We start from the raw sequence: 113,200 nt of genomic DNA on the forward strand, positions 1-113,200 counted from the left end.
CGTGCGGAAGAAGCCGTGGACCGGCACCTCCAGCACGCCCGCCAGCTTGTCGCCGATGAAGGCGCCCGCCACGCCGACGAGAAGGTTCGTCAGCAGGCCGTGGTTGCTCGCCGTCACCCGCTCCGCCACCCAGCCGGCGATGATGCCGATGATGATGAGCGAGAAGAAGCCGACGCCCGGCTGGCTCAGGAATGCGTAGGTCTGCTGGTCCATGATGGTCCCCTCGCACGCGCCCGCAGAAGCGAGGGCGCGTCCGGATCATGCCGCCAACGGCTCCGCTTGGCGAGCGGTCCCGCTCCGGTTCCCCGGACCAGCGACGGCGCAGCCGGAGCGCCGAGCCGGGGGCCAGCGCAAGACTCCCGCCCAGCGGACACAAGCGTGGGCGGCAGGAAAGAGCCGCCTTCGGCTGAGTCCTTGCGCTGGATCCCGGCTCTCGCTCCTCGGCACTCACGTGCCGTTGCGCTCGGCCGGGATACGCTCCCTCACACGTGGATCGCGCGCCCGTAGGCCGCCATGACGCTCTCGTGCATCATCTCGGACAGGGTCGGGTGCGGGAACACGGCGTGGATGAGGTCTTCCTCGGTGGTCTCGAGGTTCATGGCGATGACGAAGCCCTGGATCAGCTCGGTCACTTCCGCACCCACCATGTGGGCGCCGAGCAGTTCGCCGGTCTTGGCATCGAAGATGGTCTTCACCAGGCCGTCCGGCTCGCCGAGCGCGATGGCCTTGCCGTTGCCGATGAAGGGGAAGCGGCCGACCTTGATCTCGCGTCCGGCCTCCTTGACCTTCTTCTCGGTGAGGCCCACGGAGGCGATCTGCGGCGTGCAATAGGTGCAGCCCGGGATCTTCAACTTGTCCATGGGGTGGGTGTGGAGGCCCTTGATGGTCTCCACGCAGATCACGCCCTCGTGCTCGGCCTTGTGCGCCAGCATGGGCGGGCCGGCGATGTCGCCGATGGCATAGACGCCGGGCACGCTGGTGCGGCCATAGCCGTCGGCAACGATGATGCCGCGCTCGATCTTCACGCCGATGGCCTCGAGCCCGAGGCCCTCCACATTGCCCACCACGCCCACGGCGGAGATCATCCGGTCCACGGTGATGTCGTGCTTGGCGCCCTTGGAATCTTCCACATGGGCGGTGATGCTGTCCGCGTGCTTGGTCACGCCCGTCACCTTGGCGCCGGACATGATCTTCATGCCCAGCTTCTCGAAGCGCTTGCGGGCGATGGCGGCGATTTCCTCGTCCTCCACGGGGAGGATCTGCGGCAGCACCTCCACCACGGTCACGTCCACGCCCATGGTGCGGTAGAAGGAGGCGAACTCGATGCCGATGGCGCCGGACCCCATGACCAGCAGGCTCTTGGGCATGGTCTCGGGCACCATGGCCTCGAAATAGGTCCAGATCAGCTTCTTGTCGGGCTCGAGGCCCGGCAGGGCGCGCGGGCGGGCGCCGGTGGCGACGATAATGTGCTTGGCGGTGTAGTCGCCGCCGCCCTTGGCGTTCTTGGGCGGGTTCGGGCTGGCCTCGACCTTGAGCTTGCCGGGGGCGGTGAAGGTGGCCTTGCCCCAGATCACGTCCACCTTGTTCTTGTTCAGCAGGAAGCCGACGCCGGTGGCGAGCTGGGAGGAGACGCCGCGCGAGCGCTTCACCACGGCCGCCGCATCGAAGCCGATCTTCTCGGCAGAGAGGCCGTAATCCTTGGCGTGCTCCATATAGTGGTAGATCTCGGCGGAGCGCAGCAGCGCCTTGGTGGGGATGCAGCCCCAGTTCAGGCAGATGCCGCCGAGGTGGCTCTTCTCCACCACCGCGGTCTTGAAACCGAGCTGCGCGGCGCGGATCGCGGCCACGTAGCCGCCCGGCCCGCCGCCGATGACGATGATGTCGTAAGTGTCAGCCATGGAAGGTCTCCTCGCCGCGCGCTGATGCGGCGGGCTCTGGTCGTGATGGGGATCGGGGCGTCCCGAGGCGGCCGCCGGCGTGGGCTTCGGCGAGGCGCAAAAGCGCCTCCTCGAACAGGGAAAGGTCGCGGAAGGGATCCTCGGCCGGGGCTTCGGCCTGGATCACCGGCAGGCAGGAGGCATGAAGCGCCTCGGCCAGCATGAGATTGTCGAAATGGCCGAAGTCCTCCACATGGAGGCCGTCGGCCATGAGGCTGTCCGGCCCCTCGGGCGCCAGGCCGATGGTGGCGCGGGCGCGGTGCTTCAACTCGCCGGGATGATTGGAATAGGCGGCAACCGGCTTGCCGAGAGCGAAGGCGAACCCGACCTCGAAGGCGGTGCCGGGATCGGCGCTGATGCCGCGGAAGGGCGTGAGGTTGGCGAGCACCGCGTCGGCGGTCCGCATCAGCCCGAGATTGGCGGCGAAGATCGCGGCGGCGGAAACCCCGCCGGCCGCATCGAGGGCGATCTCGCCATCGAGGGGGAACAGCCCGGTGAACCCGTGACGGGCGCACAGCTCCACCTTGCGCCGGCCGATCTCGCGCGCATCGTCGAGGAACACCTCCGGGCCGGCGAGATAGAGCTTCATCGGGTGGGCTTGTCCTTCCGTTCCCCGTTCGATCCCTCCCCCGCGCGCGGGAGAGGGGTCAGGCTGCACCGGGGCGGGAACCAGCCCCGTCAGCGCCTCACTTGGTGAGGATGGCGTAAAGCTCATCCTTCAGGCGCATGCGCTCGCGGCGCATGGCTTCGATCTCCTCGTCGCCGGTGGGCTCCACGTCGGTCTCGGCCCGGTGAACCTGCCGGTTCACCTCGTGATAAGCCTCGTGGAGCTTGGCGAAATGAGCGTCGGAGAGCTTCAGCGCCTGGATCTTCTCGGCATATTCCGGGAAGTCGGCGGCGAGCTCGTGGGGCGTGTGGCTCATTGTTGTTCCTTTCTCGGGTCGAACGGCGCGGGGCGCCGCTGTCCCGCAGCTACACTGCTCCGCTGCGGCAGGATTTGATCTGCCGCAGCCCTGTCAGGCCCGCCAGCGGAGGCGCAAGCCCCGCGCCGGCCTGAGCCGCTGGCGCTACGACCTCACACCAGCATCGCCATGGGCTTCTCGATGAAGCCCTTGAACGCGCTAAGCAGTTCGGCGCCGAGCGCGCCGTCCATCACCCGGTGGTCGCAGGTCATGGTGACGGTCATCTGGGTGACAACCTTCACCTCGCCGCCCTTCACCACGGCACGCTGCTCCGAAGCGCCCACCGCGAGGATGGAGGACTGGGGCGCGTTGATGATGGCGGTGAAGTTGCGCATCCCCATCATGCCGAGGTTCGACACGGAGGTGGAGCCGCCGGAATATTCCTCCGGCTTCAGCTTCTTGGTGCGCGCGCGGGCGGCAAGGTCGCGCATCTCGTTGGAGATGGTGGAGAGGGTCTTCTGCTCCGCCTTCTTCACGATGGGGGCATAGAGGCCGCCGTCGATGGCGACCGCCACGCCCACATCCGAATGCTTCATGCGCAGGATGCGGTCCTCGGCCCACACGGCATTGGCCGCCGGCACCTTCTGGAGCGCGAGCGCCAGCGCCTTGATGATGAAGTCGTTGACCGACACGCGGTAGGACGGCTTGCCGTCCTTGTCCTTCGACGCATTGGCATTGACCTGCTCGCGCAGGGCCATGAGGTCGTCGAGGTCGCAATCCACCGTCAGGTAGAAGTGCGGGGTGAGCTGCTCACTCTCCACCAGACGGCGCGCGATGGTCTTGCGCATGCCGTCGAGTTGCACTTCCTCGTAGGTGCCGGCCTCGAACATGGCCTTCACCTGATCCGCCGTTGGACCGGAGAGCGCCGCCGCAGCCTTGGGCGCGGGCGCCGCAGCGGCCGGAGCCGGAGCTGCCGCAGCCGCCGCGGCGGGCGCCGCCGCCGGCTTCGCGCCGGGCTGGGCGCCTTCGAGGTCGCGGGCGACGATGCGGCCGTGCGGGCCGGAGCCCGACAGGCTGCCGAGGTCAATGCCCTTGTCCTTGGCGATGCGGCGGGCGAGCGGCGAGGCGAACACACGCCCGCCCTGTCCGTTCGACGCCGGCGCAGCCGCCGCAGGAGCGGGAGCGGCTGAAGGAGCCGGGCTCGCAGCAGGAGCAGCAGCGGCAGGCGCGGGCGCGGCAGCAGGCGCAGCGGCTGGGGCGGCAGCGCCCTTGCCGGCAGCAGCGGCGGCCACGTCCTCACCCTCGCCAGCGAGGATGGCGATGAGCTGGTTCACCGGCACGTCCTGCGAGCCTTCCGGCACCAGGATCTTGGCGAGCACACCCTCGTCGATGGACTCGACTTCCATGGTGGCCTTGTCGGTCTCGATCTCGGCGAGCACGTCGCCGGACTTGACCTTGTCGCCTTCCTTCTTGAGCCACTTGGCGAGGTTGCCCTTCTCCATGGTGGGAGACAGGGCCGGCATCAGGATTTCGATGGGCATCTTCTTGGCCTTTCGAAAAAGCAAAAACCCTCAGCGACGCCGGACGAAGGCGAGCATCTGCTGCTGGCGGGGATGGGACCAGTCGCCGATGACCTTCATTTCCCAATTGGGATCGCCGGCCAGCGCCGTGGAAAGCTGCGCCTGGGTATAGTGGTATGGATCCTTGTCCGGGAACGTCACCACCCCACCCTTGCCTTGCTTGACCTCGCGCCCGAACTTGCCGTCGGGCACGAGGAAGCAGGTGACGAAAAAGATACCGCCGGGGACGAAATGGGGGGCGATCCGGGCGAGGCAATCGACCAGATACGGCATCGGCAGGTGACTGAAGACGGACTGCGCGATTCCCATATCGAACAGCACCCGGAACCCACCGATATCGAAGCTGTCAGACACACTCAGATGGTCGCGCGGCAGCTTGGCATCGAGCCCGGCCGGGACGATCTCCTCGGCGTAGCCGGCCTCGAGGAGATCGCCGCTGAGGTCGATCCCATAGTACCGGTCGGCATCGAGATAGGCGACGAACTTGACCCCGCCGCGCAGGCTGCCGCAGCCGATGTCCACCAGCCGGTGGTGCGGCTTAAGCCCCTGCTTCACAAGGAAATCCCGCTGCAGCCGGCCGACCTCTTCCCAGAGGCCGCCGATGACTTCGCGGTGCTGTCCCTGCTGCACGTGGCGCGCCACGTGATCGAGGTCGTAATAGGTGGTCGGCGCGGTGCCGGCCTTCTCGCCGGCGGTCATTTGTAGGTGACCGCCTTGACCGCCTCGATCACCTCCGCAACCGACGGCAGCGCCAGCTTTTCCAGGTTCGCGGCATACGGCATCGGCACGTCCTTGCCGGTGACGCGCAGGACCGGCGCGTCAAGGAAATCAAAGGCCTTGTCCATGAGCTGGGCGGCGATCTCGGCGCCGATGCCGGACTGCGGCCAGCCCTCTTCCACCGTGACGCAGCGGCCGGTCTTCTTCACCGATGCGACGATGGTGTCGACATCCATGGGGCGGATGGTGCGCAGGTCGATGACCTCGGCCTCGATGCCCTGCTTCGCAAGTTCCTCGGCCGCCTTGAGCGCGTAGGTCATGCCGATGGAGAAGGATACCAGCGTCACATCCTTGCCCGACCGTGCGATCCGCGCCTTGCCGATGGGCAGCACGTAATCGTCAAGCTTCGGCACCTCGAAGGAGTGGCCGTAAAGGATCTCGTTCTCGAGGAAGATGACGGGGTTGGGATCGCGGATGGCGGCCTTGAGCAGGCCCTTGGCGTCGGCGGCCGAATAGGGCGCGATGACCTTCAGGCCGGGGACGTTGGAATACCAGGCGGTATAATCCTGGCTGTGCTGGGCGGCGACACGCGCGGCGGCGCCGTTGGGGCCGCGGAAGACGATGGAGCAGTGGACCTGCCCGCCGGACATGTACAGCGTCTTGGCGGCGGAGTTGATGATGTGGTCGATCGCCTGCATGGCGAAGTTGAAGGTCATGAACTCCACGATGGGCTTCAGTCCCGCCATGGCCGCGCCGACGCCGACACCGGCAAAGCCGTGCTCGGTGATGGGCGTGTCGATCACGCGGCGGGCGCCGAATTCCTGGAGTAGACCCTGGGTGATCTTGTAGGCACCCTGATACTCGGCCACTTCCTCGCCCATGACGAAGACATCGCCATCGCGGCGCATCTCCTCGGCCATGGCGTCGCGCAGGGCCTCGCGGACCGTCTGGGTGACGAATTCAGTGCCGGGCGGCACTTCCGGATCGGGTTGGGCCGACACCTGCGGCGGGGACGCGACGGCGGAGGGAGCGGGGCTGACAGGCGCGACCGGCGCCGCGGCAGCGGCGGGAGACGGCGCGCTCTCGGCGGCCTTGGCGGCGGGGGCGGGAGCGGCGTTCGCATCCTCGCCGTCGGCCAGGATGGTGGCGATGGGCGTGTTCACCGCCACGTCCTGCGCGCCTTCCGGCACCAGGATCTTGCCGAGGATGCCCTCGTCGACGGCCTCCACTTCCATGGTGGCCTTGTCGGTCTCGATCTCGGCGAGCACGTCGCCGGACTTGACCGTGTCACCTTCCTTTTTCACCCACTTGGTGAGGTTGCCCTTCTCCATGGTGGGAGACAGGGCCGGCATGAGGACTTCGATGGCCATGGCTGTCAGCTCTTGCTCGGCGCGGTGGCGGGGACGGACGGCGTGGCGCCGGCCGGGGCCGCATGGTCGCGCTTGAAGGTGAGGTTGGTGTAGGCGGAGATGGCCGCGATCGCGACGGTCAGGGAAACGAAGAAGGCGACGGCCGCCTTGCCGGTACGCACCCGGTCGGCGTCCTCGGCGATGCCGGAGCGACCGACGGCGAAGGGCCAGAGCGCGAGCAGAAGGTAGCTGCCCGCGCCGACGGGCCGTCCAGCCGCCCGCTCGGCGGCGAGGGCGGAGCGGCCGCCGCGCACGGCGACGACCCAGGCGCCGATGGCGGCGATGAGCGCCGCCCCGGCGATCACATGGAAGAGTTCGGCCACGGGCCGGGCCTCAGCGCAGGATGTCCGTGTAGAGTTCGGCGACGTCAGGCTCCGGATCGCTGCTGGCGAAGTCCGCGGCAGCATTGACGATCTCGCGGACGTCGGCGTCGATCTTCTTGAGATCGTCCTCGCTGACCTTGTGGCCGTCGAGGAGGCGGGTGCGCACCTGCTCGATGGGATCGTGCTCGGTCCGCATCTTCTGCACCTCCTCCTTGGACCGGTATTTCGCCGGGTCCGACATGGAGTGGCCGCGATAGCGGTAGGTCTGCATCTCGAGGATGTAGGGGCCATTGCCTTCGCGGGCGAAGGCGAGCGCCCGTTCGCCGGCGGCCTTCACCGCCTGCACATCCATGCCATCCACCTGCTCGCCGGGGATGTTGAAGGACGTGCCGCGCTTGGAGAAGTCCTGCTGGGCCGAGGCGCGGGACACGGAGGTGCCCATGGCGTACTTGTTGTTCTCGATCACGTACACGACCGGAAGCTTCCACAGCTCGGCCATGTTGAAGCTCTCGTAGACCTGGCCCTGGTTGGCTGCGCCGTCGCCGAAATAGGTGACGGAGACGTTGCCGTTCTCGCGGTAGCGGTCGGCGAAGGCGAGGCCGGTGCCGAGCGACACCTGAGCACCGACGATGCCGTGGCCGCCGAAGAACTGCTTCTCGATGCTGAACATGTGCATCGAGCCGCCCTTGCCCTTCGACAGGCCGCCGCGGCGACCGGTCAACTCGGCCATGACGCCCTTGGCATCCATGCCGGTGGACAGCATGTGCCCATGATCGCGGTAGCCGGTGATGACCTGATCGCCCGGCTTCATCGCCAGCTGCATCCCGACCACGACGGCTTCCTGGCCGATGTAGAGGTGGCAGAAGCCGCCGATGAGGCCCATGCCGTACATCTGGCCGGCCTTTTCCTCGAAGCGGCGGATGAGCAGCATCTCGCGGTAGGCTTCGAGGTCCTGGTCCTTGGTGAAAGGTACCGGCCCGGACGGCGCGGTGGTCCGGGGGGAAGTCTTCTTGGCGGCCATCGACATCCTCAGGAAGCTCTGGAACTGCGCCTCTCTAACGCACCCCTGAGCGGCCTGAAAGCGGGAATTTTTCTTTGCTGCACCGCAACACGTTGCAAACACTTGCGCTGCAATGATTGAACCAAATAATGGTTCAATCGCCCCTTGAACTCATTTTCAGTTCATTTGCTGCGAAGCAGCACAAGATCCTTGGTGTTTATGAAGTTCAATTGCCGCCGCGCCTCCTCGTCCAGCATGTCCGGATCGAGCTGGCTGGGGGCCAGAAGGGAGACCTTGTTCTCCATCGCCTGCCGTTGCGCCTTGAGGGCGGCGAGATCGGATTCGAGGGCCTTCATCTCCTGCTCGTAGTTGCGTCGCGCAAGGAGGCCATGGTCACCAATGTAGGCGTGGTAGGCGAAGTAGCCGATGAGCGCCGCGGCCCCCACATGGAGGGCGAGCGTGGCAAGGATGGTCTGGAGGCGCGAGCGGCTTTGCATGAGCCTATCTTCGCGAGTTCTGGTTTCCGCCCTGTTAAGGCGCGCCAGATCCCCGCCCGGAGTTGCGCTCGGGGATGTCCGCGTTTCAACTGCGCGGCGTGAATCGCAGGCAGGAGCGCAAGGTCTGTGGAGTGGACGGACGACGGCATCGTGCTGGGGGTCAGGCGGCACGGCGAAGGCAATGCCATCGTCGAGTTGCTGACGCGCCGTCGCGGCCGTCATCTCGGCATGGTGCGCGGCGGGGCTTCCCGTCGCCTGGCGCCCGTTCTCCAGCCCGGCAACTCGGTGAGTGCGACATGGCGGGCCCGTCTCGACGAACATATGGGAAACTACGCGCTCGAAGCGTCTGTGGTCCGCGCCGGCCTGCTCATGGAGGCGCCCCACGCCGCCTTCGGGTTCACGCACATGGCGCAGCTGCTCCACTTGCTGCCCGAACGCGACCCCCATGAGGAGCTGTTCCTCACCCTCGGGGCGATTCTCGATGCCCTGGGGGAAGCAGAATCCGCCGGCATGCTGCTCGCCCGCTTCGAACTCGCCATGCTTTCAGAATTGGGGTTCGGGCTGGAGTTAGAGAGCTGCGCCGCGACCGGACAGCGCGACGATCTCGTCTATGTCTCCCCGAAAAGCGGGCGGGCGGTCTCCCGCGGGGCAGGGGCCCCCTATGCCGACCGGCTGCTTCCCTTGCCGCCGTTTCTCCTGTCCGGGGCACCACCTTCCGCCGAGGATGTGGAAGCTGCCTTGGCGATCACCGGCCACTTCCTGCTGCTGCGTGCGCTTGAGCCGCGCGGGCTCGGCTTTTCGGAATCCCGCGCGGCCTTCCTGGCGTCATGGCGGCGAAGCGCCGATCACCAGCGATAGGGACGGGGTCCGACCCAGACGTTGCGGCAGCGGGTCACCCAATGGGGACGTCCGTTCCACCAGCGGCGAACCTGCCAGCAGCGGCGCACCCAGCGAACATCCTCGACCTTCGCCTGTTCATGGGCGGCACCGGCGAAGCTTCCCGCGCTACCTGCAAGTGATCCGGCCGATGCCGAAGGCGCCGCACCAAGAAGCGCCAACGCAACCACTCCCCCCGCCGCAAGAGTTGCAACCTTCATTGGACCTTCTCCTCTTGACGTGAACGTAGCAAAGCGCTCGCAGATCAATGCTGAAACGTCGCAGGGGCGGCATTTTGTTCCGGGGATGACATCTTAAGCGCGTGCTTGGCCGCAGAATGTGGCCTTGTGCGGTACATTCCTGCTTTTTGCCGCTACGGCACGCCTCAGACTTGACGATCGGTTCAGTCTTGCGGCGAGATCGCGGCTGAAGGGGCTGCGGAAGGCAGGGGATCGCACCCGTCCGAGCTGGTGGCGCGGGCTTGTCGCACGCACGCGCGCGAGGTACTGCGAGGCATGGCCACCCGCACACTTCCGCCCGGCGACGGGAACATCGAGAAAGTCACGCTGAAGGAGGCGCTGGAAGAGCGCTACCTCGCGTATGCCCTCTCGACCATCATGCACCGCGCGCTGCCCGACGCGCGCGACGGTTTGAAGCCGGTGCACCGGCGCATCCTCCACGCCATGCGGCAGCTGCGGCTGGATCCCGGGCAGGGGTTCAAGAAGTCCGCCCGCGTGGTAGGCGATGTCATCGGCAAGTTCCACCCGCACGGCGACCAGTCCGTCTATGACGCGCTGGTGCGCCTCGCCCAGGACTTCGCCCAACGGTATCCTTTGGTCGATGGCCAGGGCAATTTCGGCAATGTGGACGGCGATAACGCCGCTGCCATGCGATACACCGAGGCCCGCCTCACCGAGACCGCCCGGCTGCTGCTGGACGGCATCGACGAGGACGCTGTGGACTTCCGCCCGACCTATGACGGATCGGAGGAAGAGCCGGCGGTTTTGCCGGCCGCCTTCCCGAACCTTCTCGCCAACGGCTCGCAGGGCATCGCCGTCGGCATGGCGACCTCCATCCCGCCCCACAATGCGGCGGAGTTGCTGGATGCCGCGCTACACCTCATCGACCATCCGGACGCGCTCGCGTTCGACCTGCTGAAGTTTGTGCCCGGCCCGGATTTCCCCACCGGCGGCGTGCTGGTGGAAGATCAGGTTGGCGTCGCCGAGGCCTATGCGACGGGGCGCGGCTCGTTCCGCGTCCGCGCCCGCTGGGAGAAGGAGGAGACCGGCCGCGGCAGCTATGTGGTGGTGGTGACGGAGATCCCTTACGGCGTCGCGAAATCCCGCCTCGTCGAGAAGATCGCCGAGCTGCTCACCGACAAGAAACTGCCGCTGCTCGCCGACGTCCGCGACGAGAGCGCCGAGGACATCCGCCTGGTGCTGGAGCCGCGCGCCCGCACCGTCGATGCGGAAGTCTTGATGGAGAGCCTGTTCAAGCTCACCGAGCTTGAGGCGCGCATCCCGCTCAACATGAACGTGCTGGTCAAGGGCCAGATTCCCAAGGTGCTGTCGCTGGCGGAGGCGCTGCGCGAGTGGCTGGACCACCGCCGCGACGTGTTGCTGCGCCGCTCCCGCTACCGGCTCGACCAGATCGCGCACCGGCTGGAGGTGCTGGGCGGTTACCTGATCGCTTACCTCAACCTCGACGAGGTGATCCGCATCATCCGCGAGGAGGACGAGCCGAAGGTCTCGCTGATGCAGACCTTCGAGCTGACCGACGTTCAGGCGGAAGCCATTCTCAACATGCGGCTGCGCTCCCTGCGTCGCCTGGAAGAGATGGAAATCCGCAAGGAGCACGATGCGCTCTCCAAGGAGCAGGACGGGCTCAACCGCCTCGTCGCCTCCGAGACGGCTCAGTGGAAGGCCATCTCCAAGGAAATCCGCGAGACCCGCAAGACCTACGGCCCCGAGACCGAGCTCGGCCGGCGCCGCACGACTTTCGCGGTGGCCCCGACGGTCCACGAGGACGCCTTCACCGAGGCGCTGGTGGAACGCGAGCCCATCACCGTCGTGGTCTCGGCGAAGGGCTGGATCCGCGCGCTGAAGGGCCATGTGGCGGACGTGTCGAACCTGCAGTTCAAGGGCGACGACAGCCATGGCCACGCCTTCTTCGCCGAGACCACTTCCAAGGTGATGGTGTTCGCCTCCAACGGTCGCTTCTACACGCTGGACGCCTCAAAGCTTCCCGGCGGGCGCGGCCATGGCGAACCGGTGCGGCTGATGATCGACCTGGAGCAGGAGGCGGAGATCGTTTCCGTCTTCGCCTATCAGGCCGGGCGCAAGCTTCTGGTGGCATCGAAGCAGGGCCGCGGGTTTGTGGTGCCGGAGGACGATTGCCTCGCCAATACCCGCAAGGGCAAGCAGGTGCTCGTCACCGATCCGCCGGACGCCGCGCTGGCGGTGCGCTTCGTCGATGGCGACTGGGTGGCGGTGATCGGCGAGAACCGCAAGATGCTGGTCTTCCCGCTCAATCAAGTGCCGGAGATGTCGCGTGGCCGCGGCGTGCGCCTGCAGCGCTACAAGGACGGCGGCCTCTCCGACCTCAAGGTGTTCCCCATGGCCACCGGCCTGACCTGGGAGGATACCTCCGGGCGGACCTGGACGGTCACCGATCTCATCGAGTGGCAGGGCGAACGCGCCTCGGCGGGCCGTCTGCCGCCCAAGGGGTTCCCCCGCACCAACACGTTCGGCTGAGGCATGGACGCGCCCTCCCCCGAGGCCGGGCGCGCACCGGCTCCCGCCGAGCGGGCGGCGCTCCGTCGTCTCATCGACAAGGCTCAATCGGCGGTCCGGGCGCGGGAAACCGCGCTCGTCCTCATCGCCGCCGTCATGGGTGTGCTGGCCGGCATTGCGGCCAGCGTCATGAGTGCCACCACCCAGTGGATGCACGAGGTGCTGTTCTGGCTCGCGCCGGGCGAGCGCCTGTCGTCGTCCCCTGCCCTCGCCTCGCCCTGGCTGATCCTCGTCCCCGCCGTCGGCGGCGCGGCGATGGGGCTGATCGCGGTTGCGCTGAAGCGCTGGCGCCGACACCCTTTCGTCGATCCCATCGAGGCGAACGCGCTGCATGGCGGGCGGATGTCGCTCACCGACAGCATCATCGTCGCCCTGCAGACCATGGTCTCCAACGGCTTTGGCGCGTCTCTGGGGCTTGAGGCCGGCTATTCGCAGATCGGCTCGGGCATCGCCTCCCGGCTGGGTCTGACCTTCAAGCTCCGACGCAACGACCTGCGCATCCTCGTCGGCGCCGGCGCCGCGGCAGGCATCGGCGCGGCCTTCGATGCCCCGCTGATGGGCGCCTTCTACGGTTTCGAGATCGTCATCGGCTCCTATTCCATTCCGGCGGCGGCGCCGGTGCTCGCCGGCACGGTGTCGGCAGTGATGACGGCGCGGCTGCTCGGCGCCCATGTGGAGCCGCTGCACATGCCGCTCGACCCGAACCTCGGGCCGGTGGACATCCTGCCCATCCTCTTCCTCGGCCTCGCGGCCGCGGCCGTCGCCATCGTCATCATGCGGCTCGTGACGACGGTCGAGACGCTGTTCGGCATGAGCCGCATTCCCGCGCCGCTGCGGCCGATGGTGGCCGGCATCGGCATCGGCGCGCTGGCGCTTTACAGCCCGCAGGTCCTCTCGGATGGGCACGGCGCGCTCCATGCGCAGGTGGGGAGCGCGGTGACGGCCTCCGTCGCCATCGTGTTCGGCCTGAAGATCCTCGCCTCCGCCCTCTCGATCGGATCGGGTTTCCGCGGCGGCCTGTTCTTCGCCTCGCTGTTCCTCGGCGCGCTGATGGGCAAGCTCTATGGCGGACTGCTGGCCGTCGCCTTCCCCGGCTTCCACCTCGATCCGTCCGTGGCGGCGGTGGTGGGCATGGGGGCCTTGGCGGTTGGCGTCATCGGCGGCCCGCTCACCATGAGCTTCCTCGTGCTGGAGATGACGCGGGACATTTCTCTCTCCGGCTTCGTCATGGCCGCGGCCGTCGTCACCTCCCTGACCGTGCGCGAAACGTTCGGCTACTCGTTCTCCACCTGGCGCCTGCACCTGCGCGGCGAGACCATCCGCGGCGCGCAGGATGTCGGGTGGATGCGAGATCTCACAGTCGCGAAGATGATGCGGACGGACTTTCCAACCTTCCCGCAAGACGGGACGCTGGATGCCCTGCGTGCCCGCTATGCCCTGGGCTCCACCCGCATGGTGGTGCTGGTGGACGCGGCAGGCGGCTATGGCGGGCTGCTGCGCCTGTCCGAGGCCTATGCATCCCTCGAACCCGGCGAGACGGAAGTTTCCGCGCTCGCCACCCATCGCGACCATGTGTTGCTGCCCGCTATGAACGTTAGGGAAGCTTCTCTGGCCTTCGATGCCGCGAAGGCGGAAGACCTCGCGGTGGTGGACGACCGCGACAACCGCCATCTGCTGGGTCTGTTGGGAGAATCCCACGTCCTCAAGCGCTATGCCGCCGAACTCGAGCGGGCGCGGCGGGGCCTGGGCGCGGAAGACTGACGCGCAGGTCCGGTCTCAGGCTGCGAACGTTTCGAGCCGCGCCACGCGGTTTCGCCCGGCCCGCTTCGCCGTATAAAGCGCCGTATCGCTCCGTGCGATCAACTCTCCCGGCCCATCATCCCCCCGCGCGGAGGCGATGCCCACGCTGACCGTGATTTCGATGGACATGCCGTGGGTGACGATCGGAAGCGCAGCGACATTCGCGCGAATGCGCTCGGCCACGAGGTCCGCTCCCGCCGACGGCGTCTCGGGAAGGACCACGACGAATTCCTCCCCGCCATACCGGCAGACAAAATCCCCCGGACGGCGTGCGCCACGCTCGACGCGGTGAGCGACCTCGGCGAGCACGGCGTCGCCCATTGCGTGCCCATAAGTGTCATTCACCCGCTTGAAGTGGTCGATATCGACCATGAGCACCGCGAGTTCGCGCTGCTCGCGGCGGGCGCGGTGCATTTCCGCCTCCAGCGTCAGGTCGAGCGCGCGGCGATTGGGTAGTCCGGTCAGAGAGTCTGTGATGGCCATGCGCTCAAGCTGGGCCTCCATCTCCCGGCTGCGGCGCAGCGACGTGGAGAGCGCCGAGACCGTAAGCGCCAGGAGAAGCGATATCGTGAGCGTGAGTGCAAGGGTGATGGCCGCCCGCACGTACCAACCGCCGAACTGCTGGCGCGCGGAGACGCCAACGGTAACAGAGAGCGGATACCCTTCGATGAGCGCCGTCCGCAGGAATCTGCGCTGCCCATCGAGCCGGGATGTTTCTACCCTCCAGTCCCCCGACGGTCCTGACGCCAGCCGCTGGAGCACGTCCGGCGTCACGCGATCCCCCACGTTCCCCCGGCCATCCGTGGATGGGTAGCGCAGGACGACGGTGCCATCCGTCCGGGTCAGCCGGATGATGCCCCCGGGCGGCAGCTTCACACGCTCGAAAAGCTGCCGGAAATAGACAAGGCGAATGGAGGCCACCACGACGCCCGCGAAAGACCCGTCCGGTCCATTCAGCCTTCGGCTGATACCGATGGCGAACTGAGACGCCGCAAGACGAGAAACGAATGGCCGGCTGACGTAGATGCCTGCGTTCGGGTTGTCCCTTTGCACGCGGAAGTAGTCCCGATCGGCGAAATTGATGGCGCTCAGATCTTCTTCGGAATCATCGAACAGAACATTGCCCTGAGGATCCAGCACGAGCATCACGCCAAAGTCCGTCGCATCGCCCGCGCGGCGAAACAGGACATGCTGGCGCAGTCCCAAGGGGAGCGCCATCAGGGTGGGCTCGCGCAACGCATCCGCCAGGCTGGACAGGCTCGCTTCAACCAGAAGGAAGTCGCGCTCGATCGCTCCCGCGAGCACAGAGATCGTGTTCGCGGTATATCGCTCGCCGTCGCGCCAAGTTTCCTGATAGGAGCGCCACAAGGCGAAGGACTGCATCCCCACAATGGCGAGGATGAGCGCACTCGTGACAAACCGGAGCAGACGGCCGGAGGAGAGGTGTTTGAGAACCTTATCCATCAGCCTTACCTCGGTAACATCTATACCATCCGGGTGGTGGCGTTGTTACCAAGGATCAAATCTGGAGGATTTTATTCTGCCGCCGGCCGATCGCTGCGGTGGACCTCCGCCTCCGCCACCCGGGCCGGCTCCGCCTCGAGCCAGTGCAGGATCAGCGTGTAGCCCAGCGCCAGCACAACTGGCCCCACGAACAGGCCGAGGACGCCCGAGGACAAGAGCCCGCCGATCGCGCCGATGAAGACGACCAGCATGGGCACGTCTACGCCGCGCCCGAGCATGATGGGGCGCAGAACGTGCTCGATGAGCGAGACGCCGGTGCACCACACGGCGAAGATCACCGCCGGCATCGGGTCGAGCAAAGTGAAGGCATAGATCGCCACCGGCACCAGAACGATGGCCAGCGGCAGCTGCACGATGGCGATGATGAGGCAGAGCAGGGCCAGCAGGCCCGCGGCTGGAATGTCCGCAGCGAGGAAGCCGAGCCCCGCGAGAAGCGCCTGGATCAGCGCAACGCCGATGATGCCCTTGCTGACGCTGCGGATGGTGCGCACGGCAAGGTCCGAATAACCGAGGCCGCCCGCGCCGGCGAGGCGGGTGACCACGTCGCCGGCGATCCGCTGACCGCTGGTTGCATTCGCCATTAGCACCGCCGCCACGAAGATGGCGACGACGAACTCCAGGATCCCGAGCAGCACGCCGGTCGCCGACCCGAGCATCCATTTCCCGGCCCAGGTGAGTTCGGAGGCGATGGAGCTGATGGCCTGGTCAAGATTGGTCGAGGCAAGCATCCAGAAGCTGTAGAGCGGTTCGCCGACGATGAACCAGCCGCGGACGGCCGCCGGCGGAGGCGGCAGGCGCAGCGTGCCATCGGCCATGTGGTGGGCGAGGAGCTTCAGGCTGTTGACCAGGGTATCGGCGAGCAGCAGCGCCGGCAGCACCAACAGTGTCAGCGCCAGCACGACGAAGAGTGTGGCCGCCGTCGCCGTCCTGCCGCTGAGCGCCGCGCACAGGCGGGTGAACAGGGGGTGCGAGGCGATGGCGATGATGAGCCCCCAGAGGATGGAGGTCAGGAACGGCTGGACGATGGTGAAGCACCACCCGAACAGCAGCGCCAGCGTGCCGAACCGCAGCGCCAGCTGGAGCACGGGGCCGAACGTCTCGCTGCCATCCCTGGCCGGGAGGCGGTCCTGACGCCGTTCGCGAGGCCTGTCCTGCGGTCGTTCCATGATCCTGTCCAGCTGGCCGCTCCAACCTTACCTGAGAGAACTCGTTATCCGCCCGCCTTGCAATGGCAGCCGGCCGGCGGACGATCTGTGCGCCGGGGTCGCCCTGCTCCCCTCACCGCGTGGCAGGCCTATTGCATTGTCTGCTGCGGGTCACGGCCTGCCCTGTTCCGGCCGGTCGACCCTGAAGCAACAAGGACAAGGCGAGGACACAGCATGTCCGACCACAAGGTCACGGTCGAGCAACTGCCGAGCGGCAAGTGGGCGTGTTTTCTTCACGTGGAAGGACACGACGAACCCATCAACCTCGGGCGGGAGTTCAAGAACGACGAACAGGCGGAGAACTGGCTCAACGTCTCGGAATCCGTCACCGCCATCGAGATGATGCTCCGGAAGGTCAAGAAGTAGGACCGGCCGAAGCCGACAGGACCTATATCCGCCTTGGCTCGAAGACGACAGGGCTGTCGTGGTTCACACAGCCGGTCTGGCGGGCGCCGGCACTCCGCCGGCTTCACTTGGTGCAGCCGGCGGACGCCGAGATATTTTCGGGCGTGCCCCAGTCATTCTGGGGCAGGTTCTCATAAGGCGGCCCGAATTCCTGCTTTATCATCGTAAAGGCCGACGGCAGCCCGGTCTGCTGGTCGAAATCGATGATCCAGAAATAATCGTAGGTATCGCCCGGCCAATCGTCGGGAACCTTGATGCCGGCGAGATCCATGAGGTCGAACAGCGTCGTGGCCTTGGTCGGCACGGGCATGCCGGGATGCTTTTTCTCCACGATCGCCCGCTGGGCCGGCGTCAGCTCGATATCGAGCCGGGGCCTGGCGATGTGGACGTGCTCCCAGTTCATGATGAGCGTTCCGCCGGCCCATTCCGGCTTGGTGAACACGTCATGCACCGCCTGCCGGTTGCGTTCCGCGAGCTTGTCCTGGCGGATGATGAGCTTGCCGTCCACCATCTCCGGCATCACCGAATAGAAGATGACCGGCTGCTCCCAGGAATCTGCGACGGGATAGATGGTTTCCAGCGTGTGCAGCGAGAGCCCCAGGATGGCCGTCGGCACCTCGCCCGGCCGCAGAAGCGATTTCTTGGCGTTCTTTCCGAGGTAATACTCCACCAGAGCCCGGGCGCGCTCCTGCCCGATGCTGCAGAGCTGGAGCGGCCCCCCCTTCTCGCCATGCCGCAGGAGAATGATGCGAGCCGGAACAGCAGCAGCTGGCAGCGCTGCGAGAAGGCTCACGGAAAACACCGCCGCGAGCGCGAGGCCGCCAGCCAGAACCCTCCGCCCGAGCGATTTGATTGTTTGCATCACCGTCACTCCTGATGGCGCGACGCTAGCCGAGTCCCCGAACGTTCGCCAATGGGACCCGCCGGAGGCACCCCACACGCCACGAGCCCATTCGGGCCCCTTCACAGGCCGCCACGAACATGCTTCAACGCGGCAGCCGGATGAATTTCAGGGACCGGCAGCATGCGGGGCGCTGCGATGGCAGAGATGAGCTTGGGGACGAATGGGCTGGCGGGCGGCGTTTTGCTCGCGCTCATCGCCATGGCGGGTGTCCAGGCGATCGCCCAGACCTCGCAGCAGCGTGTCGTGGTGACGCCGCGCGTGATCCAGCTGCCCGTCATCCCCCAGGGCAACTACCTCGATCCGGGCCCCGGCCCTGCCATTCGCCCGGACGTGAAGATCGGCGACGACCGCAACGAGGATTACGTGTTCCCGCCCGATCTCTCCGGCGGCTACGGCTCCGGCCCTCCCGGCGACCCGACCAACAATGGTCAGTGGAGCCCGCTGGACGGCGACACGCCGAGCTTCTGAGGCATAATGCAATCCTTCAGATCATGGCCGGGCTCAGACCCGGCCATTTTCGTTGGCGGCGCCGGAGGGCCGCGCCGCGAGCGGTTTGACGGTGGCGACCGGTGTCCCTAATTCAGAAGGCGGAAGGCTGCACTGCCAGCCCGCTGCGGCGGAACAAGCCGCAGCGATCGTGCCTCAGGGAGCCGCCCATGAAAGCCGCACCCAACTACATGATCTCGCGCCTCGACGAGATTCCCGCCGTGCCCTGCCCCTGCGGCTTCGCGCGCCGCGCGTTTGGAACGGATGACAACAAGCTCGCGACCGTTCACCTCACCGACATCACCGAGGATGCGCGGGTCCACTACCACAAGCACATGACCGAGATTTACGTGATCCTCGAAGGGGAAGGGGAGATGGAACTCGACGGCGAGCGCGTGCCCGTCTCTCCGCTCACATCCATCTTTATCAAGCCTGGATGCCGCCACCGCGCCATCGGCCGCATGCGCATCCTGAACATTCCCATCCCGGCCTTCGACCCCGAGGACGAATGGTTCGACTGAGCGCGGGAAAGCGACGCGCGCAAAAAGAAAGCGGCGGGGAAATCCCGCCGCTTCCAAAAACCTCGAACCGTGAGCCGAAGCGATCAGCGCTTCGAGAACTGGAACGATCGGCGAGCCTTGGCACGACCGTACTTCTTGCGCTCGACCACGCGGCTGTCGCGGGTCAGGAAGCCGCCCTTCTTGAGGGGGCTGCGCAGCTCGGGCTCGTAATAGGTGAGCGCCTTGGAGAGGCCGTGACGCAGCGCGCCGGCCTGGCCGGACAGACCGCCGCCGGAAACGGTGGCGACCACATCGTACTGGCCTTCGCGGGCCGCGACCTGGAACGGCTGGTTGATCATCAGACGCAGCACGGGACGGGCGAAATACACCTCGATATCCCGGTCATTGACGGTGATCTTGCCGGTGCCGGGGCGAACCCACACGCGGGCCACGGCGTCCTTGCGCTTGCCGGTGGCATAGGCGCGGCCGAACTTGTCCAGCTTCTGGACATGAACGGGGGCTTCGGGCTGGGCCGAGACGGTCGCTGCGCCGAGAGCGTCGAGGGACTGGAGAACCTCGGCCATGTCAGTTCCTCACGTTCTTGCGGTTGAGAGCCGCCACGTCGAGGGCGACCGGCTGCTGGGCCTCGTGCGGGTGGGCAGGGCCCTTGTAGACGCGCAGGTTGCCCATGATCTTGCGGCCGAGCGGGCCGCGGGCGAGCATGCGCTCCACCGCCTTCTCGATGACACGCTCCGGGAAGCGGCCTTCGAGAATGAACTTCGCGGTGCGTTCCTTGATGCCGCCCGCATAGCCGGTGTGATGGTAGTAGACCTTCTGGTCCTTCTTGCGACCCGTGAACACCGCCTTCTCGGCGTTGACCACGACGACATTGTCGCCGCAATCCACGTGGGGGGTGTAGATGGGCAGGTGCTTGCCCTTCAGGCGCATGGCGATGATGGTCGCGAGCCGGCCGACAACAAGGCCGCTGGCGTCAATCACCACCCACTTCTTCTCGATTTCGGCGGGCTTGGCCGAATACGTCTTCATGGGTTCGTTCCGAATGAGAAGTCGGACGGCCCGGCCCAAAAGGACCGTGCAGCGTCCGACGATGGGGTGCTTCTAGAGGAGCACGGTGCGCGCGTCAATGAATGAGGTGTGCGAAATCATGAGCAAAAACAGTATCTTATAAAAATGGTGCAATAGCACCACTAAAATTACCGCGTTTTCGCATTGCCTTGGCGGCAATCAGGCTTTCGGCCTGTCGGGAATGGAATAGGTGGAAACGCAGTGGGCCACCAGTTCGTCGTCCCCCGGCCCCCGGATTCCCACCTCGCCCACCGCGAGACGCTTGCCGAGCTTGATGATGCGGGCGTCACCGAAGAGCGGACCGGGCATCGGCTTGCGCAGGAAGTTGATGGAGAGATTCGTCGTCACCGCCAGCGCGACCGGCCCGATCTGCGCCAGGAGCGCCACATAGACCGCCACGTCCGCCAGCGCCATCATGGCTGGGCCTGAGATGGTGCCGCCCGGCCGCAGATGGCTCTCGTCGGCATCGAGCCGCACCGTTGCGGTCTTCAGGCCGACACGCTCCACATGATGCGCACGGCCCGGTCCGAAGGCTTGCGGGAATTCGGCCGCGAGGAAGGTCTCCAGTTCCTTCACCGTCATCACCACATCTCGTGCCGCAGTCATCCCGCCAATTCCCCTTGCCCGCCCCGGCTCGCGCCGGCCGACGCTTGTGAATAGGATAGCGGCCGGAACGTCAAATCCGGAACCGCCAAGGGAAATATCGTGCCCGCGACAGCCGCCGTGAACGCCGCCCTGCCCGCCCCAGTCTCCCGCTCCGACGACGCCGGGGTGGTGACGCTGACCCTGGCACGGCCGGCCCAGCGCAATTCCCTCTCCGAGGCGATGATGGCCGCGCTCACGGCCGCTTTGGGCGAGGTGGCGGCGGATTCGTCTGCGCGCGCCGTGGTGCTGGCGGCGGAAGGGCCGGTCTATTCTGCCGGGCACGACCTGAAGGAAATCCAGTCGCATCGCGCCGACCCGGATCGCGGGCGCGCTTATTTCGACGACGTGCTGAAGCGCTGCGCCACGCTGATGACGGCCATCGTCCGCCTGCCCCAGCCTGTGATCGCCGCCGTGGAGGGCATGGCGACCGCCGCTGGCTGCCAGCTCGTGGCGAGCTGCGATCTCGCGGTTGCGGGCGACAAGGCGCGCTTCTGCACGCCAGGCGTCAACATCGGCCTGTTCTGCCATACGCCCATGGTGGCGCTGTCGCGCAACCTCTCGCGCAAGCACGCCATGGAGATGTTGCTGCTCGGCGATTGGACCGAGGCGGACGACGCCCTGCGCATGGGCCTCATCAACCGGGTCGTGCCCGCGGGAGAAGCCCTGGCGGCCGCGCAGGGCCTTGCCCGCAAAATCGCGGACAAGTCCCAAGTGCCGGTGAAGCTCGGCAAGGCGGCCTTTTACGCCCAGATCGAGCTGGGGCTCGACGACGCCTATGCCTATGCCTCCCGCGTGATGGCGGAGAACATGCTCGCCCGCGATGCGGACGAAGGCATCTCGGCGGTACTCGCCAAACGTGCAGCCCTGTGGGAAGACAGGTAGACACCTGCTGCGGCTCCGCTTCGGCGACGCACTTTCCGAAGCGGAGGGACTGGATGCACGGGCAGAAGCAAGGCTTCTTTGAACAGCCACACGCCGCGACCTATCTGCTGATCGGCGTGAACGTCGCCGCCTTCGGAATGATGGCTCTGCGGACAGGAGCCGCTGCGCCCGTGGGTCGGGACCTGTGGCAGGCCGGCGCCCTCTACCCTCTGGTGCTCCCGCGCGGCGAATACTGGCGGCTCGCAGCGTATGGCTTTCTGCATGCGAACCCCTTGCATCTCTTCACGAACATGTTGTGCCTCGCGCTCTGGGGCGGTCATCTGGAGCGCAGGGTGGGCGCGACGTATTTCATCGTGATCTACGCTGTCGCGCTTCTCGCCGGCGGGCTTGTCAGCCTGGCGACGCACCACGGCCCCTTTTTATCGGTGGGTGCATCCGGAGCGGTGTCCGGGGTGCTCGGCGCGCTCTTCTGCCTCTGGATTCTCGGCAAGATCGAGCTTTCCGCCAGCTTCTTCATCATCAACATCGGCCTCAACATCACCTTGTCGTTGAGCACGAGGGGCATCGACTGGGGCGCGCATCTCGGCGGGTTCACCGCCGGCCTCGTGGCGTGCGCCGTGATTGATCTCATTGAACGGGGGAATGCGCGGTTCCTGGCGTGCAAATTCCCGGAAGGCCTGAAGCTCAACCTGTTGATCCTCGCCATTGCCGCGCCGGGCGCCGTCGCCCCGCTTGCGCCTCGGCTCCAGCCAACGCCGGGCGCCGTCGCGGGCGCCGCCGCCCTCCTCGTTCTGGCCTTCGTCGCCATAGCGAAGATGATCGATCTCATTCTGGCGCGCCGGCACGGTCTGGCGATCGCTTCGGTCGTCCTTGCCGTCTTGAACACTGCCGCCATGCTCCTGATCGGCGACCGGCTGGCGGGAGCGATCTGCGCGTGGCCAAGCAATCCGGGGGCGCTTGCGCCATTGTGCGAACCCGCAGCACTACTGCCGCTGCTTGCAGCCGCTCTCGCGCTCGCAGTGTCGTTGGGCTTTTCCGCCCGCAGCATAGCCAAGGGAGTTGCCGATCTGGGCTTCGTCTCCCCAGGCCTCCGGGGTGAACGGCGACGGCGCCTCGGCCTGTGAGCAGCCCGTTTACACTCCATAAACCATGATCTGGCTCTCTGGGTGAGACTGGCGCGTCGTGCGCCCGAGTCGCGGGAGGGCGGCGCATGTCTCACCTGGAGACGACGCACCTTGAGATGACAAAGGCCGCGGCGGCCGGACCAGATGCCGGTCTTAAGCCTGTGCGGCTGGCGTGGCGCCCGAGCATTTGGCAGGCCGCGTGGATCGTCTTCGCCCTCATCGCCCTCGCCAGCTTCCTGCCCCTGCGGTTTTCTGCCACCACAACCCTCGCCTTCGAGGTCGGCACCCAGCCGCCGGCTGGCTCCATGCGCGGCGTGGCGCAGATGCTGGGCTCGCGGGAGCTCGCCTACGACGCCGTGCGCCAATTGCCGGATGAGGATGTGCGCCGCATCGCTGCCGGAGGGCTGACGGGATGGCTGGGCATCACCCGCGCCGGAACAGAGGGGCGCTCCGAAAGCGTCGCGGCCGCGTGGCGCCTCATGGAAAATCTGGAAGTCGCGCCGGTCCAGGGCGGGCGGGCGCTGCGGCTCACCGTCTCGGCAGCAACGCCCGGCCTCGCCGTCCGGGTGGCCGACGCCTACGTCTCCGCCTTCCTCTCCCTCGACCGCTTGACGCGGGAGGCACAGGACGAGCCCTCGCTGCTGCCGGCGGCACGCCGGGGCGAAGCCGGACGGGCCTCATTCGTGCCCCAGCCGCCCGGCCCCCTCGCCCTCGGGTTGCTCGCGGCCGTTGCTGCCCTGCTCGTCATCGCACGGCGCACTGTGAACCGCCCCGCCGAAGCGGAAGGCTTGGTCGATGGCGCGGTCCTTCCCGTCGAGCTGAGCGACAGCCATCGGATCACCTGGATCGGTGGCCCCGAGGGCGCCGGCCTCGATGCCGATGCGGCAGTCGACCGCCTCGCCGCGCATCTCGCATCACCTGGTGGATCGGCGCGGCTGATTCTCCTGACTTCCGACGACCTGCCTGAGGCGTCTGCCACCTGCGCTGTCTCCCTCGCCCGTCGCCTGTCCGAGGATGCCGGGGTGGCGCTGGTGGCGCTGGATGGCAGCGCCGAGAGCCTCGCCGCCCTGGTCTCTGACCCGTGGGCACCGGGGATGAGCGAGCTTCTGTTCGGGGTCGCAGGCTTTGGTGAAACCATCCATCGCGACGCCCGCTCTCGGGCCCACGTGATCCCGCCCGGCCGGGACGTGCTGTCCGGCGCCGCCGTCGTGGGCGCCGAACGGCTCGCCTTGGTGCTGGAAGCGTTGAAGCGGACCTACGATTTCGTGGTGGTCGCCGCCCCCAGCCTGTCGGCGGCCCGTGGCGGTCGTCGTCTGGCTGGCCTTGATCCTCTCGTCGTCTGCCTCAATGCCGACGATGCGGCGCCGACGGCCGCCGTTGAGATATTCGACGCCCTCGCGGACAAGAAATTCGGCCGCGTGGTGATGCTCTGCCTCGCCTCAGGCCGGACCGAGGAGGAGGCGCCCAAGGATGAGGATCACCTCGCCACGCCATCCCTCGACGCCCGAGAGACCGTTCAGTCGGCCATGCTGGAACGCCTCGCCGGCGCAGCCTGATCCACTATTCCGTCGTCACCAGAAGGCCCGGCCCAGCCGGGCCTTTTTGCGTTTCGTCGCCGACTGCGCGCAAAGATAGCTCGCGTAAAAACTGAGGAAACCGCCACAAGATTATATTAAATCATACCTTTTTGTCCGGACGCTCCATCCAACGGATGATGAGCGCCGCCGGGAGCACCCAGAGGCTGCCGAGAAGCACGTAGCAGACCGTCTGCAGGGCCCAATGCAGTTCGGTCACCCGGCCCTGCGCCAGTGCCATGGCCATGAGCGCCCAGAACACGACCAGCACCAGCATCAAAACGGTACCGATAAGCTTGCGCAGGCGTTGGGGCATTCTCGCTCACTCCCTTGCCGCGAGGATGCCCACCGTGCCGAAGCGGCATGCGGCACCCGCTCCCTTGCGCGGCACACGGGCTCTCTATAACGGATCGATCCGGAGGGGCCACGCAGCAAGACCGCGCACGCGGAGTCGAGATCACATGTCGCACGCCGAAGCCGTTACCCTGATCGCCGACCGTCCCCGCCCCGGGATTAAGGCTGTCCGCCTCTGGCTCTATTTCGTCGCGGCGCTGATCGTGGCCATGGTGGTGGTGGGCGGCGCCACGCGCCTCACCGAATCCGGTCTCTCCATCACCGAATGGAAGCCCGTCACCGGTGCCCTGCCCCCCATGTCGCAGGCCGACTGGCAGGCGGAGTTCGACCGCTACAAGGCCATTCCCCAGTACGAAATCCTCAACAAGGGCATGGGGCTTGAGGCGTTCAAGCGCATCTATTGGTGGGAATGGGGCCACCGGCTGCTCGGCCGGGTCATCGGCTTCGCCTTCTTCCTGCCCTTCCTCTATTTTGCCTTCCGCGGCGTGCTGCGCGGATCCTTGCTGGCGAAGTGCCTCGGCCTGTTCGCTCTCGGCGGGCTGCAGGGCGCCGTCGGCTGGTGGATGGTGGCGTCGGGGCTCACGGAGCGGGTCTCCGTCAGCCAGTATCGCCTTGCGATCCACCTCACCCTCGCCTGCGTGATCCTCGCCGCCATCGTCGCCGTGGCGCGCTCGCTCACTGGCGAGGGGCGGCAGGCGGTGAATGGCCGCGTGCGGCTGACGGCGCGCGTCCTCATGGCCTTGGTGCTGGTGCAGATCTTCGCGGGCGGGCTGGTGGCCGGGCTCGACGCCGGCATGGCCTATAATACGTGGCCGCTCATGGATGGCCACTTCATCCCCTCCGCCGAACAGCTCGGCGCCATGTCGCCATTCTGGCGCAACCTGTTCGAGAATGCGCTGACGGTGCAGTTCGATCACCGTATGGTGGCCTATGCCCTCTGGGCGCTGGCGCTCGTCCACGCGCTCGATGCCACGCGCGACGGCGGGCGGGCAGCGAAGCGGGCGTGGATCCTGTTCGCCCTGGTGACGGCCCAGGCGTCGCTGGGCATCCTGACGCTGATCCATCAGGTGCCCATCGACATCGCGCTGGCGCATCAGTTCGGGGCGACCATCGTCCTGATCTTCGCCGTGGTGCATGTGAGCGGCCTCGGTGCTCCCGGGGCCGAGAAGGCCGTGACCGCGAGAGCCTAGACCAGAGCCGCAACCAGCGGTGCGATCATCACATTGAACAGGCCCGCCAGCACCATCACAAGACCGGCGATGGAGCCTTCCTCCCCGCCGATCTGGTGCGCACGGGCGACGCCGGCACCGTGGGCGCCCATGCCGAACAGGGCGCCGCGGGCCAGCGACGAGCGGAGCGGCATCACCTTCAGCACCACCTCGCCCAGCGCCGCACCGCAGATGCCGGTGAGGATGACGAAGACGGCCGTGAGGTCCGGCACCCCGCCGATGTCCCCCGACACCGCCATGGCAAAGGGGGTGGAGGTCGAGCGCGGCATCAGGCTGAGCCCGATCGTCTCGTTCAGGCCGAGCAGATGCGCCAGGGCAAGCGCTGTCACCATGGCGAGGGTGCTACCCACGGCCACTCCCACCAGCAGCACCGGCCAGTAGCGGCGGATGAGCGCGCGCTGCTCGTAGATGGGAATGGCGAAGGCCACCGTGGCCGGCCCCATCATCAGCAGCAGCCAGCGGGTGCCGGCGATATACTCGCCATATCCCACGTGCAGGCTGAGCGCGACGGCACCGACACCGATGGGTGTCAGCAGCAGGGGCGAGGTCCACCAGAAGCGCCAGCGCCGGCCAATGGCTCGCGCGGCGAGATAGGACCCGATGGTAACGGCCGACCAGAACAGCGTCGCGAAGAGGGGATCATGCGGCATGACGCGCCTCCCCAGACAGGCGCTGCGTCCAGCGCCAGCACAGATCGACGGCGAGGGCAGTGCCGCCCATGACTGTCACCGTGCCGAGCAGGATCACCGCGGCGATCTTCAGGCCATCGAGGCCGATGAGTTCCTTGTGGTCGAGCACGGCCATAACGGCGGGCACGAAGAACAGCAGCATTTCCGCCAGCAGCCAGGAGGCCCCGCGTCGCACGCTCGACGGACGCAGCCAGCCGCTGGCGAGCAGGGCCAGCACCACCGCCATGCCCACGATGCCGCCCGGAAGCGGAAGCTTCACAAGCCGCACCACGCCCTCTCCCGCCATCCAGAAACCGACCAGAACGGCAAGCTGGATCATCATGCTGCGATGCAGCGTGAAGCGGATGGAACGGAGCAACTGATTGAGGGCAGAGCGATTCTGGGACATGGCTGGCACCTCCAGTGCCGATGCCCGTAACATAGTATGCACTGCAGCATGATGAAAATGAATTGATTGAATAAAGATCATTCCATATAGGCATCATATATGGAACTTCGGACCCTCAGAGCCTTCGTCGAGGTGGTGCGGCAGGGCGGCTTCTCTCCGGCCGCCAAGGTGCTCAATGCCACCCAGCCCACGGTCTCCAAGGCCGTGAAGCAGCTGGAGGACGAGCTCGGCGTCCCGCTGCTCGACCGCATCGGTCATCGCAGCCAGCTCACTGCCGCAGGGGAAATCGTCTACCGCCGCGCGCTGACCTTGCTCGCCGAGCGCGAGGGCCTCGTCGCCGAACTGGAGGATCTGAGGGGCCTCAGGCGCGGCAGCCTGCGGCTCGGCCTGCCGCCGCTCGGCGCGAGCACGCTGTTTGCGCCATTGTTCGCGGTCTTCCGCTCGCGCTATCCGGGCATTGAGATTCGCCTCACCGAGCACGGCTCCAAGCGGCTGGAGGAAATGCTGCTGGAGGGCGAGGTGGAGTTGGCCGGCTCCCTCCTCCCCGCCAAGGAGGGGTTCGACGGACAGGGCGTGCGGCGCGAGCCGTTGATGGCGGTGTTGCCGGTGAGCCATCCCCTTGCGGGGCGGGAGCGGGTGACGATGGCTGATCTCGCGGCCTTCCCGTTCATCCTGTTCGAGGGCGGATTCGCGCTGAACCAGGTCCTAGAGGATGCCTGCGCCCGCAACGGATTTGCACCGCAGGTGGCGGCGCGCAGCGGGCAGATCGACTTCATCGTGGAGATCGCGGGCGCGGGCCTTGGCGTGGCATTTCTGCCCAAGACCATCGCCTACCAGCGGCGCACGCCAGCGGTGCGCCTGTCGGAGCTCGCCGAGCCCGGCACCGAATGGCACATGGCCATCGTCTGGCGCAAGGGCAGCTATCTCTCCCATGCCGCCCGCGCGTGGCTGGAGCTGACGCGGGAAGTCTATGGCGACGGAAACGGCCCGTCCGGATGACATTCATCGCCACTTGGAAACCGCGCGGGCTTGTGGGAGCCCGCGCGGCTGGAAAATCAGATCTTCGCCAGCGCCTGATCGAGGTCGCCGATGATGTCCGCCGCGTCCTCGATGCCGATGGAGAGGCGCACCACCTCCGGCCCTGCACCCGCCGCCGTCTTGCCGTCGTCAGTCAGTTGGCGATGGGTTGTGGAGGCGGGATGGATGATGAGCGAGCGCGTGTCGCCGATATTGGCGAGGTGCGAGAACAGCTCAACGTTCGACACCAGCTTCACGCCAGCCTCGTAGCCGCCCTTAAGGCCGAAGGTGAACACCGCTCCGGCGCCCTTGGGCAGATATTTCTGCGCCAGCGCATGGTACTTGTCGGTCGCAAGGCCAGGATAGCTCACCCACGACACCTTGGGGTGCGCGGCGAGCCACTGCGCCACCTTCAGCGCATTCTCGCTGTGCCGCTGGATGCGAAGCGCCAGCGTCTCGATGCCGGTGAGGATCAGGAAGGCATTGAACGGCGAGAGCGCCGGCCCGAGGTCGCGCAGCCCCAGCACGCGGGCGGCGATGGCGAAGGCGAAATTGCCGAACGTCTCATGCAGCACCATGCCGGAATATTCCGGCCGCGGCTCGGTCAGGAAGGGGTAGCGGCCCGACGCCGACCAGTCGAACGTGCCCGCATCCACGATCACGCCACCGATGGAATTGCCGTGGCCGCCCAGGAACTTGGTCGCCGAGTGCACGACGATGTCGGCACCGTCCTTGATGGGCTGCCAGAGGTAGGGCGTCGCCAGCGTGTTGTCGACGATGAGCGGCACGCCCGCCTTCTTGGCGATGGCGGAGATGGCCGCGACATCGGTCACCACGCCGCCCGGATTGGCGATGGATTCGATGAAGATTGCCTTGGTCTTCGGCGTCACCGCCCGCTCGAACGAAGACACATCGTCCGGATCCGCCCACACCACGTTCCAGCCGAAGCTCTTGAAGGCGTGGGAGAACTGGTTGATGGAGCCGCCATAGAGCTTCCGCGAGGCGATGAACTCGTCGCCGGGCGTCAGCAGCGTGTGGAACACGAGATGCTGGGCCGCATGGCCGGAGGCGACGGCCAGCGCGGCCGTGCCGCCCTCCAGCGCCGCAACACGCTCTTCCAGCACCGCATTGGTGGGGTTGGTGATGCGCGTATAGATGTTGCCGAACGCCTGCAGGCCGAACAGGGAGGCCGCGTGGTCCACGTCGTCGAAGACGAACGAGGTGGTCTGGTAGATCGGCGTCGCGCGCGCGCCCGTGGTGGGATCGGGCTGGGCGCCAGCGTGAATGGCGAGAGTGGAAAAGCCCGGTTCGTGATGGGCCGCAGGGGTCGTGTCGTCGGACATGGGCGCTTTCTCCGTCAGATGCCAACCTTCTATGCCGGCGGGGTTCGATAGATAATTCCGTACTTCTACCGATTAGCTTGATTTCGGTCCACGCGGTGCGATGGAAAGCCGCTGCACGCCGCTGCCCAGCCGCTGCGGGCGCCGAGCCGAGATGGTGCGGGAGTTGACGCCCGTCCAGCCGATCTCGCCGGACAGCCGGCCATATTCGATTTTCGGACAGCGGTTCATCACCACCTTCAGCCCCGCGGCCTCGGCCCGCACCGCGGCTTCGTCGTTGCGCACGCCGAGCTGGGTCCACAGCACCTTGGGCAGGGGATCAAGGGCAAGAACCTCATCCAGAACCGCGGGAACATGCTCGGGCGCGCGGAATACATCCACCATGTCGATGGGCTCCGGCACGTCCTTCAGTGTCGCGACGAAGGTGAGCCCCACCACGGTCTTGCCCGCCTGCCCCGGATTGACCGGATAGACGCGATAGCCGCGCTCGGAGAGATACTTCATCACGAAATAGGACGGTCGCGCCGCATTGGCGCTGGCGCCGACGATGGCGATCGTCTCCACCTCGGAGAGGAGGGAGCGGATATAGGCGTCGTCGTAGCGATCGTGGTTCACCACGTCTCCTCCCTCGTTCCAGCGCCGGGTGACTCAGCGCCGTGCCTTGGAAAACAAGGTGTAGAAATTCCGCGTGGTTGCGGCGGCGAATGTCTCGAAGGGCTCGCCCCGCGCCTCGGCCAGCACCTTCGCCGTCTCGCGCACGAAGGAGGGCTCGTTGCGCTTGCCGCGATGGGGCGTCGGCGCGAGGAAGGGAGAATCGGTCTCCACCAGGATGCGGTCGGCCGGCACGTCGCGGGCGATGGCGCGCAGATCTTCGCTCTTCTTGAAGGTCACGACGCCCGAGAAGGAGATATAGCCGCCCAGCGCCAGCGCGCGGCGGGCAAGGTCCGGTCCGGCGGTGAAGCAGTGGAGCAGGAAGGGAAAGGCCCCTTTGGCGGTCTCTTCCTCAAGGATCGCGGCAACGTCCTCGTCCGCCTCGCGGGCGTGGATCACCAGCGGCAGGCCGGTCTCGCGCGAAGCCGCGATATGGGTGCGGAAGCCGTGCTCCTGCGCGTCGCGCGGGCCGAGATCGTAATGATAGTCCAGCCCCACCTCGCCGATGGCGACCACCTTGGGATGGCGGGAGAGGTCCACCAGATCCTTCACGGTGACGTCGGTTTCCTCGCCCGCCTGGTGGGGATGGGTGCCGACCGAACAGCTCACGCTGTCGAACCGCTCGGCGATGGCGAGAATCTCGTTGAAGCGGCGGACCCGCGTGGAAATGGTCACGAGATGGGAGACGCCGGCCGCCTCGGCGCGGGCCACCACGTCCGGCAGCTCGGCGGCGAAATCAGGGAAGTCGAGGTGGCAATGGCTGTCGACGAGCATGATGATCCTACGGGCGGTCCGCGCTTCACATAAGCGCATCGGCCGCCCCCGTCGAGGCGGCGGCCATGCGTCCCACGCACGGCCGGGACTTGCCGCGCTCAACCGGCGAAGGTATCGCCGGGACCGACGCGGGCCCGGCCCGCCCGCCCGATCGTCAGGACCGCCATGCTCAAAACCCAACCTCCGTTCCGCCCCGCCCTCGCCCGCCTCGCGGATGCGTCAAACGTCTGGGCGATCGCGGGCCTCGTGGTGGGTGTGGCGCTTCTGGCCTGGAGCGCCCAGCTGTCCATTCCCATCCAGCCGGTGCCGATCACCCTGCAAAGCTATGTGCTGATTGCGCTGGCAGCGCTCATGGGCTGGCAATTCGGCGGACTCACCGTGGCGATCTATCTCCTCGCCGGACTGATGGGCCTGCCGGTGTTCTCGGGCGGGCGGAGCGGACTTGCCATGCTCACCGGCACCTCCGGCGGCTTCATCGTCGGTTTTCTGGTGACGACGCTGCTGGTGGGATGGCTTCAGGAGACCTGGGCGCGGCTGCGGCCGTTGCCGCTGTTCGGTGTCCTTGCTTTGGGCCATCTGGTGCTGATGGTAATGGGCGCTGGCTGGCTCGCCACCAAGGTTGGCCCCATGCTGGCGCTGGAGAAGGGCTTCGTGCCCTTCATCCCCGGCGCCGTGGTGAAGACGGTCGCCGCACTCGCCACTGTCATCCTGGTCGAACGACTGGCCGGAACCCAGCGCCAGCGCTGAAGAGCGCGGCTACTGGGCCGCGCTGATCTCTTCCTTGAGCGCATCCGCGTCGGAGGCGGGCATGGTGATGGGCTGCACGCGCTCGCCGGGGCGGCCCGGATTGGTGACGATGGAGGCTTCCAGCGACACCGTGACGTTGCCGCCCGAGGTGTTGAAGATGTAGTCGAGCCGGAAGGCGGCATCCTGGCTCTGTCCGTTGGTGCGCTTCATCGCCTCATCGGGCGGAAGACGTTTTTCGGCAATGAGTTGGGCCGGCTGGTCGACCGTGATGTTGTACTGGCGGGCGCGGCGCGACGTCGCGATGCGGGCGCGCACGAGGGTGGCGTCGGCACCGGCGAGTTTCACCTCGATGCGCGGAACGGCCGGGCCTTCGGGCGCCGGCGGGGGCATCTCGGTGGGCATGGCCGGGGGGATGGGATCATAATTGGGAGCCGGCGCCGGAGCGCGGTCGTAGCTGCTGGAGCAGCCGGCCAGTGCCAGCGCCACCGCGGCCGCCGAAACCCATCTCACGCCCGTCATTCCCACCGCTCCAGTTCCCCCAGCCCCGCGTGCTGTAAACTACAAAACCCTAGCAAGGTTAAGATATTTCCGGTCCGCGCACACCCGTCCCTCAGGTCGTGGCTTCCGGCTCCACATAGCGCGGGAACACGCCGGTGGGGGTCGGGAGGGTGCGGCCGGCGGGCAGGCGGAAGGCCGGATCGAGCCGGTCGAAACCCCGCTCGTCGGCCGGAATCGCCACCAGATCCAACAGCTTGGCCGCGCTCTCCGGCATCACCGGCTGGACCAGGATGCCGACCTGCCGGATCACCTCGGCAGTGACCCAGAGCACGGTCTCCATGCGGGCGGGATCGGTCTTGCGCAGGGCCCAGGGGGCCTGGGCGGCGAAATAGCGGTTGGCTTCCGCGACCACAGCCCAAACGGCGTTGAGATACAAATGGATAGCCTGCGCGTCCATGGCCTCGCGGCTCTTCGCCAGCATGCCGTCGGCGAGGGCGAGCATGGCCTCGTCCTCCGGCGAGAGGGGGCCGGGGGTGGGCACCAACCCATTGAGATTCTTCGAGATCATCGACAGGGACCGCTGGGCGAGGTTGCCCAGGTCGTTGGCGAGGTCGGCATTCATGCGGTTGACGATGGCCTCGTGGCTGTAGGAGCCATCCTGGCCGAACGCGACCTCCCGCAGGAAGAAATATCTAATGGCATCAACACCATAGGTCGCAGCAAGATCGAACGGGTCGATGACGTTGCCGACCGATTTCGACATCTTCTCCCCGCGATTGAAGAGAAAGCCGTGCCCGAACACGCGCTTCGGCGCCGCAAGCCCCGCCGACCAGAGAAATGCCGGCCAGTACACAGCATGGAAGCGGATGATATCCTTGCCGATGACATGAAGGTCCGCCGGCCAGTACTTGGCGAAATCGCCATCCACGTCCGGATACCCGAGCGCGGTGATATAATTGGTCAGCGCATCCACCCACACATACATGATGTGCTTGGGGTCACCCGGAACGGGGATGCCCCAGTCAAAGGTGGTGCGGGAGATGGAGAGATCCTGAAGGCCACCCGACACGAAGCTGACAACCTCGTTTCGGCGGGTGTCAGGCGCTATAAACCCCGGGTTTTCGGCATAGTAAGTGAGCAGTCGGTCCTGATAGGCCGAGAGCCGGAAGAAATAGCTTTCCTCCTCCACCCATTCCACAGGCGTACCCTGTGGGCCGAGCCGCACACCGGCATCGTTCAGTGTTGTCTCGTCTTCCGCGTAATAGGCTTCATCACGGATCGAATACCAACCGGCATAGGTGGATTTATAGATATCACCATTCGCCGCCATCTTTTCCCAGATCGCCTGCGTGGAAATCCGGTGGCGCTCCTCGGTGGTGCGGATGAAGTCGTCGTTGGAGAGGTTGAACGTCTCCACCATCGCCTGGAAGCGGGGGACATTGCGCTCGAGCAGTTCGCGGGTGGTCAGGCCCGCGCGCTGGGCGGTCTGCAGCATCTTGATGCCGTGCTCGTCCGTGCCGGTGAGGAAGCGCACGTCATAGCCGTCGAGCCGCTTGAAGCGCGCCACGCAGTCGGTCGCGATCGCCTCATAGGCATGGCCCATGTGGGGCACGCCATTGGGGTAGGAGATGGCGGTGGTGATGTAGAACGGCGGCTTGACGGACATCGGAAGGCTCGGACGATTTCCCCGACCCCCGGGACTGCGGCTTCAGCTTGCGGCAGCTTCAGCGCACGGCCTCGGCCAGATCGGCAAAGATGCGGAACACCAGCGCCTTGCGATCGAGATTGAAGACATCAGCCTCGGTCGCGCTGCGCCGCACCTTCTCCCATACCTCGCCGAGGCGGACAAGGCGATGGCGGGGCACGTCCGCGTGCGTGGCCTGCGCGGCCACATAGTCGCTCACCGCCTCGACGAAGAGATCGAGCCCGTCCGCGCGGTCGCCCTGAAGCCGCGTGCCCAGCGCGTGCAGGTCCTCCGGCCGGGGCCGCGGCAACTGACCCAGGGCCTTGAGGGTGGCGAGGCGCACCTCCATCCCCTCCCCGCGTGCCAGCGTCAGGGCGCGGCGCACGCTGCCGCCGGAGGCCTGCGCGGCGGCCGGAAGCTCGGCGGCGTTGAGGTCGCCGATCTCGGTGGAAAGGTGGTCCAGCGCCGCCAGCACATCGCCTTCCGCCAGCGCCCTGAGGCGCAGCAGCCGGGAGCGCGAGCGGATGGTGGCCAGCACCTTGCCCGGGGCATGGGTGATGAGCAGGAACAGCGCGCGCGGCGGCGGCTCCTCCAGCGTCTTCAGCAAGGCGTTGGCGCCGAAGGCATTCAGCTCGTCCACCGTATCGACGATGCACACCCGCCACCCGCCGGCCGCCGCCGTGGCGCCGAAAAAGCTGCGCACCCGGCGCACCATTTCGGCCGGGATGATGGTGGGGATCTTCTCCTCGCCCGCCTCCGGCGCGCGGCGCAGCACCAGCATGTCGGGATGGCTGAGCGACGCCACCTGCCGGAACACCGGATGGCTCGCCGGCAGGCTCAGGTCATGGGCGCCCGGCTCCGGCCCTCCCGCCAGTACCACCCGGGCGAGGCGATAGGCCAGCGTCGCCTTGCCGATGCCCTCCGGCCCGCCGATGAGAAGGGCATGGGGCAGGCGCCCGGCGCGAAAATCGCCCAGCAGGTCCGCCTCCACCGCCGCATGGCCGAACAGGCGGTCCTGCTCGCGCGGATGCGGCGCGCCCGGCAGCACGTCGCCGGCGATCTCCGTGCTCATGCGCCCGCGCCCGCGATCTCGTCGACAGCCAGCCCGAGACGGGCCGCCACCACGTGTGCGATGGCGGCCGCGACGGCATCCGCATCGGCCGAGGCATCGATGAGGACGCAGCGCGCCGGCTCGGCCTGCGCCCGCGCGAGAAAGGCGGCGCGGACGGCGGCGTGATAATCGCCGCCTTCCTTCTCGAACCTGTCGGCCGCCGCGCCCGCCGCGCGCCGGGCGGCGCGGGCGAGGCCGATCTCCGGCGGCACGTCCAGCACCAAAGTGAGGTCCGGCCGCACCGCGCCTACGGAAAGGCTTTCAAGCGAATCGAGCAGGCTCGGGTCCACGGCGCCGACCGCGCCCTGATAGACGCGGGTGGAATCGATGAAGCGGTCGCACACCACGATCTTGCCCGCCGCCAGCGCCGGAGCGATCAGGCCGGTCACATGGTCCGCCCGCGCGGCGGCGAACAGCAGCGCCTCCGCCGCAGGCCCGAGGGGCTCGGCAGCGCCGGAGAGGATGACATGGCGCAGCGCCTCGGCGCCGGGCGTGCCGCCGGGCTCGCGGGTTTCCACCACCTCGCGGCCGAGGGCGCGCAGATGCTGCGCCAGCCGCCGCGCCTGGGTGGACTTGCCGGTGCCCTCCCCGCCTTCGAGGGTGATGAAACGACCGCTCATTTGCCGACCTTCGCGAGCACCTTCTTGAAGAGATCGCGCACGCCATCGCCGAGCAGCGTCATGCCGCCATCGAGGGCGCGGTCGGTCAGCGAGCCCACAGGCACGTCCTCGGCGGTGTAGAGGGGCACGTCGAGCGCCTTCACCTGCCCGCGCGTCACCTGCATGCGCCCCACCTCCGTGCCCTTGGCGACGGGGGCACGCAGCGGGCCGGTATAGACCACCTTGGCGGTCACGCGCTCATTGCCCGAGCGCGGGGTGAGGATGGAGACCGCCCCCTTCGCCACGAGCCCCACCGAGCCCTGCGTCCCGCCGAACACCTGGGCGCGGCCGATCTCCTGGTCCGCCGTGAAGATCTGCCGCTGCCGGAACGACTGGAAGCCCCATTCCAGCAACTTGCGCGTCTCTTCCAGCCGCTCCTTCTCGCTCTTGGCGCCGAGGGTGGCGACGATGAGGCGCTGGCCGTTCTGCACCGCCGAGCCGAGGGCGTGGTAGCCCACATCCTTCACCCAGCCCACCTGGAGGCCGTCCGCGCCGATGCCGGCGTCCAGCAGCACGTTGCGATTGCGCTGCTTGATGCGGCTCCACTCGATGTTGGGACGCGCGAACACCGGGTAATAAGTGGGATAGGTGCGGATGATGTGGGCGGCGAGCAGGCCGAGGTCGCGGGCCGTGGAGACCTGGCCGGGATCGGCGAAGCCGGTGGCGTTGTGGAACTCGGAATTGGCCATGCCGATGGCCTTGGCCTCGGCATTCATCATCTGGGAGAACTCGCTCTCGGTGTTGGCGACGCCCTCGGCCAAGGCGATGGCCGCGTCATTGCCGGAGACCACCAGCGCGCCGGCAAGCAGTTCGCCCACCGGTGCCGGCTTGTTCACCTCAGCGAACATGGCCGCCCCGCCCGAAGGGCCGCCGCCGCGCTTCCACGCATTCACACTCACCACGAAGGGCGTGTCGAGGGCGATCTTGCCGGCCTTGAGCTGGGAGAAGACCACATCCGCGGTCATCACCTTCGTGAGCGTTCCCGGGGCGAAGCGCTTGTCGGCGTCCTTCTCGTAGAGAATCGTGCCGGTCTCGAAATCGATCAGAACCGCGGCGGGTACCGACGTCTGGAAGCCCTGCGCCTGCTGGGCGGCGGCAGGCCCAGGCGCGATCAGCGCGCCCGCCAGCGCGAGGGCCGGAAGAGCGAGGGCGCGGGCAAGACGGGAGGCGAAGCGGGAGGACACGGACATCTGGCTCCACCGGATACGGCACGCGGGAAGTGCCGTTCCCCACCGTGGCGCGGCCAAGGTCACGGCTTCCCCTTCGGCCGGATCATCGCGAAGCGCCGGCTCCGGGTAAAGCCCCGCGGGATTCAGGATGGGGGGATATCTTCGGCAGGGACGTGGGCCAGGACGGCTCGACCATCGGGGACTCAGCGCCCGGTAACTCAGCGTTCTCCAGGAACCCCGGCGAAGCCGAGGCCGGATACGGGCGCGGCGCCCTGCGACCAGCCGGCGCTGGCCACCACCTGGCCCGAACCGCCCGTCTGGCCGAGATCATACGGCCGCGGCGGCGGCACCGGCGCCTCGTCCGACGGCGGAGCGGAGGCGGCGACGCGCCGCATGGGCGGACCTTCCGGCACGAAGGGCTTGGCCGAGGCGACGCGCACCGGCGAGCCTTCGATCAGGTCGGCCGGGGTGCCGTCCGTGCGCAGGGTGGAGGCGAGCTTGATGTCGTCGTCATCGTCCAGCGGCGCCCGCCCGAGATACTGGACGCGCACCTTGGTCATGCCCTTCTGGGCGAAGCCGAGCAGCTCGGCGGTCTTGTAGGAGACGTCGATCAGGCGGTCGCCCACGTAGGGCCCGCGATTGTTGATCCGCACCACGATGGAGCGGTCGTTGGACAGGTTCGTGACGCGTACATAGGACGGCATGGGCAGCGTCTTGTGGGCGGCGGAGATGGAGCCCATGTCGAAGATCTCGCCATTGGCGGTCTTGCGGCCGTGGAAATCCTTGCCGTACCAGGAGGCCGTGCCCTCGGCCATGTAATTGGGGTTCTCGGCCGGCACGTAGGTGCGTCCGCCGATGGTGTAGGGCTTGCCCACCTTGTAGCTGCCGCCGCCACGGGGCACCGGATCGCCCTCCGCAACCACGCGCGGGCTCGTGGAGACGCCCCAGATGGGATCGATCTTGCTGCCGAGGGATTCGACCGAGCCGCACCCGGCGATGGCGATCAGGGAGGAGAGAACCGCCACGGTCCGCACGCCCCGGATGGATGGCGCTGCCCCGGCGCCGGTGACGGCGCGCACGAGGTGACCGATCCTGTTCCGCTGCGTCCTCGCCGATCCCGTCATCATCCGTGCCCGGTTCCCCGCTTTTGCTGCCGCCGGCAGAGACAGAACGCACACGCCGTGATCGGCATGGACCCCGGCAGATTCCGCCAACAGGGGGTCCAATGACGGCAAAAATGGGGCGTAGCTGCGGCCATGGTTAACAAACGGCAATATTGCCGCCCACCTGAATACCATTACCACTCGTCGACACACCCCCATCGGTGCGCTCCCGATCTCATGCCCTACCTTCCGCGCCAGCCCCCTCGACGCGCCCGCGCACCTGCTCTAGATGGGGTCCTCATACAGCCCCGCCCCCGAGGCGGAGCCCGGAAGGGTGGCCGAGTGGTTTAAGGCAGCGGTCTTGAAAACCGCCGTGGGTGCAAGCCCACCGTGGGTTCGAATCCCACCCCTTCCGCCAGTGCGTTGAAGCGGAATATCGCTCGGCCGCCCTGGCCTTACGTCCCGGGTCCTCGTTTTCTCCGCGCCGTGGTCGGGTGCATTTTCCCGCGCCTTCCCGCCACATCCACCAGCCGCCGGAACGTCGGGCATTCCATATGCGACGGCGCCCGGCAGTCGGCGACGTGGCGAAGGGTGTCGCGCAACGCGGTCAGTTCGTGGATCTGCCGGTCGATTTCATCGGCCTTCTGGTGAAGCAGGTCGCGCGGCAGGTCCGGCATGCCGTTCCGGCCAAACATTGCGGCGATTTCTTCCAGCGAGAATCCTGCAGACTTGCCCATGGAAATGAGCCTGAGCTGCAACAGCACCTCCGGCGGGAACTGCCGACGCAAGCCGTGCCGGGAGGCCGAGGAGATCAGCCCGGCCTCCTCGTAATAGCGGAGCGCCGAAGGCTTGAATCCGCTTTGCGCCGCGACCTCACCGATATCGAGAAACTTCATGCTTGACCTCAAGTCAGCTTGAAGTGGCAGCCTGCCCCTGACTCGAAATTCAGGCAAGAGGGCAAGAGCATGAAACAGGCGGAACCGGGCACATCCCGCAAGATGAGGTTCCCCGTTGCGATGACATTGGCGATGGCCATGCTGCTGGCCTCGCTTGGCACCAGTATCGCCAACATCGCCCTACCCGCGCTCAGCGCCGCATTCTCGGCACCGTTCGCACAGGTCCAGACGGTCGTCGTCGCCTATCTCGCCGGCCTGACGGTTACCGTCCTCGTCGCGGGCCGGCTCGGTGACGCCTACGGACTGAAGCCGATGCTCATCGTCGGTCTGGCGGTCTTTTCAACGGCCTTGCTGCTGTGCGCGGTTGCGCCGAACCTCTGGCTCCTGGTCGGCGCGCGGGCCCTGCAGGGCATCGGCGCGGCTTTCCTCATGACGCTCACCATGGCGATGATGCGTCAGTCGGCCGGCGAGGCGCGGGTCGGGCGGGCCATGGGCCTGCTTGGCACGGCATCGGCGCTCGGGACGGCGCTCGGCCCTTCGCTCGGGGGCCTGCTCATTCCCATGACGGGATGGCGCGGCATCTTCTGGATTCAAGTCCCGCTGGCGGTGCCAGCCCTTGTCCTCGCCGTTGTCACGCTGCCCGGCGAACAGCCGCGGGCAAAGGCGCCATCGCTGCGTTTGTGGCCAAACAAATCTTCGCACCTCGCGGCCAATCTCGCGCTCAACGTGATGGTAGCCGCCGTCATGATGGCGACGCTGGTGGTCGGCCCCTTCTATCTCAGCCTTGGTCTCGGTCTGGAGGCGATGGATGTGGGCCTCGTGATGGCGGTCGGACCGGTGATTTCGATCTTCAGCGGGATTCCGAGCGGCCGGCTCGTCGATGGCTGGGGAAGTGGCTGCGTGCTCGCCATCGGGTTGATGCTGTTGACGGCCGGCGCGCTTCTGCTCGCATTTTTGCCGGACACGATAGGCGTCGTCGGCTATCTGCTCGCCATCGCCGTGCTGACGCCGGGCTACCAACTCTTTCAGGCCGCCAACAATACAGCCACGCTGGCCCATGTGGCGCAGGATCAGCGCGGAATGGCGTCCGGTGCGCTGAACCTGTCGCGCAATATCGGGCTTATCGCGGGTGCATCATTCATGGGCGCCGTCTTTGCCTTCGGCGCGGGAACCGGACGGTTCACTGGGGCGACGGCCTTGGACATCGCCGCCGGAATGCGGCTGACCTTCCTTCTGGCCGGAGGAATGATGCTGACCGCGCTCGGCATCGTCTTTGGACGCCTTGCGCCATCACACCGCCTGCTTTGATCGCCCGCTTCCAGCGATGGGTTGCCCCTCAGAACCGTACCGAGAAGCGCAGCGACCCGGCGTGGGAGGTGAAGTCGTTGCCGACGACGCCTTCGTAGCTGACGCGCAGGTCGATCCTGTCCTTCGAGGACCACTGGAGGCCGAGGGTCACGTCGGCGAGCCAGTTCGGCAGGGCCACGACCGTGCTGAAATTGCCGGTGCCCAGTGGGGCGTTCAGCAGAGCGGCGGTCACGTCCCGGGTGTTGTTGGAGTACCAGGTGGCGCCGATGGTGCCGTAGGGACGCAGAACCGAGCCGTCCGGTAGGTCGTAGCGCGCGCCGACTTCCAGATGCGGCCCGAGAGCGATGGTGAAATTGTCGTTCTGGGCCACCGCGAGATCGTAGGGGCTGAGTTGCCCGCCCTCGTTGAAGCCCGGCACGGACGTATAGATCAGGTCCATCTGGCCATAGGGCTTCAGGTACCAGTTCTGGAACGGAATGCTGTATTCGGCCCTCAGACAACCGGCGGCGGTGTAGCTCTCGTAGTTCGAGTCCGAGAGATAGGTCGCGGTACCGATGACGGACTGGCGGCTCGCGTCATACCAGCCGTAGCCGAGATGGGCGGCGGCGGAGAACAGCCACGGCCCCATCTCGCGCTTGAGCGAGGCGGAGAGGCCCACCTCCTGCCCCTGGGTGGAGGAGTAGCCGAATCCATTGGTGAAATAATCGAGACCGTAGGAGGCGGCGAGGCCGACGAACCACCCCGCCGCCACCTCCTTCTGCGCGCCCAGGCAATAGGCGGTCTGGGTGACGTTGAATCCGGCGTAGTCGCCCGGCGTGAAGGAGGTGTAGCCCGCGTCGACGCGGGCCCACATGCAGTCCCCCTGCTGCACCAGCGTGCCGGAGCCCTGAAACTCCGGGCAGCTCAGCACCGAGCCGAGGGCCGAGCGCGATGTGCCCACCGCCGCGGCGGGACCGGCGGCGAGGATGGCGGGCATGGCGGTGCCCAGCGCGCGCTGGTAGGCGCCGAGGCTCGGCAGGTTGATGAGGTCCGCATAGACCGGGTTGAGGCCATCGGACCCGCCGGCGTTCCAGCTCGCCTGCAGGTGCTGGGCGTAGGCCTTCTGGTTGGCGTTGAGCTGCACCCCCGCCGGCGCGAACGTCACCTCCGGCGCGATGATGAGCGCAGTGTCGGTGGAGGCGCTCGTGTTCCAGGCGACGTTGATGCCGCTGTTGGAACTGCTGGTCACCGCCATCTGCGAGAGGATGGCGGGCATCTCCAGCGAGCCGTTGCAGTTCGCCGGATTGTTTCCGCACACCGTCATCACGGTGTACTGGCCGTTGGGATCGAGCGAGCCGACGACGCTCACGCCGACATTGCCCGAGGCCTTGGAAACGGTGCCGACGTTGAACACGTCGCTGGAGCTGGCCCCGCCCACGTCGACGCTGATGGTGCCGCCGGCCTGGAACAGGGTGCCGGTCAGCGTCGTGCTGCCGAAGGTCCCCGCGCCGGCAACGACGATGGTGCCCTGGTTGTTGAAGGTGCCCGACGTGCCGAGATCGACGGTGCTGTTCGCGTTGGTGACGTAGGTCGCGCCGTTCTGGTTGAGGAAGGTGGCGCCCGGCCCGGTGCCGTTCGACAGGATCACGTCGCCGATGATCGTGCCGTTGTTGGTGACGGTGTTGGTGCCCCACGGCGAGGAGATCGCAAGGCCCGACGCCGCGCTCACCGTCGCGCCGGCGCCCACGGTAACCGAGTTGGTCGCGAGGCCGTCCAGCACGATGGCGGCGCCGCTCCCGCTGCCGCCGGTGATCTTGGAATTGTCCTGGATGTTGACGGAGATGCTGCCGGAGGTCGCCGCCGCCTGGTTGGTGTCGATCAGGCCCGAGGTGGACTGGATGCCGCTCTGCGCGAAGATCGCGATGGAATTGGCGCCGCTCGTGCTGATCGTGCCGAGATAGTTGATGGAGATGTCGCCGGGGGAGAGGGGGCCGCTGACGCCCGTGACGCGGGAATCCGTGGTCGATCCGGTCGGGATGATGAGGCCGCCGGAATTGCCCACGAGGCCGCTGCCGCCGCTGAGGCTCTGGGCGACGATGCCATGGGCGTTGGTTCCGGTGGTGGTGATGGAGGACACGCCGTTGGAGACGATGGTCACGTCGCCGCCGGGCATATTCGCATTGACCTCGACGCCGCCTTCGCGGGGGTCAGAAAATTGGCGTAGGTCATGCCGGAGGTGGCATCGAGCGCGCCGGTGTAGCCGCCGCCGCCGCCGATGGACTGGGCCACGACCGCGGTCGCCCCGTTGCCGGTGGTGGCGATGCTGCTACCCGCTTCAAAGGTGACGGTAACGCTGCCGCCGGTCTTCACCAGATTGCCGGAGGAGGAATTGCCGAGGCTGCCCTTCACCGTCAGCGTATTCACGTCGAGGCCGGAGCCGTCGGTGGCGAAGCCGCTGCCGCCGCCGATGGACTGGGCCAGCACGCCGTGGGCTTCATTGCCGTGGGTGGTGATCTGCCCGGCGGTCACGGTCACCGCGCCGCCGCCGGAATTGGCGCCGCTGGCGGTCTCGCCGCCGAGGCTGACGGCCGGGCCGAGCAGCGTGGGGGAAAGATCGGAGCCGAGCCCGCTGACGCCGCCGCCGCCGCCGATGGACCGGGCAAGGATGCCGAACGCGCTGTCGCCGCTGGTGGTGATGGTGCCGGAATTGGTGACGATGACGGTCCCGCCCGAGCCGGCCGCGCCGCCGCTGCCGCCCATGGTGATGGTGGCGTTGAGCAGTTGCGATCCGTAGGAGGTCGCCGCGCCGCCCGTGCCCCCGCCGCCGCCGATGGACTGGGCGAGGATGCCGAAAGCGACATCGCCACCGCTGCCGCCCGCGGCACCGGTGATGATGGTGCCGGAATTGGTCACGGTCACCTGCCCGCCATTGCCCCCCGCGCCGCCGCTGCCGCCGAGCGAGAGCTGGAGATTGACCGTCGGGATCCAGGTGTCCTTGTCCTTGTCTTCCTTCAGGCTGTTGAGCATCGCGGTGAGCGTTGCGGTGGACAGGCCATCGAGGCCGGCTTCGACGGCGCTGTTGTCCAGGTCGGCCGTCGATGTGCCGGCGTTGCCGCCGCCGCCCACCGAGGTGGCGACGATGCCGTGAGCGCCGTCCGCCGAGGTCTGGATGGTGGCGGTGGTGCTGTTGGTGACGCTGATGGTCCCGCCGTTGCCGCCGGTGCCGCCTTTGCCGCCCAGGGTCAGCTGCTCACTGAAGCCTGCGCTCGACACGGCCTTGCCCGCCGCCGCCACGCCGCCACCGCCGCCCCCGCCGTTTCCGGCGATGCTGATGGTGAAATTGACCTGCGGCTGGTCCGGGCCGAAACCGGCCGAATAGGTGCTGCTGTTGGACTGCCCGCCGGCGCCGCCGTTGCCGCCCACGGAAAGCGCGCGGATGGCGGCCGAGTCGCGGCCGGAGGTGCTGATGGTGCCGCCGGTGCCGCCGTTTCCACCGAGATCGATGGTCACGGCCGGAACGCTGAAGCCGCCGACGTTCGTGCTGCGGACGCTGCCGCCGAGGCCGCCGCCGCCACCGAAGGAGCTGGCGAAGATGCCGTGGCTCTCGTCGCCGGAGGTGACGATCGCGCCGGTGTTCTGCACGCTCACCTGGCCGCTCGGGGCGCCTTTGCCGGCCTGGCTGCTTTCCACCCCGCTTGCACCCGTACCGCCGATGCTTGTCGCGTAGATGCCGGAGGAGTACGCGCCCTTGGTGGCTGATCGTGCCGCCGCTGACCCCCTCCACCGCGAAGCCCGCTGTCAGTCCGGTGCCGCCGTTCCCCGACGTATCTCCGGATGTGATGCCGCTCTGGCCGCCGTTGCCACCCGACGAGATCGCCCGGATGCCGACCGCGTAGTTGCCTGCCGTGGAGATGTTGGCATCGGTCTTGATGGTGACGATGCCGGCCGCGCCGCCATTGCCGCCATTGCCCACGCCAAAGGCTCCATTCTCCGCCCTGTGGTAGCCGCCGTATCCGCCCTGCCCGCCGATGCTCTGGGCGAGGATGCCGGCGGAATGATCGCCCGATGTGCTGATGATGATGGGCTGGCCGCCCTGAGCCGAATAGGCGGTGAAGCTCACATTCCCGGCGTTGCCGCCCCCGCTGGCATCGCTCCAGTGGTTGATGACCGCACCATTTTCGGTGAAGCCGCCACCGCCGCTGCCGCCGTTGGCGATGAGTGCCACGGCCGGGGAATAGGGCCCCACGCTGCTGATCTGGATCGATGGCGCCGCCGCGGACTGGGGCTGGAGGGTGAGGGAAATGTTGCCCGCGTTGCCGGCGCTGCCGACGGTCTGCCCGCTGCCCCCATAGAGATGGCCGTAGCCCGCATTGCCGCCGCTGGCGTTGATGAGGATCGCGGGCGCCACGTATTTGGTGCCGAGCAGCGGGTTCGGGCTCTGCTGGGTGGCCGTGGTGGTGACGCTGCCGCCGATGGTGGCCGTGACGCTGGTGCCGTTGCCGCCCGCGTTGGGTCCGCAGATGCTGGTCAGGCAGGCATTTCCGCCCATGGCCTTCAGATAGATGGCCGGCCCCGCATTGGCCGCCGTGACCGACACGTTGCCGGTGCTGGTGAGGGTGATGGTCCCGGCATTGCCGGCCGTGTGCAGCACGCTGTAATAGCTCGCGGTATTCACCGAGCCGCCGGAGCTGTTGACGAGGATGCCCATGGCCCCCGCCCCGGTTGCGGTGATGTCGCCCGAGGCGTGGATCACCACGTTGCCGCCGTTGCCGCCATTGCCCGCAGCATAGCGGTCGCCTTCCGCGCTTTCCATGGCGATGCCGGAATTGCCGCCGGCAGCGAGAATGGCGATGCCGTTGCTGTAGGCGCCTGAGACCTAGATGCCCGCGCCGCCCGCCGATAGCTCGCCATAGGCGAAGCCGGCCGGCCCGCCGATGCCGCCATTGGCGTTGGCATAAATGCCGGCCGCACGCGAGCCGTTGGTCTGGATCGCCACCCCCGAGGAGGTGGTGATGGAGATGTTGCCGCCGTTGCCGCCTGTACCGCCGTTCCCGCCCTCATGAATGGAATGGTACGAGCCCTGCCCGCCCACGCCGCCCGTCGTGCGCACGGAGATGCCGCTCGAACCGTTTCCGGTGACGCTGATATTGCCATACTGCTTGACCGAGACAGTCCCGCCGTTGCCGCCGCTCCCGCCCGCGTGGGGCTTGGAATCGCTGGTGTAGCCGACCGTGCCGACGGCGCCGCCCATGCTGTTGATAGAGATGCCCGAGGAATTGCTGCCGCTGGTGACGATGGCGCCGTGATTGACGAGGTTCGCGCCGTTGGAATTCCCGCCGGTGCCGCCCTTGCCGCCCGATGTCTTCACATAGATGCCTGGGCTCGCATTGCCGGACACGGTGATGGCGCCCTTGCTGTAGATCTTGGCGTAGCCGCCGGCGCCGCTCGGGCCGGAGGAGATGCCGTAGGTGTATCCGCCGATGCCGCCGACGCCGCCCACCGAAATCGCCGAGATGCCGGCACCCGTCCCGGCCGAGGTCAGCGCCCCGGTGTTGTTGATGTTGATGGTGCCGCCGTTGCCGCCGGCGCCGCCGGACTGGGAGCCGCCGTCACGTAGCGCACCCGCCCGTCCTCCAGGGCGAGACCGTTGAGGTGGCAACGATCCTCGGCGGCGAGCCGGGAGATGAACTTCGGCTTCCACACCGGCTTGAAGGAGTACGTGCTGCTGACCGTGGCGAGGCAACTGAACTTGGTGTTCACGAAGACGATGCGGCCGCTCGCCTCCACCGCGATCTCGTGGGCGTCCACATCGCCGGTGACGAAGGCGGTGCGCGGCACGTAAAGGCGATCGAAATGCCCGTTCGCCCGCTCATCGGGGCCGAGCACGTTGGCGAAGCGCCAGATCTGGTTCAGCGAGGCGAGATAAAGCTCGTTACCGCGCGGAGCGAGGCCCATGGCCCGCACGAAATTGCGCTGGTGGAACGAGAGGTTGTCGTTGCCGAACTGGCCGACCAGGAAGAGCTGCCCGCTCTGGTAGGAGGAGAAGGCGAGGCTGACCCTGTGCTGCCGCAGCCACGTGGCGAAGGTGCGGGAGCAGGTGATCTGGGTCTGGTCCTCCGCGAGGGACGGCGCCGGCGTTGCCGCCTCGGCTGTCGCTACCGCGTGGGCTTCTTCCATCGCTTCGACTCGCTCTGCCTATCGGACCCTGGGTCGGCCAAGGGCCAGGGAGTGAAGCCGTTTTTTTCACCTGAGACCAGACCGCAGCGGCGCAGCGCACAGCCTGCCCCTCGCGCTGCCCCCGCACGGGCGCGAGCCCGCCGGAGCCGAATCGCCCGCCTTACCCGGAACCCCTTGAAGCGAGCTAATTTGGTTGGACCAAAATGTCTCGCACGATTTCGTTTGACATCAACATCCGTATTAGGCAGTACCAAATTAACAACGCGTACTTTTTGGTAGTACCAAATAACAATCGGAGGGTAACGTGGGGGTCTGGAACCAGATTTATAACCCGATGGGGAACATGTGGCTGTCGAGCCTCGGCGCCGCCATCCCGATCATCTTCTTTTTCGTCGCGCTCACCCGGCTCAAGCTGAAAGGCTATGTGGCCGGGACCATCACGGTTCTTCTTGCGCTCGGCGTTGCCATCCTGCTTTACGGCATGCCGGTACAGATGGCGCTTGCTGCTGGCGTCTACGGTTTCTTCTATGGACTGTGGCCGATCGCCTGGATCATCATCGGCGCGGTCTTTCTCTACAAGATTTCCGTTGAGACAGGCCAGTTCGAGATCATCCGCCGCTCCATCCTCTCCGTGACGGAAGACCAGCGCCTGCAATTGCTCCTGGTGGGCTTCGCATTCGGCGCGTTTCTCGAGGGCGCGGCCGGCTTCGGGGCGCCCGTGGCCATCACCGCCGCGCTGCTCGTGGGCCTCGGGTTCAAGCCGCTCTACGCCGCCGGCCTCTGCCTGATCGCCAACACCGCGCCGGTCGCCTTCGGCGCCATGGGCATCCCGATCATCGTCGCCGGGCAGGTCACGGGGCTCGATCCCTTCCACATCGGCCAGATGGCCGGGCGCCAGCTTCCCTTCCTCTCGGTGCTGGTGCCCTTCTGGCTCATCCTCATCATGGATGGCACGCGCGGCGTGCGCGAGACGTGGCCCGCGATCCTCGTCGCCGGCGGCTCCTTCGCCACCGTGCAGTTCCTGACCGCCAATTTCGTCGGCCCGGAGTTGCCCGACATCACCGCCGCGCTCGCCACCCTCATCACCCTGCCGCTGTTCCTGCGCTTCTGGCAGCCCCGCCGCATCTTCCGCTTCGAGACCGAGGCGAAAAAGGCGGGATTGATGGACCACGACGCCGCCCCGGCGCCCGCCGCCATCGAGCCCGGCGTGACCTACACTGCCGGCCAGATCGTCCGCGCCTGGTCGCCGTTCCTCATCCTCACCGTATTCGTGACCATCTGGAGCATCCCGCCCTTCAAGGCCCTGTTCGCCCCCGGCGGTGCCCTGGCCGACATGGTGGCCCATGTGAGCGTGCCGTTCCTGCACAACATGGTCGTGAAGCTGCCGCCCATCGTCACCAGCGCGAAGCCCTTTGCCGCCGACTACAAGTTCGACTGGCTCTCGGCCACGGGCACGGCGATCTTCCTTGCCGCCATCGTCTCGGTCGTGTTCCTCGGCATGAAGCCCTCGCGGGCGGTCTCGACCTTTTTCTCGACCATCAAGGGCCTGCTGATCCCGATCTACTCCATCGGCATGGTGCTGGCCTTCGCCTTCATCGCCAACTACTCGGGCCTCTCCTCCACACTCGGCCTCGCGCTGTCGGAGACCGGACCGAGCTTCACCTTCTTCTCGCCCTTCCTCGGCTGGCTCGGCGTGTTCCTGACCGGCTCAGACACCTCGGCCAACGCGCTGTTCGCCTCGCTGCAGGCCACCACCGCGCACCAGATCGGAGTGAGCGACGTGCTCCTCGTGGCGGTCAACACCACCGGCGGCGTCACCGGCAAGATGATCTCGCCCCAGTCCATCGCCATCGCCTGCGCGGCGGCGGGCCTCATCGGCCGGGAGTCGGACCTGTTCCGCTTCACCGTCAAGCACAGCCTCGCGCTGGCGGCCATCGTCGGCATCATGACCACCATTCAGGCCTACCTGACGCCGTGGATGATCCCCTGAGGCGAAGCCGCCTCACAGTTTGGTCCAACCATCATCCCCAAGCCTTGGGTCCGGGATGAACGCGCGGGCTGGAAGTTCGTGTGCCGGAAAGACATAGTGGCGTTGGGGCGAGCCGGCGGGTCCGGCGCGCCCCACGTCATCTGATCGGACCAAGGCAGGCAACTCACCCATGGCGTCGCCCCCCTCCCCCTCCTCAGCGCAGCGCGTGGCCGACCGGATCGAGCTGGCGATCGAGGCGCTGATCGAGGACCGCGGCCTTGCCGTGGGCGACCGGCTTCCCTCCGAACGTGCCCTTTCCGAAATGCTGGGAGCCTCGCGCAACACCCTGCGCGAAGCGCTGACGCGCCTCGGCGCGCGGGGGCGGATCACCCTCCGCAAGGGCGGCAACATCATCGCCACGCCGGCCGCGCCGCGCCGGCCCCCGTCCACCATCGCCGATCCGCTTGCCTCGGTGGTCGCGGGCAATCCCGGCTTCGGCCAGGACGTTCTGGAGGTGCGCCGGGGACTGGAGGGGCAGGCCGCCTATCATGCCGCGCTCCGGGCGACGCCGGACGATCTCGACGCCATCCGGCGCTGCCTCGACAAGCTTGCGGCCTATCACGAGAAGGGCGAGGCGGTGGCCGAGGCCCGCGCCGACGCCGCCTTCCACCTCGCCATCGCCGATGCCTCGCACAATGCGGTGCTGCGCTCGGTCATGTCGAGCATGTTCGGACTGCTCCAGAGCAGCATCTCCGAAAGCCTCGACAAGCTCTACATCGTGCCGCGCACCTATGAGCGGCTGTGCGCACAGCATCAGGCGCTGATGGACGCCATCGCCGCCGGCGACGCCGATGCCGCCCGCCGCGCCTCCGACGATCATCTCGCCTTCGTGCAGCAGACCATCCGCACCATCGACGAGGAACGCGCCCGGCGGGAACGTGCGGACACCCTGCGCCGGACGGCGGGGATTTAGCGGCCGAAGACCTCACGCCCCACCGCCACCAGCGCGTGGGCGTCGGCAGCGATGGCTTCCACCGCCTTGCCCGGCTTGAACAAAGCCGAGCCGATGCCGAAGCCTTCCGCGCCGGCCGCGCGGTAGGCGGCCATGTTGGTGGTGTCGATGCCGCCCACGGGCAGGAGCGGGATGTCGGTGAGCACCGCGCGCCACGCCTTCACGAGATGGGGCGGGATGCCCTCGGCCGGGAACAGCTTCAGGGCGTCGGCTCCAGCGGCGCGGGCGGCGAAGGCTTCGGTGGGTGTGGCGACGCCGGGGGTGCAGACGAGGCCGGCGGCCTTGGCGGCACGGATCACGGTGAGGTCCGCATGGGGCATCACGATGAGCCGGCCACCCGCCGCCTTCACCGCGTCCACATCCTCCGGCGTCAGCACCGTGCCTGCGCCGATCAACGCGCGGTCGCCGAAGGCGTCAGCGAGGATGCGGATGGAGTCCAGCGGCTGGGGCGAATTGAGCGGCACCTCGATGATGGTGAAGCCCGCCCCCACCAGCGCCGCGCCGATGTCCAGGGCCTCCTCCGGTTTCAGGCCGCGCAGGATGGCGACGAGGGGGCAGGCGGCAAGGGCGTCCTTGAAGGTGGGCATCGGTCGCACTCCTGAAATCAGATGAAGCCGGCGGCTTTCGCCACCGCATGCTGTCCGGCCGGGCCGCAGCCTTCCGGCGCGCGGGCGTGGGGCAGGCCGAGAAGGGTCGCGGCCTCGGCATAGCGCGCCGCGAGCGCCGGGTTGGCCACCAGCGTGAAGGGTTCGCCGGCCGAGGCGTCGCGCAGTTCGGCGCCGATGAGAAGGCCGGAGAGCATGTCGGCGCTGTCGGCGCCTGCGAGCCGCCCGGTGAGGCCGAGCGCGCGCAGCGAGAACAGCCGGCCGAGCAGCGCACCCGGCCCTTCGAGTTCCGCCGCCGCTTCCACACCCCGGCGGAAGCCCTCGACGGAAAAGGCCCCCTCCTCCATCATGCGGCCGAGGATGGTGTGCCCCTTGAGCGCGGCGAAGACCTCGCCCGTCATGTAGGTGGCGAAGGTGGCAATGCGGCCCGCTTCCACCCGCACCCATTTGGAATGGGTGCCCGGCAGCACGAACAGCCCGTCCGCAAGGCCGAGGCGCGCGAGGGCGCCGAGCACCTCCACCTCCTCGCCGCGGATCACGTCGGGCGCCTTGTCGTCGTCCTTCAGCACGCCGGGCACGATGGCGATGCGGCCGAAGCCGGGCTGGGGCGGCACCTCCGCGAGGGCTGCGGCAAGATCGGGAAGGCCGGCGGGGCAGCGGGCATAGGGCGCCTCCACCCAGCCTTGCCGGCTTCCCACCATGCCGGAGAGCAGAACCGGCAGCGGGCCATGCTCGTGCGCCCAGTCGCCGGCGATGGCCGCCAGCACCTCGGGAAAGCCCGCGCCACCGAGCGCCATGATGCCCTGCCCGCTCGCCCGGCTGGCGAGCACCTCGCCGTCCGCCGCCATGAGATAGGCGCGGAGCGAGGATGTGCCCCAGTCACAGGTGATGAGCGCGGGCGTCATCTTCGCGGGTGTCACGGGGCGTCAGTGGTGCAGGATCTGGCCGAGGAAGGTGCGTGTGCGCTCGCTCTTCGGGTTGGCGAAGAAGGTGGCGGGGGGCCCCTCCTCCACGATCTCTCCCTTGTCCATGAAGATCACCCGGTCGGCCACCTGCCGCGCGAAGCCCATCTCGTGGGTCACGCAGATCATGGTCATGCCGTCCTGGGCGAGGGAAATCATGGTGTCGAGCACTTCCTTCACCATCTCGGGGTCGAGGGCGGAGGTGGGCTCGTCGAACAGCATCACCTTGGGCGTCATGCACAGGGCACGGGCGATGGCTACGCGCTGCTGCTGGCCGCCGGAGAGCTGGCCGGGATACTTGTTCGCCTGCTCGGGAATGCGCACGCGCTCCAGATATTTCATGGCGATGGCCTCGGCCTCCTTGGGCGCGAGGCCGCGCACCTTGCGGGGCGCCAGCGTGCAATTCTGCAGCACGGTGAGGTGGGGGAACAGGTTGAAGCTCTGGAACACCATGCCCACCTCGGCGCGCACCTTGTCGAGCCCGCGCGAGGATTTGCCGACCTCGGTGCCATCCACCACGATCTCGCCGCCCTGGTGATGCTCCAGCGCGTTGATGCAGCGGATGAGCGTGGATTTGCCGGAGCCCGACGGCCCGCAGATCACGATGCGCTCGCCCGAGCGCACGTCGAGGTTTACAGCCTTCAGGGCGTGGTAGGTGCCGTAATATTTCTCGACGCCCGCCATGCGGATCATGACCGGGCGCGCGTCGCCGGCGGGCGTGCTGTCGCTGGGTGCGGGAGTGAGCATGGCTAGGCCCTTCTCGTGTCTGTCGATGTCCGCGTCGGACGCCGGTCTTACATGTGCTGTCATGCCCCGGCTTGTCCGGGGCATCCACGGTGCCGCCTGTCGGGTGGCCGAACTTCTGCAAGCCGCCCGGCCATCCCGTGGATCCCCCGGACGAGCCGGGGGATGACGGTTGTTACGGCGGGAAAACCGGTGGCGTCAGCCGCTCAGAACGTCGGCATGGTGGGCAGCGGCTCCTTGAACCACTTCTGGTTGATGGCGTCGAGTTCGCCATTGTTCTTCACGAAATAGAGGAAGGTGTTGATCCACTGCAGGAAGTCGGCGGAGCCGCGGCGCACGGTGATGCCGTTGTACTGGCTGCGCAGGGTGATCTTCTTCTCGATGCCCATGTCCGGGTTGGCCTGGGCGATGTTGGCGCCGATGAGGTTGTTGGCGCCGAGCAGGTCCACCTGGCCGGAGAGGAAGGCCTGCACGGCCGTGGCGTCGTCGTCGAAGCGCATGATGGTAGCGCCCTTCGGCACGGCGGCGGTCAGCGCGGTGTCCTGGGTGGAGGCGCGGGCCACGGCGATCTTCTTGCCCACCGTCTGGTCGAGGCTCTTGATCTCGGTCTTCTTGGGGCCGATCAGCTGGATCTCAATGGTAGAATAGGGGATGGAGAACATCACCTGCTTGGCGCGCTCGGGGGTGATGCCGAACACCGCGATGAGCACGTCCACCTTGTTGGTGAGCAGGTACGGGATGCGGTTCGGCCCGGTCACCGGCACCAGTTCCACCTCGACGCCGAGATACTTGCCCATGAGGCGGGCGACGTCGGCGTCATAGCCTTCCGGCTTGCCCTGGGTGTCGAGCAGGCCGAAGGGGGCCACGTCCACCAGCATGCCGACGGTGAGCTTCTTCTTCGACAGGATGTCGTCGATGCTCTGTGCCGAAGCGCCGTGGGAGAGGCCGGTGGCGGCCAGCGCCGCAAGGCCCAGCGCCGCGACGGCGCCGCGCGCGCTCTTCAGAATGGTGCCGAAAGTCATCGTCTCTTCCTCCGTCTGCGCCGCCTCCGGGGCGGCCTTTGTCTTGAGGGTCAATCCTTGAACCGTCACCGGGACACGGTGCCAAAACGCTTTTCGAGGTGGCGGGCGTAGAGCGAGAGCGGCCAGCACAGGGCGAAGTAGATCGCCGCAACGATGCCGAACACGAGGAACGGCCGGAAGGTCGCATTGTTCACGATCTGCCCGGCGCGGGTCAGCTCCACGAAGCCGATGATGGAGGCAAGCGACGTGCTCTTCACCAGCATCACCAGGAAGCCCACCGTCGGCGCCACCGCGATCTTCGCCGCCTGCGGCAGGATGATCTCGCGCATCCGCGTCACGTAATGCAGGCCGAGGGCGGTGGAGGCCTCCCACTGGCCCTTCGGGATGGCCTGGATGCAGCCCCGCCAGATCTCGCCGAGGAAGGCGGCGGCGTTCAGCGTGAGGCCGAGCGCGGCCGCGGCCAGCGGGTCCACCGAGGCGCCCACCATGGTGGCGCCGAAGAACACGAGGAAGAGCTGCATCAAGAGCGGCGTGCCCTGGAAGACCAGGATGTAGGCTCCCGCCGTCGCGCGCAGCCACTGCCACGGGGCGGTCCGTGCGAGGGCGACCAGCAGGCCCAGTGCCGCGCCGCCCGCGAAGGCGATGGCCGAGAGCAGCAGCGTCCAGCGCACGGCGGAGATGAGGAAGAGGAATTCGGCGGAGGTGAACTGGCGGATCATGTCGCTCCCCTCCTCAACGCGCGGCGTCGGTGCGCGCGAACACCGCGCGGTAGATGAGCGCGAATGCGCCGGCGAACATCAGCGACATGGCGAAATACATGCCCGTCACCACGATGTAGATCTCGAACGAGCGGAAGGTCTGTGATTGCAGGTTGTTCGCCACCGCCGTCAGTTCCTCTGCCGAGATGGCGGAGACGACGGAGGAGGTCAGCATCAGCAAAATGAACTGGCTGGTGAGGGACGGGTAGATCGCCTTCAGCGCCGGGAACAGCACCACATAAAGGAAGATCTGCAACCGCTTGAGGCCAAGCGCCAGCCCGGCCTCGATCTGCCCCCGGTGGATGGTCTCGATGCCCGCGCGCACGATCTCGGTGCAATAGGCGCCGGCGTTGATGACCATGGCGAGGAGCGCCGCCTCGTTGGCATCGAGCCGCACGCCGGCACGCGGCAGGCCGAAGAAGATGATGAAGATCTGCACCAGGAAGGGCGTGTTGCGGATCACTTCGACATACACATCCACCAGCCAGCGGATCGGGCGCGGCCCCTGTGTCTTGCCCAGGGCGCAGATCACCGCCACCAGAAGGCCGAGGATCATGGCAAGGCCGGAAAGGCGGATCGTCAGCCACGCGCCGAGCAGCAGCTCGGGCCAGGCGTTGAAGACGTCTCCGAACTGGAAGACGTAGGTCATCTTGCGCCTCCTGTCGGGCGAGTGGCGGGCGGGCGGGCGGGGCCGGCCCCTTCGGCAGCCTTCCCCGTTCCGCACGACTGGCGGATGACGAGACGCGGCGGCACGATGATCTCTTCCCGCGGGCGGTCGGGATGGGCGATGCGGCGCAGCAGCAGCCGCGCGGCCTCGCGCCCGACCACGCGGGGATCGGTGGTGAAGGTGGTGAGCGCGGGGCGGTGCAGGCCCGCCTCGTCCACGTCGTCGCAGCCCACAACGGCCACGTCCCGGCCCGGCACGAGGCCGCGCTCGTCGAGGGCGAGCATGACGCCCAGGGCCACCACGTCGTTGTAGCAGACGATGGCCGAGGGGATTTCCCCCTTGGCCAGAAGCTCGCGCGCGGCGGCGTAGCCGGAGGAGCGCTCGATGACCGCGCAGGGCACCACCGGCCCGCTCTTCAGCTTGTGGCGGCGCAGCGCGCGGTGGAAGCCGGCCATGCGCTCGGCCAGCGGCGCGATGCGCCGCACGCCGCCGATGAAGGCGATGTTGCGATGCCCGAGGGCAATCAGATGCTCGGTGATGAGTTCCATGCCGGCGCCGTAGTCCGGGCCGACATAATCGGCGGGAAAGCCCTCCACGCGGCGCTGGGCGAGCACGCAGGGCATCCGCGCGCAGGCCCCCTCCTCCAGCGCGTCGGCGCGGGTGTTCTCGGACGCGACCACCACCAGCCCGTCGACGCCGTGCTCCTGCATCCGCACCAGCACGTCGCGCTGGCGGGCGGCATCCTCGGCGGCGTTGCCGATGAAGGCCATGTAGCCCTCGGTGCCCAGCACCTCGTCGATGCCGGCGGTGAACTGGGCGAAGTTGGGGGTGATGATCTCGCAGAGCACGAGGCCCACGGTGCGCGAGGCGCCCGAGCGCAAATTGGCGGCGCTGCGATTGTAGACGTAGCCGAGGCCGGCCATGGCCTCCTCGACCTTGGTGCGGGTCTCCGCCTTCACCAGCGGGCTCTTGCGCAGGACCAGGGAGACCGTGGCGCGGGAGACGCCGGCATGGGCCGCCACATCCTTCAGCCGCACCCGGAGGCCACCGGCGAGCGGCGCCTCGTCCGGCACATCGGCCGGCTCGGCAGCATCGCGGGCGGCCGGCGAGCGGCGGCCCTGTGGCCCCTTGGCACCCTCCACGCGCAGCCTCCTTGCCGGTAACGGGTTCTTAACGAACCTCTCGACGGCCCTTGTCTAGGAGACAGTGCGGGGTGCGGTCAACGAAAATTTAGATCGATCTAAATGCTGCGCCGCAACGCTCCCGGCTGGCGAGCCGGAGCGTTGCGGGAGCCTCAGGCGATGGCGACGACTTCCACCTCACGGCCCGCCACCATGGCCACATCCCCCACCGCCTTGCCCATCACGGCGGCAGCCAGGGGCGAGACATAGGACACCGAGCCCTTGGCGGGATCGGCCTCGTCCTCGCCGACGATGCGGAAGGTCTGGCGGCGACCGTCCTCGCGGTCGAGGGTCACCGTGGTGCCGAACTGGACGGTCTCGGGATGGGGCGGGGTCTCGATGAGCTGGGCGGTGGCCCGGCGGGCGCCGTAATAGCGCAGGTCGCGGGTGGCGCGGGCCATGGCCATGCGGTCGGCCTGCACGTCGCCCATCTGCGCCTCGCCGTAAGCGGCGCGCGCCTCGGCCAGCGCCGCATCGAGCGCCGCAAGGCCGCTCGCCGTCACGAGGTTCGGATGCGGCGAGATGGGCCGGTCCGGCAGGTCGGCGGCGGTGGCTTCGAGGTCGTTCTCACGCGTGAAGGCAACGGACATTTAAAACGCAAATCCCGGAGCTTGAGGCATCATCCCCCTGAGGCAGGAGGATCATTGACCTAAGCATCCGGGATCAGGCTTTCAACCGGCTCCCGCCGCGCGGCGACGGGAGGCTCCGCTCACTTGAGCTGGGATTCGACCTTGGCGATGGCAGCAAGCGCGCAGGCCTCGTCGAGGTTGCCGCCCGGAGCGCCGCCGATGCCCACCGCACCGATGGTCTCGTTGCCCACCTTCACCGGCACGCCTCCACCCAGCACCAGGAAACCGTCGATGGCCACGAGCTGCGCAGAGGCGGGGTTTTTCTGCACGTTCTCGACGATCACCGTGGTCGGGGTGCGGGTGGAGGCGGAGGTGAAGGCCTTGCGGCGCGCCGCCTCGACCGTGTGCGGGCCGGCATTGTCGGCACGGGCGAAGGCCCTCAGGACGCCGGCGCGGTCCACCACCGCCACCGACACGTTGTAGCCCTGCGCCGCGCAGGCCGCGACACCCTCGCGGGCGATGTCGAGGGCGATGGCCAGCGGCATGTTCCGCTCCTGCAGCGCCTGCGCCGCGACGGGGCCGGCGAGCGTGACGGACGTGACGGAGGCAGCGGCGGCGAGGAGGAGGCGGTTCATTCTTGGCCCTTTCCCTGGGGTCTCGGCCATTCGGCCGGATTCTTCTGCGCCGGGCGATGGCGCAGAGCCTGTCTAGGCCAGGGTTGGAGCCGCCTTGAATCCGTCGCCTCACCGGGCGGGATCGGTAGAACTACCGAGCACGCGGGCGTTGAGCGTTGCGTTGAGCGTCATGCGCACGAAATCCGCCACGGAGGACGTGCCGAGCTTTTCCGCGATGTTCGCCCGGTGGGCGTCGATGGTGCGCGGCGAAACGCTGAGCGCGGCGGCGATTTCCTTGCTCGCCCAGCCACGGCACACCATGTCCAGCACCTCCCGCTCGCGCTCGGTGAGGCTGGCGAGGAGGGAGGCCGCCTCGCGCCGTTCCATGAGCGCGTCGAGGGCGCGGGCGGCGGTGCCGAGGGCATCGAGCAGCACCTGTTCGTCCACCGGCTTGGTGAGGAAGTCCACCACGCCGGCACGGAACGCCCGGCGGCATGCGTTGACGTCGCCGTGGCCGGTAATCATCACCGCCGGCCAGTCGATGCCGCGGGCGGCGAGCTTCTCCTTGAGCTGGATGCCGGAGATCATGGGCATCCTGAGGTCGAGCAGCAGGCAGCCGGGGCGCTCCGGATCCACATGGGCGAGGAACGTCTCGGGATCGGCAAAGGCCTCCACCGTCATGCCGTAGGTGGAGAGCAGCAGCGCCAGCGCCTGCCGCACGGCCGCATCGTCATCGACGAGATAGATGCGGGGCGCGCTCACTGCGCCGCCAGCCGGCGTTCCGGAAGGGCCGGGAGGCTGATGAGGAAGGAAGCCCCCTCCCCCGGCCGGGCCTCGGCCTCGATGGCGCCGCCCGCCCGCTCCACCAGCGTCGCGCAAAGGGAGAGGCCAAGCCCCATGCCCTCGCTCTTGGTGGTGAAGAAGGGCTCGAACAGGCGCGGCATCACATCCGCCGAAATGCCCTTGCCGGTGTCGCTGACGCGGATCGCCACCGTCTCGCCGGCGTCGAAGGTGCGGATCAGGATGCGCTTGTCTGATCCATCGCGCTCCTCGAGGCTGTCGGCGGCATTGCGGATGAGGTTGTGCAGCACCTGCTCCAGCTCCACCGGATCCGCGTTCGCACGGGGCATGGGCCGCTCCAGGTCCAGCTCCAGCGTGATGCCGCGGCGGGAGAGGTCGGCGCGGGCAAGGGTCGCCGCGTCTTCCACCACGTTGCTGATGTCCACGGGCGTGCGCTCGCTGGCACGGCGGGCGATGTAGTCGCGCATCCGACGCAGGATCTCGCCCGCCCGGCGCGCCTCCCGCACGTTGGCGTCGAGCGCTTCGGAGAGCCGCGCGGGATCGCCGTCGGGACCGGACAGGCGCAGCGCCGCCTGGCTCTGGCTCAGAAGGGCGGTCAGCGGCTGGGTGAGTTCGTGGGCGATGCCGGAGGCGAGTTCGCCCAGCGAATTGACCCGCGCGGCATGGGCGAGCTGGGTTTCGCGCTCCAGAAGGCGGCTGCGCTCCTCCGCCAGCGCGGCGAGCTGCTGGGAATGGCGCGCCTCGTGCCGCTGGATCAGCGTGTAGCGTCCGGCGAATAGGGCGAGCAGCGAGACCAGCGCGAAGGCCGCGACGGGCCCGGGGGCGACGGCCTTGTAGAAGGAGATCGATCGCTCGATGCCGAGATTCACCGGCTGGGTGGTGCTGTCGGCGGGGCGGGCGAAGGCGAGCGTGGCGAAGGCGCCGGGATCGGCAACAGCCGGCTGGCCGGTCAGCGCATAAGGCCCGAGGCCCATGCTGATGTGATCGCTGGAGAGCCGCTCATCCGGCGTCAGCAGTCCGTTGGGGTCGATCTCCAGGATGATGGCGAGGCGCCGGCTGTTGCCGGCGCGCTTGCCGAGAAAATAATGCTCGGGATGGGCGGGATCGACATAATAGCGCGCCTCGCCCGCCCTCTGGCCGAACGCCAGGTGCGCGAAGGCGGGCATTGGCATGCCCTCGCTCTCGACCGGCACGGCAACCACCGTCTCGATGGCCTGCTCGTCCGTCATCTCCAGAACCCGGATGGAGAGGATGCGCTTGTAATAGCGCATGATGCCCGTGGCGACCTGCCGGATCGTTTCCGCCGGCGGCGGATCGGTCGCCTGCACGAGCGCGGCGAGGCTGGTGAGGTGGGCGTCGTGCTGTGCGACGCGTTGCGAGAGGAGCCGGTGCAGGGCGACGCCCTCGGCTTCCACTTCCGCATCGGCGCGCGAAAGGTTGCTCCGGATCATCAGCATCGCGAAAACCGCGACGAGACCGACCCAGACCACGAGAAGGGCAGCGACGGACCTGAGGGCAAAGGTACGCCGGATCACTGCTTCGGTCTCCCTCCCCCCGGGGGCTGATTTGCCGGCTCGAACTTGAACGTTTTAGCACCGGTCGAGGGGCGCGAAAATCGAGGAAAGCTGTGCGCGCGGAAATTTCAACGCAACCGGCGAGGGTTGCCGCAACGGCCGCGGCCGGGGTCCGCTCAGTGGCGCAGGGTCAGCAGGTCGTCCGGCAGGCCGCGGCAGATGTCGGCCACCTGATGCAGCAGTTGTCCCAGCGCCGAAGTCTTGCGCCAGAGCAGCGCGATCTGCCGGCTGGGGCGGGAATCCGAGAAGGCCAGGAGGTGGATGTTCTGTGCCGGCGGCACCGGGTTGCGCGTCGCCAGCATGGGCAGGAGCGTGATGCCGACGCCCGCCGCCACCATCTGGCGCAGCGTCTCGAGGCTGGTGGCGCGGAACTCGGACTTCTCCCGCGCGCCGGACTGGTGGCACACATCCAGCGCCTGATCGCGCAGGCAGTGGCCTTCCTCCAGCAGCATCAGGTTCTGCCCCGCCAGCTCCGCCACTCCCAAAGTGTCGCGCCGGGCGAGGCTGTGCGTCCCGGGCACGGCAAGCAGGAACGGTTCCTCGAACAGGAACTCGCTGTGAAAATGGCTGTCATGCACCGGCAGCGCGAGGAAGGCGGCATCGAGCGTGCCGAGGTTCAGCCGCTGGATGAGGTTGGCGCTCTTCTCCTCGAAGAGCAGCAGCTCCAGCTCCGGAAACCGCTGGCGGATGAGCGGCACCACATGGGGCAGGAGGTAGGGTCCGAGCGTGGGGAAAACGCCCAGCTTCAGCGCGCCGCCCTCGGCGAAGCGGCTGCGGCGCGCCGCCTCCTTCAGCTGGTCCACCTCGGTGAGGATGCGCCGCGCCCGCTCCACAGCGTCGCGGCCGGCGGGGGTGAGCATGGCCTTGCGCGGCGTGCGCTCGATCAGCGCCACGCCCAGCTCCTCCTCCAGCTTGCGGATCTGGGTGGAGAGCGTGGGCTGGCTGACGCCGCACAGCTCCGCCGCCCGGCGGAAGCTGCGGGTGTCGGCGAGGGCGAGGAGATATTGCAGCTCGCGCAGGGTCATGATGCCCGCCCCGCCGCCGGTCCGGTCAGACGGCCCAATCAGGCGGCCTTCACGGCCGCCTCCTTGTCCTCGGCGGGGGCGCTGGTGCGGATCAGGTGATCGAAGGCGGAGAGCGAAGCCTTCGCTCCCTCGCCCAGCGCGATCACGATCTGCTTGTAGGGCACGGTCGTGCAGTCGCCGGCCGCGAACACGCCGGGCACCGAGGTCTGGCCGTGGGCGTCCACGACGATCTCGCCGCGCGGGGAGAGGTCCACCACGCCCTTCAGCCATTCGGTGTTGGGCAGGAGGCCGATCTGCACGAAGATGCCTTCCAGCTCCACCTTTTGGATGTCGCCGGTGTTGCGGTTCTCGTAGGTGAGGCCCGCCACCTTCTGCCCGTCGCCGAGCACTTCGGTGGTGCGGGCGGAGGTCAGGATGGTGACATTGTTGAGGCTCTTCAGCTTGCGCTGGAGGACCTCGTCGGCGCGCAGCGCGCTGTCGAACTCGATCAGCGTGACGTGGGCCACGATGCCGGCGAGGTCGATGGCCGCTTCCACGCCGGAATTGCCGCCGCCGATGACCGCCACGCGCTTGCCCTTGAACAGCGGGCCGTCGCAATGGGGGCAGTAGGCCACGCCCTTGTTGCGATAGGCGTCCTCGCCGGGCACGTTCATCTGCCGCCAGCGGGCGCCGGTGGCGAGGATCACGGTGCGCGAGCGCAGGCTGGCGCCATTGGCGAATTCCACCTCCACCACGTCCTTGCCGGGAACGAGCTTGACGGCGCGCTGGAGGTTCAGGATCTCCACCTCATACTCACGCACGTGCTGCTCCAGCGCGGCGGCGAGCTTCGGCCCCTCGGTGTAGGGAACGGAGATGAAGTTCTCGATGGCCATGGTGTCCAGCACCTGCCCGCCGAAGCGCTCGGCGGCGACGCCGGTGCGGATGCCCTTGCGGGCGGCATAGATGGCGGCCGTAGCGCCGGCCGGGCCACCGCCCACCACCAGCACGTCGAAGCGGTTCATCTCGCCCATGCGCTTGGCATCGCGGGCGGCCGCGCCGGTGTCGAGCTTGGCGACGATCTCCTCGATGCCCATGCGGCCCTGTCCGAAGACCTCGCCGTTGAGATAGACGGTGGGCACGCTCATCACCTGCCGCGCGTCCACTTCCGCCTGGAACAGGGCGCCGTCGATGGCCACATGCTTCACCCGCGGGTTCAGCACGGCCATGAGGTTCAGGGCCTGCACCACGTCCGGGCAGTTCTGGCAGGACTGGGAGAAATAGGTCTCGAACACGAAGTCGCCGTCGAGCGCCTTCACCTGCTCGATTACCGCCTCCTCCACCTTGGGCGGATAGCCGCCCACCTGCAGCAGCGCCAGCACCAGGGAGGTGAATTCGTGGCCCATGGGCAGGCCGGCGAAGGTGAGGGAAATGTCCTGGTCGGGGCTCGACAAGGAGAAGGACGGGACGCGCGCGCCCGGCTCCTGGTGCTCCCGCACGGTGATCTTGTCGGAGAGTTCGGCGATGTCGGCCAGAAGCGCGCTCATTTCCTGCGACTTCGGCCCGCCATCCACCGCGGCGGTGATTTCGACGGGACGGACCACGCGCTCCAGATAAGCCTTGAGCTGAGTCTTCATGGCAGCATCGAGCATCGCAATCCTCCGGCAGAAAAACGCGCCGGATCCATGAGCCGGCGGGGTAAAAAGGGCCACGTCCGCCGCTGGCCAAAGGCTGCGGCGGACGGTCGGGGCGCCTCCCTTTCGGGAGCCGGTGGGGCCTCAAGGCAAAAGCCTCAAGGCCGGATCGGGGTTGAAAACCTCAGATCTTGCCGACGAGATCGAGGGAGGGCGCCAGCGTCTTCTCGCCTTCCTGCCACTTGGCAGGGCAGACCTCGCCAGGATGGGAGGCGACGTACTGGGCAGCCTTGATCTTCCGCAACAGGTCGGCGGCGTCACGGCCGATGCCCTCGGCGGTGACTTCCACGGCCTGGATGACGCCGTTCGGGTCCACCACGAAGGTGCCGCGGTCGGCGAGGCCCTGGCCTTCGCGCATCACGCCGAAGTTGTTGGTGATGACGCCCGCCGGGTCGCCGAGCATGGTGTACTTCACCTTGCCGATGGTCTCGGAGGAATCGTGCCAGGCCTTGTGGGTGAAGTGGGTGTCGGTGGAGACCGAGTAGATCTCGACGCCGAGCTTCTGGAACTCGCCATAGTGATCGGCCAGATCGCCTAGCTCGGTCGGGCAGACGAAGGTGAAGTCGGCCGGATAGAAGAAGAAGACGGCCCACTTGCCGGCGAGATCGGTGTCCGAAACCTGGATGAACTTGCCGTCCTTGAAAGCCTGCGTCGTGAAAGGCTTGATCTTAGTATTGACGAGCGACATGGCAATTCCTCGATGGGGTGTTTGCGCTGCGACGGGCCGGAGCCATCGCAGTGCAACATATGGGGCTCGATGCCATAAGTGAAATAGATAAGTTCTGCGATATCGATAGTTTCACTCTATCAATTCGTCGGCCGCGCGCCTGATTTCGCGCGCGAAACAAGAGGTTGGCGTGGGTTCGGCCAATGGCTCGGCTGACGTTGATGCGCTGCGACAGAAGCGCGCATTTTACCATTGGGAAGGTCGCACGCAGCCCTCCGAGCGTCCCAGCGGCGCGCGGGTCGAATCCCTATCTTTCGGGAAGATCGAGGCGGGGCTAGCGCAGCCGGTCCAGCAGCTTCAGCAGCATCGCTCGCTCGGCGGCATCCAGCGGCGCGAGCGTTTCCTCGGTGATGGCGAAGGCGTTCACGCTGGCGCGCGCCACCGCCTCTTCACCGGCGGAGGTGAGCACGACCACCAGCAAGCGGCCATCCTCGGTGTCCGGTCGTGTCTCCACCAAGCCGCGGCGCACGAGGCGGTCCACGACGCCCTTGATGGTGGCGGCATCCATGGCGGTCAGTCGCCCGAGAAGATTCTGCGAGCAGGGGCCGGTCTCGGCGAGCTTCGACAGGGCCGCCCATTGCGTCATGGTCAGGTCGTCGCCGATGCGCGCGGCGAAGATGGCGGCATGGCGCTGGCCCACCTGGCGCAGGATGAAGCCCACCTGCTCGTCCAGCACATAGGGCGTGTTCGCCCGCGCGCGGCGCACCGGGCGGCGCACCTGCATGGGAGGGGTGGCTTTGGGCGGCGCAGCCTTCTCCGCCGCGGCGGTGGCCGCCTCGGGCGTTGCCGTCTTCCGGGGCGCGCGGGGCGTCCGCAGGGCCTTGGGCTCCGACGCCATGGCTCAGACCGCCAGATAGGCGTCGCGGATTTCCGGATTGGCTTCCAGATCCGCGATGGTGCCGGAGAAACGGATGCGCCCCTTCTCGATGATGTAGGCGCGATCCGAGATCAGCTTGGCGAAATGCAAATTCTGCTCGGAGATCACCACCGAGAGCCCCTCCCCCTTCATGGCGAGGATGGCGTCCGCCATCTGCTCCACGATCTTGGGTGCGAGGCCTTCGGAGGGCTCGTCCAGCAGCACGAGGGAGGGATTGCCCATCAGGGTGCGGCCGATGGTGAGCATCTGCTGCTCGCCGCCGCTCATCTGCCCGCCGGGGCGCTTGCGCATTTCGCCGAGGTTCGGGAACAGCTTGTAGAGCATGTCCGGCGTCCAGGTGGCGACGCCCGGGCGCGGCGGCTGACGGCCCACCTCGAAATTCTCCTCCACCGTGAGATGGCTGAAGATGCGCCGGTCCTCCGGCACATAGCCGAGGCCGCGCCGCACGATTTCGTAGGTGGGCAGGCGCGAGACGTCGGCGCCGTCGAACATCACCGTGCCCTCGCGCTGGGGCACGAGGCCGACGATGGAGCGGAAGGTCGTGCTCTTGCCCGCCCCGTTGCGACCGAGCAGCGCCACCACCTCGCCGGCACCGATCTCGAGACCCACGTCGTAGAGGATGTGGGCGGGGCCATAATGGCTGTTGAGGTTCGAGACCTGAAGTTTCATGCCGCAGTCCCCTCGCGGTGCCGTGCGTCGTAGAGCAGCCCTTCGCCGAGATAGATGGCGCGCACCTGCGGGTCGCGCCGCACCTCGGCCGGCGTGCCGCGGGCGATGAGCTGGCCGCGGTTGAGCACCATCACCTCGTCCGCATGCTCGAACACCACGTCCATGTCGTGCTCGGTGAAGAGCACGCCGATGCCCTTGGCGCGGGCGATCTCGGCGGTGAGGCGCATCAGCTCCACCCGCTCGCGGGGCGCCATGCCGGCGGTGGGCTCGTCCATGAGGAGAAGGCGCGGCTCATTGGCCAGCGCCACCGCCAACTCCAACCGCTTGAGGTCGCCATAGGCGAGTTCACCACACGGCCGCTCCGCCTGGGTGGTGAGACCGACGAGGGCGAGCAGCGCATCCGCCTCCCCCCGGCAGGCCGCGCCGGCGAAGCCGAACACGCGGGAGATCAGCCCGTGGAAGGAGAGGAGCGCCACCTGCACGTTCTCGCGTACCGTCATGGAGGCGAAGGTGGCGGTGATCTGGAACGTGCGGCCGACGCCGAGCCGCCACACGGCGCGCGGCGGCAGGCCCTTAATGTCCTTCCCCTCGATGCGCACCGTGCCGGCATCGGGCGGAATCTGCCCGTTCAGCATGTTGAAGCAGGTGCTCTTGCCCGCCCCGTTGGGGCCGATGAGGGCGAGCATCTGCCCCGCCTCCACCGTGAAGGACACGCCCCGCACGGCATGGACGCCGCCGTAGGACTTCATCAGGTCTTTGACTTCGAGCAGCGGGCTCATCACGCGGCCTCCGCCTTGGTGGCGCCCACGGTTGCGCCGTTGCCCTTGCGGGGCCAGCGATGGCGCAGGTCCTCGATGAAGCCCACGACCCCCTTGGGGAACGCGAGCACGATGACGACGATGACGCCGCCCAGCACCAGCTTGGAAAGGTCGGTCTGGCTCATCAGCCAGATGGCCAGCGCCTTGTAGAGCACCGCGCCCACCACCGCGCCGGAGACCGTCTCGACACCGCCGAGCAGCACCATCACCAGGCCGTCCACCGAGGTGGGAATGGCCATGTAGTCGGGGAACACCGAGCCCTTGAGGAAGGCGAACATGGCGCCCGCCAGCCCCGCGAAGGTGCCGGCGACGATGAAGGCCGCCCATTGCATCCGCTGCCGGTTGAGGCCGATGGCCTCGGAACGCAGCGCGCTGTCGCGCACCGCCCGGAGCCCATAGCCGAACGGCGAGAACACCAGCATCCTGAGCAGCCCGACGCCCACCACCGCGATGCCCAGCGCGAGCCAGAAGAAGCCGGCGGGACGCGACGCCCACGTCGCAGGCCAAATGCCGAGCAGGCCGTTGTCGCCGCCGGTCACGTCCACCCACTGGAAGGCGATGGACCAGGCGATCTGCGCAAAGGCCAGCGTCAGCATGGCGAAATAGACGCCCGACAGCCGCACGCAGAACCAGCCGAACACCACCGCCCCGGCAAGCCCCAACAGCGGGCCAACGATGAGCGCCGCCTCCATGGGCGCGCCCATGTACTTGACGAGGAAGGCGGCGCCGTAGGCGCCGAGCCCGAAATAGGCGGCATGGCCGAAGGAGGCGAGGCCGCCCACCGTCATCATGAAATGCAGGCTGGCCGCGAACAACACGTAGATGAGGATTTCCGCCCCGACCGTGAGGGCATAATTGCCGAGGAGGAACGGCAGCGTCGCCGCGGCCAGCACAGCCACCGCCACCGCGACACGCTCAGCCTGCGTGAACGGCCGCCAGGGCCGGATGGTGAGGCCGGCGGCGGCACGGGGCGCGCTCTCCGGCTTGCCGAACAGGCCCCAAGGCCGCACCACCAGCACCACCGCCATCACGAGGAAGACAGTGATGAGCGAGATCTGCGGCAGGATGAGAATGCCGAAGGCGTTCAGCTCCGCGACGATGATGGCCGCCACGAAGGCGCCGAACACCGAGCCCAGCCCGCCGATGACCACCACCACGAACACCTCCACGATGATGGAGAGGTCCATGGCATGGGTCACGGTGGTGCGCGGGATCTGCAGGGCGCCGCCCAGCGCGGCGAGGAAGACGCCGAGGGCGAACACGCCGGTGAACAGCCATTTCTGGTTCACGCCCAGCGCCGCGACCATCTCGCGGTCCTGCGTCGCCGCGCGCACCAGCACACCCCAGCGGGTCTTGTGGAACAAGAGCCACAGGATGCCGAGCACCACCGGGCCGAGGGTCATCATGAACAGGTCGTAGGTCGGCACCATGCGGCCGAACAGGCTGATGGCGCCGGTGAAGCCGGGCGCGCGCGGGCCAAGCAGGTCTTCCGGCCCCCAGATCACCACCACGAGGTCCTGCACCATCAGCGTCACGCCGAAGGTGGCGAGCAGCTGGAAGAGTTCGGGCGCCTGATAGATGCGCCGCAGCAGCACCATCTCCATCAGCGCGCCGAGCAAGGCGACGATGATCGCCGCCGCGACGATGGCGCCCCAGAAGCCGAGCGGCCCGGCAAAGCGCGTCGTCAGCGTGTAGGCCACATAGGCGCCCAGCATATAGAAGGCGCCATGGGCGAAGTTCACGATGCGCGTGACGCCGAAGATGATCGACAGTCCCGACGCCACCAGAAACAGCGACGCGGCGCTGGCGAGCCCACTCAGGGCTTGGACCAGAAGGAATTCCACGGCTTCAGCCTCTCGTTCACCTGCTGGAAGTTTTGGTCTTTTTGGGCCACCCGCCGTCGAGGGCAGGGACCGGATGCGGGGGCGAAAGAACCGCCCGCGCCGTTCTTGCCTCCCCTCTCCCGCGAGGGGAGAGGGTCCGCACCGTGACGAGCTGCGAAATCCCTCAGTTCGCCGGACGCAGCTTCGCGGCTTCAGCCTCGGGCGGCAGGTAGTCGGCACCGGGGCGGAACTGGAAGTTCACCATGATGCCCTGCCCGTCCTTCTGCGAGGTGGTGCCGATATAGGCGCCCATGGTCGACTGGTGGTCGGACGCGCGATAGACCACATCGCCGAAGGGGGTGGAGACCTTGAGGTTCGCCATCGCCTTCACGAGGCCGGCCGTGGAATAGTCGTCCGTCGCCTTCAGCACCGCCGCGATGGACTTCACGGTCGAGTAGCCGACGATGGAGCCGAGGCGCGGATAGTCCTTGTGGAGCTGCTGGTAGGCGTCGAGGAACGCTTGGTGCTCGGCGGTCTTGATGCCGTACCAGGGATAGCCGGTGACGATCCAGCCCTCGGGGGTCTCGGTCTTCAGCGGGTCGAGATATTCCGGCTCGCCGGTGAGATAGCTCACCACCGCGCGGTTCTTGAAGATGCCGCGGGTGTTGCCCTCGCGAACCAGCTTCACGAGGTCGCCGGCGAAGGTGGCGTTGAGGATGGCGTCGGGATTGGCGGCGTCGATGGCCTGGAGCACCGGGCCGGCGTCGATCTTGCCCAGCGGCGGCCACTGCTCGGCGACGAACTCCACGTCCGGCTTGCGCTTCTTCAGGAGGTCCTTGAACACCGCGACGAAGGACTGGCCGAACTCATAGTTGGGGGCGATGGTCGCCCAGCGCTTGGCCGGGAGCTTCGCCGCCTCTTCCGCCAGCATGGCGGCCTGCATGTAGTTCGAGGTGCGCAGGCGGAAGGTGTATTCGTTGCCCTTCGACCAGACGAGCGCATCGGTAAGAGGCTCGGCGGCAAGGTACATCACCTGCTTCTGCTTGGCGAAGTCGGCGAGGGCGAGGCCGACATTGGAGAGGAAGCCGCCGGCGATCATCACCACGCCGTCGCGCGAGACCAGCTCGTTGGCGGCGGTGAGCGCGTCGGCCGGCTTGCCGCCGTCGTCCTTGGAGATGATGACGAGCTTCTTGCCCTTGATGCCGCCCGCGTCGTTCACTTCCTTCAGCGCCAGGTCCATCCCCTTGCGATAGGGATCGAGGAAGGCGGGCAGCGACGAATAGGAATTGATCTCGCCTACCTTGATCTCGCCCTGCTGCGCCCGCGCCCCGCCTGCGGCGAGGAGGAGAGCGGCGAGGGATGCCGCGACCAGCTTCTTCATGTCCATTCCCCTTTTATGATTTCAGTTGAACCGTCCGCGCGCGGGGCGGGCCTATCTCAGCCCGTCCTCGCCCTTGATCTCGTCCTTCTTCAGCCCGCCGACGCGCGGCAGCGGCCGGCCGGAATCCGTCACCGCCACGGCGACCACGATCTCGTTTGCCCGCGGGGCATCCGACACGCTCACGATCATGCCGTCGAAATGGCTGCGCACGAAGGCCGCATCCTTGTGGCCGAGCGGGATGTCCAGCTCCGCCCCGAGGCCGCCCCGCCGCTTGGACGATGGGATGAGCGCCGCGCCCTTGCCCAGCACGGCGCGCACCGGCGCGCCCATCTTGGGGTGCAGAAGGGCAGCGGCGTGCTCCAGCTCGCCGTTCTCGCCCACCAGCGCCGCCTTGCCGTAGCTCTCGGCGGAGGGCCCCTCGATGCCGAGGGCCTCCACAGCCTTCTTCGCGAGAATCCCGCCCAGCTCGTCGCCCATGGCGATGAGGTCGGCAAGGTCTTCCACATAGCGGCCGGCGAACGGGTTCTCGATCACCGCGATGGCCGCCGCGCGCCGGGTGGGCGGGGAAACGGGGCGACCCATCTCGGTCCGCGTCTCCTCCACGATGGTGACGATCTTGCGGATGTTCGCGCTCATCGCAGGCCGTCCTCGCCCTTGATGGCTTCCGCCGCGAGGCCGCCGACGCGGGCATGGACGCGCGGGCCGCAGGTCATGACCAGCACGAGGGCGATCTCGTCCGCCTTGGGGGCGTCGGACACGCCCACTTCCATGGCGTCGAAGTGGGAGCGCACATAGGAGGCGTTCACATGGGTCACCGGCACGTCGAGCCTTGTCCCCGGCCCGCCCACCTTCTTGGTGGAGGGCACGATGGCCTTGGCATCGCCCAGCGCCTCGCGCATGGCGTAGCCGCCCGGCACATGCCAAAGCGCCCCGTGCTCGATCTCGCCGGCCGCGCCGACGATGGCACCCTTGCCGTAGCCGTCAATGGCCTTGGCGTCGCCACCGAGGGCGGCAAGCAGTTCCTTGGCCATGGAGACACCGAGGGGCTTCAGATCATCCATGAAGCCGGCGATGTCTTCCACATAGCGCCCGGCGAACGGGTTCTGGATCACCGTCACGATGGCGCCACGCTTGCGCGGGATGGCGGCGGCCGGGCCGCCCTCGTGAAAGATCTCCTCCAGGATGCGGACCTGCTTGCGGATCTTGACCTCAGGCATGGGCGACGCCTCTTTCTTGTTCTGCGGCAAAGGTAATCGGACGGGATGACACGCTGGCATCCCCCATCGGACAGGTGGAAACGCTGGCCCCCTGCAGGTGCAGCGCGGCGGCGGTGATGAGGCCGCGCGCCACCAGTGCGCCGGCCACCGCGAGGCCTTCGGCCAGCGCTTCGTCCCGCTCAGCGGGTGTCAGATCGGGCACGTGGCGCGTCACCTTCAAGAGACCGAGATCGCTGTCCGGCAGCACTTGGCGCGCCGGCACCCGGACGATGCCGGGATGGGCGGGCAGGTTCACCGCATTGGCGATGACGGTTGCCGCCGCATCCGCAGCCGCCGCGCTGGGCGCGAGAACGGTCACGGCATCGGCGATACCGAGGGAAAAGCTGCGCCCGCGCCAGCCCGACGTGGCGATGCCGCGCACCGGGCCATCCGCCGTGATGCGGGCGGAACCCACCACGCGCGGGCGATCCGGCCGATCCACGATGCCCGCCACCAGCTCGGCGCCGGGCGCGAGATAAAGCGCGATGTCGCCACCATTGTTGACGAAGGCGCGGACGAGGCCCGGCCGCACCATGGCAGCAAGCACCTCTTCCGCCACGGCGCCGGCAACCGCCGCCATGGGGGTGATGAAGCCGGCGCGCGCATGGGGCGACACCGCCGCCCACATGCGCCGCGCCACCGGGCCCTGAAGGGGGCAGGACCCGGGATGGGCGGGACGGCGAAGCAGGGAAAGCTCGCCGCACAGCGTATCGAGAAGGCCCGCGAGGCGTTCGGTCGCCGCGCGATAGGCGGCGGCCACCACATCCGCCGGGCCATCGGCCTCGATCACGAGATCGATGGGGCCGTCATTGAGATGCAGCCGACGCCCGTCCGCCAGCAGCCCCGCCTGCGGCAGGCGCCGCTGCACCGGCATCGCGGGAATCGCGACCTTTGGCGGTTGAGCGGGAATGTCGGCCGGGCGCAGCATGGCCTCAGCCCTGCGACCGGGCCGCGAGCGGCCACGGGATATCGGAGAACGGCGCCATCTCGCGCACCGCCTCGCGCTCGATCACCGCGCTGGCAGGGCGCACATGATCCATGTGCCCGCCGAGCGCCTCATAGGCGGCGAGCGGCAGCGTGAATTCGATGGGCGCCACCAGCGCCGGGGTCGGCACATAGCCGAAACCGTGCTCCGGCACGCGCGTCACATCCACCATGAAGGTGATGCCGCCGCCCGGCCAGACATAGACCGGCGCGCCGCCGCAGGTGACGCGGGTGATGGAATCCTTCACCGAGCGGGTGAGCCGCACCGGGTTCTCCGTCACGCCCGCGCGCAGCGAGCCGCCCGCACCGGCCATGAACAGCACGGAGGACAGCGCCGGCTCACAATTCTCGCGGATGCGCTCAACGGAGGGATAGAGATCAGCGGGGACCTCGGTCTCCACCGGCACCAGATGCTCGTCGAGGACGTAATAGCCGTAATGCTCGCCGGTGGTGGACACCAGCAGCAGCCGCAGGCCCGGCCACGCCAGCTTGGCGTCGAAGGGCGAGAGGATGGAAAGCGGATCGGAAATGTTGGTGCCGCCCCAGCCGAGGCCCGGCTCGGCCACCTGGAAATAACGGCCGGGGGTGGAGCGACGACCCTTCATGCGGATGCCGGTATCGCGGATGCCGAGGAGCTTGCCGGCCTGATGCTCGGAGAGGACGCCGGTGATGTGGTCGTCCACCACCACCACCTCATCCACCTTGCCGTGCCACTGCTTGGCGAACATGCCGATGGTGGCGGAGCCGCAGCCCACGCGCATCCGCGCCTCTTCAGCGCCGTTCACGATGGGCGGCTTGCCGGCCTGGACCACGAGCGTGGCGCCGCCATCGATGGCAAGCTCCACGGCCTTGCCGTTGCACAGCTCCAGCAGCGCCTCGCAGGTGACGCGACCTTCCTTCTTGGAGCCACCGGTGAGGTGATGCACGCCGCCGAGCGACAGCATCTGCGAGCCGTATTCGGAGGTGGTGACATGGCCCACCGCCTCGCCGTCCACCCGCACCGCCGCCTGCTCGGGGCCGATGAAGCGGTCGGTGTCGATCTTCACCTTCGCGCCGGCGTAGCTGAAGATGCCCTCGGTGACGACCGTCACCATGTCCACGCCGTTGACCTCGGCGGAGACGATGAAGGGCGCGGGCTTGTAGTCGGGATAGGTGGTGCCGGAGCCCACCGCCGTGACGAAGGATTCGCCACCCGCAACCAGCCGCCCGTCCCAGTCGCCGCCGCGATCGAAGGGCACCACCTTGCCGCCCTGCGCCAAAGTGCGGTCGAGCACGATGTGGGGATCGACGCGGATCAGCTCGCCATCGCGGTTGGCGTAGCGATCGCAGGCGCCGGTGAGGCCGGGCCGGATGTAGCACATGACCGGGCACGCATCGCAGCGGATCTTGTCATCCTCGGCGCGGGCGGTGATGGTGGACTCTTCGGCCATGGAACCCCGGCTCCGGCCCCGCAGCGGGGGCATCCGATTTCATATGTACACTAATGAAAATCGCGTCGGCCCGAAGTGTCAAGCACAAGGAACGGGCAGGCCGCACGAAGAGGCAGCACCGCTGCCATTCTTTTGCATTTGCAGCATTTTTGATGCTGCGCACGGGTCCGGACTGGTCGGGACAGCCTCCGTTTTGGGCGCACCCAACGCTTGACGCTGGATTATTAGTATAGAAACAATCCAGCCCGTAACGGACCGGCGCCGGTCCCGGTCTCCTGCGGCAAAGGCTGAGCGGTCCCCTAAAGATGTCCGCCCCCATCCTACTCCAGGTCAACGGCGAAACCCACGCCTTCGCGCTGCCGCGCGAGACGCCGCTGATCTACGTGCTGCGCAACGATCTCGGGCTGAACGGCCCCAAGTTCGGCTGCGGCCTGGGGGAATGCGGGGCCTGCACGGTGCTGATGGACGGGAAGGCGACTCGCTCCTGCGTCACCACGCTGGGCACGGCTGAAGGGCGCGCGGTGACGACGCTGGAAGGGCTTGCGAGCGAGGGCACCCTGCACCCGGTACAGGCCGCCTTCATAGCCGAGCAGGCCGCCCAGTGCGGCTATTGTCTCAACGGCATGATCATGACCACCGTCGCCTTCCTCGCTCGCAACCCCTCCCCCTCCGAGGCCGAGGCTCGGGCGGCGCTGCGCTACAATCTGTGCCGCTGCGGGACGCATGTGGAGATTTTGCGCGCGGTGCTGCGGGCGGCGGCCGGTGCCGGTGAAGCGGAGGCGCAGCCGTGAGCGAGCCGCGTCCCGATCCTTCCGCTCTGCTGGCGGCCAGCGGCAATCTCGCCATTCTGCGTCCGGCGCAGATGGTCTTCGGCCTCGTCCACAGCGCGCCGCCGAAGGAGGGTGCCCTCGACCTGTTCTTGCTGGTGGACGATCAGGGCGCCGTCACCGCCTTCAACGGCCATGTGGACCTCGGCACCGGCATCCGCACGGCGCTGGCCCAGATTGTCGCCGAGGAACTGGATGTGGCGCTCGATCGCGTCACCATGGTGCTCGGGCACACCGGCGTCGCGCCGAACCAGGGGGCCACCATTGCCTCCGATTCCATCCAGGTCTCCGCCCGCCCTTTGCGCCACGCGGCAGCGCAGGCCCGCGCCCATCTCGTCGGGCTCGCGGCCGAGGCGCTGGGCATTCCTGCCGATGAGCTGGAGGTGGAGGAGGGCATCGTCCGCCCGAAGGATGGGCGCAACACCGGCCGATCCTATGCCGACCTGCTCGAGGGCCGCGCCGACCGGCTGATGCTCCACCAGGAAACGGCGGTGAAGCCGGCCAGCGAACACCGCATCGTCGGCCGCCGTGTGCCGCGCGTGGATATTCCGGCCAAGGCGACCGGCACCTTCGCCTATGTCCATGACGTGCGCGTGCCGGGCATGCTGCACGGCCGCGTGGTGCGCCCGCCCTATGCGGGCATCGATGCCGGCCCATTCGTCGGCAAGAGCCTGATCCGGGTGGACGAGCACTCCGTCGCCCACATTCCGGGGGTGGTGGCGGTCGTCACCATGGGCGACTTCATCGGCATCGTCGCCGAGCGCGAGGAGCAGGCCGCCGAGGCCGCCCGCGTGCTGAAGACCGAGTGGCGCGATACCCCTGCCCTGCCCGACCTCTCGCGCACCGAGGAGGCCCTGCGCGGGGCGGAGGCGGCGAAGACGCGGCTTCTCCACGAGCAGGGCAGTGTCGATGCGGCCCGTGCCGTGGCCGCGCAGGTGATCGAGGCGACCTATGTCTGGCCCTACCAGATGCACGCCTCCATCGGCCCCTCCTGCGCCGTCGCCGACGTGCAGGAGGACCGCGCGACCGTGTGGGCGGGCACGCAGAACCCCTATCCGCTGCGCACCGACATCTCGGTCCTGCTGGGCCTGCCGGAAGAGGACATCGAGATCATCCGCTTCGAGGCGGCAGGCTGCTACGGGCGCAATTGCGCGGACGATGTGGCCGCCGATGCCGCCCTGCTCTCCCGTGCCGTGGGCCGGCCCGTGCGCGTGCAGCTCACCCGCGAGCAGGAGCATGCGTGGGAGCCCAAGGGCGCCGGCCAGCTCATGGAGGTCAAGGGCGGCATCAACGCGGACGGCACGCCCGCCTTCTACGATTTCCTCACCCGCTACCCCTCCAACGCCGCCGTCACGCTGGCGCTGCTGCTGACCGGCCGGGTGCCGGCGGACAATCCCGTCTATGAGATGGGCGACCGTACCGCCATCCCGCCCTATGCCTACGACGTGATGCGCGTGGCCGTGGACGATGTGGCCCCCATCGTGCGCGCTTCCTGGCTGCGCGGCGTCTCGGCTTTGCCAAACAGCTTCGCCCACGAGAGCTATGTGGACGAGCTGGCCGCCGCTGCCGGTGTCGATCCGGTGGACTACCGCCTGCGCCACCTGCACGATCCGCGCGCCGTGGACCTCGTGAAGGCCACCGCCGCGCGCGCCGGCTGGCAGACGCGCACCGGGCCGCGGCAGGAGGTGGTGGAGGGCGACATCGTGCGCGGGCAGGGCTTCGCCTATGCCCTCTATGTCCACTCCAAATTCCCCGGCTACGGCGCCGCCTGGTCCGCCTGGGTGGCGGATGTGGAGGTGAACCGGGCGACCGGCGACGTGGCGGTGAAGCGCGTCACGGTGGGGCAGGATTCCGGGCTGATGATCAACCCGGCCGGCATCGAGCACCAGATCCACGGCAACGTCATCCAGTCCACCTCCCGCGCCCTGAAAGAGCAGGTGACGTTCGACGATCACGCGGTGACGAGCCGGGAGTGGGGCGCCTACCCCATCCTCACCTTCCCGGAAGTGCCGGTCATCAACGTGGTGCTGATGCCCCGGCCGGATGACCCGCCATTGGGCTCAGGCGAATCCGCCTCTGTGCCCAGCGCGGCGGCCATCGCCAATGCCATCTTCGACGCCACCGGCGTGCGCCTGCGCGAACCACCCTTCACACCCGATCGCGTGCGCGCCGCACTGGCCGGCGAGGCCCCGCCCCGGCCGGTGAAGGAGAAAAAGCGCCGTCCCTGGTTCGCCATGGCCGGCGCGGCCCTTGCTGGCGCCTTGGGCATGGCCACGCTGGCGCTGCCCATTCGTGGCGCCATCGCCCCCATCTCCCCGCCCGATCCCTCCACCTTCTCGGCGGACCTGATTGCGCGCGGCAAAGTGCTGGCGGCACTCGGCGATTGCGCGGTCTGCCACACGGCGGAAGGCGGCACCGCCAATGCCGGCGGGCGGCCGCTGCATACGCCGTTCGGCACGGTCTATTCCACCAATCTGACGCCGGATGTCGCGACCGGCATCGGCGCATGGTCCTATGCCGCCTTCGAGCGCGCCATGCGCGAGGGCATCGGGCGCGACGGCCGGCATCTCTACCCCGCCTTCCCCTACACCGCCTTCAGTCGTATCAGCGATGCCGACATGCAGGCGCTCTACGCCTTCCTCATGTCGCAGCCGGCGGTGACGGCGGCGCCGCCCGAAAACCGCATGACCTTCCCCTTCAACATCCGCCCGCTGATGGCCGGCTGGAACCTCCTGTTCCACCGCCCCGGCCAGCTTCAGGCGGAGCCGGCGCAGTCGCCCCAGTGGAACCGGGGGCGCTACCTCGTGGAAGGCCTCGGCCATTGCGGCGCCTGCCACACGCCGCGCAATGCGCTGGGCGCGGAGAAGACGGGCGCGGCCTATCTGGCCGGCGGCTTCGCCGATGGGTGGGAGGCGCCCGCCCTGACGGAGCTGTCGAAAGCGCCCATTCCGTGGGCCGAGGACGAGCTGTTCACCTATCTGCGCACCGGATTCTCCCGCTTCCACGGCACCGCCGCCGGCCCCATGGCGCCGGTGGTGCATGCGCTTTCTGAAGTGCCGGATGCCGATGTGCGGGCCATGGCGGTCTATCTCGCCGCGCTCTCCGGCCCCGCCATTGCCGATCCCGTCGCGGCGGCGGCCACGCTGGAGGCCAAATCCGAGGCTTCGCTCCGGCCTATGGACACGGTGGGCGGCCGCCTCTTCGCCGGCGCGTGCGCCGCCTGCCATGCGCCCGAAGGGCCGACCCTGTTCGGCGCGCGGCCGGCACTGGCGCTCAACACCAATGTCCATGCGGCGCGGCCGGACAATCTCATCCGCGTCATCCTCGAAGGCATCCCCAAACCCGCCGCGCCGGAGCTGGGCGACATGCCCGCCTTCCGCGACAGCCTTGACGATGCGCAGGTGGCCGACCTCGTGCGCTACATGCGCGCCAAGTTCGCGCCGGATGCGCCCGCATGGGAAGGTCTGGAGGGAACGGTGGCGCGGCTGAGGGGATCGCCGACGCATTGAAGTGCCAAGCTGGCTCAGCCTTCTTGAGTGCCGTCATGCCCCGGCTTGTCCGGGGCATCCACTTGGACGTGCGCCGGCTGCATGTCGCCCGGCCGCCGGCGCCGCCACACCGTGGATCCCCCGGACAGGCCGGGGGATGACGGCAGTGAAGTGCCCCTGCCCAAAATATCCCGCCCCGCTGCCCAAAAGAGCCGCATCGGACACCTGCCAAGCCATTGACAGTCTTCGCAGCCCCATTTTATTTTCATTTGTACACAAACAATATGCCGAGGGCGTTTCCCATGGCCTATGTCGTCACCGAGGGCTGCATCCGCTGCACCTACATGGATTGCGTGGCCGTGTGTCCGGTGGATTGCTTCTATGCCGGCGCCAACATGCTGGTGATCCATCCGGACGAATGCATCGACTGCGGCGTGTGCGAGCCGGAATGCCCTGCGGCCGCCATCTTCCCGGACAGCGACCCGCGCGCCGCCGAATGGACCGCGCTCAATGCTCAATACGCGGCCGTGTGGCCGAACATCACCGAGAAGGGTCCGCCGCCCGCTGATGCCGACGCCTGGAAGGACACGCCGGACAAGCGCGCCCTCCTCTCCGCCGATCCTGCCAGCCTCTGATCTTCCGAGACTTCCCATGAGCAATTTCTTCGAGGAGCAGGTGCTCAGCGTCCATCACTGGACCGACCGCCTGTTCAGTTTCACCACCACCCGCGACCCCGGCTTCCGCTTCCGCACCGGGGAATTCACCATGATCGGCCTGAAGGTGGACGGGCGGCCGCTGCTGCGCGCATATTCGGTGGTGAGCCCGGCCTGGGCAGAGACGCTGGAATTCTTCTCCATCAAGGTGCCGAACGGGCCCCTCACCTCGCGGCTCCAGCACATCAAGGTGGGCGATGCCATAACGGTGGGCCGCAAGGCCACCGGCACGCTGGTGATGGACAATCTTCTGCCGGGCAAGACCCTCTACCTCCTCGGCACGGGTACGGGCCTTGCGCCCTTCCTCTCGGTGATCCGTGATCCGGAAACCTATGAGCGGTTCGAGAAGGTGGTGCTCGTCCACGGCTGCCGGCACGTGGCGGACCTCGCCTATGAGGAACTCATCACGCAGGAACTCCCCGCCCACGAATTCCTCGGCGAGGAGATCGCGGCCAAGCTGCTCTATTACCCGACCGTGACGCGCGAGCCCTTCCGCAACACCGGGCGCATCTCCACCCTGCTGGACAGCGGCAAGCTTTGCGCGGATGTCGGCCTGCCGCCGCTCGATGCCGCGACCGACCGGGTGATGATCTGCGGCTCGCCGGCCATGATGGTGGATTTGAAGACGCTGCTGGAATCGCGCGGCTTCGCCGAGGGCTCGGGCAGCGAGCCGGGGCATTTCGTGATCGAAAAGGCGTTCGCAGAACGGTGAAATCCACCCCGCGCCCGGTTTTCAGCGGCCCGGCGCGGGCGTAAACTTCATATGCCTACAAACAGAAAGGCGCGCGTCGCCGCGCCCCCTCCGGAGACGAGAGCATGGCCCACGACGCGCCAACCGGTCCCGCCGGCCCCACCAAGCTGGTGATCCGCAACATCGGCCTCCTCCTCAGCGGCGACCTGTCGAAGCCCATTCTCGACGCCGACACCGTGGTGGCCGAGGACGGACGCATCACCGCCATCGGCCGCGAGAAGGATGTGGACACCGAGGGCGCGACGACCCTCATCGACGCCAACGGCACCACCCTTACCCCCGGCCTCATCGACAGCCACGTCCACCCCGTGGCGGGCGACTGGACGCCCCGCCAGAGCCAGATCAACTGGATCGATTCCTCCCTTCATGGCGGCGTCACCACCATGATCTCGGCCGGCGAGGTGCATTATCCCGGCCGCGCCCGCGACGTGGTGGGCGTGAAAGCCCTCGCCATCACCGCCCAGCGCGCCTTCTCGGCATTCCGCCCCTCCGGTGTGAAGGTGCATGCGGGCGCCCCGGTCATCGAGAACGAGATGACCGAGGACGATTTCAAGGAACTGGCCGCGGCCGGCGTGAAGCTGCTCGGCGAGGTCGGCCTCGGCGGTGTGAAGGATGGCCCCACCGCCCGCAAGATGGTGGGGTGGGCACGTAAGTACGGCATCCAGTCCACCATTCACACCGGCGGCCCCTCCATCCCCGGCTCAGGCCTCATCGACAAGGATGTGGTGCTGGAAGCGGACACGGACGTTGTGGGTCACATCAATGGCGGCCACACCGCGCTGCCGGACAACCAGATCCGCTGCATCTGCGAGGGCTGCAAGCGCGGGCTGGAGATCGTTCATAACGGCAACGAGCGCTCGGCGCTCTACACGCTGCGCCTCGCTCGCGAGCTGGGCGAGCTGCAGCGCGTCATCCTCGGCACGGACGGGCCGGCGGGCTCCGGCGTCCAGCCGCTCGGCATCCTGCGCATGGTGTCCATGCTGTCCTCGCTCGGCGAACTGCCGGCGGAAGAGGCCTTCTGCCTCGCCACCGGCAACACGGCGCGCATGCGGGCGCTCGATTCCGGCTTGATCGAGGTGGGACGCGCGGCGGATTTCGTGCTGATGGACAAGGCGCAGCATTCACCCGGCACCACGCTCCTGGACAGCGTGCGCCTCGGCGACCTGCCGGGCGTGTGCATGACCATCATCGACGGCATCGTGCGCACCCAGCGCTCGCGCAACACCCCTCCGGCCACCCGCATGCCAATTGTCGTGAAGGGCTGAGGCACTCACACCACGGGCGGCACCGGGTTCGGCCGCAGCACCAGCAACACGCCGGCGAGCACGAGCGCGATGCCGCCGGCGGAGACCAGCGTCCAGTGGTATCCCTCGAACACGGTCGAGATGGCGAGCGCCACCAGCGGGAACACCACCGTGCCGTAGCCGGCGCGGTTGGCCCCGATCCGCCGCACCAGCATGTTGTAGACGGCAAAGCCCGCCAGCGTCTGGACGATGATGAGGCAGGCGAGGGAACCCACATAGACGGGGCTCCAGTCGAACCTGAACGGCACGCCGTGGACGAGGGCGATCCCCAGCAGCACAACCATGCCGTAGAAGAAGCCCCAGGTGGTCAGCGAGGCAATGGGATATTGCCGCCGCCCGGCAATGCCGGTGAGGAGGCTGCCGACCGAGAAGAAGAAGGTGCCGGCAAGCCCCAGCGCCAGCCCCTCCCCGGCCCCGTCGATGCCCTTTCCTTCCACAAGGCTCGGGCCGAACACCAGCGCCAGCCCCACCACCCCGGCCAGCGCCCCGCCAAGAATCTGCCGGCGCAGCGGCACGCGCAGGAACAGTGCGGAGAGCACGGGGATGGTGATGGCGGAGAGCGCGAAGATCACCGAGAGCAGCCCCGAGGGCAGGTGATAGCCGGCATAGTAGAAGCTGACGAAATTGAGCGAGAACAGAGTCGCGCCGAGCCCCGCGAACAGCACGTGGTCACGCCAGCCGAAGGCGAGCCGTCCGCCCGTGACGAGCACGAAGCCCAGCATCACCGACCCGGCCACCGCGAAGCGCCAGACGCCCGAGACCTCCGGCGCCACCACGCCGAGCTGTAGCTTCAACGGTAGCCAGCCCGTGCCGAAAATGAGCACGCAGACCGCATAGAGCAGAAGCTCGCGCGGGCCGAGCGGTCCGTCGGTGCGGGGCGGTGGGGCATGCATGGAGGGGAATCCGGAGGGTAACGCACCCTATGCGGTCACCCTCCCCCCGGCAACACGCAGCGGGCGCGCGACCAGCCTGAGCGGTGCCGCAGCAGGGACTGGAAGATCAGCGCCTGAGCGACCCGGCGCGGGCCGATGCCCAGCCATGATCCTGGCGCATGGCAGCCCCGCGCCAAGCAATGCGTCGCCGGGACGTAGGGGAGACGGGATCAGTAGGCGAGCGCGTCGAACGCGGGCTCCACCGAGCCGTTCCAGGGGCCGTGGTACAGCTCCAGCAGCTCTTCCGCCGGCACGCGGCCGGTGAGCAGGGTCTGCTCCAGCGGCTCGAGGAAACGCGTCTCGTCCCGCCCCAACCGGTCGTGGAAGCCCCGCCGCTTGAGGCCCGCCTGCGAGAGCTTGAGGACATCCTTCGCCACGTCCCGCAGCGCCCGGCCGTGGATTTCCGCCTTGAGGGCGAGGCGGGGCACGTCGTCCCGCAGCGCCTGGCGCTCCTCGGCGGTCCAGTCCTTCACCAGATCCCACGCGGCATCGAGGCTCTGCTGGTCATAGAGCAGGCCCACCCAGAAGGCCGGCAGTGCGCAGAGGTTGATGGAAGGGCCGGCGTCCGCCCCGCGCATTTCCAGGAAGCGCTTCAGCCGGACCTCGGGAAAGATGGTGGAGAGGTGGTTGATCCAGTCGGAGAGCGTCGCCGTCTCGCCCGGAAGCAGGGGATGTCGGCCGGCGAGAAGATCGCGGAAGGAGGTGCCGGCCACGTCCACGTAATGGTCGCCACGCTTCACGAAATACATGGGCACGTCGAGGGCGTAGTCCACATAACGCTCGAAGCCAAAACCCTCCTCGAAGGCGAAGGGCAACATGCCGGAGCGGGCATTGTCCGTGTCACGCCAGATCTCGGAGCGGAACGAGAGGAAGCCGTTGGGCTTGCCCTCGGTGAAGGGCGAGTTGGCGAAGAGGGCGGTGGCCACCGGCTGAAGCGCGAGGCCCACCCGCATCTTCTTCACCATGTCGGCTTCGGAGGAGAAGTCGAGGTTCACCTGCACGGTGCAGGTGCGGAACATCATGTCGAGGCCCAGCGTGCCGACCTTCGGCATGTAGTTCGCCATGATCTTGTAACGGCCCTTGGGCATCACCGGCGTCTCGGAGCGCGACCACTTGGGGCTCATGCCGATGGCGAGGAAGCCGATGCCGAGCGGCGTCGCCACTTCCCGAACCTGGGCGAGGTGGGCGTTCAGCTCCGAGCAGGTCTCGTGGATGGTGCGCAGCGGCGCGCCGGACAGCTCGAACTGCCCGCCCGGCTCCAGCGAGATGGCCCCGCCGCCGGTGACATCCGCGAGGCCGATGATGGTCTCGCCCTCCATGATCGGCTCCCAACCGAGCAGGGAGCGCATGCCTTCCAGGAGCTTGCGGATGCCCTTCGGCCCCTCGTAGGGCACGGGCTCGTGGCGGCCCATGGTGAAGGGGATTTTCTCGTGCTCCGTGCCGATCCGGAAGGACCGCTCGGGTTTCGCGCCCTCTTCCATCCAGGCGACGAGTTCGCCGCGGTCGGAAATCGGGGTCGCGTCGAGCGTGTCGCGGGCCATCAGGAAGCTCTTCAAGCGGAGGGGCGCGCGACCATACACGGCACCTCGGTCAAGGCAAGCGCGTGGGGGTCGGTGCCGACGGGGGCGGGAAAGGCGGGACTTCAGGCGGTGGGGCCGGCCACCTCCCGCGCGCCGCACCGCGCAGAAGGAAGGCCAAGGTTCCGGTCAGATGGTGACGGGATTTGCTTTCGCAACCGCGTCGAAGGCCTGGAGGGTGGTAATAAGCTCCTCCAGCTTCGCCAGCGGCACCATGTTCGGCCCGTCGGAGGGCGCCTTGTCCGGATCCGGATGGGTCTCGATGAACACGGCGGCGACGCCAACGGCCACCGCTGCGCGGGCCAGAACCGGCACGAACTCGCGCTGCCCCCCGGACGAGGTGCCCTGCCCCCCAGGCTGCTGCACCGAATGGGTGGCGTCGAACACCACCGGCGCGCCCGTGGTCTTGGCGAGGATCGGCAGGCCGCGCATGTCCGACACGAGGGTATTGTAGCCGAAGGAGACGCCCCGCTCCGTCACCAGCACCCGGCCGTTGCCGGCACCGGTGAGCTTGTTGACCACGTTCGCCATGTCCCACGGCGCGAGGAACTGGCCCTTCTTCACATTCACCACCCGGCCGGTGCGGGCGGCGGCGACGAGAAGGTCGGTCTGGCGGCAGAGGAAGGCGGGAATCTGCAACACGTCCACCACCTCGGCGGCAGCGGCGCACTGGTCGATCTCGTGGATGTCGGTGAGCACCGGCAGGCCGAGGCTCTCCTTGATCTCACCGAATACCGGCAAGGCCGCCCGGAGCCCGAGGCCGCGGGCGGCGGAAAGCGACGTGCGGTTCGCCTTGTCGAAGGAGGTCTTGAAGACGAGGCCGATGTTGCGGCGCGTCGCGATCTCCTTGAGCGCCGAGGCGACCTCCAGCGCGTGGGCACGGCTTTCCATCTGGCAGGGGCCGGCAATCAGCGTCAGCGGCAGGGCATTGCCGAAGCGCACGGGGCCGGCCTCGACGATGCTCTGCGGGGCGACGGGCGGCGGTGCGGCGGTCATGGGCGATCCCTCGACGGCTCAAGGCGCCCAACCGACTGACCGGACGAACCCATAAGCCTCAGAATGAATTCAGCTTTCCGACCGCGGCATGGGGCGACGCGGCCGGAGCGCGCCCTTGATAGAGCATTTTCCCCGTTTCGCTAAATCGCGAATGCGCGCGGTCCGGCGCTGCAAGCAGGCCGGACCGCGCAAAGGCCGATCAGCACCGGCCGTCAGGGCGTGACCAGCTTGAGGCCGACGATGCCGGCGGCGATCAGGCCGATGGAGGCGAGGCGCAGCAGATCGGTCGATTCGGAGAAGAACAGGATGCCGGCGACCGCCGTCCCCACCGTGCCGATGCCCGCCCACACGGCGTAGGCCGTGCCGATGGGGATGCCCCGGAGTGCGAGGGACAGGAGCAGCAGGCTCACGCCGATGGCGCCGAGCGTGAAGAGGCTCGGCCAGAGCCGCGTGAACCCTTCCGATTGCTTCATTCCGATGGCCCACGCGATTTCAGTGAGGCCGGCGATGAACAGATAGACCCATGCCATGGGCAGACACCACGAGTGGCGGGGTCGTCCCCGCCGCGCGTTGAGAAAGGAGCACGGTCGTCCGTGCCCGGGGCGGAGGCCTCCGCCCGAACCGATGTAATATGTTTTTCCTGATAGTGAAACTGACGCTTCAGCCCGGCGTCACCTCGAACACCAGCGTGGCACCCAGCGCCGCGCGAGGGGGCACGACGACGATGCCCTCGATGGCCTCTTCCACCATGCGGCGGGCGGCGAGCGAGCGGCGCAGCTCCGGCGCGCCGGGGGTGGAGAAGCGGATCGCCGCGATGCGCAGGCCGCTTCCCTCCGCGCCCGGCGCCGGGACGCCATAGCGGTCGGTGAACAGCTGGCGGGACATGACGTCGATGGAGCCGCGCGGGGTCTGAGCCACGAACCAGGCATCGAGCGCGCGCTGGACCGGGCAGCCGGAGAAGGTTTCCAGAAACTTCTGATGCTCGGCCGGCGCATCGGCCACCAGCACCACGCCGGCGACGCCCGTCACCTGGTTGGAATGGCGCTGGAGGTCGGTGGACCAGAAATTCTCGGGATTGAGCTGGGTGCAGGAAAAGGCGCCGAAGTCCGGGCTGGCCGGCTCGCGCGCGAAGGCGAGGCGGAAGCCCACATCCACTTCCTGCCCGTCCGGCCGGCGCGCCTTGCGGGCGAAGTCGAAGATGTCGAATCCGCCGAAGCCATCGGCATCGAAGGCCGCCTTCTCGTGGGATGCGTCCGAGCCTTCCAGCACCAGCATGGACAGGCCTTCGCCGACGCGGGCGAGGAAATCCTGATTGAACGCGCCGAAGGAGAAGGCCTCGCCCTGGGCGGCCGGAATCTTCTCCGGCTCCACGATCTGCAACAGCTCGATGAAGAAGCCGGGCGTCTGGATGATCCGGTTTTCGGTGCCCCACGGGTGCCTGTTGCGGGCCCCCACGGTGAAGCCCAGGAGATCGTAGATTTCACCGGCCGCGTCGAGATCGCGAACGAGATGCACCACGTGGTCGAGGCCGCGTCGCATGGCTTCTCCTCTCATCGGCGCCCCATCGCGCGGCCCGAAAGGCCACGCGGCGCGGCGGCGACGTCATGGGAAGGAACGCAACGGCTGAGGGGCCGCGCGTCGCTCTGTCGAACGGGCATCCCCCCGGCGGCCCGGCCGGAGCTTAGTGCGAATTGCCGCGACGTGGCTACCGCCCGGGGCGAGAAATCCCCTGACGAAGCGTAAGCGCGATCGAGGAAACGGCCGGCTCAGACCAGCCGGCTCTGATCCTTGGCTGCACCGATAAAGGAAGCGAACAACGGGTGCGGCTCGAACGGGCGCGACTTCAGCTCCGGGTGGAACTGCACGCCGATGAACCACGGGTGCTCCGGATATTCGACGATCTCCGGCAACAGCCCGTCCGGCGACATGCCGGAGAACTTCAGCCCGTGCTGCTCCAGCCGGTCGCGATAGGCGGTGTTCACCTCGTAGCGGTGGCGGTGGCGCTCGGAAATGTCGCGCCGGCCATAGACGCCCTCCACCTTGGTATTCGGCTCCAGCACCGCATGATACGCCCCGAGACGCATCGTGCCGCCGAGGTCGCCGGCCGCATTGCGCCGCTCCAGCTCGTTGCCGCGCAACCATTCGGTGAGCAGGCCCACCACCGGCTCGGAGGTGGCGCCGAACTCGGTGGAATTGGCCTTCTCGATGCCCGCGAGGTTCCGCGCCGCCTCGATCACCGCCATCTGCATGCCGAAGCAGATGCCGAAATAGGGCACCTGCCGCTCGCGGGCGAACTGGGCCGCGCGAATCTTGCCCTCGGCGCCGCGCTGGCCGAAGCCGCCGGGCACGAGGATGCCGTGGACATGCTCAAGGAAAGGCGCGGGGTCCTCGCGCTCGAAGGTCTCGCTCTCGATCCAGTCGAGATTGACCTTCACCTTGTTGGCGATGCCGCCGTGCGCCAGCGCCTCGATCAGCGACTTGTAGGCGTCCTTCAGCCCCGTGTACTTGCCGACGATGGCGATGGTGACCTCGCCCTCGGGGTTGCGCACGCGGGTTTCGATGTCGGTCCAGCGCTTGAGGTTGGGCGCGGGGGCCGGCTCGATGTTGAAGGCGGCCAGCACTTCCTTGTCGAGGCCCTCCGCATGGTAGGCTGAGGGGACGGCGTAGATGTTGTCCACGTCCCGCGCCTCGATCACCGCCGTCTCTCGCACGTTGCAGAACAGCGAGAGCTTGCGGCGCTCCTCGCGCGGGATTTCGCGGTCGGTGCGGCAGAGCAGGATGTCCGGCTGGATGCCGATGGAGCGCAGCTCCTTCACCGAATGCTGGGTCGGCTTGGTCTTCAGCTCACCGGCCGAAGGGATGTACGGCATCAGGGTGAGGTGGATGAAGATGGCGTGGCCGCGGGGCAGCTCGTTCTTGAGCTGGCGGGTGGCCTCGAAGAAGGGCAGGCCCTCGATGTCGCCCACCGTACCGCCCACCTCGATCAGCACGAAATCGAAGCCCTCGTTGCCTTCCAGCACGAAGTCCTTGATCGCGTTGGTGACGTGGGGAATCACCTGGATGGTGGCGCCGAGGTAATCGCCGCGGCGCTCCTTGCTCAGGATGTCCTGATAGATGCGGCCCGTGGTGATATTGTCCTGCTTGGTCGCCGGATGGCCGGTGAACCGCTCGTAGTGGCCGAGATCGAGGTCCGTCTCGGCCCCGTCGTCGGTCACGAACACCTCGCCGTGCTGATACGGGCTCATGGTGCCCGGATCGACGTTCAGGTAGGGGTCGAGCTTGCGCAGGCGGACGGTGTATCCGCGCGCCTGGAGAAGAGCGCCGAGTGCTGCGGAGGCGAGGCCCTTGCCCAGGGAAGACACGACGCCGCCGGTGATGAAGATGTAGCGCGCCATGGGCCTCGACCTTACCTCGTGCAAACGCGATTCGGCGAGGCGAAGCCGGGTCCGGCCTCGCCTCGCCTGTGGAGAAGAAACGGCGCGGCCGAAGCCGCGTCGCGTCAATGGATCACTTAAACAGGATCACTTGGACTGCGGAACCTGCGGACCGGACGGTGCCGCGGGCGCGGCCGGAGCAGCCTCACCCTGAGGGGCAGCGGTGCCCTGCGGGGCAGCCGGCGCCTGCTGGCGCAGCTGGTCGAGAATGGAGCCGCCGCTCTGCGGCACCTGCGGTCCGCCCTGATTTTGCTGGGCCGGCGGCAGGATCGAGCGCGGGGCACGCCCCCAGCCGGCGACGATGGTCAGCGCCAGCGAGGTGATGAAGAAGATCAGCGCGAGAATCGCGGTGGCGCGGGTAAGCACGTTGGCCGTGCCACGCGCGGTAAAGAAGCCGCCGCCCGAACCGCCGCCGCCCCCGCCGATGCCGAGACCGCCGCCTTCCGAGCGCTGGATGAGCACCACGCCGATCAGCGCGAGCACCACCATCAGGTGAATTACGATGAGAACCGTCTGCATGGAATCCATCATGTTCGCGCCAGAGCGGTGCCCCGGCGCGCAGGTCGCGGGTTCCCTACACGATCGGGCGCCGGGAGGGAAGAGCGGGAGGGTGGCGGCTCACGCACACCTGCCCTTCGCCGGCTACTGGATGTGGTCCAGGGGAGCCAGGAGTCGCTTCTGCAGCTGGAACGCCAGCTTGGGCAGGTTCTCCTGCATCCAGCGCTGGGCGTCCTGCTGCTCGTCCCGCACCAGCATGGCGTCCGGGTGCGCGCGCGCATTCTGCCGCACGAGGACCAGCGTTCCGAGATAGACCACATCTCCGGCGCGCAGCCGGACCTTCTTGTCGTCCGGCACCCGGGTGTGCCCGTTCGGGGAATGCAGCACCTGATAGGCATAGCCGTCGGGCCGGACCATGGTCTTGCGTTCCACCGGCCCGCCATTGGGCCCATAAAGGCCGGGCGGCAGCGTGGTTACGCCCCAGCCGATCTCGGTCTCCTTGCCGGTCTGGCGCAGCAGCACGGGACGCAGCAGGTCGATGGTATCGTCCCGCACGCTCGCGGAACTCGGAATGCCGAGGCGCTCCCCATCGGGCTGCTCGAACACCGCCCGGACTACGACAACCGCCGCTCCCTCGGCCTTCAGGCGATCCGGGTCCACATCCTTCAGGTGCTCCGGCGTCACCTCGAGCCAATAGCTCAGGGGCTTGTCGCGTCGCGTGCGGGCGATGGCCGCTTCGACAGGATTCTGAACCGCTCCGGGCGTTGGAGACAGGGTCGCGCCCCCTTCGGCGGCGCGTGCGGGGGCGCCACCCGCCGAAAGACAACCCAGCACTGCGGCCAGCAACACCCGTGACGCAAGACGTGGCATCGGCGGCTTCCCCCGTTTCGGAGAAGCCTACAGGAGGTTGCATCGCCCCTGGGATGCGTGTCCCAGCGGAAGCGGGAGCGATGCCCGGCGACTGTGCTCCCGCCGCCACAACCGCTCTTACTCGATCACCAGCAGCACCGCCGAGGCCACAGCAATCACCCACACCGCCCCGCTGATGCGCCGCCAGCGGCCGGCCATGAGGTTCACCGCCACATAGGTGATGAAGCCAAGGCCGATGCCGGTGGCGATGGAGAAGGTGAAGACCACCGCCAGCGCCGTCGCGGCGGCGGGGAAGGCTTCGGCCGCATCGTCCCAGGGCAGGTCGCCCATGGCGCCGATCATGGCGAGAGCAACCACCAGCAGCGCCGGCGCGGTGGCATATCCCGGCACCGCCAGCGCCAGAGGTGCGAACAAGAGGCAGGCGAGGAACATCAGCGCCACCACCACGGCGGTGAGGCCGGTGCGTCCGCCCGCCTCGATGCCGGCGGCGCTCTCGATATAGGACGTGAGCGTGGAGGTGCCGAGGGCCGAGCCGACAATGGCGCCGCCCGAATCGGCGATCAGCACCCGGCCGAGGCGCGGCACGGAGCCGTCCTCCCGCATCAGCCCGCCCTTGTAGAGGGTGGCGATGAGCGTGCCCATGTTGTCCAGGAGCACGAGCAGGAAAAGCGCTGCGATCACCCCGGTCATGGAAAGGCGCAGCACGCCCGCGATGTCGAGTTGGAGCAGCGTCGGTGCCAGCGAGGGCGGGGCCGAGACGATGCCGGAGAAGGAGACGAGGCCGAACGGCACGCCGGCCAGCGTCGCCGCCGCGATCCCGATGAGGATCGCCCCCGGCACGCCCCGCGCCGCAAGGCCGCTCATGAGCAGAAAGCCGCCGCAGGCGATGAAGGTGGAGGGCGTGGAGAGGTTGCCGAGCGCCACCAGCGTCACCGGGCTCGCCACCACCACACCCATGCCCTTGAGGCCCAGGAGGGCGAGGAACAGGCCGATGCCCGTGCCCATGCCGAGCTTCAGCGACATGGGAATGGAGCTGAGCAGCCATTCCCGCACCTTGAACAGGCTGAGCGCGAGGAACAGCACGCCGGAGACGAACACCGCCCCCAGCGCCTGCTGCCAGGGCACGCCCATGCCGAGCACCACGGTGAAGGTGAAATAGGCGTTGATGCCCATGGCCGGCGCGACGGCGATGGGATAGTTCGCGATGATCCCCATCATCGCCGAGCCGAACGCCGCCGAGAGGCAGGTTGCGGTGAAGGCCGCCCCGGCATCGATGCCCGCCTGCGCCATGATCTGCGGGTTCACCACCACGATGTAGGCCATGGTGAGGAAGGTCGTGATGCCCGCCACCACCTCGGTCGGAATGGTGGTGCCGTGCGCCTCCAGCTGGAAGACGCGCTCGATCAGTCCGCGCATGTGAAGCTGCCCTGCCCTATCCGGACAGAGGCTAGCAGCAACGTTGGCTCTGCGCAGGCGCTAATGCAGGGCCTTCAATGCAGGTCCCTCAATGCAGGTCCTTCGTGTAGACGAATTTCGGCATGCTCCAGCCGAAGCGCAGCGCCAGCAGGCGCAGGGTCAGGCCGGCGGCCATGGCGATGGCCATGGTGAGGGGCTGCGGCAGTCCGGCCAGCGGCCCGGCCACGTAGAGCAGCCCCGTGAGGATCGAAACCGTCGCATAAAGTTCGGCGCGGAACAGCAGCGGCACCTCGTTGCACAGCACGTCCCGCAGCACGCCGCCGACGCAGCCGGTAATCATGCCCGCCGCTATCACCACGATGACCGGCAGGCCGAGACCTATGGCCACGTTGCAGCCGATGACGGTGAACACCACGAGGCCCACCGCATCGAGAAACAGGAACACCTGCCGCAGATGATCCATGACACGGGCGAGGAAGACGGTGCCCAGCGCCGCTCCGCCGGTGACGATGAGGTAGGAGGGGTGCGCGACCCATGAAAGCGGGTAGTTGCCGAGTAGAACGTCCCGCACCGAGCCGCCGCCCAGCGCAGTGACGCAGCCGAGCAGGAACACGCCCACCCAGTCCATCTCCCGCCGGCCCGCCGCAAGGGCCGCCGTCATGGCCTCGGCCACGATGGCGACCAGATAGAGGATGTGGAGCAGGGTCTGCGGCGTGATGTCGAAAGTCAGGATCGGCCCCCGCGCAAAAACGCCGCCTGCCCCGGCAGGGACAGGCGGCTTTGGTTTCCTCCCCGGCGAACCGGGATGGTTCAGTGGCCCAGCACCGCCAGCAGCAGCAGCGCGACGATGTTGGTGATCTTGATCATCGGGTTCACGGCGGGGCCCGCCGTGTCCTTGTAGGGATCGCCCACGGTGTCGCCGGTGACGGAGGCCTTGTGGGCCTCCGAGCCCTTCATGTGGCGCACGCCATCCTTATCCACGAAGCCGTCCTCGAACGACTTCTTGGCATTGTCCCAGGCGCCGCCGCCCGAGGTCATGGAGATGGCGACGAACAGGCCGGTGACGATGACGCCGAGCAGCATCGCGCCCACCGCCGAGAAGGCCGCCGACTTGCCTGCCACGCCGCCGCCCGCCACGAAGTAGATGACGAAATAGACGACGATGGGCGAGAGCACCGGCAGCAGCGAGGGGATGATCATCTCCTTGATGGCTGCCTTGGTCAGCATGTCCACGGCGCGGGAATAGTCCGGCTTCTCGGTGCCGGCCATGATGCCCGGCTTTTCGCGGAACTGACGGCGCACCTCCTCCACGATCGCGCCGGCCGCCCGGCCCACGGCGGTCATGCCCATGGCGCCGAAGAGGTAGGGCAGAAGGCCGCCGAACAGCAGGCCCACCACCACATAGGGGTTCTCCAGCGAGAAGTTCGGCGTGACCCCGGCGAAGTAGGAGCCGGGCGCCGCCTGCGAGATGAAGAACTTGAGGTCCTGGTTGTAGGCGGCGAACAGCACCAGCGCGCCGAGGCCGGCGGAGCCGATGGCGTAGCCCTTTGTCACCGCCTTGGTGGTGTTGCCCACCGCGTCGAGGGCGTCGGTGGACTGGCGCACCTCCTTGGGCAGGCCCGCCATCTCGGCGATGCCGCCGGCATTGTCCGTCACCGGGCCGAAGGCATCGAGGGCCACGATCATGCCGGCGACGCCGAGCATGGTGGTGGCGGCGATGGCGATGCCGAACAGGCCGGCGAGGCCATAGGCACACAGGATGCCGGCGATGATGACGATGGTCGGCAGCGCCGTCGATTCCAGCGAGACGGCAAGGCCCTGGATGATGTTGGTGCCGTGCCCCGTCACCGAGGCCTGGGCGATGGACACCACCGGGCGATAGCCGGTGCCGGTGTAATATTCGGTGATGACGACGATGGCGCCGGTCACCGCGAGGCCGACGAGGCCGCACAGGAACAGGCTCGTGCCCGAATAGGCCGCGCCCTGGATCGGGCCGAAGCCCGGCAGCAGCCACGTCACCACGGCAAGGGCGATGATGGAGAAGCCCGCCGTGGCCGCGAGGCCCTTGTAGAGCGCGCCCATGATGGAGGAGTTCGCCCCCAGCCGCACGAAATAGGTGCCGGCGATGGAGGTGAGGATGCACGCCCCGCCGATCGCCAGCGGATAGACGATCATGGTGGCGAGCGTCGCCGGCGTCGCGGCGAAGAAGATGGCCGCCAGTACCATGGTGGCGACCACGGTCACCGCATAGGTCTCGAACAGGTCGGCCGCCATGCCGGCGCAGTCGCCGACGTTGTCGCCCACGTTATCGGCGATGGTGGCCGGGTTGCGCGGGTCGTCCTCGGGAATGCCGGCTTCCACCTTGCCGACGAGGTCGCCGCCCACGTCCGCGCCTTTGGTGAAGATGCCGCCGCCGAGACGGGCGAAGATGGAGATGAGCGAGGCGCCGAAGCCCAGCGCCACCAGCGCATCCACCACCGTGCGGCTGTTCGGCGCGAAACCGAGGAAGCCGGTGAGGATGAGGTAGTAGACGCTGACGCCCAGCAGCGCGAGGCCGGCCACCAGAAGCCCGGTGACGGCGCCCGCCTTGAAGGCGAGGTCGAGGCCACCAGCGAGCGAGAGCGTCGCCGCCTGCGCGGTGCGCACGTTGGCGCGGACCGACACGTTCATGCCGATGAAGCCAGCGAGACCGGAGAGGATGGCACCGAGCGCGAAGCCGATGGCCACCAGCCAGCCGAGAAACACGCCGACGAGGATGAAGATGACGGCACCGACGATGCCGATGGTGGTGTATTGCCGGCGCAAATAGGCCTGCGCGCCTTCAGCGATGGCGGATGCGATCTCCTGCATCCTGGCGGTTCCCGGGTCCGCCTCCATCAACCCTTTGATCGTCCATACGCCGTACGCCACGGCCAAGAGGCCGCAGACGATGATGAGCACCAGAGCCAGCATCTATCCCACCCTCACTCGTTTCCTGCCAATTATGTTTATGGGAGGAGTGTGAGGGGTGCCGTGGGCCATCGCAAGGGGCGTTTGGGCAAAGGGTCGCACCTTGTGGCGGTTTCATGAGACCGTCGGCGCTCGTGCGGCTGCTGGTAGCCCGCCGCTCTGCGCTCCCTGATATGGCGGGGCTGGTCCCGGCCATCCACGTGGTTAGGCCGGGAATGGCTAATGAATAGCTGATCCGTCGGACCGACGGATGCCCGGCACAAGACCGGGTATGAAAGTAGATTAGGCCTACGGGCTGGCGTTTCCGGCGTCAGCCGCCCCCTCACCGCGTCGGCGGCGTTCCGGTGGAATCGCGGAACTCGAAGATCTTGCGCAGGAAGCCCGGCGCCACGGCCGAGATGGGGTTGATGCGCAGGGTGGGGCCCGTGGACAGGGGGCCGACCACCTCGAACGTCACACCCACCAGGCCTTCGTTGGGCCCGCCGCCGAGAAACAGGCCGATCACCGGCAGCTTGGAGAAGATGTTGTTGAGCGCATAGGCCGGCACGAACGTGCCGCGCATGTTGATGCGGTCGGCTGCGAAATCCAGCGAGCCGTCGAAGGTGGCGCCCACGGAGGGGCCCCAGATGGCGCCCTCCTTGAACACGATCTTGCCGGTGGAGCGGGAGAACTGGGTCTGTGCCTTCTCGAAGGCCGCCGTGCCGTTCTCGATGCGGCCGGAGCTGTCGCGGGCCGCGCTGGAAAGGCGTTCGAGGCCCGGCTCGCCCTTGATGGAGAAGTTGCTCAGGTGCAGCACGCCCTCCTGCGGCGTGTTGTCGCTCCGCGGCGGATCGACGATGAGCCACGCCTCGCCGCCCTGCATCTTGGCGTAGATGTCGAGAAACCGGAACAGCGCGCCGGCATCGGAGGTGGTGATCTGGAGTGCCCGCTCGCGTCCCTGCCAGGTGCGCATCTCGCCGGCGACCGTGCCGTCCCGGCCGGTCTTCGCCGTGAGCGTGAAATCCCGCATCTCGACACCGCGCCGGGTGGTGGAGAGATCGAACTGGCGCAGCACCTCGCCATTGTTGCCGGTGAGCGCACCGATGCGGGCCTCCACGTCCACGTCCTGCGACTTGCGCTTGTCGGTGGGGGGGCCGCTGACGAGGCTCTTCATGATGCCGCGGGCATCCATCACCTCGCCGGTGATGCGGATCTTCAGCACGGAGCCGACCCGCTCCGCCTTGGCCGAAGCCTTGTCGCCGTCGGAGAGCTGGAAGGTCGGGAAACTCGCGCCCAGGAGATCGCCGCTGTCGGCCAGCTCGATGTTGCCCTTGAGCAGCGTTCCGGACCCGTCGATCACCATCTCGTCCAGGCGGATGGAGCTGCCCTTGTCGTTCACCGTGAAGCGCGCCTTGAGCGGCTTGCCGGCGGGCTTGCTGAGGCCGGGGATGAGATCGGCGATCCGGGCCTGGGTCAGGTCCGATTCGATGCTGGCCCGCGTGTCCTTGTTGTTGGTGGTGCCCACGAGGCGCACGCTAACCGGCCCGCTCACGCCCGGCACGTCCACGCCCAGCTTGCCGCGGGCGGCGTCGTCCAGCGTGGCGGAGACGCGGATGTCCGAATCGGCCGCGTCCTTCTTCTTCTCGTACTCGAAGGCGAGCGGCGCCCCGGCGAGCTTGCCCTCGCCGCGCAGCACGATGCCGGCGGGCGAGGCGAACGCCTTCACCGTCGCGCCCTCGAGCCTCTGGCCCTTGAACACCTTGTCCACGCCGAAGTCGGTGAGGTTCGCCTCCAGCGAATAGTCGAGATCCTCCGGCAGCGGCACCTTTCGGAAGATCATGTTCACTTGCAGCAGCGCCGAAAGGCGGCCGCGCGTGGTGGAGGGATCGAAGGCGGTGCCCTGGGGGCCTTTCAGCGGCTCCATGCCCAGCACCTCGATGCCGGCGTCCGCGGGGCCGTTGAAGTTCACCCGGATCTGCGCAGAGGGCTCGCGCGGGAAATAGTCTGGGATGAGCATCACGCCGTCGCTCACCGCGATCTTGCGGTTCTGCGGCGTCACCACCGTGCCGTCCGGCATGGTGATGCGCACCGAGCGGCCGGTGACGAGGATCGCGAGGCTGGAATTGGTGATGGGCGGCAGGCCCTTGACGGGGCGCAGCGTCACACCCTTGCCGGAGATGGTGAAGCGCACGCCGTCCTCGGGCAACGGCACCTGCTTCTGGCCGATGAGGTCGAGCGGCAGCTTCACCGCGACGGAGATGCCCTCGGCCGTGCCGCCGGACACGTTCTCCACCGCGAACTGGCGGGCGGGGGGTGCGATGTTGACCGGCCAGAAGCGCTTCACCGTCGCCACCGGCATGGGAGAGGCGACGCCGTCGAACTTCAGGTAGGGGACCGCCACGCCGAAATCGAAAAGGGCGGTGAAGCTGAAGCTCGCGGTCGAGGCACCGAGCAGGCCCTCCTCCACGACGATCTGGCGGCTAGGCGGATCATACCGGCCGGATACGTCCACCTTGGTGATGACGAGGGGCGGCTCGGGCATTTCCGGGCCCTGAAGCACCACGCGCTTGGGCCCGATCTGGAACGGCCAGGGCTCCTGGGCCTTCGCGGGAACCTTGATCTCGCCGGCCAGCTCGATGACGTTCTGGCTCTTCACCGCCTCGATGGGCGCGAGCACGATGACCCGGCGCGCCACGTCCAGCGTGGCGGCGATGCGCGCGTGGTCGATGACGAAACGTTCCTCCGGGTCCTCGCCATTGCCGAGGGCGCCGGCGCCGAAGTCCAGGCTCGCCTCGGCCGACGTCAGCGTGCCGTCGAGGTCGAGTCGGGCGGCGAAGGCCGCGTTGAGCGGGGTATCGATGTAGAAGCGCCGCTGGTCCTGCACGAAGGCCTGCAGCAGGTCGCGGGTCGACACGTTCTTGATGGAGACGTCGATGGCGCGCTGGCCGCCCTGGGCAGCGCTGATGCGCGCGACGGCGGTGGCGACGCCCTGCGGCGACTGGGTGGTGAAGGTGAGCACGGCCCCGCCCCCGGCCGGACGGGCCAGCCGGACGCTGATGTGCTGGAAGACGATGCGGTGCCCGGCCCCCTCGTTCTCAACGATAACGGTGCCGTCCTTGAGGCCGACGTCCGCCAGCGCCCCGCCGTCGAAGCCGGCGGTCTCGAGATCGGACATCCAGCGGGCGAGCGCGACCGGCTTGAGCGGATCGATATCCCCTGCGGCAGCGGCGGCGGCCGAAGGTTGCGGGCTCTGGCCGGACGCGGCCGGCGGAGCATCCGCAGCAGCTTGCGGCGCCGGGATTGAAGTCGCCCCCGTGCGGGCGGAGGCGCTCGCCGGAATGGCCTTGGCGCCGCGGCCGGTGGCCACCGCCACCTGCCCGGTGGGGGCGATGCGCACGGTCATCTCCGCGCCCACCAGATCGATGCGCCGCGCCTTCGGCATCAGAGAAAGGAGCGAGCCTTCCAGCTCCACTTCGGCGCTGGGCGCGCTGGCGACCAACTGCCCGTCCGGGCCGGTGACGCGGATATCATGGACCACCACGGCGGTGGCGCCCTGCCCCACCGTCTCCATGGTGGTGGCGCCGATGCTCACCTTGTGGCCGCCGCCGATGCGCTCTTCCAGCGCCCGCTCGATGTAGGGCGTGGCGAGGTTGGCCGTGACCATGCCGGTGGCGATGAGGACATAGAGCGTGACGGCGGCGAGGCCGCCGAGCGCGATGAGGACGAGGCACAGGCCGGTGAACAGGCGCGCGGCACGGCTGCGCGGGGTAAGCGCGCCGACAATGCCCCGGAAGCGGGACCGCTTTGGCTCGCGCCGCGCCCCCGCCGGCCTCTCCTGCCGAAACTCCATACCGTCTGGACCTTCCCTCTACCGCTTCGGCCGTTTCCGGCCGTTTCGTCCGCAACCCGGCGATGGTCCCGCGGTGCCCTCCGGAAGGCGGATCGATTCGCCTCCGGCCCGCAAAAAGTGACCCTAACCTGCCCTTGTCTCGTAAAGATGAGGTGGATCAACTCCCTTGATGATACCATCTGGCCCAAGAACGCGGCCATCTTGTGGGCTTGCATTTGAGCAGCCCCGTATGGCGCCGAACACGTCGAAAGGAAGGCGGAATGTCCAGTTTCCCGGAGGTTGGCGCCAAGGCGCCCGCTTTCTCGCTGACCCGTGATGGGGGCGGCACCGTTTCATTGAAGGATTTCAAGGGCCGCAAGCTGGTGGTCTATTTCTACCCCAAGGCTGACACGCCCGGCTGCACCAAGGAAGCCATCGCCTTCAACGGCCTGAAGGCCGACTTCGCCGCCGCCGACACGGACATCCTCGGCGTCTCGGCCGACGAGGTGAAGGCGCAGGACAAGTTCCGCGACAAGTACAGCCTCGGATTCGCGCTGGGCTCCGACCCGGACAAGGCCATGCTGGAGGCCTATGGCGTGTGGGTCGAGAAGAGCATGTATGGGCGCAAGTACATGGGTGTCGAACGCGCCACCGTCCTCATCGGCCGCGACGGCAAGGTGGCCAAGACCTGGCCCAAGGTGAAGGTGGACGGCCACGCCGCCGAGGTGCTCAAGGCGGCACAAGAGCTGGGCTGAGCCCGGCCGGGGAAGCGGACATGCCGCTCCCCTACCCCGCCGCCACCACGTTCTGCGGCAGGATGAAGGGCCCCGGCGGGGCGATGCCGATTCGCAGGCGGATGCCGAAGGCCTCCGCCAGAACCGCCTCGGTCAGCACCTCCGCCACCGGCCCGGCCGCGCGCACCTGCCCGCCCGCCAGCATGACGATCTCGTCCGCCACCATGGCGGCGAGGTTGAGGTCGTGCAGCACGGCCAGCACACCCCCGCCCGCATCCGCATGGGCGCGGGCGATGTTGAGCACGGTGAGCTGGTGGGCAAGGTCGAGGCTGGCGGTGGGCTCGTCCAGGAAGAGGTAGCCGGGAACGTCCGGCTTCCCCGCGTCCAGCTGGGCGAGGATGCGGGCGAGCTGCACGCGCTGCCGCTCGCCGCCTGACAGGCTGTCATAGCGCCGATCCGCGAAGCCGGGCAGGTCCACCCGCGCCAGCAGGCGGAGGATGCGGGCGCGGTCATGCCCCTCCCCTGTCATGAGGCCGGCGGCGATGACCTCGGCGGCGGTGAAGGGAAACGCCACCTCCGCCGCCTGCGGCAGCACCGCCCGGCGCCGCGCCAGCTCCAGCGGGCGCATGGCGTGGATGGACACGCCGTCCAGCGTCACCCGCCCGGTCGCGAGCCGGTGCTCGCCGGACATGGCCTTAAGGAGGGTCGACTTGCCGGCGCCATTCGGCCCCACCAGCACGGTGACCCGCCCCGGCCGTACGCAGATGCTTGCCGCATCCACGAGGCGGCGGCCGGAAGCGGTGACGGTGACATTCTCTGCGCGATACATGCTCACCCCACGAACGCGCGGCGCTTCAGCAGCAGCCACAGGAAGAAGGGGGCGCCAACCAGAGCGGTGACCACACCCAGCGGCAGTTCGGCCGGCGCCGCGATCATGCGGGCGAGGATGTCCGCCCCGAGCAGCACCGCCACGCCGAGCAGGGCCGAGGCCGGCACCAGCGCGCGATGGGACGGACCGATGACCAGCCGCGCCAAATGCGGCACCACCAGCCCGACGAAGCCCACGACCCCCGTCGCCGCTACTGCCGCACCCACCCCCGCCGCGACGGCGACGACGGCGGTGCGCTTCAGCCGCTCCACCGAAACGCCGGCGTGAAAGGCCTCCGCCTCGCCCAGCGCCAGCGCATCGAGCCCGCGCGCAAGGCCGACGGCGATGGCCAGCAGCCCCAGCACGAACGGCGAGGCGAGCGCCGCCTTCATCCAGGTCGCGCCGCCGAGGCTGCCGAGGGTCCAGAACAGGAAGTCCCGCGTCTGCTGCTCGGAGGCGAGGAACACCATCACGCCCGTGCCCGCGCTCGCCAGCGCGCCCAAGGCAAGGCCGGCGAAGAGGAGCGTCGCCACCGAGGTGCGCCCGTCATGCTCCGCGAGCCGCGCGATGACGAGGGTGGTGACGAGCCCGCCCGCGAAGGCGGCGAGGGGCAGCCCCACCACCTGCAGCGGCTGGGGCAGCAAGGCGACGAGCGGCGCGCCGAACACGACGAAGGCCACCGCCGCCAGCGCCGCGCCCGGCGCCACGCCCACGAGGCTGGGATCGGCCAGGGGATTGCGGAACACACCCTGCATCAACGCCCCCGCCACCGCCATGCCCGCGCCGGCGAGCGCGCCGACGATGGCGCGGGGCAGGCGCACGTCCAGCACCACGATGCGCTCGCGCAAGGCACCAGCGGGCGTGGCCCCGCTGATCCATTCCCACAGCACGGCGAACACCCGTCCCGGCGCGATCGTGAAGGGGCCGATGGCGAGCGCGCCCACGAAAGCTGCAACGGCCAGCACCGCGAACAGGGCCAGCCCCGCCGTCACCGGACGCCCGCGCGTTCCCGCCTCCGCCGTGGCCATCACAACGCCTTCCATGCTCATTGGTCCGGCTCCGCGCTCCAGGGCCGGGGCGGCAGCTCCGGCAGCATGGCGCCCGGATGCAGCGCAGCCGCGAGATCGCGCGCCGCGCGCGGGGTGCGGGGGCCGAAGCCCAGCAGATAGGAGCCCGGCAGCGCCACCAGCCGTTTGTCCCGTGCGGCGGGTGTTCCGGCGAAGGCGGGCAGCGCGAAGACGGTGGCGGCATCGAGAACCTGCCCGCCGCCGCGCATCACCACCACCGCCTCCGGCTCCGCCGACATGGCGGCCTCGTCCAGCGCCGGCTTGAAGCCCTTGATCTCAGCCATGGCATTGGTGAGGCCCGCGAGTTTCAGGATGGCGTCGGCGCTGGTGTCCGAGCCGCCCACCACCGCCGCCCCGCCCGAGGCGGAGAGCACGAACACCGCGCGCGGCCGCTCCGGCAGCGCCTTCACCATGGCGTCGAGGGCAGCGAAATCGTCCGACACCTCGGCGGCGAGTGCCTTGCCTTTCTCCTCCGCGCCCACCGCCTTGGCCACCGCCGCGATCTTGCGCAGCACGGCCTCCCGGTCGTGCCCGTCCGGGATGATGACGACCGGCACCGAAGCCTGCTTCAGCACCTCCATGGTGGAGGGAGGGCCGGCGCCTTCCATGGCGAGGATCAGCGTCGGCCCCACCGAGAGCACGCCCTCCGGCGACAAGGCCCGGGCATAGCCCACATCCGGCAAAGCGCGGGCGGCGGCGGGATAGCGGCTGGTCTGGTCCACCGCCACCACGCGATCCCCGAGGCCGAGCGCGAACAGGATCTCGGTGACCGCCCCACCGATGGAGACGATGCGCGGCTGCGCTGCCCCTTGCGGCTGGGCCGCCGCGCCCCGGGGCGCCAGGCCGGTGACGCCAACAAGGACAGCGACGACCGCGCCAAGGACGGCTCGATGCGCCGCAACGTGGCACGCACGGATAGCTTTCTGAACCTGGGGCAGCATGGAATTAGAGCAACTCCATTTTCTCATGGCGAGTCTTCATTCGAGCAATTCGTCTTTATTTTATTTATTCTAATATCGATCCGGGACTTATTTAAGTGCCAGGAACGCAACAATCTCTGACGTTATTTCAGTTCATTGGCAAGTTAGATGTATTCTTCTTGACGCATCTATGGCGCAACGGTAGCCAAGTTGTGTCAGGCAGACGCCTGTTCAGGCAGCACGCCTGCGGCCCGCCACGTCCCCGGCTTCCGGTTCGACGCCAGCCAGCCTCCGAACATCAGCCGGGAGAGGATCATGGCGGGAGAACCGCAGCGCATGGCCGTGTTCAAGGGCGAAGGGCATCGCCGGGGGAAAGAGGCGCTGCTCGCGGGGGTGGCGCTTTGCGCCGTGCTGATGGCCACACCGCTCAATGCCCAGAGCGCGCCGGAAGCTGGCGCAACCGACGACACGACGACGATCTCCCTCGACACCATCACGGTCGCCGCGAGCCTCTCCGAGGAGCGCGCCATCGATGCCCTCGCCGCCATCAGCGTGGTGCGGCCGGACGATCTCGAACAGCTGATGCCGTCGCGCACGCAGGACGTGTTCTTCGGCATGCCGGGCACCACCGTCATCCAGAACGGCAACTCCACGCAGGCCTCCATCAACATCCGTGGCATGGAGGATTACGGCCGCGTCGCAGTGTTCGTCGACGGCGCGCGGCAGAACTTCACCCAGCTTGGCCACGGCACGGGCGCAGGCTCGTTCTTCCTCGAGCCGGGACTGCTGGCGGGCGTGGACGTGGTGCGCGGCCCGGTCGCCAACATCTACGGCTCGGGCGCCATCGGCGGCGTGGTCACCTTCCGCACCAAGGACGCCAACGACATCATCAGGCCGGGCCAGACCTGGGGCGTGGAATCCGCCGGCGAATTCGGCTCGAACGGACCGATGGGCTACGCTGCCCTGTTCGCGGCGGCGAAGGTGAACCCGAACATCGACCTGTTCTTCGGCGGCACCTATCGCTCGCAGGGCGACTATACGGACGGCGACGGCAACGTGGTGCCCGGCACCGGCTCGGACATCTGGACCGGCATCGCCAAACTCACCTTCCGGCCGGCGGACCATCACGAGGTGAAGATCACCGGCCTCAACTATGATGCCGACTACACCACCTACAACGCCGCGCTGGTGAACAACGACATCCCGGCCGGCTCCACCCAATACGGCACCACCGTTCTCAACCAGACGCTGACGGCGAGCTGGAACTACACCAATCCTGATGACAACGTGTTCGACTGGCGCAGCCAGATCTACTGGAACCGCGTGAAGCAGAGCCAGTTGAAGGTGGCGGGCACGCCCAGCTCCATCACCGGCTCCATTGGCGATCCGCGCTATTTTACCATCGACACGCTGGGCTTCGACCTCAACAACACGTCCCGCTTCACCTTCGCGGACATCCGCAACGCCATCACCATCGGCGGCGACTATTTCCACGACGACGTGGACAATATCGACAATTACGGCTTCGGCGACGGCTACAACCCCTCCGGCGAGCGCGGCGTGGGCGGTGCCTTCATTCAGTGGAAGGCCAATTATTCCACCTGGTTCGAGGCCATCGGCGCGCTGCGCTACGACACCTACAATCTGAGCGGCGACGGCGTTTCCACCAGCGGCGACCACCTCTCGCCCAAGATCACCGTGGGCCTCACGCCTTGGCAGTGGGTGACGCTCTACGGCACCTTCGCGGAAGGCTATCGCGCCCCGGCGGTGACCGAGACGCTGGTGAACGGCGCGCACCCGCCGAACATCCCGCTCGTCTTCTGCCCGGACGGCAGCTACGGCGTGTTCTGCTTCGTGCCGAACCCGTATCTCAAGCCCGAAATCGGCAAGAACAAGGAAGTCGGCCTTAATCTCAGGTTCGACGACATCTTCACCAAGGGCGACAAGTTCCGTGCCAAGGCGAACGTCTACCAGAACGACGTGGAGGACTACATCGAGCTGGTGGGTTACGACAAGACGATCTACGGCACCTACGCCAATTACCAGTACCAGAACATCGCCAATGCCCGCCTGCGCGGCTTCGAGTTCGAGAGCAATTACGACGCGGGCCTCTGGTTCGCCGGGTTCAACGCCACCGTGTCGGATGGCGAGAACACCAACAACGGCCAGCCCCTCGCCAACGTGATGCCGAACAACATCGCGGCGACGCTCGGTGCCCGCTTCTTTGAGAACAAGCTCACCGTCTCGGTGCGCTGGCAGTGGGTGGCAGCTAAGACCGCGGCGGACCTGCCATCCGACTCGCCTTATGAGCCGACGCCGAGCTTCAACCTCGTGAACCTCTATCTCGGCTACCAGCCGGACCCCAACGTGCTGGCCCAGCTCTCCGTTGAGAACCTCTTCAACGAGCAGTACGTTCAGTACCAGCAGTTCCTGCCGAGCGCCGGCATCACCGCGAAGGCCGGCCTCAAGTTCAAGATCGGCGCCGACACCATCGCGGCGGCGACGCCCTATCCGGTGAAATAGCCGGCCACTGCCCCATCCCATTGCCAGAACGGAGTGACGAAATGTTCATTGCCACCAACAGGTTCAAGGTGAAGCACGGATCCGAGGCCGAGTTCGAGCGGGTCTGGCGCGAGCGCGACACCTACATCGCCAGCGTGCCCGGCTTCGTCGCCTTCGACCTGTGCCGCGGGCCGGAGAAAGACGAATACACCCTCTACATCTCCCACACCGTGTGGGGCTCCAAGGCGGATTTCGAGGCCTGGACCAAGTCCGAGGCCTTCCGCCTCGCCCACCGCGACGCGGGTGCGTCATCCAACCGCGTGAACTATATCGGCGGTCCGGAGTTTGAAGGATTTGAGTCGGTGCTCTCGCTCACCCCCGGCGAGAAGGCGGCCTGAGGGCCCATCGACCCGAACCACGGTGTACCTCCAGCCCGGCCGGACCCGATGTCCGCGCCGGGCTTTTCTTTTGGTCGGCTGGGCCACATCGCGCTGCCCTGCCCTTTTGCGCCCCCTCTCCCCTTGCGGGAGAGGGCCGGGGTGAGGGGTATGGCGCCGCATAATCCGGGTGGCGGACCTCGACCTGAGAATCCCCCTCACCCCCGGCCCCTCTCCCGCGAGGGGAGAGGGGAGGACTGCCGGCTCACGTCGGCGCCATGCCCTTTTCATGCCCGCGCCGCTTGGCTACCGTCTTGGCCCTTTTCCCGGCCCTCGAATTCTCAGGGCTGGAGCCAACAGGATCGCGCCATGACGGCCTATTCCGACCTCGCCGCCCATTTCGACCGAACCGCGGCGCTCGCCAACGGCATCGGCATCCTTCAATGGGACAGCGACACCATGATGCCCAAGGGCGCCGCTTCCACCCGCGCGGAGAGCCTCGCCCTGCTGCGCGTGCTCCACCACAACATGGCGACGGACCCGCGCATCGGTGACTGGATCGCCGCCTCCGAGGGGGAAGACCTCGGCCCGTGGGAGCGCGCCAACGTGCGCGAGATCACCCGCAGCTTCACCGTGGACACGGCGGTGCCGGCCGACCTCGTGGAAGCCTCCAGCCGCGCCGCCTCCCGCTGCGAGATGGCGTGGCGCAAGGCGCGCGCAGACGCTGATTTTCCTGCCCTCCTGCCCTATCTGGAGGAGGTGCTGCGGCTCCAGCGCGAGATCGGACGGGTGAAGGGCGAGAAGCTCGGCCTCTCCCCCTATGATGCCCTGCTCAACGGCTACGAGCCCGGCGGACGCTCGGCCCGGATCGATGCACTGTTCGACGACCTCGCCCAGTTCCTGCCCGGCTTCACCGAGGAAGTGCTGGAGATCCAGGCCCGACGCCCGGCAACGCCCCCGCTCGAAGGCCCCTTTGGTGTGGAGGCGCAGCGCCAGCTCGGGCTGGAGCTGATGAAGGTGGTGGGCTTCGATTTCGAGCGCGGCCGGCTGGACGTCTCGGCCCATCCCTTCTGCGGCGGTGCCGACAACGACGTGCGCATCACCACGCGCTATGACGAAAGCGATTTCTCCCGCGCCCTCATGGGTGTGCTGCACGAGACCGGACACGCGCTCTATGAGCAGGGCCGGCCGCAGGACTATATCCACCAGCCGGTCGGGCAGGCGCGGTCCATGAGCATCCATGAGAGCCAGTCGCTGCTCATGGAGATGCAGGCCTGCCGCAGCCGGGAATTCCTCACCTTCGCCGCCCCGCGCATGCGCGCCGCCTTCAATGGTTCCGGCCCGGCCTGGGAGGCCGATGCCCTGTGGCGGCTCTACACCAAGGTGGAGCGCGGCTTCATCCGGGTAGATGCGGACGAGGTGACCTATCCCGCGCACGTCATCCTGCGCTACCGGCTGGAGAAGGCGCTGATCGGCGACGAGATGAAGCTCGCCGATCTGCTGGGCGCGTGGGCAGACGGCATGCAGTCGCTGCTCGGAGTGACCCCGCCCAACGATCGCCTCGGCTGCTTGCAGGACATCCATTGGCCGGGCGGCGGCTGGGGCTATTTCCCCACCTACACGCTTGGCGCGATGACCGCCGCGCAGCTGTTCGATGCCGCCTGCCGGGCCGATCCGGGCATTCTGCCCGGCATCGCCAAGGGGGATTTCGCACCGCTGCTGGCGTGGCTGCGCGTGAATGTCCACGGACAGGCTTCGTTGCTGGAGACGGACGAGCTCCTCACGCGCGCGACCGGTCGGCCGCTCGATGCCTCGGTGTTCAAGGCCCACCTGCGCCGGCGCTATGGCGGCGAGATGGAGCATTCGGTGGCCGCCTGAGCCGCCCAACGCAAAACGGCCGGGCATCTGCCCGGCCGTTTTCGTTTCAGAAGGAGCCCTGCCTCAGAGACCGGCGACGTAGCGGCTCGGGTCGACCGGGGTCGAGCCCTTGCGGATCTCGAAGTGCAGCTGGGGCGAGGTGACATTGCCGCTCTGGCCGGCCTTGGCGACGATCTGGCCGCGCCGCACGGTATCGCCCCGCTTGACGGTCAGCTCGCTATTGTTGGCATAGGCGGTCACATAACCATCGGCGTGCTTGATGAGCACGAGATTGCCATAGCCCTTCAGCTCGTTGCCGGCATAGGCGACGGTGCCGTCCTCGGCGGCGCGCACCGCGGTGCCTTCCGGCACGGCGAAGTTCACGCCGTCATTGTGGGCGCCACCGGGCTTGGGACCGTAGGAGGCGATGACGCGACCACGGACGGGCGCGCGGAACTGGGGACCGGAGCCGGCGCGCGGGGCGTCGTCGGCATCCTCCACCGGCGTCACCTTCGCGGCCGTCTCGACCTTGGGCTCGGGCGCCGAGGACTTCGACACGGCCGGGGTCGGCGCGGAGCCGGGCTTCGCGGCAGCGGTCTGCGTGGGCTTTGCCGCAGGGGCGGGCGTCAGGGCCGGAGCGGGCGCAGCAGCGACCGTCGCGGGCTTCGCCGATCCGGGAACCTGCAGCGTGCTCGGGACCGGAGCAGTCGCGGCGAGCTGCGGCGGCTTGGCGGCGGCGGTGGTCTGGGCGGCAGCCTGGGTGGCCTTCGCCTGTGACGCGCCGTTGCCGCCGGGCGGGATGATGAGCGTCTGGCCGGTCCGCACCGTGCCGCCGGCCGGGATGTTGTTGGCGATCGTCAGCGACGCGACCGAGACGTTGTACATGCGGGCAACGGAGCCGAGCGTCTCGCCCGCCACCACCACATGGGTTCCGGCCGCAGGGCCGCGGGCCGGAGCGGCAGAGGCCGACGGCGCTGCGGCGTAGCCGGGTGCGCCATAGAGCGGCTGGGCGGCTCCGGTCGAAGCGTAGGAGGAGGGCTGGTAGCCGGGCGCGGCGGCCTGGCCCGGCGGCGGCGCGGGCATTGCCTCGACGCGGCCGGAGCCGAGCGAGCCGGTGACATCCCCGCTGCCGGCAGGCGGATAACCGCCCGCGTGGCCCTGATAGCCCGCGACAGGCGCTCCGGCCGGAGGCTGGGGGGAGTCGGCAGCGAAGCGGTTCGTATCCGAACTGCAGCCCGCGACTGTTCCGGACACGAGCCCGATCAGCGCCAGCCGCGCGAAGACGTTACGCCCGTGTGTCCCGCAGGAATTACGCATGTGACCGAACTCGCACGCAAACATTACGGCCCGCAGTTAAGAGGCCCATGCGTAAACGGCGGCTTAAATGACGTATCTTCGGCGCGGTCCTGCCGAACTTTCGACTCCCCCGTGACAAAGCTGCAACAGGTCGGGAGGGCCCGACCTGCCGTTTCGTCAGTTGCCCTTGGGGAGTGCCACCACGCTGGCGCCGCTCTCGGCGGTGTCCGACACCGAGCGACCCAGCTGGTTCACATGCTGGTTGTAGTGGGAGCGGGTATTCTCATCCACCACCGCAACGGGCGCGGCTATGACGAGGCCGGCGGCCGTGCCGACGGTCGCGGCGGCGTCCGAGGTCGCCTTGATGATGTGCTCGCCGACGCCGACGCGGGAATCGGTCATGGTTTGCCCCTCCGCAAGGCGGGCGCCAATGGCCTGCACCACCTTCGGGCTGGCGGCGAACTTGCCGTGGGCCAGGGGATCGTTGGTCCTGAGCTTGGTCAGGTCCACCACGTTGATGTTGTTCTTCTCGAATTCGGTGCGGAACGGCTCCTGCTCCGGGTCCACCGCGCCGACGCGGGGAACGTCGCCCCACACCCGCCGCGACACGGCCAGCGCCTTGTCGTCCTGCGACACGAACAGGGTGAAGGCCGGGCGCTGGCTCGTCTTGCCGATCTCGTTGAAGAAGGTGGAGAAGACGTCCACGTCCACGTCCGGCGCGGCCAGCATCACATACTTGATCTTGGGCAGGATGCGGCCGTTGCGGATGGCCATCTGCCGCAGGGCCTCCAGCGTCACGACGTTGCCCATGGAGTGGGCGAGGATGGAAATCTCGCCCACGTTCGGGTCCTTCGCCATGAAGGTGAGCAGCCGCTCCAGGGAATCCCTGGAGAAGGACGTGCTTTCGCGATCGTAGCCATAGGCCAGCAGGCTACCCCGCGATGGCCAGGTGAACAGCACCGGCGTCACCGGCGCACCGGAATCGTGGATGATCTGGGCGAAGCGGAACACCGCGTCGTCGAAGCGCTGGTTGTAGCCGTGGACGAACACCAGCGCCTGCCGGCCCGGCGTGCGGCTGATGCGGTTGTGGAACCACGCGGTCGCCTGATCCTGCGTCAGGTCGACGAGCTTGGTGGTGACGAAGTCCGTCGCCGGATTGCCCGGGATGCTCCGCGGCCACTGTACGTCGCCGATCTTGCGGGCGCCGTCGGGCGGGATAGAGACTTCAATCTCGGCATAGCTCGGCGTACGGGCGCGCTCGCCGTTGAAGATGTCCGGGCCATCGGACCGCTCGCGGACGGTGGCGACCACCATGTCCACGCGGGAGGTTCCGGGCACCGCATCCGGCACCGGAATGAGCGCACCATCGGGGCGCCCGGCGCAGCCTGTCAGCAGGCCGAGCAGCAGCGCACAAGCCAGAATCTGCCGCCCGCGGCCGGAAACGCCCTTCAATTCTCGATCCCCCGGAACGCAACTCCCGATCCCGATAGCTGAGGGCTGTGGCCCTCGCAACGGGCTTCGGCACCAGGGTACGGTGAAAGCGATGCTTTCGCTCAGAGTGTGGCCGCGGCGCCCGGAACGAGCGGTACAAAGCGCACCTTCATCAGGTCGGTGCGGGTGCGGCCGGACTGCTCCTTGACGATACGGACGAGCGTCTGCACCTCCTCCGGCGCACCGAGGGGCGCGACGATGACACCGCCGAGCTTGAGCTGGTCCATCAGCGCCGGGGGAATGTCGGGCGCTGCCGCGGTCACGAGGATGCGGTCGAACGGCGCGCGGGCCGGCATCCCGTTCATGCCGTCGCCCACATAAGCGGTGACGTTGCGCAGGCCGAGCACCTCGAAGCGCGTCTGCGCTTCGCTCACGAGGGAGCGATAGCGGTCCACCGTCACCACGCGGGCGGCGAGATGGGAGAGGACCGCGGCCTGATAGCCGGAGCCGGTGCCCACCTCCAGCACGGTCTGGTCGGCGGTGACGCCGAGCGCTTCGGTCATGGAGGCGACAAGGCTCGGCTGCGACATGGTCTGGCCGCAGGCAATGGGCAGCGCCACGTCGTCATAGGCGTGACGGCGCATCATGGGATCGACGAACAACGGCCGCGGCACCAGCTCGATGGCCCGCAGCACGGCAAGGTCCCTGATCCCCCGCTGGCGCAGCCTCAGGATGAAGGCCGCGCGTTCCGCCTGCTCGCCATCGCCCTCGCCGGTGCTCATCCCGGTGTCCATCTCCGCCTAACTGTTGAAACTTATAGCAGATTGCCGACGATCTCCAGCCGGTGCCTGTCCACCGTCTTCGCCTGGCACTCCCCCTGCCCCGGCTTGCGCCGCATCGGGCGATCGGACACCCTCGCGCCGCCATGCGTCCCGACGTCCTGTCCCCCCTCTTCGCGCCGCTCGACAGCCTCTCCGGCATCGGCCCCAAGCTGATGAAGCCGTATGCGCGCCTTCTGGGGCGGGACATGCCGCGGGTGATCGACCTGCTGTTCCACATGCCGTCCGGTTTCGTAGACCGCCGCGCCCGTCCGCTGCTCTCGGACGCCGTTCCCGAGACCGACGTGACGGTGGAGGTGACGGTCGACGCTCACCAGCCGCCCCCACCCGGCAGCCGGGCACCGCACCGGACCTATGTCTCCGATGCCAGCGGCGACATGGTGGTGGTGCATTTCAAGATCGAGCCGGCGCGCATCGAGCGGATGCTGCCCGTGGGGGCGAAGCGCTGGCTGTGCGGGCGCATCTCGCTCTACGACGGCGTGCGGCAGATGACCCATCCGGACCGCATCCTCGATGCCGCCGGAGTGGAGCGGCTGCCGGCGGTGGAGCAGGTCTATCCGCTGGTGGAGGGCCTCGCTTCGGGCCACTTGCGCCGGGCCATCGAGGCCGCGCTCCTGCGTGTGCCGGACCTGCCCGAGTGGATCCCCGACGAGCTTCGCGCGGCGCGCGGCTGGCCCTCCTTTCGAGACGCGCTGATGCGCCTCCACAAGCCGGCATCGCCCCATGAGGCGACGCCCGCTGGCGGGCCGTGGCGGCGGCTGGCCTTCGACGAGTTGCTGGCGCATCAGCTCACCCTGGCCCTCGTGCGGGCGCAGGAGGAGAAGGCCGGTGGGCGCTCGACGGTGGGCGACGGGCGTCTCGCGACGCGACTTGCAGGCGCCCTGCCCTTCCGCCTCACCGGCGCGCAGGAGCAGGCAATTGCCGCCATCCGCGCGGACCTTGCGGCCGACACGCGGATGCTGCGGCTGCTGCAGGGTGACGTGGGCTCGGGCAAGACGGTGGTCGCCCTCATGGCCGCGGCCACGGTGGCGGAGGCCGGCCGGCAGACGGCGCTGATGGCGCCCACCGAAATCCTTGCCCGCCAGCACCAGGAGACGATCGCACCGCTGGCCGAGGCCGCCGGCCTCTCCACTGCGATCCTGACCGGCCGGGAGAAGGGTCGCGCCCGCGCGGCTGTTCTGGACGATCTCGCCTCGGGCCGCACCGATCTCGTGATCGGCACCCATGCCCTGATCCAGGACGACGTGGTGTTCCGCGACCTCGCCCTCGCGGTGGTGGACGAGCAGCACCGCTTCGGCGTCGAGCAACGCCTGACGCTGGCTCGCAAGGGGGAGGCTGTGGACATGCTGGTGATGACGGCGACCCCCATCCCCCGCACCCTCGTGCTCACCCTTTTCGGCGACATGGACTCCAGCGAGCTGCGCGAGAAGCCGCCGGGCCGGCAGGCTATCGACACCCGCGCCTTGCCCCTCGACCGGCTGGACGAGGTGGTGGCGGGCGTCGGCCGGGCCTTGGCATCCGGCGCACGGGCCTACTGGATCTGCCCCCTCGTGGAGGAGACCGACACTTCCGATCTCGCCGCCGCCACCGAGCGCTACGAAACCCTGCAATCCATCTTCGGCGCATCGGTCGGGCTGGTGCATGGCCGCATGTCCGGCGCCGCCAAGGACGAGGCCATGGGCCGCTTCGCCTGTGGCGAGACGCGGCTGCTGGTGGCCACCACGGTGATCGAGGTGGGGGTGAACGTGCCCGAGGCCACCGTGATGGTCATTGAGCACGCCGAGCGCTTCGGCCTTGCCCAACTGCACCAGTTGCGCGGTCGCGTGGGGCGCGGGGACAAGCCGTCCGTCTGCCTGCTGCTCTATCGTCATCCGCTGGGCGAGACGGCGAAATCCCGCCTCGCCATCCTGCGCGAAAGCCAGGACGGCTTCCGTCTCGCAGAGGAGGATCTGCGGCTGCGCGGCGAGGGCGACGTGCTCGGAACCCGGCAGAGCGGCCTGCCCGGCTTCCGCCTCGCCCGGATGGAGTGGCACGGCGGCGAGGTGGAGGCCGCCCGCAATGCGGCGGCAGCGCAGGTGCGGGCCGATCCAGATCTCGCCATGCCCTCCGCGCGGGTGCTTCACACGCTGCTGCACCTGCAGGAGCGGGATGCGGCGGTGCGCTTGCTCTCGGCCGGATGAGGCGCCATGGTCCGGCGATGGCCGCCGACGACGATGCTTCCGCTCCTCCCCCGCCTGCCCCAGCGACAACCCAGAGCGAACGGCTGGCCGCCGCCCGCTGGAGCCGCGATGCGATCTACCGCAAGCTCCTGTTCGCGGCGGGCTTCGTCTTCCTGATCGTCGGCGCCATCGGCATGGTGGTGCCCATGCTGCCGGGCACGGTGTTCCTGATCCTCGCCGCCTGGTGCTTCACACGCTCGTCGCCGAAGTTCGAGGCCTGGCTCCTCAACCACCGCTGGCTGGGCCCCGGCGTCGTGCGCTGGCGGGAGACCGGGGCGATCCCGCCCATGGTGAAGCTGTTCGCCTTGTCGAGCTTCATCGGCACTTTCACCGGCAGCTGGTATCTTGGGGCACCGACCTTCGTGCTCGCCTTCCTCGGCGTGCTGTTCATCGTGCTGGCGGTGTTCATCGCGACGCGGCCGAACCGCTAGGGCGGCGCTTCCTCAGCGGCGCAGCGGCACCACGTTGTCGGCGTGGACTTCCTCCTGCGCGCAGCAGACCCGGTTGCGGCCGGACCGCTTCGCCTCATAGAGGGCGGCGTCCGCCCGCTCGAGCGTGGTCTGCAGCGGCTCGGCCCGCGAGGCCAGCGCGACGCCGATGCTGACCGTGAAGGGCGGCAGATCGGCATCGTCATGTCCGATGATGGCGAGCCGGACCGATTCCGCCTGCAGCCGCGCCATCTCGGGCGAGGCGCGCTCCAGAAGGATGGCGAACTCTTCGCCGCCCACCCGGCCGATGAGCGCGGACTGCGGCAGCGTGTGCTGGAGCATGCCGCCGAAGCCGCGGATGGTCTGGTCGCCCACGCCGTGGCCGAAGGTGTCGTTGATGGCCTTGAAGTGGTCGATGTCGATGAGCAGCAGCGCGAACGGCGCCGCTCCGGCCCGCCCATGCACGAGGTCCGAGGCGCGCTGCTCGAACCCGCGCCGGTTCAGCAGGCCGGACAGGGCGTCCGTGTCCGCCACCTCCTGGGTCTCGCGCACTAGTTCCAGCACCGAGATCACCAGCAGCAGGAATCCGGTCGCTATCATCAGGATACCCGTGCTGATCTGGGCGACCACCGCGAACGGCGTATCCATGTAGTTGATCTGGTGTGGTCCCGTGTGGAGGCTGACCGCCAGCGCCGCCTTGAGGGGCACGTGCATGCACAGCAGCGCGAACAGGCCGGCGAGCAGAAGGTCGCGCAACCGCCGCGGGCTGTCGCGCAGCACCACCCAGCAGCTCGCCGCCGTCGCGATCACGAAGGGCAGCTGGTAGCAGACGATGCGCACCAGCGTGTTGACCGGAAGTTGCAGCGCCAGCGCGGCACAGACCAGCGTGAGGATGCTGAGGCTCGTCACCAGCCCCCACGGAACGGGCTTGCGGTAGAGCACCGCCAGACCCGGCACCATCAGGATCAGGCAGGCGGCGAAAGAGAGATAGATCACCGGGGCAAGCAGGATCACCCAGCCGGTGTAAGACTGCACGAGCAGTGCCAGCGGCGTGATGAAGATCGCGCCGAAGCTGGCGGCGAACCACAGGGGCGCCGTGTAGCCGCGGTGGAGCAGCGCCAGCGCGAGATAGCTGGCGGCGAACAGCGCCGCCACCACCGCATTCATGAAGATGGGGAACGTCGCAGCAGGCATCGACCGGCGTCCGCACCCAGGCTTGAGCGTTGGCTTGTGTCTCGAAATGAAGGCACCGAATTCCCATCCGGCGCAATATATTTCCGGCGATCACGGGTGGATTATGCCACGCATGCCGGACCAAACCACCGTCACGCTACTCGGCGGTGACGGACCGCCCGTGACGGACTATTCCACCGTCACAGACTTGGCGAGGTTGCGCGGCTGGTCCACGTCCGTGCCCATGATGACCGCCGTGTGGTAGGCGATGAGCTGGACCGGGATTGAATAGACCATCGGGCAGACGGTGGCCGGCATCTCCGGCAGGATCAGCTTCTGCACGGCATTCACCGGCGCGGCCTCGGCCCCCTTGGGGTCGGTGACGAGGATGATCTTGCCGCCGCGCGCCGCCACCTCCTCCATGTTGGAGACGGTCTTGTCGAAGATGCGGTCATGGGGGGCGATGACCACCACGGGCATCTTCTCGTCGATGAGCGCGATGGGGCCGTGCTTCAGCTCGCCGCCGGCATAGCCTTCGGCGTGGATGTAGGAAATTTCCTTCAGCTTCAGCGCGCCTTCCAGCGACAGCGGGTAGTTCGTTCCGCGGCCGAGATAGAGCACGTCCCGGGCCTTCGCCAGGGTGCGGGCCAGCACCTCGATTTCCGGCGATAGCTTCAGCGCCTCGGTCATCAGGCGCGGCACTTCCATGAAGGCGCGCACCAGCTTGTGCTCGTCCTCCGCCGACAGCACGCCCTTGGCGCGGCCGAAGGCGACGGACAGGCAGGCGAGGGTCGCCAGCTGGCAGGTGAACGCCTTGGTGGAGGCGACGCCGATTTCCGGACCGGCGAGGATGGGCAGCACCACGTCCGCCTCGCGGGCGATGGTGGAGGTGGGCACGTTGACCACGGCTACCACCTTCTGCCCGCACTCCTTGGCGTAGCGCAGGGAGGCGAGCGTATCCGCCGTCTCGCCCGACTGGGAGATGACGATGGTGACGCCGCCGGGCGCCAGCGGCGTCTCGCGGTAGCGGAACTCGGAGGCGATGTCGGTGGAGACCGGCACGCGGCCGAAGCGCTCCAGCCAGTATTCCGCCACCGCGCCGGCATAGAGCGCCGTGCCGCACGCGGTGATGGAGATGTGCTGCACTTCCTTGGCATCGAACGGAAGCTCGGGCAGCGAAACGGTCTCGCTGTCGAGATCGAGATAATGGCCGAAGGTGTGGGAGATCACCTCAGGCTGCTCGTAAATCTCCTTCGCCATGAAGTGGCGATGGTTGCCCTTGTCCACCAGCAGGGCGCCGGCTGGCACCTTCTGCACGGCGCGCTCGACGATGCGGCCGGTCTCGTCGCGGATCTCCGCGCCCTCGCGGGTCAGCACCGCCCAGTCGCCCTCTTCGAGATAGGCGATGCGGTCGGTGAACGGGCCGAGGGCGATGGCGTCCGAACCGAGGAACATCTCGCCATTGCCGTAGCCGATGGCGAGGGGAGAGCCGCGGCGGGCGGCGATCAAAAGATCAGTCTTGCCGTCGAACAGAAAGCCGAGGGCGAAGGCGCCCTTGAGGCGCGGCAGCACCGCTGCCACCGCCGCCACCGGCTCCTTGCCGGCGAGCAGTTCGCGATCCACCAACTGGGCGACGACCTCGGTGTCCGTGTCGCTCCTGAAGGAGACGCCGGCGGCCTTCAGCTCTTCCTTGAGCTCGCGGAAGTTCTCGATGATGCCGTTGTGGACCACGGCCACGCGCTTGGTGCCGTGGGGGTGCGCGTTGCGCTCGGAGGGTTTGCCGTGGGTCGCCCAGCGGGTGTGCCCGATGCCGGCGTGGCCCTTCGGCGGGTGCTTGTCGAGCTTGTTCTCGAGATTGCGCAGTTTGCCTTCGGCGCGGCAGATTTCGAGGTGGCCGTTCTCCAAGGTCGCGATGCCGGCGGAATCATAGCCGCGGTATTCCAGGCGCCGGAGCGATTCGACCACTTTGTCCGCGACGGCGCTCTTCCCGAGAATGCCGACGATCCCGCACATGCGATCTTGCTCCGATGTTGGCGGTGCCCCGTTGGGCCCGGCTGACTGTCGCGCCCAAGGTGCACTGCAAAAGCTGAATGGACCGTTCCTAAGCCGCCAGTCCTACCCTTCAAGCGCCCAAGGTCGGAATCACATCGCCTTTCTGTTGGTGTCAGGCGAGGCGCCCCCCGGCGTCGCCTACCCCTTCTTCTTTGCATCCGCGCGGGCGGCGCGGAAATCCTTCGCCCACCCGTCCTTCACCACCTGCCGGCTGCGGGCGATGGCGAGAGCATCCGCCGGAACATCCGAGGTAATGACCGCACCGGTGCCCACATAGGCCCCCGCCCCGATCGTCACCGGCGCCACGAGCGCGGAATTGACGCCAATGAACGCGCCGGCACCGATCTCGGTGCGATACTTGGAGAAGCCATCGTAATTGCAGGTGATGGTGCCGGCGCCGAGATTGGCGCCCGCGCCCACATGGGCGTCGCCCACGTAGGAGAGGTGGTTCACCTTGGCCCCGGTCTCGATATGGGCAGCCTTGGTCTCCACGAAATTGCCGATGCGCACGCCCGCCTCCAGCCGTGTGCCGGGCCGCAGCCGGGCATAGGGGCCGATGGAGACGCCGGGGGCGAGATGCGCGCCTTCGAGGTGGCAGAAAGCGTGGATCACCACGTCGTCACCGACGGTCACGCCCGGCCCGAACACCACGTTGGGCTCCACGATCACGTCGCGGCCGAGCACCGTATCGGCGGAGAAGAACACCGTCTCGGGCGCGATTAGCGTCACCCCCTCGGCCATGGCGGCAAGGCGCAGGCGCTTCTGCAGGATGGCCTCGGCCTCCGCCAGCTGGAT

103 protein-coding genes and 1 tRNA gene (1 of these 104 cut by a window edge) are annotated in these 113,200 nt (G+C 67.9%); 27 read left to right on the forward strand and 77 right to left on the reverse strand.

Annotated elements, in window-relative coordinates:
- The 10 genes from ACT54R_RS11785 to ACT54R_RS11830 all read right to left on the reverse strand — a co-directional run.
- Positions 1-213: GlsB/YeaQ/YmgE family stress response membrane protein (locus tag ACT54R_RS11785; protein ID WP_476326535.1), on the reverse strand; the 213-nt coding region annotated here is incomplete at its 3' end.
- Positions 214-482: 269 nt separating this feature from the next.
- The gene (gene lpdA / locus ACT54R_RS11790; protein WP_476326537.1) at positions 483-1,898 is read right to left on the reverse strand and encodes a dihydrolipoyl dehydrogenase; all 1,416 of its coding nucleotides are present in this window, start codon (positions 1,896-1,898) and stop codon (positions 483-485) included.
- Positions 1,891-2,526 carry a nucleoside 2-deoxyribosyltransferase gene (locus ACT54R_RS11795; RefSeq protein WP_476326539.1) on the reverse strand — a complete coding sequence of 212 codons (636 nt, stop codon included), beginning with the start codon at positions 2,524-2,526 and terminating at the stop codon, positions 1,891-1,893. The genes lpdA and ACT54R_RS11795 overlap by 8 nt, the downstream gene beginning before the upstream one ends.
- A 97-nt stretch (positions 2,527-2,623) precedes the next feature.
- Positions 2,624-2,860, reverse strand: a complete 237-nt coding sequence (locus ACT54R_RS11800; RefSeq protein ID WP_168457773.1) for an HP1242/YdcH family protein — start codon at positions 2,858-2,860, stop codon at positions 2,624-2,626.
- 152 nt (positions 2,861-3,012) lie between these two features.
- Positions 3,013-4,380: a pyruvate dehydrogenase complex dihydrolipoamide acetyltransferase gene (locus ACT54R_RS11805; protein WP_476326541.1), complete on the reverse strand. Its 1,368-nt coding sequence runs from the start codon at positions 4,378-4,380 to the stop codon at positions 3,013-3,015.
- A gap of 30 nt (positions 4,381-4,410) precedes the next feature.
- Entirely contained in the window at positions 4,411-5,118 is a 708-nt protein-coding gene (locus ACT54R_RS11810; RefSeq protein ID WP_476326543.1) for a class I SAM-dependent methyltransferase, read from the reverse strand.
- On the reverse strand, positions 5,115-6,506 hold the full coding sequence (locus tag ACT54R_RS11815; RefSeq protein ID WP_168457770.1) for a pyruvate dehydrogenase complex E1 component subunit beta: 1,392 nt from the start codon (positions 6,504-6,506) through the stop codon (positions 5,115-5,117). Before ACT54R_RS11815 ends, ACT54R_RS11810 begins: the two co-directional genes overlap by 4 nt.
- Before the next feature lie 5 nt (positions 6,507-6,511).
- Positions 6,512-6,868 (reverse strand): hypothetical protein, encoded by a 357-nt coding sequence (locus ACT54R_RS11820; protein WP_476326546.1) that lies wholly within the window; start codon positions 6,866-6,868, stop codon positions 6,512-6,514.
- Positions 6,869-6,878: 10 nt separating this feature from the next.
- Positions 6,879-7,889: a pyruvate dehydrogenase (acetyl-transferring) E1 component subunit alpha gene (pdhA, locus tag ACT54R_RS11825; protein ID WP_476326548.1), complete on the reverse strand. Its 1,011-nt coding sequence runs from the start codon at positions 7,887-7,889 to the stop codon at positions 6,879-6,881.
- A gap of 161 nt (positions 7,890-8,050) precedes the next feature.
- Positions 8,051-8,365 carry an FtsB family cell division protein gene (locus ACT54R_RS11830; RefSeq protein WP_476326550.1) on the reverse strand — a complete coding sequence of 105 codons (315 nt, stop codon included), beginning with the start codon at positions 8,363-8,365 and terminating at the stop codon, positions 8,051-8,053.
- Between the two features lie 126 nt (positions 8,366-8,491).
- Between ACT54R_RS11830 and recO the strand changes: the two genes are divergently transcribed.
- The 3 genes from recO to ACT54R_RS11845 all read left to right on the forward strand — a co-directional run bounded on the left by recO (position 8,492) and on the right by ACT54R_RS11845 (position 13,794).
- On the forward strand, positions 8,492-9,223 hold the full coding sequence (gene recO / locus ACT54R_RS11835) for a DNA repair protein RecO (protein WP_476326552.1): 732 nt from the start codon (positions 8,492-8,494) through the stop codon (positions 9,221-9,223).
- Between the two features lie 533 nt (positions 9,224-9,756).
- Entirely contained in the window at positions 9,757-11,994 is a 2,238-nt protein-coding gene (gene parC, locus ACT54R_RS11840) for a DNA topoisomerase IV subunit A (RefSeq protein WP_168457764.1), read from the forward strand.
- 3 nt (positions 11,995-11,997) lie between these two features.
- On the forward strand, positions 11,998-13,794 hold the full coding sequence (locus tag ACT54R_RS11845; RefSeq protein WP_476326554.1) for a chloride channel protein: 1,797 nt from the start codon (positions 11,998-12,000) through the stop codon (positions 13,792-13,794).
- A gap of 15 nt (positions 13,795-13,809) precedes the next feature.
- On the opposite strand, the gene ACT54R_RS11850 is transcribed toward ACT54R_RS11845, so the two are convergent.
- Positions 13,810-15,297, reverse strand: a complete 1,488-nt coding sequence (locus ACT54R_RS11850; protein WP_476326556.1) for a sensor domain-containing diguanylate cyclase — start codon at positions 15,295-15,297, stop codon at positions 13,810-13,812.
- Positions 15,298-15,368: 71 nt separating this feature from the next.
- Entirely contained in the window at positions 15,369-16,523 is a 1,155-nt protein-coding gene (locus tag ACT54R_RS11855) for an AI-2E family transporter (RefSeq protein WP_476326558.1), read from the reverse strand.
- Positions 16,524-16,736: 213 nt separating this feature from the next.
- Here ACT54R_RS11855 and ACT54R_RS11860 point away from each other — a divergent pair, with 213 nt between their 5' ends.
- On the forward strand, positions 16,737-16,928 hold the full coding sequence (locus ACT54R_RS11860) for a hypothetical protein (protein WP_024279109.1): 192 nt from the start codon (positions 16,737-16,739) through the stop codon (positions 16,926-16,928).
- A 103-nt stretch (positions 16,929-17,031) separates the two neighbouring features.
- Here the strand turns inward: ACT54R_RS11860 and ACT54R_RS11865 are convergent, their stop codons facing one another.
- A complete protein-coding gene (locus ACT54R_RS11865; RefSeq protein ID WP_476326560.1) occupies positions 17,032-17,829 on the reverse strand; it encodes a histidine phosphatase family protein in 798 nt (265 codons plus the stop codon).
- A 186-nt stretch (positions 17,830-18,015) separates the two neighbouring features.
- Here ACT54R_RS11865 and ACT54R_RS11870 point away from each other — a divergent pair, with 186 nt between their 5' ends.
- Positions 18,016-18,339 (forward strand): hypothetical protein, encoded by a 324-nt coding sequence (locus ACT54R_RS11870; RefSeq protein WP_168457759.1) that lies wholly within the window; start codon positions 18,016-18,018, stop codon positions 18,337-18,339.
- A 188-nt stretch (positions 18,340-18,527) separates the two neighbouring features.
- Complete coding sequence (locus ACT54R_RS11875) at positions 18,528-18,878, forward strand: cupin domain-containing protein (RefSeq protein WP_476326562.1); 351 nt, start codon at positions 18,528-18,530, stop codon at positions 18,876-18,878.
- An 83-nt stretch (positions 18,879-18,961) separates the two neighbouring features.
- On the opposite strand, the gene rpsI is transcribed toward ACT54R_RS11875, so the two are convergent.
- The 3 genes from rpsI to ACT54R_RS11890 all read right to left on the reverse strand — a co-directional run bounded on the left by rpsI (position 18,962) and on the right by ACT54R_RS11890 (position 20,549).
- Positions 18,962-19,441 (reverse strand): 30S ribosomal protein S9, encoded by a 480-nt coding sequence (gene rpsI / locus ACT54R_RS11880; protein WP_038193505.1) that lies wholly within the window; start codon positions 19,439-19,441, stop codon positions 18,962-18,964.
- 1 nt (position 19,442) lies between these two features.
- On the reverse strand, positions 19,443-19,904 hold the full coding sequence (gene rplM, locus ACT54R_RS11885; RefSeq protein ID WP_168457757.1) for a 50S ribosomal protein L13: 462 nt from the start codon (positions 19,902-19,904) through the stop codon (positions 19,443-19,445).
- 198 nt (positions 19,905-20,102) lie between these two features.
- The gene (locus tag ACT54R_RS11890; RefSeq protein ID WP_476326564.1) at positions 20,103-20,549 is read right to left on the reverse strand and encodes a PaaI family thioesterase; all 447 of its coding nucleotides are present in this window, start codon (positions 20,547-20,549) and stop codon (positions 20,103-20,105) included.
- 96 nt (positions 20,550-20,645) lie between these two features.
- Between ACT54R_RS11890 and ACT54R_RS11895 the strand changes: the two genes are divergently transcribed.
- The 3 genes from ACT54R_RS11895 (at position 20,646) to ACT54R_RS11905 (ending at position 24,150) form a co-directional block, all read left to right on the forward strand.
- Positions 20,646-21,470 carry an enoyl-CoA hydratase gene (locus ACT54R_RS11895; protein ID WP_476329159.1) on the forward strand — a complete coding sequence of 275 codons (825 nt, stop codon included), beginning with the start codon at positions 20,646-20,648 and terminating at the stop codon, positions 21,468-21,470.
- 53 nt (positions 21,471-21,523) lie between these two features.
- Complete coding sequence (locus ACT54R_RS11900) at positions 21,524-22,594, forward strand: rhomboid family intramembrane serine protease (RefSeq protein WP_476326566.1); 1,071 nt, start codon at positions 21,524-21,526, stop codon at positions 22,592-22,594.
- A gap of 86 nt (positions 22,595-22,680) precedes the next feature.
- Positions 22,681-24,150 (forward strand): P-loop NTPase family protein, encoded by a 1,470-nt coding sequence (locus tag ACT54R_RS11905; protein ID WP_476326568.1) that lies wholly within the window; start codon positions 22,681-22,683, stop codon positions 24,148-24,150.
- 121 nt (positions 24,151-24,271) lie between these two features.
- Here ACT54R_RS11905 and ACT54R_RS11910 read toward each other — a convergent pair whose 3' ends face one another.
- A complete protein-coding gene (locus ACT54R_RS11910; protein ID WP_476326570.1) occupies positions 24,272-24,484 on the reverse strand; it encodes a DUF2842 domain-containing protein in 213 nt (70 codons plus the stop codon).
- Positions 24,485-24,629: 145 nt separating this feature from the next.
- Between ACT54R_RS11910 and ACT54R_RS11915 the strand changes: the two genes are divergently transcribed.
- Positions 24,630-25,712: a COX15/CtaA family protein gene (locus ACT54R_RS11915; RefSeq protein WP_476326572.1), complete on the forward strand. Its 1,083-nt coding sequence runs from the start codon at positions 24,630-24,632 to the stop codon at positions 25,710-25,712.
- On the opposite strand, the gene ACT54R_RS11920 is transcribed toward ACT54R_RS11915, so the two are convergent.
- Entirely contained in the window at positions 25,709-26,401 is a 693-nt protein-coding gene (locus tag ACT54R_RS11920; RefSeq protein ID WP_476326574.1) for an LrgB family protein, read from the reverse strand. The genes ACT54R_RS11915 and ACT54R_RS11920 overlap by 4 nt on opposite strands.
- Entirely contained in the window at positions 26,391-26,828 is a 438-nt protein-coding gene (locus tag ACT54R_RS11925) for a CidA/LrgA family protein (protein WP_476326576.1), read from the reverse strand. The genes ACT54R_RS11920 and ACT54R_RS11925 overlap by 11 nt, the downstream gene beginning before the upstream one ends.
- A gap of 99 nt (positions 26,829-26,927) precedes the next feature.
- On the opposite strand from ACT54R_RS11925, the gene ACT54R_RS11930 reads away from it, so the two are divergent.
- A complete protein-coding gene (locus tag ACT54R_RS11930) occupies positions 26,928-27,827 on the forward strand; it encodes a LysR family transcriptional regulator (protein ID WP_476326578.1) in 900 nt (299 codons plus the stop codon).
- A gap of 56 nt (positions 27,828-27,883) precedes the next feature.
- On the opposite strand, the gene ACT54R_RS11935 is transcribed toward ACT54R_RS11930, so the two are convergent.
- The 3 genes from ACT54R_RS11935 to ACT54R_RS11945 form a co-directional block, all read right to left on the reverse strand.
- Complete coding sequence (locus ACT54R_RS11935) at positions 27,884-29,188, reverse strand: O-acetylhomoserine aminocarboxypropyltransferase (protein WP_476326580.1); 1,305 nt, start codon at positions 29,186-29,188, stop codon at positions 27,884-27,886.
- Between the two features lie 72 nt (positions 29,189-29,260).
- On the reverse strand, positions 29,261-29,800 hold the full coding sequence (locus tag ACT54R_RS11940) for a CoA-binding protein (RefSeq protein ID WP_476326582.1): 540 nt from the start codon (positions 29,798-29,800) through the stop codon (positions 29,261-29,263).
- Between the two features lie 33 nt (positions 29,801-29,833).
- Positions 29,834-30,610 (reverse strand): TatD family hydrolase, encoded by a 777-nt coding sequence (locus ACT54R_RS11945; protein WP_476326584.1) that lies wholly within the window; start codon positions 30,608-30,610, stop codon positions 29,834-29,836.
- Between the two features lie 165 nt (positions 30,611-30,775).
- Here ACT54R_RS11945 and ACT54R_RS11950 point away from each other — a divergent pair, with 165 nt between their 5' ends.
- Positions 30,776-31,357 carry a biotin transporter BioY gene (locus ACT54R_RS11950; protein ID WP_476326586.1) on the forward strand — a complete coding sequence of 194 codons (582 nt, stop codon included), beginning with the start codon at positions 30,776-30,778 and terminating at the stop codon, positions 31,355-31,357.
- Positions 31,358-31,366: 9 nt separating this feature from the next.
- On the opposite strand, the gene ACT54R_RS11955 is transcribed toward ACT54R_RS11950, so the two are convergent.
- The 6 genes from ACT54R_RS11955 to ACT54R_RS11980 all read right to left on the reverse strand — a co-directional run bounded on the left by ACT54R_RS11955 (position 31,367) and on the right by ACT54R_RS11980 (position 37,557).
- Positions 31,367-31,876: a hypothetical protein gene (locus ACT54R_RS11955; RefSeq protein ID WP_168457743.1), complete on the reverse strand. Its 510-nt coding sequence runs from the start codon at positions 31,874-31,876 to the stop codon at positions 31,367-31,369.
- A gap of 91 nt (positions 31,877-31,967) precedes the next feature.
- Positions 31,968-33,521 carry a methionine--tRNA ligase gene (gene metG / locus ACT54R_RS11960; protein ID WP_476326588.1) on the reverse strand — a complete coding sequence of 518 codons (1,554 nt, stop codon included), beginning with the start codon at positions 33,519-33,521 and terminating at the stop codon, positions 31,968-31,970.
- A 58-nt stretch (positions 33,522-33,579) separates the two neighbouring features.
- Entirely contained in the window at positions 33,580-34,611 is a 1,032-nt protein-coding gene (locus ACT54R_RS11965) for a DNA polymerase III subunit delta' (RefSeq protein ID WP_476326590.1), read from the reverse strand.
- Complete coding sequence (gene tmk / locus ACT54R_RS11970; RefSeq protein ID WP_476326592.1) at positions 34,608-35,270, reverse strand: dTMP kinase; 663 nt, start codon at positions 35,268-35,270, stop codon at positions 34,608-34,610. Before tmk ends, ACT54R_RS11965 begins: the two co-directional genes overlap by 4 nt.
- Entirely contained in the window at positions 35,267-36,499 is a 1,233-nt protein-coding gene (locus ACT54R_RS11975; protein ID WP_476326594.1) for a D-alanyl-D-alanine carboxypeptidase family protein, read from the reverse strand. The genes tmk and ACT54R_RS11975 overlap by 4 nt, the downstream gene beginning before the upstream one ends.
- 197 nt (positions 36,500-36,696) lie before the next feature.
- On the reverse strand, positions 36,697-37,557 hold the full coding sequence (locus tag ACT54R_RS11980) for a septal ring lytic transglycosylase RlpA family protein (protein ID WP_476326596.1): 861 nt from the start codon (positions 37,555-37,557) through the stop codon (positions 36,697-36,699).
- A gap of 352 nt (positions 37,558-37,909) precedes the next feature.
- Between ACT54R_RS11980 and ACT54R_RS11985 the strand changes: the two genes are divergently transcribed.
- A tRNA-Ser gene (locus ACT54R_RS11985) sits at positions 37,910-37,999 on the forward strand.
- Between the two features lie 37 nt (positions 38,000-38,036).
- Here the strand turns inward: ACT54R_RS11985 and ACT54R_RS11990 are convergent.
- Positions 38,037-38,477: a helix-turn-helix domain-containing protein gene (locus tag ACT54R_RS11990; RefSeq protein WP_476326598.1), complete on the reverse strand. Its 441-nt coding sequence runs from the start codon at positions 38,475-38,477 to the stop codon at positions 38,037-38,039.
- Between the two features lie 69 nt (positions 38,478-38,546).
- On the opposite strand from ACT54R_RS11990, the gene ACT54R_RS11995 reads away from it, so the two are divergent.
- Positions 38,547-39,785 carry an MFS transporter gene (locus ACT54R_RS11995; RefSeq protein WP_476326600.1) on the forward strand — a complete coding sequence of 413 codons (1,239 nt, stop codon included), beginning with the start codon at positions 38,547-38,549 and terminating at the stop codon, positions 39,783-39,785.
- Between the two features lie 28 nt (positions 39,786-39,813).
- On the opposite strand, the gene ACT54R_RS12000 is transcribed toward ACT54R_RS11995, so the two are convergent.
- The 4 genes from ACT54R_RS12000 to ACT54R_RS12015 form a co-directional block, all read right to left on the reverse strand.
- On the reverse strand, positions 39,814-41,937 hold the full coding sequence (locus ACT54R_RS12000; RefSeq protein ID WP_476326602.1) for an autotransporter outer membrane beta-barrel domain-containing protein: 2,124 nt from the start codon (positions 41,935-41,937) through the stop codon (positions 39,814-39,816).
- Positions 41,919-43,037: a hypothetical protein gene (locus ACT54R_RS12005; RefSeq protein ID WP_476326604.1), complete on the reverse strand. Its 1,119-nt coding sequence runs from the start codon at positions 43,035-43,037 to the stop codon at positions 41,919-41,921. The genes ACT54R_RS12000 and ACT54R_RS12005 overlap by 19 nt, the downstream gene beginning before the upstream one ends.
- Positions 43,015-44,472, reverse strand: a complete 1,458-nt coding sequence (locus ACT54R_RS12010) for a hypothetical protein (RefSeq protein ID WP_476326606.1) — start codon at positions 44,470-44,472, stop codon at positions 43,015-43,017. The genes ACT54R_RS12005 and ACT54R_RS12010 overlap by 23 nt, the downstream gene beginning before the upstream one ends.
- 830 nt (positions 44,473-45,302) lie before the next feature.
- The gene (locus ACT54R_RS12015; RefSeq protein WP_476326608.1) at positions 45,303-45,941 is read right to left on the reverse strand and encodes a DUF4915 domain-containing protein; all 639 of its coding nucleotides are present in this window, start codon (positions 45,939-45,941) and stop codon (positions 45,303-45,305) included.
- A 304-nt stretch (positions 45,942-46,245) separates the two neighbouring features.
- Here ACT54R_RS12015 and lldP point away from each other — a divergent pair, with 304 nt between their 5' ends.
- Both lldP and ACT54R_RS12025 read left to right on the forward strand, forming a co-directional pair.
- Positions 46,246-47,931 (forward strand): L-lactate permease, encoded by a 1,686-nt coding sequence (gene lldP / locus ACT54R_RS12020; RefSeq protein ID WP_476326610.1) that lies wholly within the window; start codon positions 46,246-46,248, stop codon positions 47,929-47,931.
- Positions 47,932-48,100: 169 nt separating this feature from the next.
- Positions 48,101-48,883, forward strand: coding sequence for an FCD domain-containing protein (locus ACT54R_RS12025; RefSeq protein WP_476326612.1), 783 nt, complete (start codon positions 48,101-48,103; stop codon positions 48,881-48,883).
- On the opposite strand, the gene ACT54R_RS12030 is transcribed toward ACT54R_RS12025, so the two are convergent.
- From ACT54R_RS12030 to ACT54R_RS12140, 23 genes are all read right to left on the reverse strand, one after another.
- On the reverse strand, positions 48,880-49,509 hold the full coding sequence (locus tag ACT54R_RS12030) for a 2-dehydro-3-deoxy-6-phosphogalactonate aldolase (protein WP_476326614.1): 630 nt from the start codon (positions 49,507-49,509) through the stop codon (positions 48,880-48,882). The two genes, ACT54R_RS12025 and ACT54R_RS12030, sit on opposite strands and share 4 nt — an antisense overlap.
- 17 nt (positions 49,510-49,526) lie before the next feature.
- Positions 49,527-50,447, reverse strand: a complete 921-nt coding sequence (locus ACT54R_RS12035) for a 2-dehydro-3-deoxygalactonokinase (RefSeq protein ID WP_476326616.1) — start codon at positions 50,445-50,447, stop codon at positions 49,527-49,529.
- 6 nt (positions 50,448-50,453) lie between these two features.
- Positions 50,454-51,182 (reverse strand): amino acid ABC transporter ATP-binding protein, encoded by a 729-nt coding sequence (locus ACT54R_RS12040; protein WP_168457076.1) that lies wholly within the window; start codon positions 51,180-51,182, stop codon positions 50,454-50,456.
- 257 nt (positions 51,183-51,439) lie between these two features.
- On the reverse strand, positions 51,440-52,255 hold the full coding sequence (locus tag ACT54R_RS12045; RefSeq protein ID WP_476326618.1) for a transporter substrate-binding domain-containing protein: 816 nt from the start codon (positions 52,253-52,255) through the stop codon (positions 51,440-51,442).
- Between the two features lie 65 nt (positions 52,256-52,320).
- Complete coding sequence (locus tag ACT54R_RS12050) at positions 52,321-52,974, reverse strand: amino acid ABC transporter permease (RefSeq protein ID WP_476326620.1); 654 nt, start codon at positions 52,972-52,974, stop codon at positions 52,321-52,323.
- A 13-nt stretch (positions 52,975-52,987) separates the two neighbouring features.
- Positions 52,988-53,662 carry an amino acid ABC transporter permease gene (locus ACT54R_RS12055; RefSeq protein WP_168456996.1) on the reverse strand — a complete coding sequence of 225 codons (675 nt, stop codon included), beginning with the start codon at positions 53,660-53,662 and terminating at the stop codon, positions 52,988-52,990.
- A complete protein-coding gene (locus ACT54R_RS12060) occupies positions 53,659-54,822 on the reverse strand; it encodes a LacI family DNA-binding transcriptional regulator (protein ID WP_476326622.1) in 1,164 nt (387 codons plus the stop codon). The genes ACT54R_RS12055 and ACT54R_RS12060 overlap by 4 nt, the downstream gene beginning before the upstream one ends.
- A gap of 152 nt (positions 54,823-54,974) precedes the next feature.
- Positions 54,975-55,451, reverse strand: coding sequence for a transcription elongation factor GreA (gene greA, locus ACT54R_RS12065; RefSeq protein ID WP_168456995.1), 477 nt, complete (start codon positions 55,449-55,451; stop codon positions 54,975-54,977).
- Positions 55,452-55,570: 119 nt separating this feature from the next.
- Positions 55,571-56,065, reverse strand: a complete 495-nt coding sequence (locus ACT54R_RS12070) for a GlcG/HbpS family heme-binding protein (RefSeq protein WP_476326624.1) — start codon at positions 56,063-56,065, stop codon at positions 55,571-55,573.
- A 108-nt stretch (positions 56,066-56,173) separates the two neighbouring features.
- A complete protein-coding gene (locus tag ACT54R_RS12075; protein WP_476326626.1) occupies positions 56,174-56,806 on the reverse strand; it encodes a response regulator transcription factor in 633 nt (210 codons plus the stop codon).
- Complete coding sequence (locus tag ACT54R_RS12080) at positions 56,803-58,380, reverse strand: sensor histidine kinase (protein ID WP_476326628.1); 1,578 nt, start codon at positions 58,378-58,380, stop codon at positions 56,803-56,805. The genes ACT54R_RS12075 and ACT54R_RS12080 overlap by 4 nt, the downstream gene beginning before the upstream one ends.
- A 155-nt stretch (positions 58,381-58,535) precedes the next feature.
- Positions 58,536-59,444, reverse strand: a complete 909-nt coding sequence (locus ACT54R_RS12085) for a LysR substrate-binding domain-containing protein (protein WP_476326630.1) — start codon at positions 59,442-59,444, stop codon at positions 58,536-58,538.
- A 38-nt stretch (positions 59,445-59,482) separates the two neighbouring features.
- On the reverse strand, positions 59,483-61,072 hold the full coding sequence (gene ahpF, locus ACT54R_RS12090) for an alkyl hydroperoxide reductase subunit F (protein WP_476326632.1): 1,590 nt from the start codon (positions 61,070-61,072) through the stop codon (positions 59,483-59,485).
- 166 nt (positions 61,073-61,238) lie between these two features.
- A complete protein-coding gene (ahpC, locus tag ACT54R_RS12095) occupies positions 61,239-61,802 on the reverse strand; it encodes an alkyl hydroperoxide reductase subunit C (protein ID WP_024279157.1) in 564 nt (187 codons plus the stop codon).
- Between the two features lie 313 nt (positions 61,803-62,115).
- Entirely contained in the window at positions 62,116-62,565 is a 450-nt protein-coding gene (locus ACT54R_RS12100) for a MarR family winged helix-turn-helix transcriptional regulator (protein ID WP_476329162.1), read from the reverse strand.
- A gap of 117 nt (positions 62,566-62,682) precedes the next feature.
- Positions 62,683-63,387 carry an ABC transporter ATP-binding protein gene (locus ACT54R_RS12105; RefSeq protein ID WP_476326634.1) on the reverse strand — a complete coding sequence of 235 codons (705 nt, stop codon included), beginning with the start codon at positions 63,385-63,387 and terminating at the stop codon, positions 62,683-62,685.
- Positions 63,384-64,166: an ABC transporter ATP-binding protein gene (locus tag ACT54R_RS12110; RefSeq protein WP_476326636.1), complete on the reverse strand. Its 783-nt coding sequence runs from the start codon at positions 64,164-64,166 to the stop codon at positions 63,384-63,386. Before ACT54R_RS12110 ends, ACT54R_RS12105 begins: the two co-directional genes overlap by 4 nt.
- Positions 64,166-66,049, reverse strand: coding sequence for an ABC transporter permease (locus ACT54R_RS12115; RefSeq protein ID WP_476326638.1), 1,884 nt, complete (start codon positions 66,047-66,049; stop codon positions 64,166-64,168). The genes ACT54R_RS12110 and ACT54R_RS12115 overlap by 1 nt, the downstream gene beginning before the upstream one ends.
- A gap of 163 nt (positions 66,050-66,212) precedes the next feature.
- Positions 66,213-67,409, reverse strand: a complete 1,197-nt coding sequence (locus tag ACT54R_RS12120) for an ABC transporter substrate-binding protein (protein WP_476326640.1) — start codon at positions 67,407-67,409, stop codon at positions 66,213-66,215.
- 51 nt (positions 67,410-67,460) lie between these two features.
- On the reverse strand, positions 67,461-68,045 hold the full coding sequence (locus ACT54R_RS12125; protein WP_476326642.1) for an amino acid synthesis family protein: 585 nt from the start codon (positions 68,043-68,045) through the stop codon (positions 67,461-67,463).
- Positions 68,042-68,626 (reverse strand): amino acid synthesis family protein, encoded by a 585-nt coding sequence (locus tag ACT54R_RS12130; RefSeq protein WP_476326644.1) that lies wholly within the window; start codon positions 68,624-68,626, stop codon positions 68,042-68,044. The genes ACT54R_RS12125 and ACT54R_RS12130 overlap by 4 nt, the downstream gene beginning before the upstream one ends.
- Positions 68,619-69,539 (reverse strand): UPF0280 family protein, encoded by a 921-nt coding sequence (locus ACT54R_RS12135; RefSeq protein ID WP_476329164.1) that lies wholly within the window; start codon positions 69,537-69,539, stop codon positions 68,619-68,621. Before ACT54R_RS12135 ends, ACT54R_RS12130 begins: the two co-directional genes overlap by 8 nt.
- A gap of 58 nt (positions 69,540-69,597) precedes the next feature.
- Positions 69,598-71,079, reverse strand: a complete 1,482-nt coding sequence (locus ACT54R_RS12140) for a 6-hydroxynicotinate reductase (RefSeq protein WP_168456982.1) — start codon at positions 71,077-71,079, stop codon at positions 69,598-69,600.
- A gap of 305 nt (positions 71,080-71,384) precedes the next feature.
- Here ACT54R_RS12140 and ACT54R_RS12145 point away from each other — a divergent pair, with 305 nt between their 5' ends.
- From ACT54R_RS12145 to ACT54R_RS12165, 5 genes are all read left to right on the forward strand, one after another.
- Positions 71,385-71,870 (forward strand): (2Fe-2S)-binding protein, encoded by a 486-nt coding sequence (locus ACT54R_RS12145; RefSeq protein ID WP_476326647.1) that lies wholly within the window; start codon positions 71,385-71,387, stop codon positions 71,868-71,870.
- The gene (locus ACT54R_RS12150) at positions 71,867-75,415 is read left to right on the forward strand and encodes a molybdopterin cofactor-binding domain-containing protein (protein ID WP_476326649.1); all 3,549 of its coding nucleotides are present in this window, start codon (positions 71,867-71,869) and stop codon (positions 75,413-75,415) included. Before ACT54R_RS12145 ends, ACT54R_RS12150 begins: the two co-directional genes overlap by 4 nt.
- Before the next feature lie 281 nt (positions 75,416-75,696).
- Positions 75,697-76,029 carry a ferredoxin FdxA gene (gene fdxA, locus ACT54R_RS12155; RefSeq protein ID WP_476326651.1) on the forward strand — a complete coding sequence of 111 codons (333 nt, stop codon included), beginning with the start codon at positions 75,697-75,699 and terminating at the stop codon, positions 76,027-76,029.
- 16 nt (positions 76,030-76,045) lie between these two features.
- A complete protein-coding gene (locus tag ACT54R_RS12160) occupies positions 76,046-76,819 on the forward strand; it encodes a ferredoxin--NADP reductase (protein ID WP_476326653.1) in 774 nt (257 codons plus the stop codon).
- Between the two features lie 104 nt (positions 76,820-76,923).
- Positions 76,924-78,123 carry an amidohydrolase family protein gene (locus ACT54R_RS12165; RefSeq protein WP_476326655.1) on the forward strand — a complete coding sequence of 400 codons (1,200 nt, stop codon included), beginning with the start codon at positions 76,924-76,926 and terminating at the stop codon, positions 78,121-78,123.
- A gap of 5 nt (positions 78,124-78,128) precedes the next feature.
- Here the strand turns inward: ACT54R_RS12165 and ACT54R_RS12170 are convergent, their stop codons facing one another.
- From ACT54R_RS12170 to ACT54R_RS12225, 12 genes are all read right to left on the reverse strand, one after another.
- Positions 78,129-79,055: a DMT family transporter gene (locus ACT54R_RS12170; RefSeq protein WP_476326657.1), complete on the reverse strand. Its 927-nt coding sequence runs from the start codon at positions 79,053-79,055 to the stop codon at positions 78,129-78,131.
- Positions 79,056-79,264: 209 nt separating this feature from the next.
- Positions 79,265-80,635, reverse strand: coding sequence for a glutamate--cysteine ligase (locus tag ACT54R_RS12175; protein WP_476326659.1), 1,371 nt, complete (start codon positions 80,633-80,635; stop codon positions 79,265-79,267).
- A 165-nt stretch (positions 80,636-80,800) separates the two neighbouring features.
- Positions 80,801-81,667: a 3-deoxy-8-phosphooctulonate synthase gene (gene kdsA, locus ACT54R_RS12180; protein WP_476326661.1), complete on the reverse strand. Its 867-nt coding sequence runs from the start codon at positions 81,665-81,667 to the stop codon at positions 80,801-80,803.
- 212 nt (positions 81,668-81,879) lie between these two features.
- Positions 81,880-82,197, reverse strand: a complete 318-nt coding sequence (locus tag ACT54R_RS12185) for a DMT family transporter (RefSeq protein WP_029558400.1) — start codon at positions 82,195-82,197, stop codon at positions 81,880-81,882.
- 130 nt (positions 82,198-82,327) lie between these two features.
- Positions 82,328-83,206 carry a VOC family protein gene (locus tag ACT54R_RS12190; protein WP_476326663.1) on the reverse strand — a complete coding sequence of 293 codons (879 nt, stop codon included), beginning with the start codon at positions 83,204-83,206 and terminating at the stop codon, positions 82,328-82,330.
- A gap of 227 nt (positions 83,207-83,433) precedes the next feature.
- Complete coding sequence (locus tag ACT54R_RS12195) at positions 83,434-85,062, reverse strand: CTP synthase (protein WP_168456973.1); 1,629 nt, start codon at positions 85,060-85,062, stop codon at positions 83,434-83,436.
- A gap of 126 nt (positions 85,063-85,188) precedes the next feature.
- Entirely contained in the window at positions 85,189-85,620 is a 432-nt protein-coding gene (gene secG / locus ACT54R_RS12200; protein ID WP_168456972.1) for a preprotein translocase subunit SecG, read from the reverse strand.
- Between the two features lie 123 nt (positions 85,621-85,743).
- Positions 85,744-86,469, reverse strand: a complete 726-nt coding sequence (locus ACT54R_RS12205; protein ID WP_476326665.1) for a hypothetical protein — start codon at positions 86,467-86,469, stop codon at positions 85,744-85,746.
- Positions 86,470-86,586: 117 nt separating this feature from the next.
- On the reverse strand, positions 86,587-87,885 hold the full coding sequence (locus ACT54R_RS12210; RefSeq protein WP_476326667.1) for an NCS2 family permease: 1,299 nt from the start codon (positions 87,883-87,885) through the stop codon (positions 86,587-86,589).
- Positions 87,886-87,973: 88 nt separating this feature from the next.
- Positions 87,974-88,615: a trimeric intracellular cation channel family protein gene (locus tag ACT54R_RS12215; protein WP_476329166.1), complete on the reverse strand. Its 642-nt coding sequence runs from the start codon at positions 88,613-88,615 to the stop codon at positions 87,974-87,976.
- A gap of 80 nt (positions 88,616-88,695) precedes the next feature.
- Positions 88,696-90,837, reverse strand: coding sequence for a sodium-translocating pyrophosphatase (locus ACT54R_RS12220; RefSeq protein WP_476326669.1), 2,142 nt, complete (start codon positions 90,835-90,837; stop codon positions 88,696-88,698).
- Positions 90,838-91,156: 319 nt separating this feature from the next.
- Positions 91,157-94,663 (reverse strand): DUF3971 domain-containing protein, encoded by a 3,507-nt coding sequence (locus ACT54R_RS12225; RefSeq protein ID WP_476326671.1) that lies wholly within the window; start codon positions 94,661-94,663, stop codon positions 91,157-91,159.
- A gap of 260 nt (positions 94,664-94,923) precedes the next feature.
- Between ACT54R_RS12225 and ACT54R_RS12230 the strand changes: the two genes are divergently transcribed.
- Positions 94,924-95,397, forward strand: a complete 474-nt coding sequence (locus tag ACT54R_RS12230; protein ID WP_168456966.1) for a peroxiredoxin family protein — start codon at positions 94,924-94,926, stop codon at positions 95,395-95,397.
- Between the two features lie 31 nt (positions 95,398-95,428).
- Here the strand turns inward: ACT54R_RS12230 and ACT54R_RS12235 are convergent, their stop codons facing one another.
- The 3 genes from ACT54R_RS12235 to ACT54R_RS12245 are packed head-to-tail and all read right to left on the reverse strand — an operon-like array spanning position 95,429 to position 98,252.
- Positions 95,429-96,205 (reverse strand): heme ABC transporter ATP-binding protein, encoded by a 777-nt coding sequence (locus tag ACT54R_RS12235; RefSeq protein WP_476326674.1) that lies wholly within the window; start codon positions 96,203-96,205, stop codon positions 95,429-95,431.
- A 2-nt stretch (positions 96,206-96,207) separates the two neighbouring features.
- Positions 96,208-97,293: a FecCD family ABC transporter permease gene (locus ACT54R_RS12240; protein WP_476326676.1), complete on the reverse strand. Its 1,086-nt coding sequence runs from the start codon at positions 97,291-97,293 to the stop codon at positions 96,208-96,210.
- On the reverse strand, positions 97,290-98,252 hold the full coding sequence (locus tag ACT54R_RS12245; RefSeq protein ID WP_476326678.1) for a heme/hemin ABC transporter substrate-binding protein: 963 nt from the start codon (positions 98,250-98,252) through the stop codon (positions 97,290-97,292). The genes ACT54R_RS12240 and ACT54R_RS12245 overlap by 4 nt, the downstream gene beginning before the upstream one ends.
- A gap of 294 nt (positions 98,253-98,546) precedes the next feature.
- Here ACT54R_RS12245 and ACT54R_RS12250 point away from each other — a divergent pair, with 294 nt between their 5' ends.
- The 3 genes from ACT54R_RS12250 (at position 98,547) to ACT54R_RS12260 (ending at position 102,988) form a co-directional block, all read left to right on the forward strand.
- Positions 98,547-100,754: a TonB-dependent hemoglobin/transferrin/lactoferrin family receptor gene (locus ACT54R_RS12250; protein ID WP_476326680.1), complete on the forward strand. Its 2,208-nt coding sequence runs from the start codon at positions 98,547-98,549 to the stop codon at positions 100,752-100,754.
- Positions 100,755-100,795: 41 nt separating this feature from the next.
- Positions 100,796-101,131 carry a heme-degrading protein HmuQ gene (hmuQ, locus tag ACT54R_RS12255; protein ID WP_476326682.1) on the forward strand — a complete coding sequence of 112 codons (336 nt, stop codon included), beginning with the start codon at positions 100,796-100,798 and terminating at the stop codon, positions 101,129-101,131.
- 348 nt (positions 101,132-101,479) lie between these two features.
- Positions 101,480-102,988, forward strand: coding sequence for a carboxypeptidase M32 (locus ACT54R_RS12260; protein ID WP_476326684.1), 1,509 nt, complete (start codon positions 101,480-101,482; stop codon positions 102,986-102,988).
- A gap of 63 nt (positions 102,989-103,051) precedes the next feature.
- Here ACT54R_RS12260 and ACT54R_RS12265 read toward each other — a convergent pair whose 3' ends face one another.
- The 3 genes from ACT54R_RS12265 to ACT54R_RS12275 form a co-directional block, all read right to left on the reverse strand.
- Entirely contained in the window at positions 103,052-104,284 is a 1,233-nt protein-coding gene (locus ACT54R_RS12265; protein WP_476326686.1) for a peptidoglycan DD-metalloendopeptidase family protein, read from the reverse strand.
- A 156-nt stretch (positions 104,285-104,440) separates the two neighbouring features.
- Positions 104,441-105,715, reverse strand: coding sequence for an alpha/beta hydrolase (locus tag ACT54R_RS12270; RefSeq protein WP_476326688.1), 1,275 nt, complete (start codon positions 105,713-105,715; stop codon positions 104,441-104,443).
- Between the two features lie 101 nt (positions 105,716-105,816).
- Positions 105,817-106,476 (reverse strand): protein-L-isoaspartate(D-aspartate) O-methyltransferase, encoded by a 660-nt coding sequence (locus ACT54R_RS12275; protein WP_168456959.1) that lies wholly within the window; start codon positions 106,474-106,476, stop codon positions 105,817-105,819.
- A gap of 143 nt (positions 106,477-106,619) precedes the next feature.
- Between ACT54R_RS12275 and recG the strand changes: the two genes are divergently transcribed.
- Complete coding sequence (gene recG, locus ACT54R_RS12280) at positions 106,620-108,713, forward strand: ATP-dependent DNA helicase RecG (RefSeq protein ID WP_476326690.1); 2,094 nt, start codon at positions 106,620-106,622, stop codon at positions 108,711-108,713.
- 17 nt (positions 108,714-108,730) lie between these two features.
- Positions 108,731-109,183: a YbaN family protein gene (locus ACT54R_RS12285; protein ID WP_476326692.1), complete on the forward strand. Its 453-nt coding sequence runs from the start codon at positions 108,731-108,733 to the stop codon at positions 109,181-109,183.
- Between the two features lie 12 nt (positions 109,184-109,195).
- On the opposite strand, the gene ACT54R_RS12290 is transcribed toward ACT54R_RS12285, so the two are convergent.
- From ACT54R_RS12290 to glmU, 3 genes are all read right to left on the reverse strand, one after another.
- On the reverse strand, positions 109,196-110,374 hold the full coding sequence (locus ACT54R_RS12290; protein WP_168456956.1) for a GGDEF domain-containing protein: 1,179 nt from the start codon (positions 110,372-110,374) through the stop codon (positions 109,196-109,198).
- 168 nt (positions 110,375-110,542) lie between these two features.
- Positions 110,543-112,366 (reverse strand): glutamine--fructose-6-phosphate transaminase (isomerizing), encoded by a 1,824-nt coding sequence (gene glmS, locus ACT54R_RS12295; protein WP_476326694.1) that lies wholly within the window; start codon positions 112,364-112,366, stop codon positions 110,543-110,545.
- 177 nt (positions 112,367-112,543) lie between these two features.
- On the reverse strand, positions 112,544-113,200 hold the end of the coding sequence (glmU, locus tag ACT54R_RS12300; protein ID WP_476326696.1) for a bifunctional UDP-N-acetylglucosamine diphosphorylase/glucosamine-1-phosphate N-acetyltransferase GlmU. Its footprint extends 696 nt past the window's final position; only the last 657 of its 1,353 coding nucleotides appear in the window; the start codon falls outside the window, past its right edge; it ends in the stop codon at positions 112,544-112,546.

The sequence above is a fragment of the Xanthobacter sp. DMC47 genome, from assembly GCF_056313845.1.

Coding starts and splice junctions, on each gene's coding strand:
- lpdA (WP_476326537.1), bottom strand. CDS start 1,898: ATGGCTGACACTTACGACATCATCGTCATCGGCGGCGGGCCGGGCGGC.
- ACT54R_RS11795 (WP_476326539.1), bottom strand. CDS start 2,526: ATGAAGCTCTATCTCGCCGGCCCGGAGGTGTTCCTCGACGATGCGCGC.
- ACT54R_RS11800 (WP_168457773.1), bottom strand. CDS start 2,860: ATGAGCCACACGCCCCACGAGCTCGCCGCCGACTTCCCGGAATATGCC.
- ACT54R_RS11805 (WP_476326541.1), bottom strand. CDS start 4,380: ATGCCCATCGAAATCCTGATGCCGGCCCTGTCTCCCACCATGGAGAAG.
- ACT54R_RS11810 (WP_476326543.1), bottom strand. CDS start 5,118: ATGACCGCCGGCGAGAAGGCCGGCACCGCGCCGACCACCTATTACGAC.
- ACT54R_RS11815 (WP_168457770.1), bottom strand. CDS start 6,506: ATGGCCATCGAAGTCCTCATGCCGGCCCTGTCTCCCACCATGGAGAAG.
- pdhA (WP_476326548.1), bottom strand. CDS start 7,889: ATGGCCGCCAAGAAGACTTCCCCCCGGACCACCGCGCCGTCCGGGCCG.
- ACT54R_RS11830 (WP_476326550.1), bottom strand. CDS start 8,365: ATGCAAAGCCGCTCGCGCCTCCAGACCATCCTTGCCACGCTCGCCCTC.
- parC (WP_168457764.1), top strand. CDS start 9,757: ATGGCCACCCGCACACTTCCGCCCGGCGACGGGAACATCGAGAAAGTC.
- ACT54R_RS11845 (WP_476326554.1), top strand. CDS start 11,998: ATGGACGCGCCCTCCCCCGAGGCCGGGCGCGCACCGGCTCCCGCCGAG.
- ACT54R_RS11850 (WP_476326556.1), bottom strand. CDS start 15,297: ATGGATAAGGTTCTCAAACACCTCTCCTCCGGCCGTCTGCTCCGGTTT.
- ACT54R_RS11855 (WP_476326558.1), bottom strand. CDS start 16,523: ATGGAACGACCGCAGGACAGGCCTCGCGAACGGCGTCAGGACCGCCTC.
- ACT54R_RS11860 (WP_024279109.1), top strand. CDS start 16,737: ATGTCCGACCACAAGGTCACGGTCGAGCAACTGCCGAGCGGCAAGTGG.
- ACT54R_RS11865 (WP_476326560.1), bottom strand. CDS start 17,829: ATGCAAACAATCAAATCGCTCGGGCGGAGGGTTCTGGCTGGCGGCCTC.
- ACT54R_RS11870 (WP_168457759.1), top strand. CDS start 18,016: ATGAGCTTGGGGACGAATGGGCTGGCGGGCGGCGTTTTGCTCGCGCTC.
- ACT54R_RS11875 (WP_476326562.1), top strand. CDS start 18,528: ATGAAAGCCGCACCCAACTACATGATCTCGCGCCTCGACGAGATTCCC.
- rpsI (WP_038193505.1), bottom strand. CDS start 19,441: ATGGCCGAGGTTCTCCAGTCCCTCGACGCTCTCGGCGCAGCGACCGTC.
- rplM (WP_168457757.1), bottom strand. CDS start 19,904: ATGAAGACGTATTCGGCCAAGCCCGCCGAAATCGAGAAGAAGTGGGTG.
- ACT54R_RS11890 (WP_476326564.1), bottom strand. CDS start 20,549: ATGACTGCGGCACGAGATGTGGTGATGACGGTGAAGGAACTGGAGACC.
- ACT54R_RS11900 (WP_476326566.1), top strand. CDS start 21,524: ATGCACGGGCAGAAGCAAGGCTTCTTTGAACAGCCACACGCCGCGACC.
- ACT54R_RS11905 (WP_476326568.1), top strand. CDS start 22,681: ATGTCTCACCTGGAGACGACGCACCTTGAGATGACAAAGGCCGCGGCG.
- ACT54R_RS11910 (WP_476326570.1), bottom strand. CDS start 24,484: ATGCCCCAACGCCTGCGCAAGCTTATCGGTACCGTTTTGATGCTGGTG.
- ACT54R_RS11915 (WP_476326572.1), top strand. CDS start 24,630: ATGTCGCACGCCGAAGCCGTTACCCTGATCGCCGACCGTCCCCGCCCC.
- ACT54R_RS11920 (WP_476326574.1), bottom strand. CDS start 26,401: ATGCCGCATGATCCCCTCTTCGCGACGCTGTTCTGGTCGGCCGTTACC.
- ACT54R_RS11925 (WP_476326576.1), bottom strand. CDS start 26,828: ATGTCCCAGAATCGCTCTGCCCTCAATCAGTTGCTCCGTTCCATCCGC.
- ACT54R_RS11930 (WP_476326578.1), top strand. CDS start 26,928: ATGGAACTTCGGACCCTCAGAGCCTTCGTCGAGGTGGTGCGGCAGGGC.
- ACT54R_RS11935 (WP_476326580.1), bottom strand. CDS start 29,188: ATGTCCGACGACACGACCCCTGCGGCCCATCACGAACCGGGCTTTTCC.
- ACT54R_RS11945 (WP_476326584.1), bottom strand. CDS start 30,610: ATGCTCGTCGACAGCCATTGCCACCTCGACTTCCCTGATTTCGCCGCC.
- ACT54R_RS11950 (WP_476326586.1), top strand. CDS start 30,776: ATGCTCAAAACCCAACCTCCGTTCCGCCCCGCCCTCGCCCGCCTCGCG.
- ACT54R_RS11955 (WP_168457743.1), bottom strand. CDS start 31,876: ATGACGGGCGTGAGATGGGTTTCGGCGGCCGCGGTGGCGCTGGCACTG.
- metG (WP_476326588.1), bottom strand. CDS start 33,521: ATGTCCGTCAAGCCGCCGTTCTACATCACCACCGCCATCTCCTACCCC.
- ACT54R_RS11965 (WP_476326590.1), bottom strand. CDS start 34,611: ATGAGCACGGAGATCGCCGGCGACGTGCTGCCGGGCGCGCCGCATCCG.
- tmk (WP_476326592.1), bottom strand. CDS start 35,270: ATGAGCGGTCGTTTCATCACCCTCGAAGGCGGGGAGGGCACCGGCAAG.
- ACT54R_RS11975 (WP_476326594.1), bottom strand. CDS start 36,499: ATGTCCGTGTCCTCCCGCTTCGCCTCCCGTCTTGCCCGCGCCCTCGCT.
- ACT54R_RS11990 (WP_476326598.1), bottom strand. CDS start 38,477: ATGAAGTTTCTCGATATCGGTGAGGTCGCGGCGCAAAGCGGATTCAAG.
- ACT54R_RS11995 (WP_476326600.1), top strand. CDS start 38,547: ATGAAACAGGCGGAACCGGGCACATCCCGCAAGATGAGGTTCCCCGTT.
- ACT54R_RS12000 (WP_476326602.1), bottom strand. CDS start 41,937: ATGCCCGGCGGCGACGTGACCATCGTCTCCAACGGCGTGTCCTCCATC.
- ACT54R_RS12010 (WP_476326606.1), bottom strand. CDS start 44,472: ATGGGCATCCTCGTCAACAGCTCCGGCGGCTCGGTGAATACCGCGAGC.
- ACT54R_RS12015 (WP_476326608.1), bottom strand. CDS start 45,941: ATGGAAGAAGCCCACGCGGTAGCGACAGCCGAGGCGGCAACGCCGGCG.
- ACT54R_RS12025 (WP_476326612.1), top strand. CDS start 48,101: ATGGCGTCGCCCCCCTCCCCCTCCTCAGCGCAGCGCGTGGCCGACCGG.
- ACT54R_RS12030 (WP_476326614.1), bottom strand. CDS start 49,509: ATGCCCACCTTCAAGGACGCCCTTGCCGCCTGCCCCCTCGTCGCCATC.
- ACT54R_RS12040 (WP_168457076.1), bottom strand. CDS start 51,182: ATGATCCGCATGGCGGGCGTCGAGAAATATTACGGCACCTACCACGCC.
- ACT54R_RS12045 (WP_476326618.1), bottom strand. CDS start 52,255: ATGACTTTCGGCACCATTCTGAAGAGCGCGCGCGGCGCCGTCGCGGCG.
- ACT54R_RS12050 (WP_476326620.1), bottom strand. CDS start 52,974: ATGATCCGCCAGTTCACCTCCGCCGAATTCCTCTTCCTCATCTCCGCC.
- ACT54R_RS12055 (WP_168456996.1), bottom strand. CDS start 53,662: ATGACCTACGTCTTCCAGTTCGGAGACGTCTTCAACGCCTGGCCCGAG.
- greA (WP_168456995.1), bottom strand. CDS start 55,451: ATGTCCGTTGCCTTCACGCGTGAGAACGACCTCGAAGCCACCGCCGCC.
- ACT54R_RS12070 (WP_476326624.1), bottom strand. CDS start 56,065: ATGAACCGCCTCCTCCTCGCCGCCGCTGCCTCCGTCACGTCCGTCACG.
- ACT54R_RS12085 (WP_476326630.1), bottom strand. CDS start 59,444: ATGACCCTGCGCGAGCTGCAATATCTCCTCGCCCTCGCCGACACCCGC.
- ahpF (WP_476326632.1), bottom strand. CDS start 61,072: ATGCTCGATGCTGCCATGAAGACTCAGCTCAAGGCTTATCTGGAGCGC.
- ahpC (WP_024279157.1), bottom strand. CDS start 61,802: ATGTCGCTCGTCAATACTAAGATCAAGCCTTTCACGACGCAGGCTTTC.
- ACT54R_RS12100 (WP_476329162.1), bottom strand. CDS start 62,565: ATGCAGGTGCGCCGCCCGGTGCGCCGCGCGCGGGCGAACACGCCCTAT.
- ACT54R_RS12105 (WP_476326634.1), bottom strand. CDS start 63,387: ATGAAACTTCAGGTCTCGAACCTCAACAGCCATTATGGCCCCGCCCAC.
- ACT54R_RS12110 (WP_476326636.1), bottom strand. CDS start 64,166: ATGAGCCCGCTGCTCGAAGTCAAAGACCTGATGAAGTCCTACGGCGGC.
- ACT54R_RS12120 (WP_476326640.1), bottom strand. CDS start 67,409: ATGAAGAAGCTGGTCGCGGCATCCCTCGCCGCTCTCCTCCTCGCCGCA.
- ACT54R_RS12125 (WP_476326642.1), bottom strand. CDS start 68,045: ATGAGCGCGAACATCCGCAAGATCGTCACCATCGTGGAGGAGACGCGG.
- ACT54R_RS12130 (WP_476326644.1), bottom strand. CDS start 68,626: ATGCCTGAGGTCAAGATCCGCAAGCAGGTCCGCATCCTGGAGGAGATC.
- ACT54R_RS12135 (WP_476329164.1), bottom strand. CDS start 69,539: ATGCCGGTGCAGCGGCGCCTGCCGCAGGCGGGGCTGCTGGCGGACGGG.
- ACT54R_RS12140 (WP_168456982.1), bottom strand. CDS start 71,079: ATGGCCGAAGAGTCCACCATCACCGCCCGCGCCGAGGATGACAAGATC.
- ACT54R_RS12145 (WP_476326647.1), top strand. CDS start 71,385: ATGTCCGCCCCCATCCTACTCCAGGTCAACGGCGAAACCCACGCCTTC.
- fdxA (WP_476326651.1), top strand. CDS start 75,697: ATGGCCTATGTCGTCACCGAGGGCTGCATCCGCTGCACCTACATGGAT.
- ACT54R_RS12160 (WP_476326653.1), top strand. CDS start 76,046: ATGAGCAATTTCTTCGAGGAGCAGGTGCTCAGCGTCCATCACTGGACC.
- ACT54R_RS12165 (WP_476326655.1), top strand. CDS start 76,924: ATGGCCCACGACGCGCCAACCGGTCCCGCCGGCCCCACCAAGCTGGTG.
- ACT54R_RS12170 (WP_476326657.1), bottom strand. CDS start 79,055: ATGCATGCCCCACCGCCCCGCACCGACGGACCGCTCGGCCCGCGCGAG.
- ACT54R_RS12175 (WP_476326659.1), bottom strand. CDS start 80,635: ATGGCCCGCGACACGCTCGACGCGACCCCGATTTCCGACCGCGGCGAA.
- kdsA (WP_476326661.1), bottom strand. CDS start 81,667: ATGACCGCCGCACCGCCGCCCGTCGCCCCGCAGAGCATCGTCGAGGCC.
- ACT54R_RS12185 (WP_029558400.1), bottom strand. CDS start 82,197: ATGGCATGGGTCTATCTGTTCATCGCCGGCCTCACTGAAATCGCGTGG.
- ACT54R_RS12190 (WP_476326663.1), bottom strand. CDS start 83,206: ATGCGACGCGGCCTCGACCACGTGGTGCATCTCGTTCGCGATCTCGAC.
- ACT54R_RS12195 (WP_168456973.1), bottom strand. CDS start 85,062: ATGGCGCGCTACATCTTCATCACCGGCGGCGTCGTGTCTTCCCTGGGC.
- secG (WP_168456972.1), bottom strand. CDS start 85,620: ATGCAGACGGTTCTCATCGTAATTCACCTGATGGTGGTGCTCGCGCTG.
- ACT54R_RS12205 (WP_476326665.1), bottom strand. CDS start 86,469: ATGCCACGTCTTGCGTCACGGGTGTTGCTGGCCGCAGTGCTGGGTTGT.
- ACT54R_RS12210 (WP_476326667.1), bottom strand. CDS start 87,885: ATGCGCGGACTGATCGAGCGCGTCTTCCAGCTGGAGGCGCACGGCACC.
- ACT54R_RS12220 (WP_476326669.1), bottom strand. CDS start 90,837: ATGCTGGCTCTGGTGCTCATCATCGTCTGCGGCCTCTTGGCCGTGGCG.
- ACT54R_RS12225 (WP_476326671.1), bottom strand. CDS start 94,663: ATGGAGTTTCGGCAGGAGAGGCCGGCGGGGGCGCGGCGCGAGCCAAAG.
- ACT54R_RS12230 (WP_168456966.1), top strand. CDS start 94,924: ATGTCCAGTTTCCCGGAGGTTGGCGCCAAGGCGCCCGCTTTCTCGCTG.
- ACT54R_RS12235 (WP_476326674.1), bottom strand. CDS start 96,205: ATGTATCGCGCAGAGAATGTCACCGTCACCGCTTCCGGCCGCCGCCTC.
- ACT54R_RS12240 (WP_476326676.1), bottom strand. CDS start 97,293: ATGAGCATGGAAGGCGTTGTGATGGCCACGGCGGAGGCGGGAACGCGC.
- ACT54R_RS12245 (WP_476326678.1), bottom strand. CDS start 98,252: ATGCTGCCCCAGGTTCAGAAAGCTATCCGTGCGTGCCACGTTGCGGCG.
- ACT54R_RS12250 (WP_476326680.1), top strand. CDS start 98,547: ATGGCGGGAGAACCGCAGCGCATGGCCGTGTTCAAGGGCGAAGGGCAT.
- hmuQ (WP_476326682.1), top strand. CDS start 100,796: ATGTTCATTGCCACCAACAGGTTCAAGGTGAAGCACGGATCCGAGGCC.
- ACT54R_RS12260 (WP_476326684.1), top strand. CDS start 101,480: ATGACGGCCTATTCCGACCTCGCCGCCCATTTCGACCGAACCGCGGCG.
- ACT54R_RS12265 (WP_476326686.1), bottom strand. CDS start 104,284: ATGCGTAATTCCTGCGGGACACACGGGCGTAACGTCTTCGCGCGGCTG.
- ACT54R_RS12275 (WP_168456959.1), bottom strand. CDS start 106,476: ATGAGCACCGGCGAGGGCGATGGCGAGCAGGCGGAACGCGCGGCCTTC.
- recG (WP_476326690.1), top strand. CDS start 106,620: ATGCGTCCCGACGTCCTGTCCCCCCTCTTCGCGCCGCTCGACAGCCTC.
- ACT54R_RS12285 (WP_476326692.1), top strand. CDS start 108,731: ATGGCCGCCGACGACGATGCTTCCGCTCCTCCCCCGCCTGCCCCAGCG.
- ACT54R_RS12290 (WP_168456956.1), bottom strand. CDS start 110,374: ATGCCTGCTGCGACGTTCCCCATCTTCATGAATGCGGTGGTGGCGGCG.
- glmS (WP_476326694.1), bottom strand. CDS start 112,366: ATGTGCGGGATCGTCGGCATTCTCGGGAAGAGCGCCGTCGCGGACAAA.